At 63.6% G+C, this 113,906-nt stretch carries 103 protein-coding genes (1 of these 103 cut by a window edge); 55 read left to right on the top strand and 48 right to left on the bottom strand.

All coding sequences use genetic code 11. The features are described 5' to 3' along the window. Nucleotides 1-16: 16 nt before the first annotated feature. Both H3H45_RS17230 and H3H45_RS17225 read right to left on the bottom strand, forming a co-directional pair. The gene (locus H3H45_RS17230; RefSeq protein ID WP_182834923.1) at nt 17-499 is read right to left on the bottom strand and encodes a GAF domain-containing protein; all 483 of its coding nucleotides are present in this window, start codon (nt 497-499) and stop codon (nt 17-19) included. Then, on the bottom strand, nt 496-1,386 hold the full coding sequence (locus H3H45_RS17225) for an ATP-binding protein (RefSeq protein WP_182834922.1): 891 nt from the start codon (nt 1,384-1,386) through the stop codon (nt 496-498). Before H3H45_RS17225 ends, H3H45_RS17230 begins: the two co-directional genes overlap by 4 nt. A 90-nt stretch (nt 1,387-1,476) precedes the next feature. Here H3H45_RS17225 and H3H45_RS17220 point away from each other — a divergent pair, with 90 nt between their 5' ends. Continuing rightward, the gene (locus tag H3H45_RS17220) at nt 1,477-3,795 is read left to right on the top strand and encodes a response regulator (protein ID WP_182834921.1); all 2,319 of its coding nucleotides are present in this window, start codon (nt 1,477-1,479) and stop codon (nt 3,793-3,795) included. Here H3H45_RS17220 and H3H45_RS17215 read toward each other — a convergent pair. From H3H45_RS17215 to msrB, 3 genes are all read right to left on the bottom strand, one after another. Further along, nucleotides 3,779-4,246: a MarR family winged helix-turn-helix transcriptional regulator gene (locus H3H45_RS17215; protein ID WP_182834920.1), complete on the bottom strand. Its 468-nt coding sequence runs from the start codon at nt 4,244-4,246 to the stop codon at nt 3,779-3,781. The genes H3H45_RS17220 and H3H45_RS17215 overlap by 17 nt on opposite strands. Next, a complete protein-coding gene (locus H3H45_RS17210; protein ID WP_182834919.1) occupies nt 4,243-4,728 on the bottom strand; it encodes a glutathione peroxidase in 486 nt (161 codons plus the stop codon). Before H3H45_RS17210 ends, H3H45_RS17215 begins: the two co-directional genes overlap by 4 nt. A gap of 121 nt (nt 4,729-4,849) precedes the next feature. Further along, on the bottom strand, nt 4,850-5,245 hold the full coding sequence (msrB, locus tag H3H45_RS17205; RefSeq protein ID WP_182834918.1) for a peptide-methionine (R)-S-oxide reductase MsrB: 396 nt from the start codon (nt 5,243-5,245) through the stop codon (nt 4,850-4,852). Between the two features lie 176 nt (nt 5,246-5,421). Between msrB and H3H45_RS17200 the strand changes: the two genes are divergently transcribed. The 3 genes from H3H45_RS17200 to htpX all read left to right on the top strand — a co-directional run bounded on the left by H3H45_RS17200 (nt 5,422) and on the right by htpX (nt 8,071). Further along, entirely contained in the window at nt 5,422-6,633 is a 1,212-nt protein-coding gene (locus H3H45_RS17200) for a pyridoxal phosphate-dependent aminotransferase (protein WP_182834917.1), read from the top strand. A 19-nt stretch (nt 6,634-6,652) separates the two neighbouring features. Continuing rightward, nucleotides 6,653-7,108 (top strand): hypothetical protein, encoded by a 456-nt coding sequence (locus H3H45_RS17195; protein WP_182834916.1) that lies wholly within the window; start codon nt 6,653-6,655, stop codon nt 7,106-7,108. A gap of 90 nt (nt 7,109-7,198) precedes the next feature. Further along, nucleotides 7,199-8,071 carry a protease HtpX gene (gene htpX / locus H3H45_RS17190; RefSeq protein WP_182834915.1) on the top strand — a complete coding sequence of 291 codons (873 nt, stop codon included), beginning with the start codon at nt 7,199-7,201 and terminating at the stop codon, nt 8,069-8,071. Between the two features lie 63 nt (nt 8,072-8,134). Here htpX and H3H45_RS17185 read toward each other — a convergent pair whose 3' ends face one another. Then, complete coding sequence (locus tag H3H45_RS17185) at nt 8,135-8,794, bottom strand: thiopurine S-methyltransferase (RefSeq protein ID WP_182834914.1); 660 nt, start codon at nt 8,792-8,794, stop codon at nt 8,135-8,137. A gap of 100 nt (nt 8,795-8,894) precedes the next feature. Here H3H45_RS17185 and H3H45_RS17180 point away from each other — a divergent pair, with 100 nt between their 5' ends. After that, entirely contained in the window at nt 8,895-9,662 is a 768-nt protein-coding gene (locus H3H45_RS17180) for a DODA-type extradiol aromatic ring-opening family dioxygenase (RefSeq protein WP_182835016.1), read from the top strand. Between the two features lie 122 nt (nt 9,663-9,784). Here the strand turns inward: H3H45_RS17180 and H3H45_RS17175 are convergent, their stop codons facing one another. The 4 genes from H3H45_RS17175 to H3H45_RS17160 all read right to left on the bottom strand — a co-directional run bounded on the left by H3H45_RS17175 (nt 9,785) and on the right by H3H45_RS17160 (nt 15,793). Then, entirely contained in the window at nt 9,785-10,669 is an 885-nt protein-coding gene (locus tag H3H45_RS17175) for an alpha/beta fold hydrolase (RefSeq protein WP_182834913.1), read from the bottom strand. After that, nucleotides 10,669-11,097: an acyl-CoA thioesterase gene (locus tag H3H45_RS17170; RefSeq protein ID WP_182834912.1), complete on the bottom strand. Its 429-nt coding sequence runs from the start codon at nt 11,095-11,097 to the stop codon at nt 10,669-10,671. Before H3H45_RS17170 ends, H3H45_RS17175 begins: the two co-directional genes overlap by 1 nt. Before the next feature lie 85 nt (nt 11,098-11,182). Next, on the bottom strand, nt 11,183-13,981 hold the full coding sequence (locus H3H45_RS17165) for an AAA family ATPase (protein ID WP_182834911.1): 2,799 nt from the start codon (nt 13,979-13,981) through the stop codon (nt 11,183-11,185). A gap of 126 nt (nt 13,982-14,107) precedes the next feature. Continuing rightward, nucleotides 14,108-15,793 carry a DEAD/DEAH box helicase gene (locus tag H3H45_RS17160; protein ID WP_182834910.1) on the bottom strand — a complete coding sequence of 562 codons (1,686 nt, stop codon included), beginning with the start codon at nt 15,791-15,793 and terminating at the stop codon, nt 14,108-14,110. A gap of 369 nt (nt 15,794-16,162) precedes the next feature. On the opposite strand from H3H45_RS17160, the gene H3H45_RS17155 reads away from it, so the two are divergent. Beyond that, on the top strand, nt 16,163-16,954 hold the full coding sequence (locus H3H45_RS17155; protein WP_182834909.1) for a crotonase/enoyl-CoA hydratase family protein: 792 nt from the start codon (nt 16,163-16,165) through the stop codon (nt 16,952-16,954). A 20-nt stretch (nt 16,955-16,974) separates the two neighbouring features. On the opposite strand, the gene H3H45_RS17150 is transcribed toward H3H45_RS17155, so the two are convergent. Further along, a complete protein-coding gene (locus H3H45_RS17150; protein ID WP_182834908.1) occupies nt 16,975-17,730 on the bottom strand; it encodes a spermidine synthase in 756 nt (251 codons plus the stop codon). Further along, entirely contained in the window at nt 17,723-18,694 is a 972-nt protein-coding gene (locus H3H45_RS17145; RefSeq protein WP_182834907.1) for an AraC family transcriptional regulator, read from the bottom strand. The genes H3H45_RS17150 and H3H45_RS17145 overlap by 8 nt, the downstream gene beginning before the upstream one ends. A gap of 103 nt (nt 18,695-18,797) precedes the next feature. Here H3H45_RS17145 and H3H45_RS17140 point away from each other — a divergent pair, with 103 nt between their 5' ends. The 6 genes from H3H45_RS17140 (at nt 18,798) to H3H45_RS17115 (ending at nt 26,051) form a co-directional block, all read left to right on the top strand. Further along, a complete protein-coding gene (locus tag H3H45_RS17140; RefSeq protein WP_182834906.1) occupies nt 18,798-20,147 on the top strand; it encodes a flavin-containing monooxygenase in 1,350 nt (449 codons plus the stop codon). Next, nucleotides 20,128-21,054: a bile acid:sodium symporter family protein gene (locus H3H45_RS17135; protein WP_182834905.1), complete on the top strand. Its 927-nt coding sequence runs from the start codon at nt 20,128-20,130 to the stop codon at nt 21,052-21,054. Before H3H45_RS17140 ends, H3H45_RS17135 begins: the two co-directional genes overlap by 20 nt. Continuing rightward, entirely contained in the window at nt 21,054-21,935 is an 882-nt protein-coding gene (locus H3H45_RS17130; protein ID WP_182834904.1) for an SDR family NAD(P)-dependent oxidoreductase, read from the top strand. The genes H3H45_RS17135 and H3H45_RS17130 overlap by 1 nt, the downstream gene beginning before the upstream one ends. Continuing rightward, nucleotides 21,932-22,669, top strand: coding sequence for a sulfite exporter TauE/SafE family protein (locus tag H3H45_RS17125; RefSeq protein ID WP_182834903.1), 738 nt, complete (start codon nt 21,932-21,934; stop codon nt 22,667-22,669). The genes H3H45_RS17130 and H3H45_RS17125 overlap by 4 nt, the downstream gene beginning before the upstream one ends. Beyond that, nucleotides 22,666-24,456: an N-acyl-D-amino-acid deacylase family protein gene (locus H3H45_RS17120; RefSeq protein WP_182834902.1), complete on the top strand. Its 1,791-nt coding sequence runs from the start codon at nt 22,666-22,668 to the stop codon at nt 24,454-24,456. Before H3H45_RS17125 ends, H3H45_RS17120 begins: the two co-directional genes overlap by 4 nt. 248 nt (nt 24,457-24,704) lie before the next feature. After that, on the top strand, nt 24,705-26,051 hold the full coding sequence (locus H3H45_RS17115) for a class II 3-deoxy-7-phosphoheptulonate synthase (RefSeq protein WP_182834901.1): 1,347 nt from the start codon (nt 24,705-24,707) through the stop codon (nt 26,049-26,051). A 138-nt stretch (nt 26,052-26,189) separates the two neighbouring features. Here the strand turns inward: H3H45_RS17115 and H3H45_RS17110 are convergent, their stop codons facing one another. Then, entirely contained in the window at nt 26,190-28,253 is a 2,064-nt protein-coding gene (locus H3H45_RS17110) for an LTA synthase family protein (RefSeq protein ID WP_182834900.1), read from the bottom strand. 176 nt (nt 28,254-28,429) lie between these two features. Between H3H45_RS17110 and H3H45_RS17105 the strand changes: the two genes are divergently transcribed. Both H3H45_RS17105 and H3H45_RS17100 read left to right on the top strand, forming a co-directional pair. Further along, entirely contained in the window at nt 28,430-28,873 is a 444-nt protein-coding gene (locus tag H3H45_RS17105; protein WP_182834899.1) for a hypothetical protein, read from the top strand. A gap of 351 nt (nt 28,874-29,224) precedes the next feature. Beyond that, nucleotides 29,225-30,670, top strand: coding sequence for a methyl-accepting chemotaxis protein (locus H3H45_RS17100; protein WP_182834898.1), 1,446 nt, complete (start codon nt 29,225-29,227; stop codon nt 30,668-30,670). A 46-nt stretch (nt 30,671-30,716) separates the two neighbouring features. On the opposite strand, the gene H3H45_RS17095 is transcribed toward H3H45_RS17100, so the two are convergent. The 3 genes from H3H45_RS17095 to H3H45_RS17085 form a co-directional block, all read right to left on the bottom strand. Further along, a complete protein-coding gene (locus H3H45_RS17095; RefSeq protein WP_182834897.1) occupies nt 30,717-31,529 on the bottom strand; it encodes a substrate-binding periplasmic protein in 813 nt (270 codons plus the stop codon). A gap of 96 nt (nt 31,530-31,625) precedes the next feature. Next, a complete protein-coding gene (gene speE / locus H3H45_RS17090) occupies nt 31,626-32,486 on the bottom strand; it encodes a polyamine aminopropyltransferase (RefSeq protein WP_182834896.1) in 861 nt (286 codons plus the stop codon). A 330-nt stretch (nt 32,487-32,816) separates the two neighbouring features. Then, nucleotides 32,817-33,008, bottom strand: coding sequence for a PLDc N-terminal domain-containing protein (locus tag H3H45_RS17085; protein WP_173205745.1), 192 nt, complete (start codon nt 33,006-33,008; stop codon nt 32,817-32,819). A 241-nt stretch (nt 33,009-33,249) separates the two neighbouring features. Here H3H45_RS17085 and H3H45_RS17080 point away from each other — a divergent pair, with 241 nt between their 5' ends. From H3H45_RS17080 to H3H45_RS17060, 5 genes are all read left to right on the top strand, one after another. Continuing rightward, complete coding sequence (locus tag H3H45_RS17080; RefSeq protein WP_182834895.1) at nt 33,250-33,516, top strand: hypothetical protein; 267 nt, start codon at nt 33,250-33,252, stop codon at nt 33,514-33,516. Nucleotides 33,517-33,646: 130 nt separating this feature from the next. Continuing rightward, entirely contained in the window at nt 33,647-34,150 is a 504-nt protein-coding gene (locus H3H45_RS17075; RefSeq protein WP_182834894.1) for a hypothetical protein, read from the top strand. A gap of 86 nt (nt 34,151-34,236) precedes the next feature. After that, nucleotides 34,237-35,229, top strand: a complete 993-nt coding sequence (locus H3H45_RS17070; protein WP_182834893.1) for a GlxA family transcriptional regulator — start codon at nt 34,237-34,239, stop codon at nt 35,227-35,229. 15 nt (nt 35,230-35,244) lie between these two features. Next, complete coding sequence (locus tag H3H45_RS17065) at nt 35,245-35,484, top strand: DUF1272 domain-containing protein (protein ID WP_182834892.1); 240 nt, start codon at nt 35,245-35,247, stop codon at nt 35,482-35,484. A 13-nt stretch (nt 35,485-35,497) separates the two neighbouring features. Next, nucleotides 35,498-36,673 (top strand): MFS transporter, encoded by a 1,176-nt coding sequence (locus tag H3H45_RS17060; protein ID WP_235983787.1) that lies wholly within the window; start codon nt 35,498-35,500, stop codon nt 36,671-36,673. Between the two features lie 20 nt (nt 36,674-36,693). Here H3H45_RS17060 and H3H45_RS17055 read toward each other — a convergent pair whose 3' ends face one another. The 4 genes from H3H45_RS17055 to H3H45_RS17040 form a co-directional block, all read right to left on the bottom strand. Then, nucleotides 36,694-37,647: a sensor domain-containing diguanylate cyclase gene (locus H3H45_RS17055; protein ID WP_182834890.1), complete on the bottom strand. Its 954-nt coding sequence runs from the start codon at nt 37,645-37,647 to the stop codon at nt 36,694-36,696. An 8-nt stretch (nt 37,648-37,655) separates the two neighbouring features. After that, the gene (locus H3H45_RS17050; RefSeq protein ID WP_182834889.1) at nt 37,656-38,651 is read right to left on the bottom strand and encodes a response regulator; all 996 of its coding nucleotides are present in this window, start codon (nt 38,649-38,651) and stop codon (nt 37,656-37,658) included. Between the two features lie 253 nt (nt 38,652-38,904). Further along, nucleotides 38,905-39,489 carry a Fe-S biogenesis protein NfuA gene (nfuA, locus tag H3H45_RS17045; protein WP_182834888.1) on the bottom strand — a complete coding sequence of 195 codons (585 nt, stop codon included), beginning with the start codon at nt 39,487-39,489 and terminating at the stop codon, nt 38,905-38,907. Between the two features lie 118 nt (nt 39,490-39,607). Then, nucleotides 39,608-41,893, bottom strand: coding sequence for a fatty acid cis/trans isomerase (locus H3H45_RS17040; RefSeq protein ID WP_182834887.1), 2,286 nt, complete (start codon nt 41,891-41,893; stop codon nt 39,608-39,610). 305 nt (nt 41,894-42,198) lie between these two features. On the opposite strand from H3H45_RS17040, the gene metH reads away from it, so the two are divergent. Genes metH through H3H45_RS17020 form a run of 4 tightly spaced genes read left to right on the top strand, consistent with a single transcriptional unit; the run spans nt 42,199 to nt 47,505 of the window. Beyond that, entirely contained in the window at nt 42,199-45,909 is a 3,711-nt protein-coding gene (gene metH / locus H3H45_RS17035) for a methionine synthase (protein WP_182834886.1), read from the top strand. Nucleotides 45,910-45,941: 32 nt separating this feature from the next. After that, nucleotides 45,942-46,391 (top strand): hypothetical protein, encoded by a 450-nt coding sequence (locus tag H3H45_RS17030; RefSeq protein WP_182834885.1) that lies wholly within the window; start codon nt 45,942-45,944, stop codon nt 46,389-46,391. A gap of 32 nt (nt 46,392-46,423) precedes the next feature. Beyond that, complete coding sequence (gene pnuC, locus H3H45_RS17025; RefSeq protein ID WP_182834884.1) at nt 46,424-46,987, top strand: nicotinamide riboside transporter PnuC; 564 nt, start codon at nt 46,424-46,426, stop codon at nt 46,985-46,987. After that, nucleotides 46,984-47,505 (top strand): AAA family ATPase, encoded by a 522-nt coding sequence (locus H3H45_RS17020; RefSeq protein ID WP_182834883.1) that lies wholly within the window; start codon nt 46,984-46,986, stop codon nt 47,503-47,505. The genes pnuC and H3H45_RS17020 overlap by 4 nt, the downstream gene beginning before the upstream one ends. 64 nt (nt 47,506-47,569) lie before the next feature. On the opposite strand, the gene H3H45_RS17015 is transcribed toward H3H45_RS17020, so the two are convergent. Continuing rightward, a complete protein-coding gene (locus H3H45_RS17015; RefSeq protein WP_182834882.1) occupies nt 47,570-48,175 on the bottom strand; it encodes a Crp/Fnr family transcriptional regulator in 606 nt (201 codons plus the stop codon). 71 nt (nt 48,176-48,246) lie between these two features. On the opposite strand from H3H45_RS17015, the gene H3H45_RS17010 reads away from it, so the two are divergent. From H3H45_RS17010 to H3H45_RS17000, 3 genes are all read left to right on the top strand, one after another. Beyond that, complete coding sequence (locus tag H3H45_RS17010) at nt 48,247-49,116, top strand: sterol desaturase family protein (protein ID WP_182834881.1); 870 nt, start codon at nt 48,247-48,249, stop codon at nt 49,114-49,116. Between the two features lie 71 nt (nt 49,117-49,187). Beyond that, complete coding sequence (locus tag H3H45_RS17005) at nt 49,188-49,664, top strand: hypothetical protein (RefSeq protein ID WP_182834880.1); 477 nt, start codon at nt 49,188-49,190, stop codon at nt 49,662-49,664. A gap of 26 nt (nt 49,665-49,690) precedes the next feature. Beyond that, nucleotides 49,691-50,344 carry a potassium channel family protein gene (locus H3H45_RS17000; RefSeq protein ID WP_182834879.1) on the top strand — a complete coding sequence of 218 codons (654 nt, stop codon included), beginning with the start codon at nt 49,691-49,693 and terminating at the stop codon, nt 50,342-50,344. A gap of 62 nt (nt 50,345-50,406) precedes the next feature. Here the strand turns inward: H3H45_RS17000 and H3H45_RS16995 are convergent, their stop codons facing one another. Further along, a complete protein-coding gene (locus H3H45_RS16995; protein WP_182834878.1) occupies nt 50,407-50,952 on the bottom strand; it encodes a hypothetical protein in 546 nt (181 codons plus the stop codon). 242 nt (nt 50,953-51,194) lie between these two features. On the opposite strand from H3H45_RS16995, the gene H3H45_RS16990 reads away from it, so the two are divergent. Beyond that, the gene (locus H3H45_RS16990) at nt 51,195-51,995 is read left to right on the top strand and encodes an alpha/beta fold hydrolase (RefSeq protein WP_182834877.1); all 801 of its coding nucleotides are present in this window, start codon (nt 51,195-51,197) and stop codon (nt 51,993-51,995) included. 55 nt (nt 51,996-52,050) lie between these two features. Here the strand turns inward: H3H45_RS16990 and H3H45_RS16985 are convergent, their stop codons facing one another. The 3 genes from H3H45_RS16985 to H3H45_RS16975 form a co-directional block, all read right to left on the bottom strand. Then, nucleotides 52,051-54,333 carry a tetratricopeptide repeat protein gene (locus tag H3H45_RS16985; protein WP_182834876.1) on the bottom strand — a complete coding sequence of 761 codons (2,283 nt, stop codon included), beginning with the start codon at nt 54,331-54,333 and terminating at the stop codon, nt 52,051-52,053. 189 nt (nt 54,334-54,522) lie between these two features. Next, nucleotides 54,523-55,788, bottom strand: a complete 1,266-nt coding sequence (locus tag H3H45_RS16980; protein ID WP_182834875.1) for an OmpP1/FadL family transporter — start codon at nt 55,786-55,788, stop codon at nt 54,523-54,525. A 65-nt stretch (nt 55,789-55,853) separates the two neighbouring features. Further along, entirely contained in the window at nt 55,854-58,202 is a 2,349-nt protein-coding gene (locus tag H3H45_RS16975; protein ID WP_182834874.1) for an arylsulfatase, read from the bottom strand. 428 nt (nt 58,203-58,630) lie between these two features. On the opposite strand from H3H45_RS16975, the gene H3H45_RS16970 reads away from it, so the two are divergent. From H3H45_RS16970 to H3H45_RS16960, 3 genes are all read left to right on the top strand, one after another. Then, nucleotides 58,631-59,620 carry an Lnb N-terminal periplasmic domain-containing protein gene (locus H3H45_RS16970; RefSeq protein WP_182834873.1) on the top strand — a complete coding sequence of 330 codons (990 nt, stop codon included), beginning with the start codon at nt 58,631-58,633 and terminating at the stop codon, nt 59,618-59,620. A gap of 37 nt (nt 59,621-59,657) precedes the next feature. Beyond that, nucleotides 59,658-61,871 carry a patatin-like phospholipase family protein gene (locus tag H3H45_RS16965; protein ID WP_220494328.1) on the top strand — a complete coding sequence of 738 codons (2,214 nt, stop codon included), beginning with the start codon at nt 59,658-59,660 and terminating at the stop codon, nt 61,869-61,871. 258 nt (nt 61,872-62,129) lie between these two features. After that, entirely contained in the window at nt 62,130-63,449 is a 1,320-nt protein-coding gene (locus H3H45_RS16960) for a sensor domain-containing diguanylate cyclase (protein WP_182834872.1), read from the top strand. 11 nt (nt 63,450-63,460) lie between these two features. On the opposite strand, the gene H3H45_RS16955 is transcribed toward H3H45_RS16960, so the two are convergent. After that, nucleotides 63,461-63,763 carry a DUF1883 domain-containing protein gene (locus H3H45_RS16955; RefSeq protein ID WP_160081281.1) on the bottom strand — a complete coding sequence of 101 codons (303 nt, stop codon included), beginning with the start codon at nt 63,761-63,763 and terminating at the stop codon, nt 63,461-63,463. A gap of 140 nt (nt 63,764-63,903) precedes the next feature. On the opposite strand from H3H45_RS16955, the gene H3H45_RS16950 reads away from it, so the two are divergent. The 6 genes from H3H45_RS16950 to H3H45_RS16925 all read left to right on the top strand — a co-directional run bounded on the left by H3H45_RS16950 (nt 63,904) and on the right by H3H45_RS16925 (nt 69,169). Further along, the gene (locus H3H45_RS16950) at nt 63,904-64,374 is read left to right on the top strand and encodes a DUF2846 domain-containing protein (protein WP_182834871.1); all 471 of its coding nucleotides are present in this window, start codon (nt 63,904-63,906) and stop codon (nt 64,372-64,374) included. Between the two features lie 20 nt (nt 64,375-64,394). Continuing rightward, nucleotides 64,395-65,003, top strand: a complete 609-nt coding sequence (locus H3H45_RS16945; protein WP_182834870.1) for a hypothetical protein — start codon at nt 64,395-64,397, stop codon at nt 65,001-65,003. 81 nt (nt 65,004-65,084) lie between these two features. Continuing rightward, nucleotides 65,085-66,128 carry an RNA methyltransferase gene (locus H3H45_RS16940; protein WP_182834869.1) on the top strand — a complete coding sequence of 348 codons (1,044 nt, stop codon included), beginning with the start codon at nt 65,085-65,087 and terminating at the stop codon, nt 66,126-66,128. Nucleotides 66,129-66,201: 73 nt separating this feature from the next. After that, nucleotides 66,202-66,663, top strand: coding sequence for a methyltransferase family protein (locus tag H3H45_RS16935; RefSeq protein ID WP_182834868.1), 462 nt, complete (start codon nt 66,202-66,204; stop codon nt 66,661-66,663). A 177-nt stretch (nt 66,664-66,840) separates the two neighbouring features. Continuing rightward, entirely contained in the window at nt 66,841-68,142 is a 1,302-nt protein-coding gene (locus tag H3H45_RS16930; protein ID WP_182834867.1) for a leucine-rich repeat-containing protein kinase family protein, read from the top strand. A 58-nt stretch (nt 68,143-68,200) separates the two neighbouring features. Beyond that, complete coding sequence (locus H3H45_RS16925; RefSeq protein WP_182834866.1) at nt 68,201-69,169, top strand: endonuclease/exonuclease/phosphatase family protein; 969 nt, start codon at nt 68,201-68,203, stop codon at nt 69,167-69,169. A 3-nt stretch (nt 69,170-69,172) separates the two neighbouring features. Here the strand turns inward: H3H45_RS16925 and H3H45_RS16920 are convergent, their stop codons facing one another. From H3H45_RS16920 to H3H45_RS16900, 5 genes are all read right to left on the bottom strand, one after another. Next, on the bottom strand, nt 69,173-70,249 hold the full coding sequence (locus H3H45_RS16920) for a polyamine ABC transporter substrate-binding protein (protein ID WP_182834865.1): 1,077 nt from the start codon (nt 70,247-70,249) through the stop codon (nt 69,173-69,175). Nucleotides 70,250-70,300: 51 nt separating this feature from the next. Next, nucleotides 70,301-70,642: a cupin domain-containing protein gene (locus tag H3H45_RS16915; protein ID WP_182834864.1), complete on the bottom strand. Its 342-nt coding sequence runs from the start codon at nt 70,640-70,642 to the stop codon at nt 70,301-70,303. Between the two features lie 22 nt (nt 70,643-70,664). After that, nucleotides 70,665-72,071, bottom strand: a complete 1,407-nt coding sequence (locus H3H45_RS16910; RefSeq protein WP_182834863.1) for an NAD(P)/FAD-dependent oxidoreductase — start codon at nt 72,069-72,071, stop codon at nt 70,665-70,667. Between the two features lie 45 nt (nt 72,072-72,116). Further along, the gene (locus H3H45_RS16905; RefSeq protein WP_182834862.1) at nt 72,117-72,938 is read right to left on the bottom strand and encodes an AraC family transcriptional regulator; all 822 of its coding nucleotides are present in this window, start codon (nt 72,936-72,938) and stop codon (nt 72,117-72,119) included. A 64-nt stretch (nt 72,939-73,002) separates the two neighbouring features. Further along, nucleotides 73,003-73,782, bottom strand: a complete 780-nt coding sequence (locus tag H3H45_RS16900) for an AraC family transcriptional regulator (RefSeq protein WP_182834861.1) — start codon at nt 73,780-73,782, stop codon at nt 73,003-73,005. 259 nt (nt 73,783-74,041) lie between these two features. On the opposite strand from H3H45_RS16900, the gene H3H45_RS16895 reads away from it, so the two are divergent. The 3 genes from H3H45_RS16895 to H3H45_RS16885 are packed head-to-tail and all read left to right on the top strand — an operon-like array spanning nt 74,042 to nt 76,331. After that, nucleotides 74,042-74,980 (top strand): lipase family alpha/beta hydrolase, encoded by a 939-nt coding sequence (locus tag H3H45_RS16895; protein WP_182834860.1) that lies wholly within the window; start codon nt 74,042-74,044, stop codon nt 74,978-74,980. A 56-nt stretch (nt 74,981-75,036) separates the two neighbouring features. Next, nucleotides 75,037-76,065 (top strand): lipase secretion chaperone, encoded by a 1,029-nt coding sequence (locus H3H45_RS16890; RefSeq protein ID WP_182834859.1) that lies wholly within the window; start codon nt 75,037-75,039, stop codon nt 76,063-76,065. Nucleotides 76,066-76,112: 47 nt separating this feature from the next. Then, entirely contained in the window at nt 76,113-76,331 is a 219-nt protein-coding gene (locus H3H45_RS16885; RefSeq protein WP_173205644.1) for a DUF2970 domain-containing protein, read from the top strand. A gap of 2 nt (nt 76,332-76,333) precedes the next feature. Here H3H45_RS16885 and H3H45_RS16880 read toward each other — a convergent pair whose 3' ends face one another. Beyond that, entirely contained in the window at nt 76,334-77,389 is a 1,056-nt protein-coding gene (locus tag H3H45_RS16880; protein ID WP_182834858.1) for an ABC transporter substrate-binding protein, read from the bottom strand. 487 nt (nt 77,390-77,876) lie between these two features. On the opposite strand from H3H45_RS16880, the gene H3H45_RS16875 reads away from it, so the two are divergent. Both H3H45_RS16875 and H3H45_RS16870 read left to right on the top strand, forming a co-directional pair. Beyond that, the gene (locus H3H45_RS16875; RefSeq protein WP_182834857.1) at nt 77,877-79,535 is read left to right on the top strand and encodes a nitrite/sulfite reductase; all 1,659 of its coding nucleotides are present in this window, start codon (nt 77,877-77,879) and stop codon (nt 79,533-79,535) included. Then, nucleotides 79,519-80,016: a DUF934 domain-containing protein gene (locus H3H45_RS16870; protein WP_182834856.1), complete on the top strand. Its 498-nt coding sequence runs from the start codon at nt 79,519-79,521 to the stop codon at nt 80,014-80,016. Before H3H45_RS16875 ends, H3H45_RS16870 begins: the two co-directional genes overlap by 17 nt. A gap of 142 nt (nt 80,017-80,158) precedes the next feature. Here H3H45_RS16870 and H3H45_RS16865 read toward each other — a convergent pair whose 3' ends face one another. Continuing rightward, nucleotides 80,159-80,743 (bottom strand): TetR/AcrR family transcriptional regulator, encoded by a 585-nt coding sequence (locus tag H3H45_RS16865; RefSeq protein WP_182834855.1) that lies wholly within the window; start codon nt 80,741-80,743, stop codon nt 80,159-80,161. 112 nt (nt 80,744-80,855) lie between these two features. On the opposite strand from H3H45_RS16865, the gene H3H45_RS16860 reads away from it, so the two are divergent. Further along, on the top strand, nt 80,856-81,293 hold the full coding sequence (locus tag H3H45_RS16860; protein ID WP_182834854.1) for a hotdog fold domain-containing protein: 438 nt from the start codon (nt 80,856-80,858) through the stop codon (nt 81,291-81,293). A 55-nt stretch (nt 81,294-81,348) separates the two neighbouring features. Here the strand turns inward: H3H45_RS16860 and H3H45_RS16855 are convergent, their stop codons facing one another. Together H3H45_RS16855 and sohB are read right to left on the bottom strand one after the other, a co-directional pair. Then, nucleotides 81,349-82,338 (bottom strand): YhdH/YhfP family quinone oxidoreductase, encoded by a 990-nt coding sequence (locus H3H45_RS16855; RefSeq protein ID WP_182834853.1) that lies wholly within the window; start codon nt 82,336-82,338, stop codon nt 81,349-81,351. 11 nt (nt 82,339-82,349) lie between these two features. Next, complete coding sequence (gene sohB, locus H3H45_RS16850) at nt 82,350-83,372, bottom strand: protease SohB (protein WP_182834852.1); 1,023 nt, start codon at nt 83,370-83,372, stop codon at nt 82,350-82,352. A gap of 329 nt (nt 83,373-83,701) precedes the next feature. On the opposite strand from sohB, the gene H3H45_RS16845 reads away from it, so the two are divergent. The 4 genes from H3H45_RS16845 to H3H45_RS16830 all read left to right on the top strand — a co-directional run bounded on the left by H3H45_RS16845 (nt 83,702) and on the right by H3H45_RS16830 (nt 86,855). Then, entirely contained in the window at nt 83,702-84,412 is a 711-nt protein-coding gene (locus H3H45_RS16845) for a histidine phosphatase family protein (RefSeq protein WP_182834851.1), read from the top strand. 61 nt (nt 84,413-84,473) lie between these two features. Beyond that, entirely contained in the window at nt 84,474-84,788 is a 315-nt protein-coding gene (locus tag H3H45_RS16840) for an SCP2 sterol-binding domain-containing protein (RefSeq protein ID WP_182834850.1), read from the top strand. Nucleotides 84,789-84,999: 211 nt separating this feature from the next. Beyond that, nucleotides 85,000-86,067, top strand: coding sequence for a phosphotransferase family protein (locus H3H45_RS16835; RefSeq protein WP_182834849.1), 1,068 nt, complete (start codon nt 85,000-85,002; stop codon nt 86,065-86,067). Nucleotides 86,068-86,087: 20 nt separating this feature from the next. Next, nucleotides 86,088-86,855, top strand: a complete 768-nt coding sequence (locus H3H45_RS16830) for an SDR family oxidoreductase (RefSeq protein WP_182834848.1) — start codon at nt 86,088-86,090, stop codon at nt 86,853-86,855. Between the two features lie 56 nt (nt 86,856-86,911). Here the strand turns inward: H3H45_RS16830 and H3H45_RS16825 are convergent, their stop codons facing one another. Further along, nucleotides 86,912-87,562 carry a hypothetical protein gene (locus tag H3H45_RS16825; protein ID WP_182834847.1) on the bottom strand — a complete coding sequence of 217 codons (651 nt, stop codon included), beginning with the start codon at nt 87,560-87,562 and terminating at the stop codon, nt 86,912-86,914. A gap of 101 nt (nt 87,563-87,663) precedes the next feature. Between H3H45_RS16825 and H3H45_RS16820 the strand changes: the two genes are divergently transcribed. Continuing rightward, nucleotides 87,664-88,449 carry a TSUP family transporter gene (locus tag H3H45_RS16820; protein ID WP_182834846.1) on the top strand — a complete coding sequence of 262 codons (786 nt, stop codon included), beginning with the start codon at nt 87,664-87,666 and terminating at the stop codon, nt 88,447-88,449. A 6-nt stretch (nt 88,450-88,455) separates the two neighbouring features. Here H3H45_RS16820 and nudC read toward each other — a convergent pair whose 3' ends face one another. The 7 genes from nudC to H3H45_RS16785 form a co-directional block, all read right to left on the bottom strand. Beyond that, complete coding sequence (nudC, locus tag H3H45_RS16815; protein ID WP_182834845.1) at nt 88,456-89,289, bottom strand: NAD(+) diphosphatase; 834 nt, start codon at nt 89,287-89,289, stop codon at nt 88,456-88,458. Continuing rightward, a complete protein-coding gene (locus H3H45_RS16810) occupies nt 89,289-90,959 on the bottom strand; it encodes a ferrous iron transporter B (RefSeq protein ID WP_182834844.1) in 1,671 nt (556 codons plus the stop codon). Before H3H45_RS16810 ends, nudC begins: the two co-directional genes overlap by 1 nt. A gap of 33 nt (nt 90,960-90,992) precedes the next feature. After that, nucleotides 90,993-91,805, bottom strand: a complete 813-nt coding sequence (locus H3H45_RS16805) for a crotonase/enoyl-CoA hydratase family protein (protein ID WP_182834843.1) — start codon at nt 91,803-91,805, stop codon at nt 90,993-90,995. A 285-nt stretch (nt 91,806-92,090) separates the two neighbouring features. Next, nucleotides 92,091-94,334 carry an Orn/Lys/Arg family decarboxylase gene (locus tag H3H45_RS16800; RefSeq protein ID WP_182834842.1) on the bottom strand — a complete coding sequence of 748 codons (2,244 nt, stop codon included), beginning with the start codon at nt 94,332-94,334 and terminating at the stop codon, nt 92,091-92,093. 122 nt (nt 94,335-94,456) lie between these two features. Then, a complete protein-coding gene (gene dnaQ, locus H3H45_RS16795) occupies nt 94,457-95,191 on the bottom strand; it encodes a DNA polymerase III subunit epsilon (RefSeq protein WP_182834841.1) in 735 nt (244 codons plus the stop codon). After that, nucleotides 95,184-95,639 carry a ribonuclease HI gene (gene rnhA / locus H3H45_RS16790; protein ID WP_182834840.1) on the bottom strand — a complete coding sequence of 152 codons (456 nt, stop codon included), beginning with the start codon at nt 95,637-95,639 and terminating at the stop codon, nt 95,184-95,186. Before rnhA ends, dnaQ begins: the two co-directional genes overlap by 8 nt. An 11-nt stretch (nt 95,640-95,650) precedes the next feature. Next, nucleotides 95,651-96,409 (bottom strand): class I SAM-dependent methyltransferase, encoded by a 759-nt coding sequence (locus tag H3H45_RS16785; RefSeq protein WP_182834839.1) that lies wholly within the window; start codon nt 96,407-96,409, stop codon nt 95,651-95,653. 76 nt (nt 96,410-96,485) lie between these two features. On the opposite strand from H3H45_RS16785, the gene gloB reads away from it, so the two are divergent. Then, complete coding sequence (gene gloB / locus H3H45_RS16780; RefSeq protein WP_182834838.1) at nt 96,486-97,274, top strand: hydroxyacylglutathione hydrolase; 789 nt, start codon at nt 96,486-96,488, stop codon at nt 97,272-97,274. Between the two features lie 92 nt (nt 97,275-97,366). Continuing rightward, nucleotides 97,367-98,959 carry a lytic transglycosylase gene (locus tag H3H45_RS16775; protein ID WP_182834837.1) on the top strand — a complete coding sequence of 531 codons (1,593 nt, stop codon included), beginning with the start codon at nt 97,367-97,369 and terminating at the stop codon, nt 98,957-98,959. 41 nt (nt 98,960-99,000) lie between these two features. Here H3H45_RS16775 and H3H45_RS16770 read toward each other — a convergent pair whose 3' ends face one another. Continuing rightward, nucleotides 99,001-100,443 carry an HDOD domain-containing protein gene (locus H3H45_RS16770; protein WP_182834836.1) on the bottom strand — a complete coding sequence of 481 codons (1,443 nt, stop codon included), beginning with the start codon at nt 100,441-100,443 and terminating at the stop codon, nt 99,001-99,003. Nucleotides 100,444-100,589: 146 nt separating this feature from the next. Here H3H45_RS16770 and H3H45_RS16765 point away from each other — a divergent pair, with 146 nt between their 5' ends. Genes H3H45_RS16765 through fabI form a run of 6 tightly spaced genes read left to right on the top strand, consistent with a single transcriptional unit; the run spans nt 100,590 to nt 108,782 of the window. Then, complete coding sequence (locus H3H45_RS16765; RefSeq protein ID WP_182834835.1) at nt 100,590-102,419, top strand: extracellular solute-binding protein; 1,830 nt, start codon at nt 100,590-100,592, stop codon at nt 102,417-102,419. Continuing rightward, entirely contained in the window at nt 102,416-104,245 is a 1,830-nt protein-coding gene (locus H3H45_RS16760) for an extracellular solute-binding protein (RefSeq protein ID WP_182834834.1), read from the top strand. Before H3H45_RS16765 ends, H3H45_RS16760 begins: the two co-directional genes overlap by 4 nt. Further along, nucleotides 104,245-105,330 (top strand): microcin C ABC transporter permease YejB, encoded by a 1,086-nt coding sequence (locus tag H3H45_RS16755; RefSeq protein WP_182834833.1) that lies wholly within the window; start codon nt 104,245-104,247, stop codon nt 105,328-105,330. Before H3H45_RS16760 ends, H3H45_RS16755 begins: the two co-directional genes overlap by 1 nt. A 2-nt stretch (nt 105,331-105,332) precedes the next feature. Then, on the top strand, nt 105,333-106,352 hold the full coding sequence (locus H3H45_RS16750) for an ABC transporter permease (RefSeq protein WP_182834832.1): 1,020 nt from the start codon (nt 105,333-105,335) through the stop codon (nt 106,350-106,352). A 1-nt stretch (nt 106,353) separates the two neighbouring features. Next, nucleotides 106,354-107,967 (top strand): ABC transporter ATP-binding protein, encoded by a 1,614-nt coding sequence (locus H3H45_RS16745; RefSeq protein WP_182834831.1) that lies wholly within the window; start codon nt 106,354-106,356, stop codon nt 107,965-107,967. Nucleotides 107,968-107,987: 20 nt separating this feature from the next. Next, on the top strand, nt 107,988-108,782 hold the full coding sequence (gene fabI / locus H3H45_RS16740) for an enoyl-ACP reductase FabI (protein WP_182834830.1): 795 nt from the start codon (nt 107,988-107,990) through the stop codon (nt 108,780-108,782). A gap of 88 nt (nt 108,783-108,870) precedes the next feature. Here the strand turns inward: fabI and H3H45_RS16735 are convergent, their stop codons facing one another. The 4 genes from H3H45_RS16735 to clpX all read right to left on the bottom strand — a co-directional run. After that, a complete protein-coding gene (locus H3H45_RS16735) occupies nt 108,871-110,748 on the bottom strand; it encodes a SurA N-terminal domain-containing protein (RefSeq protein ID WP_182834829.1) in 1,878 nt (625 codons plus the stop codon). Between the two features lie 184 nt (nt 110,749-110,932). Continuing rightward, nucleotides 110,933-111,205 carry a nucleoid-associated protein HU-beta gene (gene hupB / locus H3H45_RS16730; protein ID WP_003239952.1) on the bottom strand — a complete coding sequence of 91 codons (273 nt, stop codon included), beginning with the start codon at nt 111,203-111,205 and terminating at the stop codon, nt 110,933-110,935. A 135-nt stretch (nt 111,206-111,340) separates the two neighbouring features. After that, nucleotides 111,341-113,737, bottom strand: coding sequence for an endopeptidase La (gene lon / locus H3H45_RS16725; protein WP_182834828.1), 2,397 nt, complete (start codon nt 113,735-113,737; stop codon nt 111,341-111,343). Between the two features lie 146 nt (nt 113,738-113,883). Further along, on the bottom strand, nt 113,884-113,906 hold the 3' end of the coding sequence (clpX, locus tag H3H45_RS16720) for an ATP-dependent Clp protease ATP-binding subunit ClpX (protein WP_182834827.1). Its footprint extends 1,258 nt past the window's final position; only the last 23 of its 1,281 coding nucleotides appear in the window; its start codon lies beyond the right edge, outside the window; the stop codon is at nt 113,884-113,886.

Here is a 113,906-nt window from a genome sequence, read left to right as displayed (position 1 = left end):
TTTATGTGCGCAAGGTTCAGCAGTCGGTCAGCCTCAGGAAAATCTCCGCCAGACGCTCGACCCCTGCCTGATCCTCAGCACTGAAGCGCCGCAGGTGCGGGCTGTCCAGATCCAGCACACCGATCAGCCGGTCATGCTTGACCAGCGGCACCACCAGTTCGCTATTAGAGGCACTGTCGCAGGCGATATGCCCAGGGAAGGCATGTACATCATTGACGCGCTGGGTCTGCCGGCTGCTGGCCGCCGCTCCGCAAACACCACGGCCAAAGGCGATACGCACACAGGCCACCTTGCCTTGGAACGGCCCCAGCACCAGTTCCTCGTCCCGATTCAGGTAAAAACCCGCCCAATTCAGCCCTTCCAGCTCATGGAACAGAAAAGCGGCGAACTGTGCGCTGTTGGCCACCAAGTCGCGCTCGCCTGCGAGCAAGGCCTCCAACTGCGCAGCCAGCAAGGCATAGCCTGACTGCCCTTGGCCGATTTCGGTCAAATCGATCATTGCGCACTCTCCAGCAACTGCTGGCCGACCCAACTACGGGCAAACTGGTAGGCACAGCGACCATTGCGATTGCCACGCCCCAGAGCCCAGCGAATGGCCAGGATTTCCAGCTCGTGACTCCACTGCCAGTGCAAACCGGCCTGGGCAGCCAGCACCTCGATCCAGTGGCGCACCACGGCAAGAAAATGCTCCTGGGTAAAGGGATAGAAGGACAGCCACAGACCAAAGCGGTCGGACAGCGCGATCTTGTCCTCGACCGCCTCGCTGGGGTGCAGTTCGCCCTCGACGCGCTGCCAGTTATCGTTGTCGCTTTCCTTCTCCGGCACCAGATGGCGGCGGTTGGAGGTGGCGTATAGCAGCACGTTGTCCGGGGCACGTTCCAGCGAGCCATCCAGCACGCTTTTCAATACCCGGTAATCGCCCTCGCCGGCTTCGAACGACAGGTCGTCACAGAACAGTACGAAACGCTGCGGCAGCCCGGCCAGTTGTTCGACCACCCGAGGCAAATCCGCCAGGTAGTCGCGCTCGATCTCGATCAGGCGCAGCCCACCTTTGGCATATTCGGCCAGCAGCGCCCGCACCAGCGACGACTTGCCAGTGCCCCGCGCGCCCCACAGCAGCACATGGTTGGCCGGCAGGCCGCTGACGAACTGGCGGGTATTGCGCGCCAGCTGCTCGCGCTGCACATCGATACCGACCAGATCGGCCAGGCTCAGATCCAGACTGACCTGCAACGGCTGCAGGTAGCCGCCCTGCCCCTCGTGAAACCAGCGCGCGGCAACCGTTACATTCCAGTCCAGTGCCGCACGACGCACCGGCAACAGCGGATCTAGGCGCTCCAGCACCTCCTCGGCACGCTGTAGAAAGCTATTCAAGCGGGAATCCACGACTCACTCCTCAAAAGCACACCTGCCGACAGTCAGGTGTGATGGGCTATGCTTGGCTGGCGCACGAATTCAGGAATCGCCCTGCTATCCATGGATATCTCACTCACCCACCGCCTGTCGTTCAAACAGGCCAGTATCACGGTGCTGGTGGCGTTTATCCTCGGAACCCTGCTCAGCCTGATTCAGGTCGGCCTGGATTATGCCAGCGAAGACGCCGCCATCGACCTGGAAATCAATTCCCTGCTGGAAATCAGCCACAACCCGGCTGCCCGTATCGCCTACAACATCGACGCCGAACTGGCCCAAGAGCTGGTCCTCGGCCTGTTGCGCTCACCGGCGGTGATGCGCGCGGAAATCATCGACAACAGCGGCATGATCCTCGCCTCGGTAGAGCGCGCGCCCAGCCAGAGTGACTACCGGATCTTCAGCGATTTCCTGTTCGATGAACGCCGCCAGTTCGTCGACCACCTGTTCGTCAGCCACGCCCCACAGGAAGCCCTCGGCATGCTGCGCCTGGAAGTCGACACCTTCGCCTTCGGCAGCGACTTCCTGCGCCGCGCCGTGCTCACCCTGCTGACCGGCTTCGTGCGCAGCCTGCTGCTGTCACTGATCCTCCTGGTGCTGTTCTACGCCATGCTGACCAAGCCCCTGGTCGGCGTGATTCGCGCCCTCAGCGAGCGCGACCCGCGCCGCGACTTCACCCCCGTGCCCTGCCCGAGCGGCCATGAAGAAGATGAGATCGGCACCCTGGTGGCAGTGACCAACCAGCAGCTGGCCAACATCCACGAAGAAATCGACCAGCGCCGCGAGGCCGAAGATCGGCTAACCCAGTACCTGGCCGAGCTGGAAAACATCGTGTCGGCGCGTACCGCCGAGCTGAAGGCCACCAACGCCCGCCTGACCCTATCCAACAGCGAACTGGAAGAGGCCCGCCGCACCGCCCTGGACATGGCCCAGGCCCGCGCCGCCTTCCTCGCCAACATGAGCCACGAAATCCGCACGCCACTCAATGGCCTGCTCGGCATGCTCGCCCTGTCCCTCGACGGGCCGCTGAATGTCGAGCAGCGCCAGCAGCTGTCGATCGCCCATGATTCGGGCAAGGTACTGGTGGAACTACTCAACGATATCCTCGATCTGTCCAAGTTCGAGGCCGGCCAACTGGAGCTGGAGCACATCCCGTTCGACCTCGGCAGCCTGGTCGAAGACACCGCCAGCCTGCTGTCGCAAAACGCCGGGCCGAATGTCGAGCTGACCTGCCTGCTCGACCCGCGCCTGCCAGCGCAGGTGCTCGGCGATCCGACCCGGGTACGGCAGATCGTCAGCAACCTGCTGTCCAACGCCCTCAAATTCACCCGCTATGGCCGCGTCGATGTGCGCGTCGCGCCCAGCGCCGGCAGTGTGCGCATCCTGGTCAGCGACACCGGGATCGGCATCGCCCAGGAAGCCCAGTCGCGTATTTTTCAGCCCTTCACCCAGGCCGGCGTCGGCATCACCCGTCAATATGGTGGCACCGGCCTGGGGCTGGCCCTGACCCGGCGCCTATGCGAAGCCATGCAGGGCAAACTGAGCCTGAATTCACAGGAGGGCTTCGGCAGTCAGTTCTGCGCCGAACTGCCGCTGCCCAGCCATACCCCGGCGCAGCAGTGGCCTGCCCTGTCGGCCCGAGTCATCGCCTTCTGCCAGGCCAACAGTGGCCTGGCAGAGCTGCTGGGTAGCTGGCTGAGCAACTGGGGGGTGAGCTATCAGCGCCTGGACAGCGATGCCAACCTGGGAGGCCTGCAGGCCGACCTGCTGATCTGCGACAGTGCCGAGCGCCTGGCCGAGCTGCGCCAGAGCAGCAACGCCCCGCTACTGCTGATCTCGGCCTATGGCGGCTTCCTCTCCAGCGAACAGACCAGTGCGCTGGCTCCGTTCGAACAACTGGCCCGCCCCCTGGCCCGCGCCGTCCTCCAGCAAAGCCTGCAGCGCCTGCTGCAGCCACGCCTGGACAGCAGCGCCAGCCAGCCCGCTGCACAGCCCAACAAGCTGCGCCAGGCCCGCGTACTGCTGGTCGAAGATAATCCGGTCAACCAACTGGTGGCCAAAGGCATGCTGGCCAAGCTGGGTTGCGAAGTGGCGGTGACCGCTCACGGTGGCGAAGCGCTCAGCTACCTGGAGAAGAATTCCGTCGATCTGGTGCTGATGGACTGCAACATGCCGGTGATGGATGGCTACGAGGCAACCCGGCGCATTCGCCAGAACGGCCGCTGGCCGAACCTGCCGATCATCGCCCTGACTGCCAATGCCCTGCCCGATGAGCGCGAACGCTGCCAGGCAGCCGGGATGAACGATTACCTGGCCAAACCCTTCCGCCGCGAAGACCTGGCCACCCTGCTGGATAACTGGTTGCCACTCACGACAACACCGTAAGCCGCTCCAGCAGGCCGCCAAGGCTGTGCCGCAGTCCCTCCAGCTCAGCCAGATCGAAACCACTGTCACACAACAGACGCGCCTTCAGCGGCAACACGCGCTGCCGTAGCGCCACACCCGCCTCGCTCAGGCGCAGATGCACTTCCCGCTCATCCTGCGGCGAACGCTGGCGCCGCACCAGGCCCAGCTGTTCAAGACGCTTGAGCAGCGGCGTCAGGGTGCCGGAATCGAGCAGCAAACGCTCACCCAAAGCCTTCACCGTCGGCTGCGCCGGCGGATTGGCCTGCCACTCCCACAGCACCAGCATGGCCAGGTACTGTGGGTAGGTCAGGCCGAGCTCATCGAGCATCGGCTTGTAGGCACGAGTGACCGCACGCGAGGCAGCGTACAGCTTGAAGCACAGCTGGTTGTCCAGCTGCAGCTGCGCCTCGACGTCATCCAGCGGGGTCATTGCAACAGGGCTTCGATCTCGGCACTGAGATCTTCCGGCTTGGTGGTCGGGGCGAAACGCTTGACCACCTGGCCATCGGCACCGATCAGGAACTTGGTGAAGTTCCACTTGATGCCCTGGCTGCCCAGCAGGCCCGGAGCACGCTTCTTCAACTGCACGAAGAGCGGATGGGCGTCACTGCCATTGACGTCGATCTTCTTGAACAGCGGGAAGCTGACGCCGAAGTTCAGTTCGCAGAACTCGGAAATCGCGCCCTCGTCACCTGGCTCCTGCTTGCCGAACTGGTTGCACGGGAAGCCGAGCACCACCAGGCCCTTGTCCTTGTACTGCTGCCAGACGTTTTCCAGGCCCTTGTATTGCGGGGTGAAACCGCACTTGCTGGCGGTGTTGACCACCAGCACGGCCTTGCCACCGAAGTCGGCGAGGGTCTTCTGCTCGCCTTTGATGGTGGTAACCGGGATATCAAGCAGCTTGTCGCTCATGGTTGGCACTCCGAATGGGTTGGGAACCCGGCCAATATAGTGAGCAATTGAATTGCACACAATTCAATTTCCGGAAAATAAGGCCCACGAATAAGTGAGCCTTATTTTCCAGCCATGCGCGTTACTCGCGCGGCACCAGCTTCAACGACAGTGAGTTGATGCAATAGCGCATGCCGGTAGGCCGCGGTCCATCGGGGAAGACATGGCCCAGGTGGGCATCGCACTTGGCGCACTTGACCTCGACACGGTGCATGCCGTGGCTGAAGTCGGCCTTCTCGGCGATGACCTCGCCATTGACCGGCTGGAAATAGCTAGGCCAGCCGCTGCCGGAGTCATACTTGGCAGCCGAGTCGAACAACGCCTCACCGCAGCAGGCGCAGTGGTAGATGCCGGGCACCTTGCTGTCGTGATATTCCCCAGTGAAAGGGCGCTCGGTGCCGCCCAGCCGGCAGACGTGGAACTGCTCGTCGGAAAGCTCGTCGCGCCAGGCTTCCAGGGGTTTTTCGATCTTTTCCATGGGGTACACCTCAGTGGCAGAAAAAAGCCCGACCTGTACCTTTTCCGGGCATCGGGCCGCACGTATCATGCGTGCCTCTTTGGACGCCAGTCTGGCAGCAGCGTTACAACCTGCCAAGGCGCAGGATCAATGCCACCCGCCGCCATCGCGGTGCTTTCTCCCGGGAAATCTGGATCATGCAGGTCAGCAAATCGAACAAGCTCGCCAACGTCTGCTATGACATTCGCGGCCCCGTGCTCAAGCACGCCAAGCGCCTGGAAGAGGAAGGCCATCGCATCCTCAAGCTGAATATCGGCAACCCGGCGCCGTTCGGTTTCGAAGCCCCGGAGGAAATCCTCCAGGACGTGATCCGCAATCTGCCCACCGCCCAGGGCTACAGCGACTCCAAAGGCCTGTTCAGCGCGCGCAAGGCGGTGATGCAGTACTACCAGCAGAAGCAGGTGGAAGGCGTCGGCATCGAGGACATCTACCTCGGCAACGGCGTCTCCGAGCTGATCGTGATGGCCATGCAGGCCCTGCTCAACAACGGCGACGAAGTGCTGATCCCCGCACCTGATTACCCGCTGTGGACCGCCTCCGTGGCCCTGGCCGGTGGCAAGCCGGTGCACTACCTGTGCGACGAGCAGGCTGGCTGGTTCCCCGACATCGCCGACATGCGCGCCAAGATCACGCCGAACACCAAGGCCCTGGTGCTGATCAACCCGAACAACCCCACCGGCGCCGTGTACTCGCGCGAAGTGCTGCTGGAAATCGTCGAACTGGCCCGTCAGCACAATCTGGTGCTGTTCTCCGACGAGATCTACGACAAGATCCTCTACGACGACGCCGTGCACATCTGCACCGCCTCGCTGGCTCCGGACGTGCTGTGCCTGACCTTCAACGGCCTGTCCAAGTCCTACCGCGTGGCCGGCTTCCGCTCCGGCTGGGTGGCCATTTCCGGGCCCAAGCACAAGGCGCAGAGCTACATCGAAGGCATCGACATCCTGGCCAACATGCGTCTATGCGCCAACGTGCCGAGCCAGCATGCTATCCAGACCGCACTGGGCGGCTACCAGAGCATCAACGACCTGGTGCTGCCACAAGGCCGCCTGCTGGAGCAGCGCAACCGCACCTGGGAACTGCTCAACGACATCCCCGGGGTCAGCTGCGTCAAGCCGATGGGCGCGCTGTACGCCTTCCCCAAGATCGACCCCAAGGTCTGCCCGATCCACAACGACGAGAAGTTCGTCCTCGACCTGCTGCTCTCCGAGAAACTGCTGATCGTCCAGGGCACCGCCTTCAACTGGCCGTGGCCGGATCACTTCCGCGTGGTCACCCTGCCGCGCGTGGATGACCTGGAAATGGCCATCGGGCGCATCGGCAGTTTCCTCAAGTCCTACCGCCAGTAAGCGCGTTACGGGGACGGCCATGGATCTGCAGATCGACGAGTTCTACAAGGATGCCGCCGCCGGCATGCTCCTCCTGTATCAGGCCTTCCCGCGCAAGGTTGCGCTGTATGTGGAAGACCTGATCGGGCGCGAGGAGCCGGATGAATTCGGCCTGCCCAGCAAACGCCACCAGAGCTGCCTGGGTGCCCTGCTGTGGCTGGCTGAGGAAGGCTACCTGCGTTACGACTCGACCATTGGCTACGACGCCCTCGACCAAGCTGTGCTCAGCGAAAAGGGCTTCCTGCGTCTCAGCCGTGGCCTGCCACATGCCCTGCCCGCCGGCGACAATCCGCCGCCACCGGCGGTGCGGCGCGTGCAGGCCACCCTGGCCTGGCAACTGCGTGAAGCACTGTCACTGCACAACAGCGAAAAAGTCGCCCGCCTCACCCGCCTGCTGTTCGAAAGCGCTCTAAATCCGGCTCGGGACACAGTTTGAAATAGTCACCGGGTTGAAGATGCCTGCCTCACGCCCCTATATAGCCGGCATAACCTGATTATCTCTCGCTCCGAGGAGTAGCTTCACACCATGATGCGCATTCTGTTGTTCCTGGCCACCAACTTGGCGGTACTGGTCATCGCCAGCATCACCCTCAAACTGCTGGGGGTCGATCGCTTCACCGGTCAGAACTACGGCAGCTTGTTGGTCTTCTGCGCCGTGTTCGGCTTCGCCGGTTCGTTGATCTCGCTATTCCTCTCCAAGTGGATGGCGAAGATGAGCACCGGCACCCAGATCATCACCCAGCCGCGCACCCGTCACGAGCAGTGGCTGCTGCAAACTGTGGAAGAACTGGCCCGCGATGCCGGGATCAAGATGCCGGAAGTAGGTATCTTCCCCGCCCATGAGTCCAACGCCTTCGCCACCGGCTGGAACAAGAACGACGCGCTGGTCGCCGTCAGCCAGGGCCTGCTGGAACGCTTCTCGCCGGACGAAGTGAAAGCCGTGCTGGCCCACGAGATCGGCCACGTGGCCAACGGTGACATGGTCACCCTGGCGCTGATACAGGGGGTGGTGAACACCTTCGTCATGTTCTTCGCGCGCATCTTCGGCAACTTCGTCGACAAGGTGATCCTGAAGAACGAAGACGGCCCGGGCATCGGCTACTTCGTCGCGACCATCTTCGCCGAACTGGTCTTGGGCATCCTGGCCAGCATCATCGTCATGTGGTTCTCGCGCAAACGCGAGTTCAAGGCCGACGAAGCCGGCGCCCGCCTGGCCGGCACCGGCTCGATGATCGGCGCCCTGGAGCGCCTGCGTGCCGAACAGGGCATCCCGGTAGCAATGCCCAGCAGCCTGACCGCCTTCGGCATCAACGGCGGCCTGAAGAACGGCCTGGCTGGCCTGCTGATGAGCCACCCGCCGCTGGAACAGCGCATCCAGGCCCTGCGTCAGCGCGGCTAAGCACCACGCCAACAAAAAGGGCGACCCGCGGGTCGCCCTTTTTCATTCAGGAATACCTCACCATCACTGCCGCTTGCATAAGCGATAGACAGCCTCGTCCAACCGAGTCAGTCCACGCTTGAGAAAACGCCAGTTCTCGCCCAGCACATCGAGCGATTCCAGCGCCTGCACTTGCCAGTCGGGCTCCAGTAAACGCCGTACCTCGTCCGCAGCTACGGCGAACGGTGGGCCATCCATCTGTTCCTGGGGATAGTCCAGAGTCACCAGCAGCCCTTTGCAGGCAGGCGGCAGAATCTGCGCCAGATGCCGCACGTAACGCTCGCGCAACTCAAGCGGCAAAGCGATCAATGCCGCACGGTCATACAGCGCCTGGCAATCAGCCACATCGACTGCCGTCAGGGCAAAGAAATCACCACACCAAAGCTCCAGATTACCGGCACGGTAGATACGAAACGCGCCGCGCACCTGCACCTCGGCAGCCAGGCCCTGCTCGCTGAAAAAGTCTTCGACTGCCTTCTCTGCCAGCTCCACGCCCAGCACGGCATGCCCCTGCGCCACCAGCCAGAGCAGATCCAGGCTCTTGCCGCACAACGGCACCAGCACCCGGCTTGCCGATTCCAGCTCCAGACTTGACCAGTGACGCTGCAGATAGGGATTGACCTCCTCCAGGTGAAAACCAATCTGCCCCTGTGCCCAACGCTCCTGCCAGAAGTCGTGCTCCACCTTCCCTCCTGAAAATTCGATCAATAAGCCGCAAAATTTCCGTTGGAAGTGCACACACCACAGCCGGAATATGGATACATCCTACTGCAAGGCGTTCTCCATGCTGCCAGCCCTGTTCATCTCTCATGGTTCTCCCATGCTGGCCCTGGAACCTGGCGCCAGCGGCCCGGCCCTCACCCGCCTAGCCAGCGAGCTACCCAGGCCCACAGCAATACTGGTGGTTTCCGCCCACTGGGAAAGTGACGAACTACTCCTCGGCAGCGCTCCTCAGCCACGCACCTGGCACGATTTCGGCGGCTTCCCCGCACCGCTGTATGCCGTGCAGTACCCGGCTCCCGGCTCGCCTGAACTGGCCCGACAGGCCCAGCAACTCCTGGCCGATGCCAGCCTTGCCGCGCGCCTGGACGAGCAGCGCCCGCGTGACCACGGCGCCTGGGTGCCGCTGTCGCTGATGTACCCGCAGGCCGATATCCCGGTCGTGCAGCTGTCACTGCCCAGCCACTTCGGCACAGAACTGCAAACCCGCGTCGGTCGCGCCCTGAGCAGCCTGCGCGAACAGGGCGTGCTGCTGATCGGCTCCGGCAGTATCACCCACAACCTCGGCGAACTGGACTGGCGTGCCGGCCCGCAGAGCATCACGCCCTGGGCCCAGGAGTTCCGTGACTGGATGGTGAAGAAGCTGCAGGCCAACGACGAGATCGCCCTGCACGACTACCGCCGCCTGGCCCCGCATGCGGCACGCAACCACCCCAGCGATGAACATCTGCTGCCGCTGTACTTTGCCCGCGGCGCCGGAGGCACCTTCAAGATCGAGCACAGCGGCTTCACCTATGGCGCACTGGGCATGGATATTTACAGTTTTGCCTGATAGCCGCTGCCACTGGAATTAATTCTTCGCCTGAGGTGCGGAGACTGCCCCAGGAAGAGCTGCGCAAAGGCAAGCGACACGCCCTTCCAGCCGCCATCACAACATTGCTCGGACGGAAAAACCTAGACCTGGGCCGCCAGGAAATCCCCCAGAAACACCTCAGCGCAGTTCCATACAATCGACAAATGCCCCTCGTCCGCAAATAGCCGGTAGCGGCCGGCGCGCAACCTATCGGCTATGTGCTCGGCCATGGCCGGCGGCACATTGCGGTCGTGCGCGCCCTGATACAGGTGCACTGGCATCTCGATCGCGCCCAACTCGAAGCCACGCGCAGCAGCAATCAAGCTCACTTCCTGCTGCACGCCAGCGATACCGGAGCGGTAGGCCTCGGCCAGACTGAGGGCAAACTGCTCGGCCAACCCTGGATGCTCGTGGATGAAGCGCTGGTCGGGCACTGTCATCATCCCCGTCAGCTTGCGCAAGGCGGCCATGGCATCACCAAGGAACAAACGCCGATCCAGGCCCAGCATGGGCATAATCAACGACGGATGCAGCCGCGCCAGTGCAAACAGCAGCTTGAGCGCCGGATGCTGGCCACTGCGAATTTGCGGGATATCCATCGGCCCTATACCAGCCACCAGGCCGGCAAAGCTCAGTTGATCAGACAGACGCAGCGCACAAGCCAGCGCATAGGGGCCACCGCAGGAAATGCCGAGTACGCCGAAACGCGCCAAGCCGAGCTGATCAGCCAGCTGCGCCACGTCCTCGCTCCAGGACAGAATGCTGCGCTGCGGGCAGGGGCTGGAGCGACCCACTCCAGGGCGATCGGCAGCGATCAGGCGCACGCCGAGCCGGCGCGCGGGTGCGTCGAGCAGCGCCGCCTGCAAGCGACAACCCGGCAGGCCGTGAAACACCAGCAATGGCACACCATCGGGACTGCCGTACTGCTGATAGGCCAGATCGCGACCATCCTTGAGCACAACTGCCGCGAACGCCTCGCTACTCATTACTGTTCCTCGCCGCACAGCAGCGGCTCGGCCAGCTTACGCACGCTTTTAGGCAGCGGCAGCGACTGGCGCAGATCGGTATCGATATGCACGCCAACCAGGGTACAAACCGCTGCCAGGCTACCCTCAGGTTCCCGACGCATCTCATGGCGCAAGCGGATCGACTTGTTACCCACTGCCAGCACCCTGGTATGCACGCTCAACAGATCCCCGGCCAATAGCTCGCTGCTGTATTGGGTGTGCTGATCGGCAGCCACCATTCCGCGCCCACCGTCCCGCAGAGCTGCCGGGGTCAACCCCAGATGCGCGAACAAAGCCCAGGTGGCCTCGTCGAACCTGCCCGTGTACCACATGACATTCATGTGCCCCATATGATCGCAGTGCCAGGGGTAAACCACACCGCGACAGCTCAGCAGCGCTTCACTCACTCGAACTCTCCTCACTAAGTATCCCGCCGAAAGCGGGGATGTGCAGAGTGTGGAAGGTGAACCTGGACAAGTCGTCAGCAAAGGGTCAGCTTTCGGTCAAAGCCAAGGCCTCGCGCAGCACCCGCACTTGAGCTGCCGGCGGCAGAGCATGAGATACGCGGCGCAACGCCTCGATATCGTGCGTAGCGGGCTCCGGCAAGCGACTCAGCGCCAGCAGCACGATCAATTCGGTACCCGCTGCGTGCTGCTCGCGGGCCTCCGCCAGAGCCCGGCGCAGCCAATGTTCGGCGGAGCCACGCGCACCGTGCGCCAACTCGGTACGCGCCCGCAGCAGCCACAATTCAGGCACTCGCGCTCGCTCGCCCAAGCGCATCGCCAGAGCCTCGGCCTCATCGATAAGCGCCACGGCCCGCCCCCCTTCGGCGGCCAGCAACTGTGCTTCGGCAGCGAAGGACAACATCTGCACATGCCCGGCAAGCATGCCGAGCCGCTGCAGGATGGCGCCGCCCTCACGAATGCGTGCATAACCTGCAGTCGCCTCGCCAGCCTGAGCCATGGCCCAGCCAGAGAGAATGCGCCAAGCACCATCCGCTTGATGCATGCCGTGACGGGCATGCAGCTGCGCCAGCTCATCGGCCCGCGTGGCGACCTGCAGCTCTCGCCCGAGCAACAGATCAAGCATGCCGGCGCAACGGGTGGCCACGGCCAACGACATCGGATGAGCAAGTTCCCTCGCCCGCGCCAAGGCCGCTTCGGCATGCATGATGGCCTGTTCGAACAAGCCCAGCGGCACCAGATGCAGGGCCAGGTGGCCGAGCATAGCCACCAGTGGATCGACAAAGAAGCGCTGCCGCGGCAGTTGCTCGGCCAGGGCCCGGCCTAGCTCGATACCGCGCTCCAGCAACAGTCGGCCGCGCTCGTGTTCGCCCAGCACAGCACAGACCATACCGCCCATGTTGCAGGCTGCGATCGCCAGACCAGACTCACCCAGCCGACTCGCCAGCGCCGCCACCCGTTCGCTCAACTGACGCGCGGCCTGATACTCGCCACGGCCATAACGCACCTGGGCTATGCCGGCCAAGCCCCAGCCCAACTGCGCTGAGTCGGGCATGCGTTCGGCCAGGGCCTGGGCCCGCGCATAGAACGCGCTGGCCTCGTCCGACGCCATGCCATGCAGTTGCGCGCTGGCGACACCTCCCTTGAGCAGCAGATCCAGCTGCCGCTCGGTGGACGGCTCGGTGCTGGTAAGCTGCGCCAACAGCTCCATAGCATGCCGGACAAACTGCAATGCCTGCTGCGGCGCGAAACGCTCGAGCGCGCCATCGGCGGCATAGCCCAATTGCCGCACAGCGGCCGGCAGGTCCTTGCCCTGCTCGAGGTGCCCCGCCAGCTCGGCGGCCATCGACAGGCCACGGGCCAGCAGAACAGCCGCCACCGCACGGTGCAGCCGTGCGCGGCGCATCCCGTCCAGGCGCTGGTAGAACACCTGGCGGTAAAGCGCGTGACGAAAGGCAAAGCGCCCTTCCAGAGTACCGTCGCCCAAGGCGACGACCTCCTGCGCGACAAGCCAGCCATGCCCGCCTGTCAGCGCCTGGCAGGCGCTCTGCACCTGCGTCTCGGCACAACCGAGGACGCTGGCCAGCACGCCCACCCGGAACTCCGTACCACACACGCTGGCAGCCTCGAGCAGCGCACGTACATACTCGCTCAGGCGCTCGACCTGACGGCGCAGCAGGCCATACAAATCCTCCGGAACTGGCCAATCCGGCTGAGCGCAGGCTTCGTGCAGATCGCCCGCCAGGCTCTCGACGAACAACGGTAAGCCACCGCTGCGCTGCAATAGCAGCGCCGACATGCCGGGGGCCGCCTGCAGGTGAGGATGCCGGCGGGCAAGGTACTCAGCCACTTCGTCCATGGAGAACGGCTGCAGCACAATCTCTTCACTCAGACCGCGCAGGTTGAGATCGTGACGCAGAGCGTCGAGCGGATGCCCGCTAGCCCGCAACTCAGCTAGGCGCTGGCTGCACAGCAGCATCACCCGCGTCAGGTCACGCCGACGAGCCAGGTATTCGAGCAGATGCAGACTCGCCGTATCGCACCAATGCAAATCCTCCAGCACCAGCAGCAGGGGCCGTTTGCTGCTAAATCGAGTCAGCAGTTCAGCCATCTCACGCAGCATGCGCAGCGGATTGGCGCCGCCACAGGCACTGCGCAACGCCTCGTGCTCACCCGCTTCGCATAACCAGGGCAATTGCAGCAGCCACATCGGCGCCGCCACACGCAACAGCGCAACAAACTGCTCATCACGCCGGCTCAGCTCGCCCAGCAGCTCCAGCCACGGCAGATAGGGCTCACCACTGCCGAAATGCTCGATGCACTGGCCACGCACGCAAAGCACATCCGTACAGTCGGCGATAAAAGTTTCGATCAGGTGGGTCTTGCCAATGCCCGCCTCGCCCGTAACCCAAAGCAGTTGCCGCGCCGTCTGGCTGCACTGCCAGGCACGATGCAACTGTTGCAGGGCCGTGGCTCGGCCAATCAGATCACGGCTAGAGGGCGACAGCGCCGGCATACCGATGAAGCGATAGCCCTGACGGGCAGCGGTCTCAATGAAACGTGCCTGTCGAGGGTCGTCGCCCAACGCCTGGCGCAGTGCGCTGACAGTGGTTTTGAGCACGGACTCGCTGACATGCCGATGGCCCCATACCGCATCCAGCAACGCATCCTTGCTCAGCAAGCGACCCGGCTCGCGGGCCAGCTCGCAGAGCAGCGCCAGCGCCTTGGGCTGCAGGGCAACAGGCTGCCCAGCGCAGCTCAGGCGCGCATTGGCCTCGTCCAGCTCGAAGCCGTCGAAGCGCAACTTCAGGGGCTTGTCCGCTGCCATGATCCCGCTCTGCTTAGTCGATCCCGAAAATACTGTTGGCACCCCGGCAGGCTGTCAATCTGGGCATAAAAAAAGCCCCGCACTAGGCGGGGCTTTTTCATTCAGCTTTGGCTCGATCCCAGGGGATCAATCCTCGCGATAACGACGCAGCTTCAGGGCCTTACCGGCAACGCGGGTGTCCTTGAGCTTACCGAGCAGACGGTCGAGGCCTTCTTCCGGCAGCTCGATCAGGCTGAAGGTCTCACGGATCTGGATGCGACCGATGGCTTCGCGAGCCAGACCACCCTCGTTGAGGATCGCGCCGAGCAGGTTCTTCGCGGCGATGCCGTCGCGAGTGCCCAGGGCGGTACGGCAACGGGCACGGCCTTCAGTCAACGGCACCGGGGCACGACGCTCACGCGGAGCGAAATCGCCACCGCTGCTGCGCTCGCCATCACGCTCGCGACGTTCGCGCGGGGCGCTGACGGTCGGCACCAGCGGCTGCTCGCGCTCGACGTCGGCCAAGTTCAGCGACTGGCCATTGGTGGCCTTGCGCAGCAAGGCCGCGGCCAGGGCGCGCGGAGTGCAGCCGATATCGGCCACCAGACGGTCGAGCAGCTCGCCATGGCTGGCTTCGGCATCGGCCACCAACGGCGCCAGGCTGTTGGTCAGCTTCTTGATGCGTGCATCCAGCACCTGCTGGGCATTCGGTAGACGCACTTCGGCAACTTTCTGCCCGGTTACGCGCTCGATTACCTGCAGCATGCGACGCTCACGCGGGGTCACCAGCAGCAGCGCACGGCCAACGCGACCGGCACGGCCGGTACGACCGATACGGTGCACGTAGGACTCCGGGTCGTACGGCATGTCGACGTTGAGTACGTGGGTGATACGCGGTACGTCGATACCACGGGCGGCCACGTCGGTGGCGACCACGATGTCCAGACGGCCGTCTTTCAGCGACTCGATGACGCGCTCGCGCTGGTTCTGCGCGATGTCACCGTTCAGCGCGGCCACCTTGTAGCCCTTGGCTTCCAGCGCGGAGGCCAGGTCCAGGGTGGCTTGCTTGGTGCGCACGAAGGCGATCAGGGCGTCGAATTCCTCGACTTCCAGCAGGCGCGAAACAGCCTGGACCTTCTGGTCGGCATGCACCATCAGGTGGGCCTGCTCGATCAGCGAGACGGTCTGGGTCTTGGCGGCGATCTTGATGTGTTTCGGGTCGCGCAGGTGCTTCTCGGCGATGGTGCGGATCGAGGCCGGCAGGGTCGCGGAGAACAGCACGCTCTGGCGGCTGGCCGGCATGGCCTGGAAGATCACTTCCAGATCGTCCATGAAGCCGAGCTTGAGCATTTCGTCGGCTTCGTCCAGCACCAGGTGGCTGATGGTCGACAGCAGTTGGTCGTTGCGGCTCAGGTGGTCAACCAGACGCCCCGGGGTGGCCACGATAACCTGGGCACCCATGCGGATGGCCTTGAGCTGCGGGCCCATCGGCGCGCCGCCGTACACGGCAACCACGCTCAGGCCGGGCATCTGCTTGGAGTAGGTTTCAAAGGCGGTGGCCACCTGCAGGGCCAGCTCACGGGTCGGCGCGAGGATCAGCGCCTGCAGTTCACGCTTGGCCGGGTCGATCTTCGACAGGATCGGCAGGGCGAACGCTGCGGTCTTGCCGGTACCGGTCTGCGCCTGGCCGATCATGTCGTGGCCGGCGAGGATCACCGGGATCGCCTGGGATTGAATCGGGGACGGCTCTTCGTAACCCACCGCGGTCAGCGCAGCGAGAATAGAAGGATGAAGGCCGAGTTCGGCGAAAGTGCCGGTTACTTCCTGGGTCATGGGTCTGCCTCTAGGTGCATCCGCAAAGACCCAAGTTCCAAAGCTGCACATGCCATGTAGGACCCGAAGGTCACCCTGGCAGCCGTGTAGGCGGGGATTTGCGAAAACTAAATGAATAAAGCGTCAAGGATAGTCCGCTACGCGGACAAGCTGCCGAAGCAAGCGCTTCGTGAGTTTTACTACCTGAACGACGGCCAAGTTTGGCCGGGCGCGAATCATACAGGAAAAGCTGTCCACGTGGCAGATTTTTTACAGAAGCGGCGCGCGTCTTGCAGATCATAACCTGCCATTCAGGCGGGCAATGCGTTTGCACGACCGCCGGCGGGCTGACTATAAAGGAAACTCACCTAGCGAACCTGGAGCCACCCCATGGCCGAGCCGACGACCGACCGTATCAGCCGCGAGAAACGTGGCCAGATCCTGCTGATCGGACTCAACCGCAGCGACAAGCGCAACGCCTTCGACCTCGACATGCTCAATCAGCTCTGCCTGGCCTATGGCGAATTCGAGCGCGATGAGGAAGCGCGTGTGGCCCTGGTGTTTGCCCATGGCGAACACTTCACCGCTGGCCTCGATCTGGCCAAGGTGGCATCCACCTTTGCCGCCGGCTGGCATATTCCCGCTGGCGGCTGCGATCCCTGGGGCGTATTCGGCGGCCCACGGGTCAGCAAGCCGGTGATCGTCGCCGCCCGTGGCTACTGCTACACCATCGGCATCGAGCTGATGCTGGCCTCCGATATCAACCTGTGTTCCAGCGACACCCGCTTCGCACAGATGGAGGTACAGCGCGGCATCCTGCCGTTCGGCGGCGCCACCCTGCGCATGCACCAGGCCGCCGGCTGGGGCAATGCCATGCGCTGGCTGCTGACCGGCGACCCCTTCGATGCCGCGGAAGCCTATCGCCTGGGCCTGGTACAGGAAGTGTTCAGCCCCGAGGACCTGCTGCCCGGCGCCCTGGCGCTCGCCGAACGCATCGCCGCCCAGGCGCCGCTGGGCGTACGCGCCACCCTGGCTTCGGCACGCCAGGCCGTGCAAGAGGGGGAAGCGGCAGCGATTGCCAGCCTGCATCCGGTAGTTACCGCACTGATGGCCAGCGAAGATGCCCAGGAAGGCGTGCGCGCCATGCTCGAACGCCGCCCCGGTGACTTCAAGGGCCGCTGAACGGCGCGGCTGCGCCGGCCTCAACTGGCCGGGCGCAGCACGTCGATCAAGGGCTGCAGCGAATAGCCCAGGCGCGGCGCCAGTTCGGCGGCGCGGGCCGAGAGCTGTTCGGGCTGCAACTCCTGCTCCAGATCAGCCGGCACCAGCAGGATGACGTTGCCCTCCTTCACCGGAATCTCCCAGTAATGCCGATGATAGAGGCCACGCAGCAGAGCCGCGCCTAGCGGCTTGCCGTCATCGGTGCCCCACTGATTGATCACCAGCCAGCCGCCCGGGTTGAGCTTGGCCTGGCAGCTTTCCAGGAACTTCCAGGCCAGGTGGCCAACCGCAGGGCCGGTGTCGGTGTACAGGTCGAGGAAAATCAGGTCGGCCGACTCGGCGCTGTCGAGCAGTTCCAGGGCATCGCCGATGCGGATGGTCAGGCGCGGGTCGTCGGCCAGTCCCAGGTACTGCATGGCCAGGCGCGGCACGTCCGGGCGCAGCTCGATCACCTCGACATCGTCCAGCTCGATGAAGCTCAGGCAGGCCTGGGTCAGGTTGCCCGCACCCAAGCCGAGAAACAGCGCGGTTTCCGGCGCCCCATGGCACAGCGCACCGAGGAACATGGCGCGGGTGTAGTCGTACTCCAGCCACTTCGGGTCACGGGTGAACACGCAGCTTTGCTCGATGGCATCGCCGAATTCGAGGAAACGGTAGTCGCCGACTTCCAGCACGCGGACCAGGCCGAACTGGTCCTGCACTTCGGCCAATACCCGCTCTTCACGCAAATCACTCATTCACCAACCCCTGACGAAACTGTCCCGGCGTCATGCTGCTCCAGCGGCGGAAGGCCTTGGCGAACGCACTCTCATCGGAAAACCCCAGACGCTCGGCCACCTCGCTCAGGCGTGGCGACTCGCGCAATAACTGTTCGGCCATCTGGTACAGCACCTGGTCGCGCAGCAACTTGAACGAGGTGCCCTCCTCGGCCAGCTTGCGGTTGAGGTGACGTCCGCTCAGCTCCAGCTGCTCGGCGATGCGCTCCTTGCCCCAGCGCGGCTGTGCCCGCTGCAACTGCTGTACCCGCGCCGCCAGGCTCTGCGTACCTAGGCGCTCGAGCAGGCTGTCGGCGAGGCCGCGCAGGTGCTCGCGCATCAGCGCATTGGCCTGGATCAGCGGCACCTGCAGATCGGCGGCGGCGAACACCAGGGCGTTTTCGGCGGCGGCGAACTGCAACGGACAGGCCAGCAGCTCGGCATAGCTGGCCTCGCTGCCGCGCGCCGGGTGACTGAAGCTGAGCAGCAAGGGACTGACCTTGCTGCCGGTGATCCAGCGGGTCATGTGCAGCAGGCTAGCCAGCACCGCCTCGACCCGCTCGTCGCGGCGCACCTGGTACTGCGGCTGGTAGACCAGGCACAGGCGCTGGCCCTCGTCGCGCAGGCTGAACTCACCGCCTTCGCCGACTATCGGGTAGTACTCGAGCAAGGCTTCCAGCGCCTCGCCGACCGTTTCGCAGCTCATCAGCAGGGCGCCGACCATGTCCAGATGACCGACCTGCAGGGCGCAGCCCAGGCGCAAGCCGGTCAGCGGATCGTGTGCCGCCGCGCAGAAGGCTTCCCACAGAACGTCCTGGCGCGCCAGCGGAATGCGCGCCTCACCACCCAGCTCGCGCAGCTCGGCCGGCAGCGGCAAGGCCAGGCGCTCGGCGGCCTGGAGGATGGCCTGGGTGTAATGCACGGTGACGGAAGGCGTAGTGCTCATGGTCCTGAATTAACCGACTGGAGTCCTGAATGAGCCATTACGGCAAGCGGAGGGCTGCATATGCTTACGGAATAACTACAGAAAGACAATTGAGACGCCTTGCATGCACGCCATTATCGGAGCCGGCCCTATGGGGCTGGCGGCTGCCCGTCAGCTACAGCGCTATGGTATCCCCTTCGTCGGCTTCGAGCTGCACGCGGATGTCGGTGGCCTGTGGGATATCAGCAACCCGCACAGCACCATGTACGAGTCGGCGCACCTGATCTCGTCCAAGGGCACCACCGCCTTCGCCGAATTCCCCATGCCCGCCGCAGTGCCGCACTACCCGCGACACCAGCAGATCGGCCAGTACTTTCGCGATTACGCTGAGCACTTCGGCCTGCGACAGCACTACCAGTTCAATACCCGCGTGCTCAAGCTGGAGCGCCTCGACCAAGGTTGGCGCCTGCTCAGCGAATGCGCCGGCGTGCAACGTGAATGGCAGTTCGGCGGCGTGCTGATCGCCAACGGCACCCTGCACCAGCCCAATCAGCCAACCCTGCCCGGTCCGTTCACCGGCGAGCTGCTGCATTCCTCGGCCTACAAGTCGGCCGACATCTTCACCGGCAAGCGCGTGCTGGTGGTCGGCTGCGGCAACTCGGCCTGCGACATCGCCGTGGATGCCGTGCACCGCGCCGCCTCGGTCGACCTGTCGGTGCGACGCGGCTACCACTTCCTGCCCAAGTTCATCCTCGGCAAGCCCACCGACACCTTCGGCGGCGCAGTCAAGCTGCCACGCCGGCTCAAGCAGCTGGTCGACGGCCTGCTGGTGCGCGCCCTGCTCGGCAAGCCCTCGCAATATGGCCTGCCCGATCCGGACTACCGCCTGTATGAGTCGCACCCGGTGATGAACTCGCTGGTGCTGCACCATATCGGCCATGGCGATATCCAGCCGCGCGGCGATATCCGTCAGGTCGACGGCCATAGCGTGACCTTCGCCGATGGCAGCCAGGCCGACTACGACCTGATCCTCCAGGCCACCGGCTACAAGCTCGACTACCCCTTTATCGACCGCGCCGAGCTGAACTGGCCCCAGGATGCCGGCGCGCCGCAGCTGTACCTCAACGTGTTCCACCCGCTGCACCGCGACCTGTTCATGCTCGGCATGATCGAAGCCTCCGGCCTCGGCTGGCAGGGCCGCGCCGAGCAGGCCGAACTGGTCGCCCTGGTGATCCGCCAGCAGCTCGATGGCCACCCCTCGGCCGCGCGCTTCCATGAGCAGGTGCAGCAACGCTTCGCCCAGCGTATGGACGGCGGCTACGCCTACCTGCAGCTGGAACGCATGGCCTATTACGTGCACAAGGACAGCTACCGCGCCGCGCTCAAGGCGCATAGCGCCGAGCTGCGCGCCGACCTCGCCCCTATCGTCTCGACTTCAACCAAGGAAAGTCTCGATGCCTGCCGTCAATCTTGAGTTTTCCCCCAGCGCGATGATCGCGCTGAACGCCATCATCGCCCTGATGATGTTCGGCGTGTCCCTGGAGCTGCGCGCCGATGACTTCAAGCGCATCCTGCGCACGCCCAAGGCGCCGCTGATCGGCCTGTTCGTGCAGTTCGTGCTGCTGCCGGCCAGCACCTGCCTGCTGACCACCCTGCTGCCGATCGACCCGAGCCTGGCCCTGGGCATGATCCTGGTCGCCACCTGCCCGAGCGGCACCTTCTCCAACATCATGACCTGGCTGGGCCGTGGCAACGTCGCCGTGTCGGCCAGCGTCACCGCGGTGTCGAGCATCACCGCGGGGATCTTCACCCCGCTCAACTTCGCCCTGTACGCCGGGCTCAACCCCAACACCCGGGCACTGCTCACCGAGATCAGCGTCGACCCGGTCGAACTGCTGGCCATGGTCGTGCTGGTCCTGATCTTGCCGATGATCGCCGGCATGCTGCTCGGCAAGCGCCGCCCGCAGCTGGCGCAGAAGCTGGAGAAACCACTGCGCAACTTCTCCCTGCTGGTGATGCTGGCCTTCGTCGGCGGCGCCTTCGCCAAGAACTTCGAACAGTTCATCGAACACTTCCACCTGTTCTTCTGGCTGGTGGTCACGCTCAACGGCATGGCCCTGCTGCTCGGCTACCTGTGTGCGCGCCTGTGGCGCCTGGCGGAAGCAGACGTACGCGCGGTGACCCTGGAAACCGGCATCCACAACTCGGCCCTGGGCATGGCGCTGATCTTCACCTTCTTCCCGCAGGCTGGCGGCATGTTGCTGATCGCCGCTTTCTGGGGTTGCTGGCAACTGCTGGCGGGGCTGGTTCTGGCACTGTTCTGGGCTCGCCGCCCACCGGCCGGCCAGCCTGCCACCGTGCTCGGCGAAGGAGCCCAGTGATGCACGTAGCCCTGATCACCGGCGCCGCCAGCGGCCTCGGCTGGGAGCTGGCCAAGGCCTGCCATGCCCGTGGCGATCACCTGCTGCTCACCGATATCAATGCCAACGGCCTGGCCGCACGGGTCGCCGAACTGGGTGGCGAGCGGGTCGAAGGCCTGTCCGGCGATATCACCGATCCCGAGCTGCACCGCCAGCTGCTCGACGCCTGCCAGGTCCTGTTCGGCCGCCTCGACGTGCTGTTCAACAATGCCGGCATCACCCACCGCTCGCTGACCACCCGCACCGATCCGGCGGTGTTTCGCCAGGTCATGGCGGTGGACTACCACGCGCCGCTGGAGCTGACCCTGGCCGCCCTGCCGCTGCTGCGCGAGAGCCGCGGCCAGGTCGCCGCCATCGGCTCCATGGCCGGCTGGATGCCAGTGCTCGGCCGCGCCGGCTACTGCGCGGCAAAAAGTGCCCTGGGCCAGGCCTTCGAGGTGCTGCGCGCGGAAATCGCCCGTGATGGCATCCAGCTGCTGATGGTCTACCCGAGCTTTCTCGACACGCCGATCGACCGCAACGCCCTCGGCGCCGACGGCCAGCCGGCCGGCCATGCCCGCTCGACCATAGGCCGGGTGCGCGGCGCCGACTGGATGGCCGGGGAAATCCTCAAGGGCCTGGCTGCCGGCCAGCAACGCCTGTTTCCCGATCGCGGCAGCTGGCTGGCCAGCCTGCTCTGGCGCGTGGCGCCGGCGCTGTACTACCGGCAGATGAGCCGCCGTTTCGCTGGCGAACTGCCCACCAGCTCAACCGTAGGAGCGAGCTCTGCTCGCGAAGAAAGCACCACGCAGCCCGCTTCGCGAGCAGAGCTCGCTCCTACAAAAAAACAGAGCGCACCATGACTGCTTCCTACGCCCTGGGCGCCTTTATCCTGCTGGCCTATACCCTGGAAGCCGTCACCGGCTTCGGCAGCATCGTCATCGCCTTATCTCTGGGTGCACTACTGCTGCCTATCGACCAGTTGCTGCCAGTACTGGTGCCGCTGAATATCGGCATGACCGGCTACCTGGTCTGGCGCCACCGCGCGCAGATCGACCGTCCGCTGCTGCTCGGCACCATCCTGCCGGGCATGCTGCTCGGCACGTTGTTCGGCTATCTGCTGCTGCCGTACCTGGATGAGGCGCTGCTCAAGCGCTGTTTCGGTGTGCTGATCCTCTGGTTCGCCGGACGTGAGCTGTGGCGCCTGCGCCATGCCGCCGCGCTACCGGTAAGGCCACAGTGGCTGACCCGCTTGCTGACTCTAGGTGCTGGCCTCAGCCATGGCCTGTTCGCCTCCGGTGGGCCGCTGCTGGTGTTCGGCCTGGCCGGCACCAGCCTGGACAAGGCGCGCTTTCGCGCCACCCTGGTCAGCGTCTGGTTCACGCTCAACAGCCTGCTGACCCTGGCCTTTCTCGTCGATGGCCGCCTGCTGCCGGCGCTGCCGCAGGTACTGGTCTATGCCCCGCTGCTGCTGGTCGGCCTGTGGGCCGGCGAGCGCCTGCACCGGCGCTTCGACGAGCGTCATTTCCGCATCGCCATCTACATCCTGTTGCTGGTCACCGGCACCCTGCTGCTGTCGCCCTGGAGCCTGCTATGAGCTACGACATCATCATCAAGAACGGCCTGTATTTCGACGGCACTGGCGCACCCGGCGCACTGCGACATATCGGCATCAGGGCCGGGCGCATCGATGCGGTCAGCCTCAGCCCGCTGGTCGAGAATGGCTGCCCCGAGGTGCTCGACGCCGCCGGCCGCTGGGTGACCCCCGGTTTCCTGGAAATCCACTCGCACTACGATGCCGAAGTGATCGCCGCGCCGGCGCTGAAGGAGTCGGTGCGCCACGGCGTGACCAGCGTGACCATCGGCTCCTGCTCGATCAGCATGGTGCTGGCCGATGCCGAGGACTGTTCCGACCTGTTCACCCGCGTCGAGGCGGTGCCGCGCGAATACGTGCTGCCGATCCTCAAGGAGAAGAAGACCTGGCGCGACGCCGCCGGCTACCGCGCCTTCTACGACCAGCACCCGCTGGGGCCGAACGTCAGCTCCTTCCTCGGCCACTCCGAGCTACGTGTGGCGGTGATGGGCCTGGAGCGCGCCACCCGCAAGATCAAACCGAGCGAAGCCGAGCTGCAGCGCATGGAGCAGTTGCTGGAAGAAGCGCTGGACGCCGGCTGCATCGGCCTGTCGGTGATGACTACCAAGCTCGACAAGATGGATGGCGACCGTGCCTGGTCTAGCCCGCTGCCCTCGACCTTCGCCAACTGGACCGAGTTCTCCCGCCTGTTTGCCGTGCTGCGCCGGCGCGGCGCGGTGCTGCAGGGCGCGCCGGACGCGGTGACCAAGGTCAATGTGTTCGCCTTCCTCTATCAGGCCCACGGCTGGTTCCGCAAACCGCTGAAGTGCTCGATGCTCACCGCCCTGGACCTCAAGTCACAGCCGCTGCTACACCGTTTCACCCGCCTCTCCGGCTGGCTGGCCAACAAGGTACTGCTCGGCCACTTCCGCTGGCAGACCCTGCCGGCGCCCTTCACCCTGCGCCTGGAAGGGCTCAACGTGAACGCCTTCGAGGAATTCGGCGCCGGCGAGATCCTGCGCAACATCAAGGACCCGGACGAGCTGTACGCCAAGGTGCTGGAGCCGGAGTTTCGCGCCCTGTTCAAGAAGCAGGTCAAGGCCGTGCTGACCAAGGGGCTGTGGCACCGCGACTTCTCCGACTGCTGGGTGACCGAGTGCCCGGACGCCTCGATGGTCGGCAAGAACTTCAAGCAACTCGGCGCCGCCCGTGGCCTGGACCCGGTGGACGCCTACTTCGAGATCGCCTGCCAGTACCGCGAGGCGCTGAAGTGGACCACCTGCTATGGCAACCAGCGCCTGCCGGTGATGCACAAGCTGCTCTCCAGTCCCTGGACCCAGCCGGGCTTCGCCGACTCTGGCGCGCACCTGCGCTCCATCGCCCAGTACAACTTCCCGCTGCGTTTCCTCAAGTACGTGCGTGATGCCGAACTGGCCAGCACGCCGTTCATGGACATGGGCCACGCCGTGCACCGCCTGAGTGGCGAGCTGGCTGACTTTATCGGCGTGGATGCCGGCACCATCCGCGTCGGCGACCGCGCCGATGTGGTGATCGTCAACCCGGCCGGGCTGACCGACGAGCTGGATGAAATGCATGAAGCGCCCATGGAGGTGATCGGTCTGCAGCGCGTGGTCAAGCGCAACGACGCGGCGGTGGATGCCACCTTGATCAACGGCCGCATCGCCTACCGCCGTGGCAGCGAGTTCCCCGAGGCGCTGGGCAAGCAGCCCGGCTTCGGCTGCTTCCTGCCGGGCCGCGACGTATTGCCGCGTACCGCTACCGCTCGAGGCTTCAAACCGATCACTGCCTGACCGTAGCCCGGATGCAATCCGGGACAGCCGGCAAATCCGCCCGCGAATTGCATCCGGCTACGTCCCTGCCAGAAACGGACACGAACCTGTAGGAGCCAGCTTGCTGGCGATCAATGCCCCCGCGAACGGCTGATCGCCAGCAAGTTGGCTCCTACATACAGAGGCTCTATCACGTCTATCGGCTTGCCGGCCCAGGCTGATCGGTTACCATGCCAGTCCGCACGAACAGCCGCTAACCGAGAAGTCTGATGTCGCACGCCTGGAGCCCCGAAAGCTGGAGAAGCAAGCCGATCCAGCAACAACCCGTCTACCCTGACCTCGCCCACCTGCAACGAGTCGAGCAGACCCTGGCCGGCTATCCGCCGCTGGTCTTCGCCGGCGAGGCGCGCGAGCTGCGCCGCCAGTTTGCCGAGGTCACCCAGGGTCGGGCCTTTCTCCTGCAAGGTGGCGACTGTGCCGAAAGCTTCGCCGAATTCTCCACCCTGAAGATCCGCGACACCTTCAAGGTGCTGCTGCAGATGGCCATCGTCATGACCTTCGCCGCCGGCTGTCCAGTGGTCAAAGTCGGGCGCATGGCCGGGCAGTTCGCCAAGCCGCGCTCGGCCAATGACGAAACCATCGATGGCGTGACCCTGCCGGCCTACCGTGGCGATATCGTCAACGGCATCGACTTCGACGAAAAGAGCCGTGTGCCGGACCCGGAGCGCCTGCTGCAGGCTTACCACCAGGCCACCGCCAGCCTCAACCTGCTGCGCGCCTTCGCCCAGGGCGGCTTCGCCGACCTGCACCAGGTGCACCAGTGGAACCTCGACTTCATCGCCAACTCGGCACTGGGCGAGAAGTACAGCCAGCTGGCCGACCGCATCGACGAGACCCTGGCCTTCATGCGCGCCTGCGGCATGGATGGCGCCGCCCAGGTGCGCGAAACCAACTTCTTCACCGCCCACGAAGCCCTGCTGCTGGGCTACGAGCAGGCCTTCGTGCGCAAAGACAGCCTCACCGGTGGCTGGTACGACTGCTCCGCGCACATGCTGTGGATCGGCGACCGCACCCGCCAGCTCGACGGCGCCCATGTCGAGTTCCTGCGTGGCGTCGGCAACCCGATCGGGGTCAAGGTCGGCCCGAGCATGGACCCGGACGAGCTGATCCGTCTGATCGATATCCTCAACCCGGACAACGATCCCGGCCGCCTCAACCTGATCGTGCGCATGGGCGCCGACAAGGTCGAAGCGCACTTCCCGCGCCTGCTGCGCAAGGTGCAGAGCGAAGGCAAACAGGTGCTGTGGAGTTCCGACCCCATGCACGGCAATACCATCAAGGCCAGCAGCGGCTACAAGACCCGCGACTTCGCGCAAATTCTGTCCGAAGTGAAGCAGTTCTTCGCCGTGCACCAGGCCGAGGGTACTTACGCCGGCGGCATCCATATCGAGATGACCGGGCAGAACGTCACCGAATGCATCGGCGGCGCCCGACCGATCACCGAGGCAGGCCTGTCGGACCGCTACCACACCCACTGCGACCCGCGGATGAACGCCGACCAGTCACTGGAGCTGGCCTTCATGATTGCCGAGACGCTCAAGCAGGTGCGTCGCTAAGCGTCTACCTTCGTGCCGTTCCAACCACTGCCGGTGGGTAGCCCACCCCTCAGCGCCTGGTTGGGACGGTATTTTCGTAGGGCATGCATTACTCGTACGTGACTTAGCTGCACAGGCACACGCTAGTGCGGCGCTCCCTCACTCAGACTTGCTGCCACGCACCCCGGCACTGTTATCCAGCAGGCTCTGGGTCGAGACCTGCAGGAACGCCTCCAGGCGCTGCTGCAACTCGGCTTGGGCCGGGTTGTTGGTCAACAGATCAACCCTGGCTCCAGCACCCAGCTCGTAGTCATATAGCCGCGGCGCCAGGCCCTTGGGCTGCACCAGAATCTTCGAACCACTGACGATGGCCACGGTCTGGTCGCTGCCGGACGGTTTGATCACCCCGACGCCCTCATCGCCCGCTGGCAGGCTGAGCAGATCGCGGCCCCAGCATTGCTGGCGCACCGGGCCACCGAGGCGACCCATGATGGTTGGCACCACATCGACCTGGGTACCCACGGTATCGCGCTGGGCGCCGAACTTTTCGCGGATGCCGGGAGCAATCAGCAGCATGGGCACATGGTGGCGGAACAGGTCCATCTCGGTGAGTTGCTCACTGCTACCGAAACCATGATCGCCGACCACCACGAACAGAGTGTCCTTGAAGTACGGCTCCTGGCGCGCCTTATAGAAGAACTGGCCCAGCGCCCAATCCGAATAGCGCATGGCGGTCAGGTGTTCGTTGGACGAGCCCTGATCGGTGACTGGCTCGACCGGCAGCTCCTTGGGCAAGGCATAGGGTGTGTGGTTGGACAGGCTCTGCAGCAGCGCATAGAACGGTTTGTTCGGGTCCAGCCTGGCCAGCTCGGCGGCGCCGCGGTCAAACATGTCCTGGTCGGAAACGCCCCAGGTCGGGTCCATGAATACCGGGTCGACGAAGTCCTCGCGGCCAATAAAGTTGCGCATGCCCTGGTTGCTAAAGAATCCGGACTGGTTGTCCCACTGGAAGTTGCCGTTATAGACGTAGAGATCGTCGTAGCCACGGGCGCTGAGCAGTTGCGGCAGACCGGAGAACTGGTGACTGCCTTCCGGCGTGCGCATCAGGTACTCGAAACCGGGCAGGTTGGGGAAACAGGCCATGGTGGCGAACATGCCCTGGTGGGTATGGGTGCCGTTGGCGAAGATGCGGCTGAACAGCAGTCCCTCCTCGCTCAGGCGGTCGAAGTTCGGCGTGATGCCGGCATCGCTGCCCAGTGCACCGACCCAGCGCCCGGCGAAGCTTTCCATGAGAATCACCACCACATGGCGGATCGGCAAGGTGCCGGCCTGTGGCGGCTGGAAGTCGCGGCGCACGGCGGCAGTGTCGGCATCGACCAGCGTGTCGTGCTCGCCAAGCAGCATGCCACGCACGGTCTGTAGGGCTTCGGCCGCCGGTTGGGTGGCCTTCCAGGCATTGTCACGGTGACTGGAGAAGCTGTTCTTCGCCGCATCGACCAGGCTCAGGGTGCCATTGAGGCCCAGGTGATTGGCGAACATCGAATCAGTGGTGAAGGCATCGCCCCAGCGCAGCGGCGGGCCCTGCTTGAGCGTGCCGCGCGCGGCGATCACCGCCAGCAGCAGGCAGACCACGAATACGCCGACCCGCCAGTACCAGAGCGGCGCCGGCTGCGTGGTGGCTGCGCGGGTACTGTGCTCGATCAGCATGAACAGCCAGGCCAGCGCCAGCGTAGCCAGGCCCCAGGCCAGCAGGTAGCGCACGACCGGGAAGCCATGCCAGAGCATGCTCAGTACGGTGCCCAGATCCTCTTCCAGATACTGGAACACCAGGCTGTTCAGGCGCTGGTGAAACTCGCGGTAGAAGTCCAGCTCGGTGACACCGAGGAACAGAGTCAGGCTGGCGAACAGAGTCAGCCAGGCCACATGCAACCGCCGAGCGGCCATAGCCCGTGTGCTCAGCAGCGACAACAGCAGCGGCGCGCAGGCATATACCACCAGGCGCAGATCGAAGCGCAGACCGTTGAGGAAGGCCTCGGCAAGCACCCATGCCGAGGTATCGCCGATCTGCTCCTGGTTATAGAGCATTAGCGCCAGGCGTAGCAGGGAATACATCAGCATCAGCAACAAGGCACTGGCGCCGGTAAACGCCAGATGGCTGGTCAGCGTGATTTGATAGTAACGAGCAGGCACAGCCTGCTGATCATGGGTATCCGCATAAGACATGGAAGAGGCAATCCAGATGAAAAATGAGCGAGCAACCGGGCCAGAGCACGCGGCACAACTATTGGCCTAGGTTGCGTGATGGCCCGTGAATTTTTTGTCGAACGGACTGACAGACCCCATACGCGCCTGTTAGGTTCGCCCCCTCAAAAGGATCAGCTCTTCAGCAAGGAAGCCCCATGCGCAACATTTTTCTATTCGCCCTCCTCAGCGCCTGCACCTTGGCCAGTGCCGATGGCCTGCAACTGCAACGTCAGGAGGGCTTCCAGAGTTATTACAGCGGCACCTTGACGGTTTCCGGCCAGTTCCAGTTTTTCGCCGAAGACGAGTTCAACCACGGCCTATGCTTCTACCCGCAAGGCAGCAGCGCCGCACTGATCCCGCGCAGTGCCGACGATGAGCGCATGCCGTGGTTCTGTTTCAGCAATCAACGGCAGGCCTTCGCCTTGCTTCAGGTGCCAACGTCGTTGCCGGCCGGCTTCTGCAGTGCCGAGGGCAGCGCGCAGTTGAGGATCTCCCACTACATGACCGACACCACCCCTTCGGAGGTCTCGGACATGGCCCACCTGGAAAGCGTCCTGCAAAGCAAACCGACACGCCTGCAGCCCTGCGAAACGCCCTGATGACGGGCAAGTCAGCGAATGGCTGAGACGCAGGCCCCTGCAATGCCAGCACTGCTGCGCACTGCGATAGGCACTGCCAGCCAGATGCCGATTGCGCCTTTCCTGCAGGCTTTTCGGCCAGACGCTCTGGAGCATCGCGCAAAGCCTCGTGGTTACTGGCTTGCACGCTCAAGGCCGCACGCGTGCTTCGTCGCCAATCGGTCGTCGCCAAGGCCTTGGCGCTGTACTCTCCACGCAGGCCATGTGCCATCACTCGAATCACCCGAACTGTGCGCCGTGCACCTGCATCACTCTCAAGTGGCAAGTGTCAGCGGCCGATAGTGTCGGCAACCAATAAGAACGGAGTCCCCTATGCAACAGGGCCTTTTAGCGACTTTTCTGCCACAGAGCGAACTCAGCCCCAGTGAAGCGCTGCTCAGCCGTATGCTCGCCTTCTTCGCCTTTTGCGGCCTGGTCATCGGTCTGTACAGCGGGATCAAATGGGGCCGCCTGGGCAACGACGCACTGATGCAAGGTTCCTTCCTGTTGATCATCGGCATGCCATTGGCCCTGCTGGTGCTGCGCAATGCCTGGCTACCGACGCGGGGCGTGGCCAACTTCGCCATGGCGCTGATCAGCAGCTACGCCATGATCCTCATCTACCACTTGGGCGGCCTGCACTCGGCGCATATCTTCTGGCCACTGGTGGTCATCGGCTTCGCCTACCTGTTGCTCGGCGGGCGCAGCGCGGCCTTCTGGGCCCTGTGGCAGATGGTGTTCGTGTTCTGGCTGATTCGCCTGCAGCGCAGTGGCGTCGAACTGCCGAACTTCGAGCTGAGCCCGCGTGACGCCATGCTCAACGAGTACTCAGGCTACATGCTGCCCGTGCTGACCATGTGGCTGGCCCAGTGGTATAGCTCCAAAGTGCGCCAGCAGGCCTTGGACGGTGCCCAGCAGAACCTCGACGAAGCCGAGCGCGTGGGCAAGGCTGCCACCGCTGGCAGCCAGCAGCTGGCCGCCCTGCTCGATGAGGTGCGCCACAGCGCCGCCGACCTGCGCCAGCTCTCCGTGCAGCTGTACCAGACCCTGGACAGCATGCGCCTGCGCTGCCAAAGCATCGATGGCGACGTGCAACAGCAGTCCGACGCCATGCACCAGCTTGACCTGGCCGTGCATCAGGTGCTGGAAAACCTTGCCGACAGTACCGCGCAGATGCAGCAGCTGAGCCAGGACACCCAGCACAGCAGCGGCCAGGTCAACACCTGCGCCCAGCGCATGCAGGACGCCCAGCAGAGCATGCAGGCCATCCAGCAGAGCAACCAGCGCATCGCCGAGTCCATGCAGATGATCAGCGCCATCGCTCAGCAGACCAACCTGCTGGCGCTCAACGCGGCCATCGAGGCAGCCCGCGCCGGTGAGCACGGGCGCGGCTTCGCCGTGGTCGCCGATGAGGTACGCAGTCTATCGCAACGCAGCAACCAGACGGCCGATACGGTGCAGAACGTGCTCGGCCAGTCCGAGCAGATCGTCAACACCGGTGCCGATCAGGTCTGCAGTGTCGGTGAGGCGCTCAGCGAAAACGCCGCCCTGACTGCCAACCTGTCCGGCGCCATCCTCCAGCACAGCCAGGCCCTCGACCAGGCCCACCGCCAGTTGGCCCAAGTGCGCGACAACAGCGCCGCCCAGCGCGAAGCCAGCCTGCGCCAGCGCCAGGCCAGCGCCGAACTGCTCAACGCTCAGGAATCACTGGTGGGTTTGGGTGAACGCCTGGAACAGCTGTCGCAGCAGCTGCACCAGCGGGTGGCCGCACAGCAGTAAGGCGGCCCCTGTCGAAAAGCGCCCGCCCTATGGCGGGCTCTTTGCTTCAGGGCGGCGGTTGGCGCAGATAACGGCGGGTCAGATCAGCACCAAGCTGTTGACGTTGCTCGGCCACGGCCCGCCAGAAACCCTCGGCCAATTCGGGATGAGTGCTGTAGAACTGGTGCGACAGCGGCAGATACCAGTCGGTTTCCAGCAAGGGCTGGGGCAGAAAAATCAGTTGCCCCTGCAGCTGCAGGCGCTCGATCAGCTCAAGGGCTATCTCGCGCTCCAGCACATAACCATCCAGGCGCCCGGCAGCGACCAGCCTGAGCGCCGCAGCCTGCGACAAGGACTCGCTGGCGAGCACGCCGAGCTCGCGCAAACGCTGACTGGTGGCATAGCCCAGCGGCGCGCCAACACCATAGCGTACACCGGAAAAGCGCTGACCATCCCACTGCAGTGCGCCACCCGGACGCACGATGATCGGGTACTCGACCCGCCACAGGCGTTGATTTGCATCCACCTGGCTCTGGCGCTGGAGATCTCGACCTGGGTAACGCCCCCAGGTATCGCGATCTGGCTGCCACACGGCAATGAACAAGCCATCGCTGTGGCCCTGCTGCACCTCATGTACGCAGCGTTTCCATGGATGTTGATGCAGATCCAGACGCAGCTTGGCCTGGTCGGCAGCCTGCTGGATCAGCTCGATAATCAAGCCTGGTTGCCCTGCCGCAGCGTCCGCCGGTGAGTAGGTATAGGGCGGTAGACCACCAAGCTCATAACAGAGCCTGAGGCGCGGCCAATCTTGCTCCGCAGCAGCAACTGCGCAGGACAAGCCGCCAAGCACCAGCAGAAGCAATACGCGCAGGCTAGCCATGACGCCTCTCTCTTAGCACCTGAATCAAGCATGGCGCTACAAGCCGCCAACGTCCAGAAGCGCGCCGGCCATTTCCCCCGCTGGTACTGCAGGCGCTCAGTCGTTGCTCGGCTTGTTCACGGCCTGCAACACGTACTGCGGCAGGGCGAAGGCCCCCTGGTGGATTTCCGGGTTGTAGTAGCGGGTCACGATACTGCTGCCGGCAAAGCGCTGGCGCAGGATTTCCAGCGGCAGCTTGCGGTACTCGGCGTCGGTAGAGCCCCAGGCAAAGGTCATGCTGCCACCGATGTAGGTCGGCACCGCCGCCATGTAGAAATGCCAGTCGGCGAACAGGCCATCCATGCGGCTGGCGGTATTCTGCACTTCGCCGAGCTGCATGAACGGCGTGCCGTTCTGCGTGACCAGGATGCCGCCATCGTTCAGGCAACGGCGGCAGGCCTGGTAGAAGTTCTCGGAGAACAGCACCTCACCCGGGCCGATCGGGTCGGTGGAGTCGGAGATGATCACGTCGAACTTCTCCGTGGTGCTGGCGACGAAGTTCATGCCGTCATCGATCACCAGGTTCAGGCGCGGGTCTTCATAGGCGCCGCAGGAGTGGTTGGGCAGGAACTCCTTGCACATCTCGACCACGGTGCCGTCGATCTCGACCATGGTGATGCTTTCGACGCTGCGGTGCTTGCGCACCTCGCGCAGCATGCCACCGTCGCCCCCGCCAATGATCAGCACGCGCTTGGCGCTGCCGTGAGCCAGGATCGGCACGTGGGTGAGCATCTCGTGGTAGATGAACTCGTCGGCCTCGGTGGTCTGGATCACCCCATCGAGGGCCATCACCCGGCCCATGCGGGCGTTCTCGAAGATCACCAGATGCTGGTGTTCGGTGCGCACTTCATGCAGCAGCTTGTCCATGCGAAAACGCTGGCCATAGCCGTCGTAGAGAGTTTCCTGGTAATCGCTCATGGGTAGTCCCCCGTCGAAGTGGTGGATGCGGACGGACTGAGAACCTGTGCAAAGACATGCGAGCTAGAACCAGACAAGGCGAAATCGAGCGAAGAAGCGCAGTTTACGAGTGCTAAATGAGCATTCTGAGTTCGATTTCAACGCCGTATGGCCGACGCGCAGCAGGCTTTGGACAGGTTCCGTCACCCGCCCATGAAAAGGCGCGCATTGTAAGGGCATAACCGGGGTGGCTCCACCGCCTACCTGCAAGCGGATGTGTGAAGCCCAGTGCAGACCGCCTTCCTGCGGTAGACGCCGACAGGAAGGACGATGTTCAGAGGTGTGAGGGAATTACAGACGAACGTTGCCACGCGGCCCCGCCAGGGCCCAGATGATCAGGCCGAGCACAGGGAGGAAGACAATCAGCAGCACCCAGACCACTTTCATCGTGGTTTCCGCGTTGCTTTTCACCACATTGATGATCGCCCAGATATCCAGGACCAGAATGACGAGACTGAGAAGACCGCTCAAGGTAGAGCCCATGGAAACACTCCTGTGTGATGGGGTTGCCTGCTTAGGATAAACAGAATCCACCGATGTTCCATTTTCCTCGCCAGTCTTGGGCAAAAGCGTCTGAAAACGGGAACATGCGACATATTTCTATGTTTTTACGCCAGCATGTGACTTTCCAGTCAGGTTTCGTCATCAACAATGCACAGGCCGCGGCAATAAGCGCTTTCGTCGGCCAGATCGCATATTGGGCAGCCTCTGGAGAAACAGACCCATGAACACCATGCTCCGCGTCAACGAAGCACTTTTGATTGCCGGCCGCGCCTTCCAGCCGTTCCAGTGTGTCGCCTGGACCCAGCAGGATGGCAGCGGTGAACTTAACCTGACCGTGATTGACCGCACCAACACCCGCGTCGGCCAGGCTCGTCTCACCAGCAGCACCTACCGTGACCCAGCGCAACTGGCCGATGTACTGACGCAGTCGCGCGAACAGCTGAGCCGGCAGGGCTTCGCCCTCGAACCCTGGAGCATGCCGGAGTAACACTCCGCGCTCCCCGACCTGCCGCCACCCCGAAGCCCCCTCTGCCGCAAGGCGATGGGGCTTCTCTTTTCCACGCCCCACCTGCAATCCGCTAAGCTGCCCTCCCGCAACGGCCACTCTGGAGGGACCCATGCCACGCCTGCGCCATCTGCTGCTCTGTCTTCTGTTATCGACGCCTTCCCTGAGCGCACACGCCGATGCGCCCTCCGAGGCCCTAGCGGTACAGATCGAACGCCTGGTTGAACTGCTCGGCGACGGTTACAGCAGTGGCTATCCGGAAGCAAGCCTGTATCGCTTGGCGGATCAACAGCAGCCAGACTCTCCGGCATTCGCCGTTTTTACCGTGGAAGGCTACGGGGGCGGCAATGGCCACTTGCAGTATCTGGCCGCCTTCCAGCGCGGCCAGGGGCGCGACGGCAAGGAGCACTACCAGTTTCTCGACGTGGTGTGGATCGGCGGCAAGAGCTTCCGCTCCATCGATGACATTGACGCCTTGGAGCTGCTCCCTGCGGGCGGCATGCGGGTGCACCTGTCCGGCATGGCCAACAGCGCAGAAGATGCGCCTAACTTCCCCAGCCAGCCGCTGCGGGTACAGCGAGACCTGATCCAGGGGCGCTTCCTCGGCGAAAGCTGAGACCTGGCAAGATCTGTGGGTTTATTGTCATTGTCGCCAAGTAGTGCCGAGCGCAGACTGCGTTCATCCTCTTGCGAGAACCGACCATGGACCCGCTACGCACGATTGCCTGCCTGATCTACCCGGACTTCATGAGCCTGGATGTCACCGGCCCCTTGCAGGTATTCGCCTCGGCCAATGTCGAGTGTCAACGCCAGGGCCTGCCAAGCGCTTACCGGCTGCTGGTACTGGCCGAACAACCCGGACCTGTCGCGACCTCGGCGGGTTTTCAGCTGATTGCCGAGCAGGCCTGGCGCGACAGCAATCCCGCCGAGCTGGATACCCTGCTGATTCCCGGCGGCCTCGGCGAAGGGGCGCAATGCCAGAACCCAGCGCTGCTGGCATGGCTCAGGGCGGCCGAACCCAAAGTGCGCCGCCTCGGCTCGGTGTGCTCCGGGGCCTTGATCCTGGCGGCCGCCGGCCTGCTCGATGGGCGCCGGGCGACCACCCACTGGGCGGATGTCGAGGCCTTGCGCGCCTATCCACATATCGAGATCGACGGTAATCGCCTGCATACCTATGACCCCAGCGGTCGCGATGGCGAGGCCCATATCTTTACCTCGGCCGGGGTCACCGCAGGCATCGATCTGGCCCTGGCCCTGGTCGAAGCCGATCTCGGTCGCCCGCTGGCCCTGGCCGTGGCACGGCGCCTGGTGATGTTCCTGCGCCGCCCCGGCGGCCAGGCGCAGTTCAGCGCCCTGCTCACCCCACAGGCCAACCGCACGCCACGCCTGCTTGGCCTGCTCGAGTGGATGGCACAGAACCTCTGCGCCGACCTGTCGCTGGAGGCCCTGGCCAGCCAGGCCAACCTGTCCAGCCGCAGCCTGTCGCGCCTGTTCGTCCAGGAGCTGGGCATGGGCCCCGGGCGCTACGTGGAGCGCTTGCGCCTGGAGGCCGCGCGCGCGCTGCTGCAGGACAGCGGCGCCTCGATCAGCACGGTGGCGCGCCTGACCGGCTTCAACCACCCGGAAAACCTGCGCCGCACCTTTCACAAGCACCTGGCGGTCAGCCCCCAGGACTACGCCGAACGTTTTGCCTGATCAGGAGAGATACGCATGCTGCAACTACGCCCCGGCTGCGAATGCTGTGACCGCGACCTGCCGCCCGACTCGACGGACGCCATGATCTGCTCGTTCGAGTGCACCTTCTGCCGCGACTGCACAGAACAGCGCCTGCACGGCCAATGCCCCAACTGCGGCGGAGAGCTAGTGCGCCGACCGATTCGGCCCGCCGCCAAGCTGGCTGCCAACCCGCCCTCCAGCACTCGCATCCACAAGCCAGGTGGCTGCGCCTGAGGACTTCACCATGCTGCTTCTGCGTCACCCCACCCTACTGAAACTGTTTATCGCCCAGGCCCTGTACTGGAGCTGCGCGATGATCGGCATCACCCTCACTGCTCTGGTCGGCCTGCAGCTGGCACCCAGCAATGTGCTGGCCACCCTGCCGCTGGCCCTGCTGGTACTGGGTAATCTGCTGGCGACCCAGCCGCTGTCGCTGTTCATGCAGCGTCACGGGCGGCGGCCGGGGTTAATGCTCGGTGCCGGCGCCGGTGCAGCGGGCGGTCTGCTCAGCGCACTGGGCGTGTGGCAGGCGGACTTCTTGCTGTTCTGCCTGGGCGCGCTGTCGATTGGCGTCTACCAGGCCTCGGCGATGTACTACCGCTTCGCCGCGCTGGAGGCAGTGGACACGGCACACCAGGGCCGGGCGACCGCCTGGGTGATCTGCGGTGGCGTATGCGCCGCCCTGCTCGCCCCGAGTTTGACGCTGTGGTCGCGCCATCTCCTGAGTACACCCTTTGTCGGCGCTTACCTGGTACTGGCTATGCTGGCCGTGGCCGCTGTGTTGCTGCTCGCCAGTCTGCGTGAAGGGCGCCTGCCGGCCCCGGCCAATGGCGGCTTGCAGGCAATGCGCCAACTGCTGAAGCGGGGCCCGGTGCGCGCCGCGATGGCGACCACCGCCATCGGCCATGGCCTGATGTATCTGGTGATGAATGCCACGCCGCTGGCTATGAGTTTCTGCGGCCTGTCGCTGGAAGCCAGCGCCCAGGTGATCCAGTGGCACCTGCTCGGCATGTTCCTGCCGGCCTTCATCGCCGGCCCCCTGGTCGATCGCCTTGGCAGCCGCCGCGTGGCGCTGCTCGGCATCGCCCTGGTCAGCCTCAGCGCCGGCATTGCTCTGAGCGGCCAGGCACAGGCGCACTTCCTGATCTCCTCCTGCCTGCTGGGCATGGGCTGGAACCTGATGCTGGTGTCGGGCACCACCTTGCTCGGCACCGGTCACACGCCGGACGAACGCGGCCAGGCCCAGGGGCTTATGGAGTTGGGGAATGGCACGATGGCGGCGCTCGCCTCGTTCGCCTCTGGTGCCCTGATCAGCGGCATCGGCTGGAACCCGGTCAACCTGGCCATCCTGCCATTGCTGGCGCTAGCCCTGCTGGCCTTGCGCAAACCGGCAGAGCCGCAGCCCGTCGAAGCGCAGCACTGACTCAGAGCCTGTTCAGGCTCTCAGGCGCCGTGCACGCTCACCTGATTACGCCCGTTGCGCTTGGACTGGTACAGCGCATGGTCGGCCCACTCGATCAGTTGCTGGTGATCGTTGCCGCTCTGCGCCAGATCGGCGACGCCCAGGCTGATGGTGAAAGGAATCAGCTGGCCGTCGTAATCGACCTGCAACGCCTCGGTCTTCTGCCGTAAACGCTCGGCAAACAGGCGCGCGCCGGCGCTATCGACGTCCGGCAGGAGAATGACGAACTCCTCGCCGCCGTAGCGCCCGGCGATATCAGTATCGCGCGCCTCCTTGCGCACCACGTCGGCGACCGCCTGGATCACCTTGTCACCCGCCTGGTGGCCATAGGTGTCGTTGACCTTCTTGAAGTGGTCGATATCGAACATCACCAGCGCCGCCGTGCTGCCGTAGCGGCGATGACGCGAGTACTCGCGCTTGAGTTCTTCTTCCCAATGCCCGCGGTTGTTCAGCCCGGTCAGGCGATCGGTACGCGACAGGTGCTTGAGCTGGTCGTTGGCCGACTGCAACTGGTGCTTGTTCACCGCGACGTTGGTGACGTCGTAGATGATCAGACAGACATGCTCGACCACGCTGTTGGTCGCCTGCAGCGGCAGGATGGTGGTGTTCTGGTACATGAACTCTTCCTGCCCGGTGATCGGCTGGTAGTTCTTGAAGCGCACCAGGTAGGGGCGCTGCTCCCAGATGGTGAACGCCGGCGTGCCGAGGGTGACCACGCTTTCCACCTTATGACGGAACCACGGTTCCTCGACCTCGGGGAACAGGCTGAAGAAGGATTTCTGCACCGCGTCCTGGGCCGTGCGCCCGGAGCGGTTTTCCATGAAGCTGTTCCACACCTCCACGCGGTACTCACGATCGAGTACCACCACGCCGACGTCGATGCTCTGCACGATGGCCAGCAACCAGTGAAACTCGTTGAGATCCATGCCAGCCATGTCTTACATCATCCCATCAGGTAAGCGAGTTTGTGGGTCAGCAGCGGTACCGAGTCCTCGGTGAACAGCAGCAACAGGTCGAAGTGGATGTCGTGTCCCTCGATGCTGTAGCTGATCTCCACCGCCAGGGTCTTGCGCCAGCGCTGCTGGTTGAGGCGGATCAGTTCGTCGATCGAGGCATGTTCGCCAAGTATCTGCGGGTGGCCCTGGGAAAACTTCACGTTGATCTGCTCGGCGATGCCACTGAGGCAAGCGCCGATCACCACGCTGGACATGTCCAGAAGCATTTCCATCGGCTGGTAGTCATGTTCCTGGCGCTGCATCAGCCTGGCCATGTCCGCCACTTCCGAGTCATGGAACAACAGTAGCGCTTCACCGCAGATGCCACCGCCAATATAGCCCTGGCACACCGCCGTCAGACGATCGCCCTGCTGGGCATCGATCAGCGCCATGTGCAGCTCGCCAACCTCGAGGATGTTGACGTTGGGCACCGGCAACTGCACGAACACCCCCAGCACCCGCGCCAGCAGTGCAGCGGCGCGGCCCATGGCGACGTTGATCACCTCGCGGAAGGCATCGCGGAAAGTCACCTGGGGCTCGCTGAGGCTGGCCGGCGCCAGCGCAGCGCCCTTCGCTGTCAGCAGACCCAGGTGCTGCAGGGTTTCTTGCAGCAGCGCAGGCTCGGCTGGTTTCTTCAGAAAAGCCAGGGCGCCCAGCTCGGTGACCCGGCGCCTAGCCTCGTCCTGCACGTCGCCGGAAATCACGATCACCGGGCATTGCAGGCCTTCGGCACGCATCGCCGTTAGCACGCCGTAGCCGTCCAGTACCGGCATGGTCAGGTCGAGCAGGAGCAAGTCGAAGTGCTGTGCGCGCAGCAGCTCCAGCGCCTCCTGGCCATGGCTGGCCTGGCTGACAGTCACCGGCCAGTCGGCGGGTAATGCACGCAGCAGCTGCTTGCGCGCCATGCTGGAGTCGTCGCAGACCAGTAGGGAGAACGTTGGCATTACCTATCCCTCGTGACTAGCACGCGAAATGACGGGCTGCGCTGATCGCCCAAGGTCATCGCTTCAACCATGCCGGAAGTCCGGCGATGGCCATACAAAACGCGCGGCATAAGGAAACATTTTTTCCTGACGCACGCCATAGCAATGTGCCATTACTTTGTCGACTACACGACATTTTCCATGCAAGCGCCTGCTGCAGAAACGCACAAGGCGACCGAAGTCGCCTTGTTTAGCCTTGCGTAGTGCCTGCCGATCAGTAGTACGCGTTCTCGCGAATACTGTGGTCGGTCACGTCACGCACGCCTTTGAGCTCCGGAATACGCTCGAGCAAGGTCTTCTCGATGCCTTCTTTGAGGGTCAGGTCGGCCTGGCCGCAGCCCTGGCAGCCACCGCCGAACTTGAGCACGGCGATGCCCTCCTCGACCACATCCACCAGGCTGACCTGGCCACCATGGTTGGCCAGGCCCGGATTGATCTCGGTCTGCAGGTAATAGTTGATGCGCTCGTTGAGCGGGCTGTCTTCGTTGACCATCGGCACCTTGGCGTTCGGCGCCTTGATGGTCAGCTGGCCACCCATGCGATCGGTGGCGTAGTCGACCACGGCGTCTTCGAGGAAGGGTTCGCTGACCGCGTCGATCCAGGCGGTAAAGCTGGCCAAGCCGAGGGCGGTGTCTTCCGGCTTTTGCTCGCCCGGCTTGCAATAGGCGATGCAGGTTTCCGCGTACTGGGTACCCGGCTGGGTGATGAACACACGGATGCCGATGCCCGGAGTGGTCTGCTTGCTCAGCAGATCAGCCAGGTAATCGTGGGCCGCGTCGGTAATGGTGATGGCGCTCATGGCAACTCCTCGCAAACATGGGCGCAGTGTACGCCAGTCGGCTGCATGGATAAAGTCCTACCAATTTAGTAGGAATAATTCCCAGCCCGCCGATGAGCCAGCCCATCGGCGGGTCTTGTCACAGGTTCTCGTAGCGATTCATGTCCAGCACGCCCGCCTCAACCGGCTCGGTTTCGCGAATATAGGCCGACAGATCGTGGAAATAGCGCCAGAACTCAGGATGGCTGCGGCGAATGCCCCAGCGCTCGACCAACTTGTCGAAGGCGTTGGGATCGCGCACCTGCTCCAGGGCGCTTACAAATTCGGGCACCTGGCTGGCCGGCACATTGAACAGGAAGTTCGGGTAGCTGGTCAGCACCCCCGGATAGACCGTCAACGTGTCCAGCCCCGGTTGGTAGCGCAGCGATTCACCAGCGATAAAAGCCACGTTGCTGTGCGCACGGTTGCGCAGCAAGCTGTAGACCTCACGCTTACCGTCGGCCAGTTCGACGCGCAGCAGGCTGGCTTCCGGCAACTGGTCGATCACCTTGAGCCCCGCCGCCGGTTTGCCAGGCAAACGGCTGAGCGCCTGTTCGGCATCCGCCAGCTCGGCGGGCAAACCTGGGCGATAGCACTCGGCCGTAACGCAGCGATTGAGCGGATCGGGCCGCGCATTGATATCCGCGTAACGCTCCAGCAAAGCCTGGGCAAACACGCGTTTGGGGTCATTGCCATCGAGTTTTAGGGCAGTCGGGGTATCCAGATCGGCATCCACATAAGCCAGCCACATTTTCAGCTTGGCACTGCCCTGGTACCAGTCATCCAGATAGGCCTGGCGCGACTCGGCCGGTAGCAGGCGGAGGAAATTCAGCTCGGCGCCGTTGCGGATCAGGTCGAAGTACAGCCGGGTCTGCGCCTGGTGCGAGACATTGCCGAACACGTCGAAATTGACCACCAGTTGGTAGTAGGTTCGCTCGAACAGCGGAAAGTCCAGCAGCCACAGGGTCTGCGGGATTTCGCCAATCAGGCCTTTGCGCACCGAAGCGCTGTCGCGCTGGCGGAAGATCGACAGCAGCGCATTGTCGTTGCCGGCCCAGATGCTCGACCAGCTGGGTGCCGGCGCATCGGCATAGGCCTGACGGCGCAGGTCTTCGTACTGGTTACGCTTTTTCAGGTAGCTGCGCCACAGCACCGGCAGCTCGCCGATCTCGTCGAACTGCCCGGGCATGGCCAGCAGCGGCGTGGCTTCGGCACGGTAGGCGGCATCGGTGAGGTAGAGGTCACGCTCCGGGGCCTGGAACAGCGCCCAGAAGTTGTCGCGAATCACGTCGGTGGCGATCTGCCCGCGACACACCGGGCCACGGATAAAGGTGCGCACGAAGTACTCGGCGTTATCCAGCATGAACTGGTAGCGCGCCTGCGGCGGGATGGCGGCGAAGGTCTCGAAGGGATTTTCCCGCCGTTGGGCGCCATAACCAGGCACCGCATCGGTGGTCCAGTCCGTGCCGTAAAACAGTTCGTTGACCCGCGCCAGCTTCTTCGCGCTGAGCGGATAGGTAATGTGGGTCTTGTGCACGATCACGCCCTGGATCGGCCACAGACGGTAATACACCTGGGTGCCTGGGTCTTCATTGGGTCGCCGGGTGGCGATTGCATCGATCGGCTGGCCGCTGGGCGTACGCGAGCGCACCAGCTGGAAGAAATGCCCCGGCTCGCCGCCTTCGAAATACAGATGGGCAAGGAACAGGTGCTCGAACAGCCAGCGCCCGACCAGCGCTTCACGCGCACCCGGCGCATTCAGCAGCCCTTCCCACTCGGCAATCTGCTTCTGCTCGGCCTGCGAAGGTTGCAGCGCCTGCTCATCCACCGGCGCGCCCTGCGCCAGCCATTGCTGCAGCGTGGCGTACTCGGCGTCGCTGAGACCAGCCACGGCGAACGGCATGCCGGCATGGGCGAACTGCTTCTGGTAGGCATCGAATTCGCCCGGCAGTGGGCATTGGTTGTCACGGGCGAGGGAGATATCCAGTTCGGCCGGCAACTTGGCATTCGGCACTGGCGGATTGCTGCGACCCAACTCCAGCATGCGCGCCATCAGCGCGGCCTGACCGTTCTGAGGGTTCAGCACCGACTCGAAGCCCTTGGCGCGCCAGGCCGCTTCCCCCTGGGCATCGAAATACAGGCGCGTGGTGGCTTGCGCCTTGGTCCGCCCGCCGTCATACACCGGCAGCTTGCTGGCGCCACGCAGCACGCCTTCGCCGCTGCCGAGGTTGAGCTGGCACGGCGCGTCATAACAGGCGTGGCAGGCCACGCACTTCTGCGTGAGGATGGGCTGGATGTCGCGGCTGTAGGAAACCGCTTCGCTGGCGCAAGCAGAGCCGGACAAGATGAAACCGAAGAAGAGAACTGCAAATCCCTGGCGCGACATAAACCCTATCCTGTGTGTGCGAATGGCGATTCTATCAGGCCGTTGAAAAACTACCTGCGTTGCCATCGCTGCGTTAAAAACAGGCTCAAAATGCTCATTTACAACTCGTAAACTGCGCTTTTTCGCCTGTTTTTGCCTTGCGCTGGCTGCCTCGCCAACGTTTTTCAACAGCCTGCTAGCGCCACCGGACCGGCAAAGAGAGCCTTTAACATGAGCGAAATTCATGAGAATGCTCAACATGCGGAAAAACCTTGCAGCTTTGCTATCATCGCCGCCTTTGTTTCCGCTCTCTCCAGGTAGCCCCCATGTCCGATCGCAGCGCCCGCCTCCAGGCCCTTCAGCAAGCTCTGAAAGAACGCATCCTGATCCTCGACGGCGGCATGGGCACCATGATCCAGAGCTATAAGCTCGAGGAAGCCGACTACCGTGGCGCACGCTTCGCCGACTGGCCGAGCGATGTGAAGGGCAACAACGACCTGCTGCTGCTCAGCCGCCCGGACGTGATCCAGGCCATCGAGAAAGCCTACCTGGATGCCGGCGCCGACATCCTGGAAACCAACACCTTCAACGCTACCCAGGTGTCCCAGGCCGACTACGGCATGGAGTCGCTGGTGTATGAGCTGAACGTCGAAGGCGCGCGCCTGGCCCGTGAAGTGGCCGATGCCAAGACCCTGGAAACCCCGGACAAGCCGCGTTTCGTCGCCGGCGTACTCGGCCCAACCAGCCGTACCTGCTCGATCTCCCCGGACGTCAACGACCCCGGCTACCGCAACGTCACCTTCGACGAGCTGGTGGAAAACTACGTCGAGGCCACCCGCGGCCTGATCGAGGGCGGCGCCGACCTGATCCTGATCGAAACCATCTTCGACACCCTCAACGCCAAGGCAGCGATCTTCGCCGTGCAGCAGGTGTTCGAGGACGACAACGTCGAACTGCCGATCATGATCTCCGGCACCATCACCGACGCCTCCGGCCGCACCCTGTCCGGGCAGACCACCGAGGCTTTCTGGAACTCGGTGGCGCACGCCAAGCCGATCTCCGTGGGCCTCAACTGCGCCCTCGGCGCCAAGGACCTGCGTCCGTACCTGGAAGAGCTGTCGACCAAGGCCGGCACCCACGTCTCCGCCCACCCCAACGCCGGTCTGCCGAATGCCTTCGGTGAATACGACGAAACCCCGGCAGAAATGGCCGCCGTGGTCGAAGAGTTCGCCGCCTCGGGCTTCCTGAACATCATCGGCGGCTGCTGCGGCACCACCCCGCCGCACATCCAGGCGATTGCCGAAGCCGTGGCCAAGTACAAGCCGCGCGCCATTCCGGACATCCCCAAGGCCTGTCGCCTGTCCGGCCTGGAGCCGTTCACCATCGACCGCAACTCGCTGTTTGTGAACGTCGGCGAGCGCACCAACATCACCGGCTCGGCCAAGTTCGCCCGGCTGATCCGCGAAGAGAACTACACCGAGGCCCTGGAAGTCGCCCTGCAGCAGGTTGAGGCCGGCGCCCAGGTGATCGACATCAACATGGACGAAGGGATGCTCGATTCCCAGGCGGCCATGGTCAAGTTCCTCAACCTGATTGCCGGTGAGCCGGACATCTCGCGCGTGCCGATCATGATCGACTCCTCCAAGTGGGAAGTGATCGAGGCTGGCCTGAAATGCATTCAGGGCAAGGGCATCGTCAACTCGATCTCGATGAAGGAAGGCGTCGAGCAGTTCAAGCACCACGCCAAGCTGTGCAAACGCTACGGCGCCGCCGTGGTGGTGATGGCCTTCGACGAAGTCGGCCAGGCCGACACTGCCGCGCGCAAGCGCGAGATCTGCCAGCGCAGCTACGACATCCTGGTCAATGAAGTCGGCTTCCCGCCGGAAGACATCATCTTCGACCCGAACATCTTCGCCGTCGCCACCGGCATCGAAGAGCACAACAACTACGCCGTCGACTTCATCGAAGCCTGCGCCTATATCCGCGACCACCTGCCCTACGCCCTGAGCTCGGGCGGCGTATCGAACGTGTCGTTCTCCTTCCGCGGCAACAACCCGGTGCGCGAGGCGATCCACTCGGTGTTCCTCTACCACGCAATCCAGAACGGCCTGACCATGGGCATCGTCAACGCCGGCCAGCTGGAGATCTACGACGAGATTCCGGCCGAGCTGCGCGACAAGGTCGAAGACGTGGTGCTCAACCGCACCCCGAACGGCACCGAAGCCTTGCTGGCCATCGCCGACAACTACCGCGGCGACGGCAGCGTCAAGGAAGTCGAAGACGAAGCCTGGCGCGCCCTGCCGGTCGGCAAGCGCCTGGAGCACGCGCTGGTCAAGGGCATCACCGCCTTTATCGTCGAAGACACCGAGGAATGCCGCCAGCAGTGCGCGCGCCCGATCGAAGTCATCGAAGGCCCGCTGATGAGCGGGATGAACGTGGTCGGCGACCTGTTCGGCGCCGGCAAGATGTTCCTGCCCCAGGTGGTCAAGTCCGCCCGGGTGATGAAGCAGGCCGTGGCCCACCTGATCCCCTTTATCGAAGCCGAGAAAGGCGACAAGCCGGAAGCCAAGGGCAAGATCCTCATGGCCACGGTGAAGGGCGATGTGCATGACATCGGCAAGAACATCGTCGGCGTGGTGCTCGGCTGTAACGGCTACGACATCGTCGACCTGGGCGTGATGGTGCCGGCGGAGAAGATCCTGCAGACGGCGATTGCCGAGAAGTGCGACATCATCGGCCTGTCCGGCCTGATCACCCCCTCGCTGGACGAGATGGTGCATGTCGCCCGCGAGATGCAGCGCCAGGGCTTCAGCCTGCCGCTGATGATCGGCGGCGCCACCACCTCGAAAGCCCACACCGCGGTGAAGATCGAGCCCAAGTACCAGAACGACGCCGTGGTCTACGTCACCGACGCCTCGCGCGCCGTGGGCGTGGCCACCCAGCTGCTGTCCAAGGAGCTGAAAGCCGGTTTCGTCGAGAAGACCCGTGCCGAATACGTGGAAGTACGTGAACGCACCGCCGCGCGCAGCTCGCGCACCGAGCGCCTGCCTTACGCCGCCGCCGTGGCCAACAAGCCGAAGTTCGACTGGAGCAGCTACCAGGCCAGCAAACCGAGCTTCACCGGCGTGAAGGTGCTGGAAGACATCGACCTGGCGACCCTGGCCGAGTACATCGACTGGACGCCGTTCTTCATCTCCTGGGACCTGGCCGGCAAGTTCCCGCGCATCCTCACCGATGAAGTAGTTGGCGAAGCGGCCACCGCGCTGTATGCCGATGCCCAGGCGATGCTGAAAAAGCTGATCGACGAGAAGCTGATCAGCGCCCGTGCGGTCTTCGGCTTCTGGCCGGCCAACCAGGTCGACCACGACGACATCGAAGTCTACGGCGACGACGGCAAACCGCTGGCCAAGCTGCACCACCTGCGCCAGCAGACCATCAAGCCGGACGGCAAACCCAACCTGGCCCTGGCCGACTTCGTCGCACCCAAGGACAGCGGCGTGACCGACTATGTCGGCGGCTTTATCACCACCGCTGGCATCGGCGCCGAGGAAGTGGCCAAGGCCTATCAGGATGCTGGCGACGACTACAACTCGATCATGGTCAAGGCCCTGGCCGACCGACTTGCCGAAGCCTGCGCCGAGTGGCTGCACGAACAGGTGCGCAAGCACTACTGGGGCTACGCCCAGGACGAGCAGCTGTCCAACGAGGAGCTGATCAAGGAAGCCTACAAGGGCATCCGCCCGGCCCCCGGCTACCCGGCCTGCCCGGACCACACCGAGAAGGCCACCCTGTTCAAGCTGCTCGACCCCGCTGCCGAGTTCAACCAGGCCGGCCAGAGCGGCGTGTTCCTCACCGAGCACTACGCCATGTTCCCCGCCGCCGCCGTCAGCGGCTGGTACTTCGCCCACCCCGAGGCACAGTACTTCGCCGTGGGTAAGGTGGATAAAGACCAGGTTGATAGCTACACGGCGCGCAAGGGCCAGGAACTGGCGGTCAGCGAGCGCTGGCTGGCGCCGAATCTGGGTTACGACGACTGACCTAGACACCCAGGCAAAAGGACAGGGACGTCATGCAACAAGACACGGATCGCTGGGTAGCCGTCGCGACCCCAGTAGTACTGCTGGCGCTGAGCGTCCTCTTAAAAACCTGGGCAACCTGGTTCCTGCCGGCAGCGCTGTACTTCCTCTACCGCCGCGGCGGCTGGGCACAGGCACGGGAAACTGCGCTACGACTGGCCGACCTGCACCTCTCGCTGCTGGTGCTCGCTATCCCGCTGGGCCTGCTGCTGGGTGCCCTGGGCATCGTCGCCAATGATGCGGGCATCAGTCGACTGCCGATAGTAGCGGTCAGCGGTTTGCTGATCAGCGCTTTGGGCATCTATGTCCTGGTCAGCTACCTCTTCTTCAGCGTGAAGGCATACCGGGGCCAGCTGCATTCAGCCAAACTCAACATGGGCATAATCGAAACCTTACGCGGCAAGCGTGCCTCGTGCCCACAAGACTCGGGCGCCGCAAGCTGACCCCAAACCACAGCCCCTCACCCGGCAACCCAATGACGCCTCTCGAACTGATCGCCTCCGCCCTCGGCATAACCTCCGTCTGGCTGACCGTGCGGCAGAATCCGCTGTGCTGGCCCATCGGCCTGGTCATGGTGCTGCTCTATGCCTGGTTCTTCTTCGATGCCCGCCTGTATTCCCTGGTGCTGCTGCACGGCGTGTTCGCGGCCATGCAGCTGTACGGCTGGTGGCAGTGGCGCCAGGACGTGGACGCCAGTGGCAAACGGCCGGTCAGCGCAGCGGGCCGCAACGAGATCCTGATCGGCCTGGGCTCGGCGCTGCTGATTGGTCTGCTGCTGGGGCTGGCCATGGATCGTCTGACCGAAGCCGTCTATCCCTGGCCGGATGCCGTGCTCACCGCCTTCAGCCTGCTCGCCCAGTTGTGGATGGCGCTCAAGCGCTGGCAGTGCTGGGTGCTGTGGATAGTGGTCGACGTGCTCTATGTCGGCTTCTTCGCCTTCCAGGGTTACTGGCTGACGGCAGCGCTGTACGCAGTGTTCACCGCCCTGGCCGTGCTCGGCCTGCGCGAATGGCGGGCCTCGCGGGCGCAGCCAGCATGAAGGTGGTGGTGCTCACCGGCCCCGAGTCGAGCGGCAAGACCTTCCTCACCGAGCGCCTGCAGCGGCATTTCGGCGGCCTGGTGGTCAGCGAGTACGTGCGCCACTTCATCGAGCAGGAGCAGCGCGACACCTGCCTGGCGGATATCCCGACCATCGCCCGTGGCCAGCTGGCCTGGGAAGACGCGGCGCGTGCCCAGGCGCCCGAGTTGCTGATCCTCGACACCCACCTGCTGAGCAATATCCTCTGGAGCCAGGCCCTGTTCGGCGACTGCCCACCGTGGCTGGAACAGTCGCTGCTGGAGCGGCACTACGACCTGCACCTGCTGCTCTCGCCGCAGGGCGTGGACTGGCACGACGACGGCCAGCGCTGCCAGCCACAACTGGCCGACCGTCAACGCTTTTACCAAGATTGCCGCGCCTGGCTGCAGCGGCATGCGCGGCCCTGGACGGAACTCGACGGCGACTGGCTGCAGCGCGAGGCGCAGGCCATCGAACAGGTACGCCGACTGCTCGGCTAAAACCACGAACACCTGCCCCGACACGATCCCCTATCAGCCGTCCCGCTCGCGGCATCACGAGCTGTCAGCAACGTCCCCGCACCAAGCCCATCCGCGCGCGAATGCGCGACAACGCCACATTGGTGATACCCAGATAGCTCGCCACATGATGCAGCGGGATGCGCTCGACCAGCTCGCCACGCTGGTCGAGGAAGGCCCGGTAGCGGGCCTCAGCGTCCAGCAGCAGGAGCTCGGCCTCGCGCTGGGCGCTACGGGCCAGCACGGCGCGAATGGCATCGCTGAGCAATTCCTGCACCAGCGGCAGTTCGGCCTGCCACAGGCGCAACTCGGCATAGCCCAGCTCCAGCACCTGGGTCGGCTCCAGGGCGAAGATATCCACCGGGCTGTTCGTGGCGAAGGGCGGCGTGCCCCAGCCGACCCAGCTGCCTTCGGCATGGAAGGCGGCATTGCGTTCGGCGCCCTGCGCCGACAGGTGCGCCACCCGCACCAGGCCACTGGCGACGAACCAGACCCGCTCGACCGCCTGGCCGGCCATGAGCAAGGGCTGGCCGGCCGCGTATTCGCGGCGTGGCAGGGTCTGCCAGCGCGCGGCCAGCTGCGGATGACGGTCGAGTTGACCCAGCAGGTGCGGCGCGCAGGCCAGGCAATCGTAAAGAGAGGTGTCGGTCATAAACCCAGGTTAATGCAGCCGCAGGACGGGAGGCGAAAACTAGCATCATCACACAATGGAAGACAGCCTGTATGAAGACTCTCCCTCCGCTCAACTGGGCCCACCTCGGCGCCCTGCTGCTGGCGGCCGGCTGGGCCGCGCTGGCGCTGCAACTGAACTGGGGCAGCATGCCACTGCTGCTCGGCGGCCTGCTACTGGTGCTGACCTGGTTCGCCTTCTGGGAATGGCGCTGGCCCTACCGCGAAGACTGGCGCGCCCAACCCGCAGACCGCCGTCGCGACGCCCTGTTCGCCATCGCCCTGTTGGGTGCTGACGCGCTCACCGACCTGCTGATCCGTGGCCTGGTCATCCACCTCAACGCGCACGGCACCGGCCCCGCCGCCGCACTGCCGCTGTGGCTGGCGGTACCGCTCGCGGCCCTGCTCGGCGAATTCGGTGACTACTGGCTGCACCGCCTCAAGCACCGTGGCGGCTGGTTGTGGCGCGTGCATTTCGTCCATCACAGGCCTGGTGCGCTGAATGTAACCAACAACTTCACCACCCACCCGCTGGACCTGCTACTGCGCAAAACCGTGCATGTGCTGCCGCTCTGGCTGCTGGGCTTCGACCCGCTGGCCATAGCCCTGGCCGGGCTGTTCAGCCAGACCCAGTCCTTCGCCACCCACGCCAACAGCCGCGGCACCCTGGGTTGGCTGAACTACCTGATCGGCAGCGCCGAGCTGCACCGCTGGCATCACAGCGTCAAGGTGGACGAAGCCCTCAACTTCGGCACAGCCCTGCCCCTCTGGGACCAGCTGTTCGGCACCTACCGCCGCCACGGTGCGCCCGAACGGGTCGGCGTAATCGCGCCACAAGCGCCGGCGGAACAGGACACCCTCGGCTTGCTGCTGCACCCGCTGCGCCGCACCGTGCCAGGGCAAAGCGTGCAGCCGCAGGCCTGATCAGGTACTGCTGCGGGGTGCTTCCGATTCGGCTAAGCTGCGCCCCCACCGCCTGCCAGCAGAGGGATCTCATGGCCACGCCCCACTCGCGCGCACGACTGCTGCATAACCCCCTGTTAGGCCTCGCCCTGCTGGCCAGCCCCGCCTTCGCCGACTGCCGCGAAGACGCCGAGCTGGCAGCGGCCTTCATGAACCAGTACCTGGCGCTAATCGTCGAGACGCCGGAGCGGGACGTGACGCAGTGGCTGCGGGAACAACCGCTGGCCAGTGCCGAGCTCGCCGAGGCCTATGCCGCCGAACAGGCGCGCGGCCGCGCCATCGATGCCGAAATGGGCTGGGGCGTCGACCTCCTCCTCGACGCCCAGGACTCGCCGGATCAGGGCTTCACCCTGGCCCAGTGCGGCCCCGCGCCAGAGCATGTGCAGCTGCGCGGCATCGACTGGGCGGAATTCCGCGTCACCCTGCGCCTGGCCGATACCCCCCAGGGCCGCCGGGTGGCCGGGGCCGGTCGGATCAACATCAACGAGGCCGAGCGGGCGCCACGCTGACCGCGCCAAGACCACACAGGAAGCCTATGTCGCCCATCACCTATATCCGTCTTCATCCCTCTGCCGGCCTGCTGTTCGTGCAGTTGCTCGGTGTACTGCTCTACCCCTGGATGGAAGGCACCGCGCTCGGCCGTGCGCTGTTCGGCGCCTTCGGCCTGGTGGTGCTGGGCATGGCCCTGCGTGTGGTCAAGCGCAGCCCGACGCAAACCTGGGTCGCCGTGTTGCTGGCCCTACTGGTGCTGGCGCTGTCGTCGATCAATATCCTGATGCCCAGCCCCGTACTGGAATGGTTGATCGCCATCCTGGAAGCCGCCTTCTACTTCTATGCCGCCGCCAGCCTGATCGCCTATATGACCGCCGACCAGCACGCCACCACCGATGAGCTGTACGCGGTCGGCGCGACCTTTACCCTGCTGGCCTGGGCCTTCGCCCACCTCTTCACCTTCTGCCAGTTGCTGCTGCCCGGCAGCTTTACCGCGATGCTCGAGCCACAGGCGGCGCGCACCTGGATGGAGCTGCTGTTCCTGAGTTTCACCACCCTGTCCGGCGTCGGCCTGGGCGATATCGTGCCAGTTACGCCCATGGCCCGTTCGCTGGTGATGATCGAAGAATTCGCCGGGGTCATGTACCTGGCGCTGGTGGTGTCACGGCTGATCGGCCTGTCAGTGATCAAGCGCTGAAACCTTCTCACCGGAACAAAAAAGCCCGCAGATGCGGGCTTTTTATTGCCTGATGGGCGGCGTTACTTCTTCACCTCGAAATCGCGCCCCCACAAGCGAATCGACTGCACGCCCTCGACCGGCCCCTCGAAGACGAATTTCTGCCGCACGCCGGTCAGCGCTGGGATAGTCACGTCGTCCGGATTGACCAGGCCCGGCAATGGCGCACTGGAATAACCCTCCTGGTCGATGGCCAGCAAGGCGCCGGTCATGCGCAGGTTGATCAGGCGCAGCGGCTTGTCGGTGGTGTTCTTGAACCCCAGCAGAGCGTTCAGGTTGCCACCGTCGGCGGTCTCGACCTTGAGCAGCTGCACGCTGACCTGGCCATCGAGCTGCTCCAGGCTGGAGACGACAATCGAGCCATCGGCGCCCTGGGCTTCTACCCGACCTTCGGTTACGCCGTCCGACACGCCACCCAGCAGGTTCTTGCCGGCGGTAATCGCCGTAGACACGGCCGCCTTGGCGGAGTCCTTGATCGTGCTCGAATCGCTTGCCGCTTCGTCGGCGAAAGCAGCCGGCGCGGCGAGTGCAAAAGCCAAGGTAATCGCCAGCGGTGAAATCCTGTTCATGTTCGTACTCCTGTAATGACGAAGGCTTAAAGGGCCAAAGATTGACTGCAGACTGTCGAAAAAGCGAGCCGGCAAACAAGGAACTGCCGGCTGGCTAACGATTTCTCTGGGCGGGCCGCAGCAACTGCAGCGGGCATGAGCTCGCGGCGGCGAACCCGCGCCCTCAGACATGGCAGTTGTCGGGGCTCAGCGGTGATCACTGCTAGGCTGCCTTGATCAGTCCACCGATACAGGAAGCCACCATGCCCACCACCCATGCGCCCTTCGTGCTTGAAGCCGGGCACGGTCCTGCAGTGGTCTGCCTGCACGCCAATGCCAGCACCTCCAGCCAATGGCGCGACCTGAGCGAGCGCCTGGCACCCACCCACCATGTTCTGGCACCTGACTCCTACGGCTCGGGCAAAAGCCCGGACTGGTCGTCGGACCGGGTCATCAGCCTGCGCGATGAGGTCGAGCTCATCGAGCCTGTCCTGGCCCAGGCCGGCTCTCCCTTCGTCCTGATCGGCCACTCCTACGGTGCCGCCATCGCCCTGTTGGCCGCCCTCAAGCACCCGCGCCGGGTACGTGCCCTGGTGCTGTATGAGCCGACCTTATTTGCCCTTATCGAGGCGCACACGCCGCCGCCCAACCGCGCCGATGGCATCCGCGCGACCGTGACGGCAGCCAGCAGCGCCCTTGACCAGGGCCAGCCGGAACGCGCCGCCGAATGCTTTATCGACTACTGGATGGGCGCCGGCAGCTGGGCGCATATGCCGGAGCAGCGCAAACCGGCGATAGCCGCCTCCATGCGCAATGTGCGGCGCTGGGCCCATGCGCTCTTGACCGAGCCCACGCCACTGGCAGCCTTTGCCCAGCTCGATATGCCGGTGCTCTATCTGCTCGGCAAGCATTCACCAGACTCGGCGCATGCCGTGGCCGAACTGCTGCTACCGGTGTTGCCCCATGTAGAGCGGCGCCAGTTCGAGGAGCTGGGCCACATGGGGCCGGTCACCCACCTACAGATCGTCGACAAGACCATCCTGCGCTTTCTGCAACGGCTCTGAGCAATACCGCCGAACTAGCGGAAACAGACCAGGCTAGGCAGTAACGCCCGGAGCTTCACTGCAACAGGGGATCGTCGGGGTTGATGGCTTTCAGTTCATCACGCAGAGCCTGCACTTCGTCATTGCGCCCCTGCGCACCCAGGTATCCAGCGAGCGCCATACGCATCCTGCGGTTGTCCGGCTGGGCCCGCAACTGTTGCTCCAGCAGCTCGATGGCCTCTGCCGCACGCCCGCTGTCATGCCAGGCAACGGCCAGGACATAGGCATACTCGCTGTTGTCGGGCTCCAGGCGGGCAGCCTGTTCCAGCACCGGCAGTGCTTTGTCTTTCTGACCCTGACGCACCAGAAGCAGGCCGAGGGCGTGCTGCAGGGAGGCGTCCTGGGGATAGTCCTGTACCGCTTCCTGCAACGCCTCCAGCGCAGCCCTGGTCAACCCGGACTGTTCCAAATCCTGCGCCAGCATCACCCGCGCCGGATGGAAATGCGGATCGCGCTGCAGGGTCTGATGCAACAGGCTGCGCACCTGCGTGCCGCGTCCGGTCAGCAGGTAAAGGCTGGCCAGGTTACTCAACGCCTCGGCACGATCGAGCTGGGCGCGCTGACTGGCCTCATAGTCATTCAGGGCCGCCTGCCAGGCTCCGCCCACGGGGCGCAGTGATTCAGGCAACTGCAGCAGCTGCCAGGCCGCCGCCTGGCGCACCGCCCGCCGCGCATCCGTCAACAACGCAGGCAGCAACTGCGCCAGCTGTTGCGGCGCAGCCAGGGCCGCCAGAGCATCGACGGCCGCCAGACGCACAGCCGGATCAGGATCGCGCAGGCCTTGCTGCGCCACGTTAAGCGCTGCCGTCGAGGGATAGCGCGGCAGCTCGACGAGCAGTGCTGCCCGGCGCAGCCCCGGTAGATCCTGGCGCGCGAGCTGCTTGTGCAAGCCCAGCGCCGCACCTGGCTGGGCCGCGCGTGCGGCAGCCATAGCCCGGGCATAGCCACCGTCGCGGGGTTCTGGTTGGCCGTACCAGTCGTTGAAGGCCTGGATGATCACCTGCGGCTTGTCCTGCACATGGCAGCCCAGACAGGCATCGCTGTGCCCCAGAGCCTGCGCCTGCGCCGGATCGGGCACCGAAAAACTGTGATCGTGACGGTAGTCGACCTGCATGTACCACTTGCCCGGCATATGGCAGCTGCTGCACTGCGCACCGGCCGAGCCAACGGCATGGCGGTGATGGGCCGGACTCTCGTAGTCCTTGCTGCGCAGGCCGCTGCTCTGGATGGCGGCCCGACGTGGCTGGGCCTGGGTGTTGTGGCACTGGGTGCAGACCGCATTGCCACTCAGGCGCAACTCGGCGCTGTGCGGCTCATGGCAATCGGAGCAGCGCACCCCGGCAGCCTGCATGCGGCTCTGGGCGAAGGAACCGTACTCGAACACTTCATCCTTGATCTTGCCGTCGACCTCATAAAGCTGCGCGCTCAGGCCGGCGGGCAGATAGGCGTCGTACAGCGGCGCGCCCGGCGCCGGCTCGCCGCCCAGCTGGCTGCGACGGCTGTGGCAGCGGGCACAGGTTTCCACCTCGACCTGGTTGTCGGCACTGCGCAGGTCGAGCGCAAATCCATGATTGACCAGCTCCGGGCGCTCACCCTTGGCCCACTGCAGGTGATTGGACGCCGGGCCATGGCAGCTTTGACAGCCCACACCCAGGGCCTGCCAGCGACTGGCAAAACGCTGCTGGCTGGCATCGAAGCCACGCGCAAAGCCCGTGCTATGGCATTCGATACACATGGCGTTGGCGTTCTGCTGGCCGCTGCTCCAGTGCAGTGGATGGCGATGATCGACAGCCTGGTTCGGGTACAGGGGAAACCAGCGCTGCTTGTCCGTATCCCAGGCCGCATCATGGGCCTGCAGACGGCCGTCGGGCAGCGCCAGCAGGTACTGCTGCAAGGGTTCGAGGCCAAAGGTATACGCCACCTTGAAGTCGGCGCGCTGGCCATCCGCGCCTTGGGTATTGATCCAGAATTCATCGCCAGCCTGGCGGAACTGCGTACGCTCGCCATCGTTCTGCAGCGGCGCAGCACTGAAGTCACCGAGCACCGTACGCGCCGTGGCCGGCTGCATGGCCAACTGGTGGTGCGAGCCCTGCCAGGCCGTCACCGCATCGGCGTGGCAGGCCTGGCATTGCTGCTCATCCACCCACTGTGCCGTGGCAAGCGGCTCGGCCACTGGCGGCCGCAGCCACCACCAGCCACCGGCGGCGCAAGCACCGAGCACAATCACCGCCAGCGCCAGCCACCAGAAGAACCGACGCGGGCGCGACGGCGATGAAAAGGGGCTGGCTGATCGGGACATGCGCACAATCCGTGGGGCGACTATAAGGTCGAGCAGTCTAAAGCAGCGGCCGGAGAAAACCAGGCAGGCACATTCAACGTCGCTCTCAGCCGAGCGACACACAGGCCAAGGACATGGCCGTCACCCTTTGAAGTCCGAGCAAATGGCCAAGGTGCCGCCCCACCCGGCCGGCACCTCACTGCGCACGGACTAGAAGCGCCAGGTAGCGCTGGTGCTCAGGGCCTGGATCCAGGCACCGTCGAAGCTACCGGAAACGCGGGTGCCGTTGGGCTTTTCCTGAGTGACGGGCATATCGCCCATCCAGGCAAACACATAGCTCACGTTGACTTCGGTCTGTTCGTCCAGGGCATGGGTCAAGCCAGTGGCGAAGCGCCAGTTCTCGGCCATCGGCACGGTCACGCTGCGGTCTTCGTCGTCCACCGCCGAACTGTCGTAGCCGACACCGGCAGTCCACATCCAGCGCGGATCGAAGCGGTATTGGGTACCGAGCGATAGGTGCCAGGTATCTTTGAAGTTGGCATTCAGAGCCGCCGACTTGGGCTGATTGCTGTCCAGGTCGATACCGACCTCGCCGAAACGCGACCAGTCCTGCCAGTTGGCACTGGCCAGCAGCGCCCACTGCGCATCCAGCTCGTGGTAGACACTGAAGGTCAGGGTCTGCGGTACGTGCATGTCGAGGGTGGTGGTGGCATCCAGCACGCCACGATTTTGCAAGGCGTTCGTCGCTAGCGGGCCAAGACCCTCAAGCTCCATTTTGTCTTCGAACTCCAGATCGATCTCGCTGGTGTAGCTCAGCCCCAGACGGGTACCCGGACGCGGCGAGTAGATGGCCCCGAGGCTGGCGCCGTAGCTCCAGTCATCGGCTTCGTACTTGGCATGACCGTCGCCCAGATGCGGGTTGCGATTGTCCACCGCCAGCTCATTGGTGAGCATGGCATAGTAGGCATTGAGACCGAGACCGAAGGACCACTGTTCGTCGAGCTGGTAGGCCACCGTGGGCATAAAGGTCATACCCATCAGCCCACCATCCTGCAGGAAGTAGCGACCGCTCCAGTCGTCCTCGTAATCCACGCTGAGACCGAAATCGCCGTAGTTGGCAAAGCCCACCGACCAGCCATCACCCAGCTCGTGGGTGACGAACAGGCTGGCGGCCGGAATCCACTCCACGGAATTGCCGCTGTCGCCGCCGCCGACATTGGTGCTCTCGTCGACCTCGAAGCGCATGTTGCCATGCAGCAGCTGGGCGCCACCGCTGACCTGGGTACCGGACAGCAGCGCCATGCCGGCCACGTTGCTGGCCAGGGTACCCGGCCCCTGGGCGCGGGCAGCGGCACCGGCATTGGCCAGGCCGACGTTGTCGGTACCGACTTCATAGAGCATCAGGCCACCGGCCAGTGCCGGAATTGGCAGCGCCACCAGGCAGGCCAGCAGGGTCAGAGGAAAATTCGGCTTCATATGAAAACCCTCACGAAATAGCGGAAGTCGCCCCGGCGCGCGTGATGCGCGCCGGAGTCGTCGGGTCAATGCACCTGAACGGTGACTTTTTCGATCGTGCCGGTGAAAGCCGAACGCTGACCGCTGCCGATGCCTTCAACCACCGGGGTAGCCAGATCGACGCCAACATCAGCTGTTTCATCGCCAGAGAACACTGTGGGCTGAGTGCGTTCGATGCGCCCTTCCGCCACCTTCTGGTCATTCACGTAGAGGGTGCCCTGGCCGCCCTTGCCCGGGCCACCACCGTCATAGGCAAACTCGTAGCGCAGGATGGCCTTGCCGGCCGGCAGCGGCTTGCTGGCCTGCAGCGCAGTCTGCTGCAAGCCCAGGTAGTTATAGGCGTAACCCGGCACGCCGTCCTTGAGGTACAGCGACCAGCCACCAAAACGTCCGCCCTGGGCAATCAGGGTGCCATTGGCGCCGCCCTCGGGAATCTCCAGCTCGGCGGTGATGGTCTTGGACTTGTTCTTCACGTTGATGAAGACGTTTTCGCCCATGCGGGTCATGCCCTCGCCCAGGGTCAGCGAGGTACGACCAGCCATCAGGTCCGGACGACCAGCAATCTCCGGCACGAAGCGCTCGAAGCCACGGTCATCGATGGGCAGCACATGATTCTTCTCCGCTTCGGCCATGAACAGGGCCTGCATTTGCTTGAGCTTCTCGGGCTGCTTGGCCGCCAGATCGGTGCTCAGGCTGAAATCATTGCGCACGTCGAACAGCTCCCAGACATCCTCGGCCAGAGGACGGGTCGGCCCGGCTGCCCAAGGCTCGCGATGGATGGTGCGAGCGAACCAGCCCTCATGGTAAATGGCGCGATTGCCAACGATCTCGAAGTACTGGGTGGTATGGCGCTCCGCGGCCTTGGCGTCATCGAAGCTGTAGACCATGCTGGTGCCTTGCATGGGAATCTGCGGCGTGCCGTTGACCACTTTCGGCTCCGGCAGGCCTGCAGCCTCGAGAATGGTCGGCGCCACGTCGATCACATGGCTGAACTGGCTGCGCACTTCGCCCTTGGCTTTGATGCCCTTGGGCCAGCTGACCACCAGGCCGTTGCGGGTGCCGCCGAAATCGGATGCCACCTGCTTGGTCCAGCCGAACGGCGAATCGAAGGCCACCGCCCAGCCGGCGGCCATGTGCGGATAGCTATCAGGGCCACCCCAGCTTTCCATCTTCTTGATCAGGTCCGGCAGACTTTCCGCCGCACCGTTGAAGGCGGTGTACTCGTTGCTCATGCCAAACTCGCCACCCTCGGCACTGGTGCCATTGTCGCCCACGATGTAATAGACCAGCGTGTTGTCGGCCTGACCGATATCGGCAGTCGCCTGCAGCATGCGGCCAATCTCATGGTCGGTGTAGTCGACGAAAGCGGCAAAGACTTCGGCCTGGAAGCTGAACAGGCGCTTCTCGTCAGCCGAGAGTTTGTCCCAATCCTTGATCGCGGCGGGTTTGGGCGGCAGCTGGGTGCCGGCCGGAACCACGCCCAGCTTGATCTGACGGGCCAGGCTTTCTTCGCGGATCTTGTCCCAGCCCTGATCGAACTTGCCCTTCCACTTGGCGATCCACTCCTTGGGCACATGGTGCGGTGCATGCACGGCACCCGGGGCGAAATAGACGAAGAAGGGTTTGTTCGGCGTCAGCGCCTTCTGGTACTTCATCCAGGCCACGGCCTGGTCGGTCATGTCGGTGAGGAAGTGATAGTTCGGGTCTTCCGGCGCCTCGATCGGCGTGGTGCCGTCATACAGAGCCGGCGCCCAGTGGTTGGTCTCGCCGCCAAGGAAGCCGTAGAACTTGTCGAAGCCCTGCTGCGTCGGCCAGCGGTTGAACGGGCCGGAGACGCCGGTTTCCGCCGCCGGGGTTTCATGCCACTTGCCGAAGGCTGCGGTGCTGTAGCCATTGAGGCGCAGCATCTCGGCCACCGGCGCAGTGGCGTTGGGAATCTGCCCGGTGTTGCCGGGGAAGGCGGTGGCCATCTCGGTGATCAGGCCCATGTTCACCATGTGGTGATTGCGCCCGGACTTGAGCGCGGCACGGGTCGGTGAGCACACCGCCGTGGTGTGGAAGTTGTTGTAGCGCAGGCCATCCTGGGCCAGGTCATCGAGTGTCGGCGTGGCGATTGGGCCGCCGAAAGTGCTGGTGGCGCCAAAGCCGAGGTCGTCGATCAACACCACCAGCACGTTCGGCGCGCCGGCTGGTGCCTCGATCCTGAACTGTGCTGGTGGCTTGGCGTTACGCACATCCAGCTCGCTGAAGGTCGGCCGCGCCGGCTCGGCAATCGGCAGGATGCTGCGATCCAGCTCGGCAGCCTGGACGCCGGCAAAAGGCGCCGTCAGGACGGGCAAGGTGACGAGCAGGCGAGCAAGCTGGTTCAGCTGCATCAGTATCACTCCGTTGAATCGAGTTAATTGTTAGAGCACTGCTGGGTATAACTCGCCAGGCTGCGGTCAGTTTTGCTTGGTATTTCACGCCAACCTGCAGCTTAGCCACTCAGGCATGTAGCTGCCGATCCAGGCGCCAGCCCAGTGGCGTGCTGGCAGTCCAGCGGCACCACGACGCGCAAATGCCCCTGGGGTATAAGCAAATCGACAGGCATGCAGAACCCTAAGTAAAGGGGCGTTTCATACGCGTATGCCTGAAGGATCAATCATGGAAGGACATCAGAAACTGACGCAGGACAACAAAACGCTCGATCTGGTGCGAAATGCCGACCCGGAATCGATAAGCCAAGAGGCCCCGCATATCATGTGGGTTAAGCTGCTTCACTTATAGCGCCACATCACATCCAGCCCTCTGCCCTGCGGTTGCCATGAAAACACTTGGAAAACTCCTGCTTGCTCTCGTCCTGCTCTGCCTGACAGCCTGGAGCGCGGCTGCGCTGTTGATCGCCGGACCGCAGGACGGCTACCTGAGCAAAGCGCTGGCAACCGGCATTGGCTTGCTGGCGCTGTTCGCTGTATCACGGCTGTGGTTCAGCCGTGGGCGCCGCGTGACCTGCGCGGCGCTGCTGGCAGTAGCCGCTGCCTGGATGTTCTGGTGGCAGTCGCTGGCCCCCTCGAATGATCGGCCGTGGCAAAGCGATGTGGCCGTGCTGCCCTCGGCCACCATCGACGGCAACCTCATCACCCTGCACAACGTGCGTAACTTCAAGTACCGCAGCGAGTTCGACTACACCCCGGCCTACTACGACAAGCAGGTCAGGCTGGACGAACTGGTCGGCGTCGACCTGATCGCCACCTACTGGATGGGCCCCTCGATCGCCCATGTGTTCCTCAGCTTCGCCTTCGCCGATGGCCAGCACGTGGCCGTGTCCATCGAAACGCGCAAGGAAGTCGGCGAAAGCTATTCGACCCTCAATGGGTTCTTCCGCCAGTACGAGCTGTATTACGTGGTGGCCGACGAGCGCGACGTGATCGGCCTGCGCACCAACCACCGGCAAGCCCCGCCCGAGCAGGTCTACCTGTATCGCCTGCAGGGTGACCTGGACAACGCCAGGCGCCTGTTCATGGCCTACATCGAGCGGATCAACCAGTTGCACGAGCGGCCCGAGTTCTACAACACCCTGACCACCAACTGCACCACCAGCATCTGGATGAGCACCCAGGTCAACGAGCAGCACGTGCCGTTCAGCTGGAAGCTGCTGGCCAGCGGCTATGTGCCGCAATTCATGTATGAACAGGGGCGCCTGTTCGGCAGCGAGCGACCCTTTGCCGAACTGCAGCGTGACGCCCTGATCAACCCCAAGGCTCAGTCTGCCGGGGATTCTCCGGACTTTTCACGCCTGATTCGCCAACCCTGACCGACAGCCCATATCGCCAAGGCCAACCATGACGCCCATGTCCCGCTTCCTTGCCCTACTCTTGCTTGCCAGTGCCACCCTGCCCGCCGCCCACGCGGCGAGCAGCCAAGCAGTGAAGACGCCGGCGCACCCGCGCATCTGCCTGGTGTTGTCTGGCGGCGGCGCCCGTGGTGCAGCCCATGTCGGTGTGTTGCGGGTGCTGGAGGAATACCGCGTGCCGGTGCACTGCATCGCCGGCACCAGCATGGGCTCGCTGGTGGGAGCGGCCTATGCCACCGGCACCACCCTGCCGGAAATGGACGTGATCCTCAGCAGCATCTCCACCGAACTGCTGTTCAAGGAAGAACCGCCGCGCCAGGAACTGGCCATGCGCCGCAAGGGTGACGACTACAGCATCCTGTTCACTCCCGAGATCGGCCTGAGCAAGGGCGAGGTCAAGCTAGGCAAGGGCATCGTCACCGGCGTGCAGCTGGAAACCGTGCTGCGCCAGTTGAGCAAGACCAAGGGCTACCAGCACTTCGACCGCCTGCCGATCCCCTACCGCGCAGTCGCCACCGACTTGGTCACCGGCCAGGCCGTGGTGTTCAAGGAAGGCGAGCTGGCCAACGTGATGCGCGCCAGCATGTCGGTGCCCGGCGCCGTGGCACCGGCCGAGTTCAACGGCATGATGCTGGTTGACGGCATGCTCACCAGCAACCTGCCGGTGCAGACTGCCCGCGAGATGGGCGCCGATGTGATCATCGCGGTCAACGTCGGCACCCCGCTGCTCAAGCGTGAACAGCTCAACGGCATCCTCGGTGTGTCCGGGCAGATGCTCAGCATCCTCACCGAACAGAACGTGCAGGCCTCGCTGGCCAGCCTGCAGCCGCAGGACATACTCATCTCGCCGGAACTGGGCGACTATTCCACCGGTGATTTCGACGCCCTGCCGCAGATAGCCCCGCTCGGCGAAGCGGCCACCCGCAAGATGGCCGAACGCCTGCGTCCGCTGGCACTGCCGCCAGCCGAATACGCCGCCCTGCGCCTGCAACAGACCCAGCAGGCCAAGGCCGAGCAACTGGTGATCGATGAAGTGCGTTTCGACAACCTGCAGCGGGTCAATCCCAAAGCCCTGGTCGGCCTGGTCGACACCCAGGCAGGGAAACCGATCGACCAGGCTGTGCTCGACAAGGACATCCGCCGCCTCTATGGCACCGGCGACTTCGAACATGTCAGCTACCGCATCGAGGAAGAAAACGGCAAGCGCGTGCTGGCCATCACCCCCGCCGAGAAGACCTGGGGCCCCGACTACCTGCGCTTCGGCCTCGGCCTGTCCAGCGACTTCGACGGCGACTCCTCCTTCAACCTGCTCGGCAGTCACCGCCAGACCTGGCTCAACGACCGCGGTGCCGAGTGGCGCAACGACGTACAGATCGGCCAAACCACCAGTTGGGAGAGCGAGTGGTATCAGCCGCTGAGCGCTGGTAACCCGCTGTTCGTCGCCCCGCACCTGGCCATCACCCAGCGCAGCGCCGACCTCTACGATGACGAGCGGCGCATCGGCACCTATGACATGTTCTCGACGCTGGCCGGCGTCGATGTCGGCAGCCAGTTCAACCGCTACGGCGAACTGCGCCTGGGCCTGGTCACCGGCCAGGTCAACCCCAGCCTGGACAGCGGTCCCGACTACCTGGAGGTCGAGAACAAGCGCCTGACAGCCGGCGCCCTCACCGCGCGCCTGCGCCTGGACCAGCTCGACAGCGCCAACTTCCCCCGCTCAGGCTGGCGCAGTCAGATCAATCTGTTCGACTCACAGCAGGCCCTCGGCGCGGAAGAAGACTATGCCAAGTGGTCGGGCGAATTTACCTCGGCCATCTCCTTCGACTCGCACACCTTCAACTTCGCCCTGTTCGCCGCCGACAAGCTGGGCGATGACCCGCTGCCCACCTATGAAAACGTCCAGTGGGGCGGTTTCCTCAAGCAGTCCGGCTATGCCCCCGGCCAGTTGCTTGGCGAAGACCTGCAGTTCGGCCGCGTGATGTACTACCACCGCATCATGCAGGGCACCCTGCTCGAAGGCGCCTACGGCGGCATCTCCCTGGAAGTCGGCCGCATGGGAGAGCCGCTGGTGAAGAGCAACAGCAGCGACTGGATCATCTCCAACAGCCTGTTCATCGGCACCGACAGCCCGATCGGCCCGCTCTACCTGGGCTATGGCCGTGCCGACGACGGTAACAGCAGTCTGTATTTCTACCTGGGCCGGCCGTTCTGACCCAGGACAAACTTCGCCGAGGGCCTCTCGCCAGCAAACACCCGCCCACAGCCATCAGTGTGCATAGAGTGCATCTCCATACGGCTCGCCATAATGTTTTCATAGGCATAGCAGTAAGCTGCAGGACTTCAGATTGCGCGGCTACCCTGCCGAGGTGGTCGCTAAACAACTCGCGCAGCCCAACTGCTTGAACGGCGCATGCATAATGCCACCCATCTTCTGCTCTCCAACGGGCTCCAGCAGCCCTGAACCAGCAAAATGCCCTTGATCATCCTTGCCCTCGCCGCCGCTCTGCTCCTTGTATTCCTGCTGACCCGCCTGCTGCGCCGTGAGCGCCAGGCCCGGCAGCGGCTGGAGCTGTACGACCAGTTAATCGACAAACTCAGCGACGGCGTGCTGCTGATCGGCAGCGACGGACATATCCGTCAACACAACCAGGCCGCCGCCCACCTCCTGGGCAAGGCCGGCAGCGAGTTGCTCGGTTCCCCCCTGGCGGACGCTGTGCCGCAGCTGGCGCAAACCGAAGCCCTGACAGCCGGGCAGCGCCTGCAAATCATCAGTGCCACGGGTAAACGGCTCGCGCTGGAAGTCTGCCGCCTCGGCGAAGCTGGCGAGAGCCTTGCCCTTCTGCAGCCGGCCAGCGAGCCGGAGCGCTCCCAGGAAGATATCGAGCGCTTCAAGCGCAGCCAGTATTTCGCCCGTATCGGCACCTGGGACTGGGATGTCGATACCAATCGCCTGTACTGGTCCGAGGCCATCTACGCCATGTTCGGCCATGCGGTCGGCGCCGTGACACCCAGTTACGAGCTGTTCTGCGCCAGCGTGCACCCGGATGATCGCGAGCGGGTGCGTGCCGGCGAGCTGCGCTGTATCGAGACGGGCGAAAACCACGACGAGGAATACCGGGTGGTCTGGCCGGACGGCAGCGTGCACTGGCTGCGCGAGACCGGCAACGTGTTGAAGAACGCCCAGGGCGCGGCGGTGAAGATGATGGGCGTGGTGCGCGACATCACCGAGGAGAAGGCCTGGGCCAGCCAGATGCACCAGTTGGCCCACCACGATGCGCTGACCGGCCTGCCCAACCGCCTGGTCTTCGAGGATCGCCTGAGCAATGCCCTGGAACGTGCGCGGCGTAATGCGACACGGGTGGCTCTGGTGTTCATCGACCTCAATGGTTTCAAGGCGATCAACGATGCCCACGGCCATGCCGCCGGCGATCAGGTGCTGGTGGCCACCGCGCAGAAGCTCAAGGGTGCGCTGCGCGAGTCCGACAGCGTGGCACGGATTGGCGGCGACGAGTTCGTAGTCATCCTCGAAGGCTTGGCGTTGGACTGTGCCCTCGAAGAAGAGGCGCGACAGATTGGCGGGAAGATCCTCGACGCACTGGCCACACCGTTCGGCAGCGACAACCTGCAGCGCATCGGTGCCAGTCTGGGCATCGCGGTGTTTCCGGATCATGCACCGAGCATGGACCGACTCATCCATGTCGCCGACCTGGCGATGTACGAGGCCAAGCGCAGCGGCGAAAACCAGTACCGCCTGGGCAACGACGGCCAGCAGCGGGCAAGCGCCGAGTAACCCTCAGCCAATCAGCTCAGGCTGGAGCTGGAACGGCGGATGATCTTGATCGAATGCTTCAGCGCCGGCTTGCGCGTCACGCTGATCGCGCGACGAGTCACCGTGTCGATGGTGATGTTCCAGAAGCCACTGTTGGGCACAGTGATCTTCGCCGGGAACTTGTCGAATGCGCCGCCGTGGTAGGCATGGCGCCCGCCATTCTTGAAGCTGCGAAAGTTCGCATCGCTCATCAGGCGGATATTGCAGGGCTGCGAGCACTCGATGACGACGATATCGTCTTCGTTGAGGTGTTCGCGCTGGTGTATGAATTTCATGGTGTGTCCCCACACTTTTTCCGGCGCGCACCATAGCACAGGCGCTCCCGGCACGCAGATGGATCGTCAGCTAACCTTAGCTGGTCGGCCGTATGTGGTCGGCAATCGTCACGCCCCGCCACCGGACAAGGATGCCCTGCATGCATCGTCGGCTGCTACTGCTACTGCCCCTGCTGCTAACAGGTTGCAGCAGCCCCGCCTACTTCGAAGCCGTACAGCCCGCCAACCCGCAGAACGCCGTGCTCTACCTGTATCGACCGGAAGCCAGCAACCCGGGCCTGATGCAACCCCTGCGCTTCGACTACCCGGAAGTGTTCATCGACAGCCAGAGCATCGGCACGTTGAAGTTCAACCAGTATCGGCATGTCGAACTGGCGCCGGGAACCCACAGTGTGCGGATTACCGGCCTGAGCCCGGCAGCCAAGTGGGCACCGCGCGATATCGAGCAGCAGCTCACCCTCAACCCGGCACAGATCAAATACCTGAAGCTGAATGTGCAGTACAACCTGAACGAAATGGTCATCGGCCAGCCTTCGCCAAGCTACTCGATTCACCTGACGCCGATGCGCAGTGAAGATGCCCTCTACGAAATTCGCCACACCAAGCCCTAAGAGCCATCAGGAGATTGCCCATGCCCGCTATCAACAACCTTGGTTTTTTGCTGCTCAGCGCTGCGCTACTCAGCGCCTGCAGCAGCCAGGCAGAAAATGAGCCACTGACCCGCGACGTAGACACCAGCCAGGTCACCATCGAGGGCGTACCCGGCGGTGTGAGCACACAGGTCGAGAAAGTCAGTGCTGTGGTCAGTGCCATCGATTACGACAAGCGCAGCTTTACTTTGGAGGACGCCCAGGGCCACCAGCGCAGCTTCACTGCCCCGCCAGAAATGATCAATTTTCCGCAGTTGAAGGTCGGCGACAAGGTCAATGCCACCATCGCCGTGGAACAGGTGGTATTCCTGCGTGAGCCGGGCGCTGCCGGCGAGGATGGCGCCGCCGGACTGGTTGCCGCACCGCCGGCCGGCTCCAAGCCGGGCCTGCTGGTGGCCGATACCGTAGAGGTCACCGCCGTGGTCAAGGTCATCGACACCAAACAGCGCACAGCCACCCTGGAATTCGCCGATGGCACGCGCAAGACCGTGCAGGTGCGCCCGGACGTGCAGCTCAAAGACGAGTATCTGAACCGCCAGGTGGTGATTCGCCTGAGTTCGGCACTGGCCATCAGCGTAGAACCCCAGTAAGCACTTGCGCTCGGCGGGTCTCCGTCCGCCAAGCCGGCCACGCTTCGCCGCTACCGCGCACAGTGGTAGCATGCGCGCCCCATGCGCATCCCCGACATCCAGCAACGCCTCGCCGACCTCGGCGCCCTGCCTGCCCACAGTGGCCGGGTGGTGCGTGCCTGGTTGCAGGGCAAGCCGTTGAACACCGGTACTCGCCGCCAGCACAGCGATAACTTCCTGCCGCTCTCGGTACGTGCCGGCCTGCCGCGACTGAGCGAAGACCTCGACAACCTGGTGCGCCTGCGCTCCGAACACCCCGGCGTCGACGGCTCGGCACGCCTGCTGGTGGAGCTGAGCGACGGGCAGATGATCGAGAGCGTGCTGCTGCCGCGTGGCGGCCTGTGCGTCTCCAGCCAGGTCGGTTGCGCGGTCGGCTGCGTGTTCTGCCAGACCGGCAAGAGCGGCCTGCTGCGCCAGGTGGGCAGCGCCGAGATCGTCGCCCAGGTGGCCCTGGCGAGGCGCTTCCGCCCGGTAAAGAAAGTAGTGTTCATGGGCATGGGCGAGCCGGCGCACAACCTCGACAACGTGCTGGAAGCCATCGACCTGCTCGGCAGCGAAGGCGGTATCGGCCACAAGAACCTGGTGTTCTCCACGGTCGGCGACCCACGGGTATTCGAGCGCCTGCCGCAGCAACGGATCAAACCGGCCCTGGCCTTGTCGCTGCACACCACCGATGCCGAACTGCGCCAGCAACTGCTGCCGCGCGCACCGCGTATCGACCCCGAGGAGCTGATGGAGCTGGGCGAAGCTTACGCCCGCGCCGTCGACTACCCGATCCAGTACCAGTGGACGCTGCTCAAGGGCATCAACGACAGCCAGGAAGAAATGGACGAGATCCTGCGCCTGTTCAAGGGCAAGTACGCGGTGCTCAACCTGATCCCCTATAACAGCCTGGAAGCCGACGAATTCCAGCGCCCCGACGGCGACCGCATCGTGCAGATCGTGCGCTACCTGCACAGCCGCGGCGTGCTGACCAAGGTGCGCAACAGCGCCGGCCAGGACATCGACGGCGGCTGCGGCCAACTGCGCGCACGGGCTGCCGAACTGGTCGAGCGCAAACGCCAACAGCGCCATTCTGCGGACTGAAACGGCGCCGGGCTTGCCAGCGGCGGCAACGCCGTGCACCAATCGGCGCCTATCCCAATCAGGAACTGCGCCCATGTCCGCTCTCGAACTGAAGATCCCGCCGCCGCTGGTGCTGTTTGTCTGCGGCCTGCTGATGTGGCTGTTGGCCTACCTGCTGCCGAGCCTGGGCTTTGCGCTGCCGGGGCAACTGGCGCTGGCCGTGCTGCTGGCCATCACCGGGCTGGGCGTGGCCGGCGCCGGCGTCCTGGCCTTTCGTCAGGCCAGCACCACCATCAACCCGACCCGGCCGAGCGCCACCAGTAGCATCGTCAGCAACGGCGTGTACCGCTTCACCCGCAATCCCATGTACCTGGGCATGCTCCTGTGCCTGGGGGGCTGGGCGCTGTTTCTCGGCAACCCGCTGAGCCTGCTCGGCCTGCCGCTGTTCGTCGCCTACCTCAACCGCATGCAGATCGGCCCGGAGGAACGCGCTCTGAGCACCAAGTTCGGCGAACCCTATTTGCAGTACTGCAACCTCGTGCGACGCTGGCTCTGAGGGGCACCTACTCCCGTAGGAGCAGCTTTAGCCGCGAGGCTGTTGCCGGCGCCTGAGAGTGTTCGCGGCTCAAGCAGCTCCTACCAAAGCACTCGGCACCGCCCTGCTCCGCGGCTGTCGGGCTTGCATCAAAATGCTACTCTCTGCGACTTTTTCCAGCCGCCCCTGCCGACCCGCATGCACACTCTCGAACAACTCCGCCGTGGCGAACTGGCCGGCATTACCCGCCTGGACCTGTCCGCCGAGCTGCACGAATTCCCCCGGGAAATCTTCGACCTGGCCGACAGCCTGGAAGTGCTCAACCTGTCCGCCAATCAGCTCACCCGCCTGCCAGACGATTTGCCACGGTTGCACAAGCTCAAGGTGCTGTTCTGCTCGGACAACCCCTTCAGCGAAGTACCGGAAGTGCTCGGCGACTGCCCGCAGCTGGAGATGGTCGGTTTCAAGGCCAATCGCCTGCGTCATCTGCCCGCTGCAGCCCTACCCAAGGCCTTGCGCTGGCTGATCCTGACCGACAACCAGCTCAGCCAGTTGCCGCAGGAGCTGGGCGACTGCCCGCGCCTGCAGAAGCTGATGCTGGCCGGCAACCAGCTCACCGACCTGCCGGACAGCCTGGCCGCCTGCAGCAACCTGGAACTGCTGCGCATCGCCGCCAACCGCCTCGATGGCCTGCCCGACTGGCTGCTGCAACTGCCGCGCCTCAGCTGGCTGGCCTTTGCCGGCAACCCCTTCAGCGACCGCGAGGAAACGCTGGCCCTGGCCCGCCATCCGCACCCGCCGATAGTGCGCACGCAGTTGACGCTCGGCGAACTGCTCGGCCAAGGCGCCAGCGGCATGATCCACCACGCCCAGTGGACGCGCCCTGGCCAGCCGCCCCAGGCGATGGCGGCCAAGCTGTTCAAGGGCGAGTTGACCAGCGACGGCCTGCCCCACAGTGAAATGGCCGCCTGCCTGGCTGCCAGCGAACACCCCAACCTGATCCGCGTGGCCGGCCCGCTGGCCGAGCAGGCTGACGCACCGGCCGGCCTGCTGCTGGAGCTGATCGAGCCGAGCTACCAGGTGCTGGCCGGGCCGCCCTCGCTGGCCAGCTGCACCCGCGACCAGTACCCGGACGAGCGCCGCTTCAGCCTCGCCGAAGCCCTGCGCATCGCCCGCGGCGCTGCCGCAGCCATGGCCCATCTGCACGCCCGGGGCATCCTGCATGGGGACCTGTATGCGCACAACCTGCTGGTCAACCCGCAAGGTAACTGCCTGCTAGGCGACTTCGGCGCCGCCTCGTTCTTCGCCCCGCACAGCACGACCGGCGCAGCCCTGCAGCGGATCGAGGTGTGCGCCTTCGGCTGTCTGCTCGAAGAATTACTGCAGCGCTGCGCAGCGCCAGAAGCACAGGGGCTATGGCAACTACAGCGCCGCTGCGTGTCGAGCAATCTCGACGAGCGTCCGCACTTCGCCGAAATCCTCGACCTGCTCGGCGCTTGAGCCGCTTGCGGAGCCATCGGACGGCGGCCACTCTCAGCAGCCCAAGGTGAGCACAACCATGTCCCGACTGAACGCTTATCTCTGGCTGCTCACTACCCCCAGCCTGCTCGGCCTGCTGCTGCCGCTGCTGAGCAACGCGCTGGCTGGAACCAGCGGCACCCTGCCCTGGCTGCTGGACCTCGCCAGCCACTGGCAATGGCTGTTTCTCACTGGCCTGGTATCGGCCGCACTGCTCGGCGCCTGGCGTGATCGACGCTGGCTGCTGCCCCTGCTGGCCACCCCACTGCCCTGGCTGAGCGCAGCACCCGAGTTGCCCACCGGCACTGGCGGCCCCGAGTTGCGCGTGGCCAGCGCCAACGTGCACCTGGACAGCAGCGATACTGCGCGGCTGGCCGCCTGGCTGCTGCAGGCGCAGCCGGATCTATTGGTGTTGTTGGAAGTCTCGCCGGCCTACGCCAAGGCGCTGCAGCAGCTACCCGGCTATCCACATCGACTGATCCACGCCGACAGTTCGCCCTTCGGCATCGCCCTGCTCTCGCGCCTGCCGCTGACCCATAGCAGGGTGGAGATGGATGACCAGGGCATTCCCCATCTGCGCGCGCAACTGCGCCTCGCTGGCTGCAACGTCAGCATGAGCGCCTTTCATCCCATGCCACCACTGTCGCCGGACTTTCACGCCCGGCGCGACGCCCGCCTGCGCGAACTGCTGCAGAGCAGTGGCGCGCAGCCGGCCCTGCTCGCCGGCGACCTCAACGCCACGCCCTGGTCCAGCGCATTCGCCGGGCAGGATGCACACGGCTGGCGGCGCGCCAGCGGCCTGGCGCCCACCTGGCCAAGCCTGGGCGCGGGCGTCATGGGCATTCCCATCGATCATGTACTGGCCACGCGGCACTGGCACCTGCTGGGCCAGGAGCGTAGCCCGCGGATCGGCTCCGATCATTTGCCGGTACTGGTCAGACTCGGCCTGGCCAGTTGCCAGAACGACGAAGCCCCGGACGAGGCCGGGGCTTTGTTGAGCAATCAGTAACAGTCAGGTGCCGCTCTTGACCTTGCTCCAGATGCGCGTGCGCACCCGGTCGATCTTCAGCGGCATGGCCTGCAGGGTGTACAGCTTGCTCAGTACGTCTGCCGGCGGATAGACCTTATTGTCGGCCTTGAGCGCCGGATCGACCAGGCCATCGGCCTTGGCATTGCCGTTGGCGTAGTGCACATGGTTGCTGATGCCGGCCATCACCTCGGGCTGCAGCAGGTAGTTCATGAAGGCGTAACCCGCCGCCTCGTTGGGCGCGTCGGCCGGCATGGCCACCATGTCGAACCACATGGGCGCGCCTTCCTTGGGAATCACATACTCGATCTTCACCCCGTTACCGGCCTCGCTGGCGCGACTGCCGGCCTGCATGACATCGCCGGAGAACCCCACCACCAGACAGATATCGCCATTGGCCAGCTCGCTGATGTACTTGGAGGAGTGGAAATAGCGCACGTTCTGGCGCATCTCCAACAACAGCTTCTCGGCCTGCTTGTAGTCGTCGAGGTTCTGGCTGTGGTGTGGCAGCCCCAGGTAATGCAGGGCGATCGGCAGCAGCTCCGGGCCGTTGTCGAGTACCGCCACGCCGCATTGGCTGAGTTTGGCCATGTGCTCCGGCTTGAAGAGCAGGTCCCAGGAGTCCAGCGCCACACCGTCACCGAGCACCGCCTTGACCTTGTCGACGTTGTAGCCGATGCCGGTACTGCCCCACAGGTAGGGGAAACCATGCTGATTGCCCGGGTCGTTGACCTGCAGCGCTTGCAGCAACACCGGGTTGAGGTTCTGCCAGTTGGGCAACTGACTCTTGTCCAGCTTCTTCAGCGCACCACCCTGGATCTGCCGGGCCATGAAATGGTCCGAAGGAAACACCACGTCATACCCGGAGCGACCGGCCATCAGCTTGGCATCCAGGGTTTCGTTGCCGTCGTAGACGTCGTAGTGGGTGGCTATGCCGCTGGCCTTCTCAAAGCTCTTCAGCGTATCCGGGGCGATGTACTCGGCCCAGTTGTAGATACGCACGCTCTCCGCGGCCTGGCTGACCGATGCCAGCAGCATCAGCGGGAGGATTTTCTTCAGCATGGAATTACCTCGGTAGTTGTTTTTGTTGGCAAGGATGGATGGGCAGCGGGTTCAGAAAATCAGCACATAGCTCTTGCGCAGGGTTTCCTGGATATCCCAGATGCCGGTGGTGTTGGCTGGGAAGAGGATGGCGTCGCCGGCCTGGATCACGATCGGCTCGCCCACGTCGGGGATGAAGGTGCAGCGCCCGGCGATGAAGTGGCAGAACTCCTGATGCACGATCTGCCGGCGCCAGCGCCCCGGCGTGCACTCCCACACGCCGGTTTCCACGCCGTCGCTGCACTCGACGCTGGTCACCGAGGTGACTGCGACCGGCTCGCTGAGCGGCACGGCCACCGGGTTGGATTCCTCCAACGCCAGGCTGGCGGTGTTCTTGAAATGACTGATGCTCATGGCTTTCTCCGAAGGTTTTGCGTTAACGCATGAAACTTTCCATGAAGCCCGCCAAGCTTTGCGCCAGGCGGCGGCGCCAGGGCGCGCTGTGCGGGTCGGCCAGCACCCGGTCCTCATGCACGAAGCTCTGGATGATGGCGTTGTAGCCCAGCCAGCGGCACGGCTCCGGCTCCCAGCTGCGCAGCTGGCTCAGGCGGCCATCGCTGATGACCCAGGGCTGGCGGGTCAGCTCGCTGTCCTGGCCAAGAATTAGCGCGGCCAGGGTGCGCCCGCCGAGGTTGCTGGCCCCTACCCCTTCGCCACCGTAACCACCGGACAGGGCGATGCCGTTGCGCCGGTCCGCCAGCATGTGCGGGTGGAAGCGCCGGGCCATGCCCAGGTTGCCGCCCCAGGCGTGGCTCAGGCGCACCTCGCGCAACTGCGGGAACAGTTCACCGAACAGGTAGCGGCGCAGCTGGCGTTCATCAGTGGTCAGGTTGAAATCGGTGCGCAACTGGCCGCCGAAGCGGTAACCGCCACGGGCGCCGAAGACCAGACGATCATCAGTCGTGCGCTGGCCGTAGGTGACCTGGCGACTGGCTTCGCTGAAGGCCTGGCCCCGCTCCAGGCCGATCTGCGCCCAGGTTTCGGCCGGCAAAGGCTCGGTGGCCACCAGCAGGCTTTGCACCGGCAGTTGGTAATGGCCCAGCGGTGGCAGGCTGGCGGCGTAGCCTTCCACGGCCGGCACGATCCAGTCAGCGCGTACGCTGCCATGGGAGGTGCGCAGTAGGCCCGGTTGCCAGTCGAGCACGCGGCTTTGCTCGTAGATTTCCACGCCCATAGACTCGACGCAGCGGGCCAGGCCACGCACCAGTTTGGCCGGCTGAATGGTTGCGCAATGCGGGGTAAACAGCGCGCCATAGGGGTTGGCCATGCGCAGTTGTTTGGCCAGCTCGGCAGGCTCCAGCCAGCGGTAATCCTCCTCGCCCAGGCCCAAGGCGCGCAGGCCTTGCAGCTGCCCACGCAGGCTGGCTTCTTGCTCCGGATAGCGCGCCGCGCAATACAGCACGCCGCCCTTGCGGTAGTCGCAGGCGATGCCTTCGCGCTGCAAGACCGCGCCGACTTCATCGGGAATGCCGTGCAGCAGGTCGAACGCGGCCTTGCGTTGTGCGGCCGGCAAATCGCCAAGCAGGCGGTCTTCGCCGAGCAGGTTACCCATCAGCCAGCCGCCATTGCGCCCGGATGCACCGAAGCCGGCGGTCTCGGCTTCGAGGATGACGATACGCAGTTGCGGCGCCTGGCACTTCAGGTAATAGGCGGTCCACAGCCCGGTGTAGCCGGCGCCGATGATCGCCACATCGGCGTGCAGCTCGGCGCCCAGGGCGGGCCGTGGCGCTAGGGACTCGTCGAGCTGATCCAGCCACAGGCTGAGGGTGCGCCAGTCGCTCATTGCATGCTCCGCAAAGGGGGAATGCGCAGAGCCTAGTGAGTCGCCTCAGGGCTTGTCGTGCGTGCGGGCCCGCAAGGAAATCTGCTTGAGGTAGGCCTTGGGCGACTGGCCGGTATGCCGGCGGAAACAGCTGTAGAAGGCCGACAGCGAATTGAAGCCGGCGGCGAACGCCAGCTCATCCACCGGACGCGGATCACCGCCGGCCGCCAGGCCATCGAGCAGGTGCTGCAGGCGCGCCTGGTTGACGTAGCGGTAGAAGCTCTGCCCGAGCACCTGGTTGAGCAGGTGGGAAATCTGGTTGCGGCTGTAGCCGGTGGCCGCGGCGACCTGTTGCAGATTCAGCTCGGGGTCGAGGAAAGGCTGGTGCTGCTGGAAGTACTCCTGCAGATCCTGGGCGAGCTGACCGAGCTGGCGCGCCGACAGGCCCAGGCGGCTGATGGCCGGGCGTGCTGCGCCGCCTGCGCTGACTACCCGTTCCTCGCGCAGCAGGGTCGCGTACTCGTTGATCCGCCAGATCAGTCCGTCGCGCACGGTGATCGCCTCGCCGGTGCGGAACGACACCAGGCCACCGCTGCCCTGCAGGCACAGGCGGTACTGGATAAACGCAGTGTGGCCGTCGATGCGGATGCGGTCGCTATGCTCCAGCGCCTCGCCGGGCTGGCGCGGCAGGTTGTGCTGCACGTACTCGCGCAGCTCGGCCAGGTGCATACAGCGCTGCTGGAAGAAGTCGTTGTATTCGATCTCCGGGTGGTACAGCGCCAGCACCGCCTCGAGGTCGCGGTGCTTCCAGCTCAGGTGGTAGCGCAGGATGACTTCGCGGGTGCGTTCGCTCTGCTGCGCGTCATCGGGGAAGTCGCTGTCAAACATGCCGAGCTCGGTAGTGATCAATCCTGGCAGCTTGCCCTAGTGCAGTCAGCGGCTCAATCCACAACTAACCGGCAAACAGGCGCACACCATGGGGATGTGCCAGCACAGCAGACGGCGTCATGCCGATGATGCTGCGAAAGGTGTGACTGAAATGCGCCGAGTCGGTGAAGCCAGCGGCCACCGCTGCTTCGGTCAGACTCATGCCACGCGCGACGCCGACCGAGGTGACGAACAGCCGGTGCCACTGGCGATAGCGCCGAATCGGGATGCCGATCTTCTGGCGGAACAACTGGGTCAGACGCGGCACCGACAGGCCGACCTGCTGGGCCAGGTAATCGATGGACTGGTTGCACGCCACATCGGCCTTGATCAGCTCGATGGTGCGCACGATGCGCGAATCAAGGGAGAAGCCATCCGGCACCTGCTGCTGCGGATTGATCAGCTCGTCCATCCAGGCGTAAAGCAACTCTGGCGATGCGCTGCTGCGGTGCAACTGGTCGAAACGCTCGATGCAGGCAGCCTCGCTATCCAGGCCGTGCAGCACACTGGCCTGGCCGGAAGCCATGCGCGGTGCCAATAGCGCAAAATCTTCGCCGAAAACGTCGAGATAGCAGATCGCAACGCGCGAACTGCGGCTATCCACGCTCAAATCCAAGCCAGCCGGCAACAACGCGCTGTGGCACACCACCTGACAGCCCTCGGACTCCAGATAGAGCGGGCCATCCAGGCCGAACAGCAGCATCGCCGCAGCCTGTGAAAGCTGCAGTGGCTGATGGAACTGACCGAGATGAAAAGTGCGTTTGTCCCACAGATAGAGCAGGACCGGCGCGTTGATTGGCAGCATGAAGATTCCCGCCTGGCAGTCGGCTGATCGCCGCTGCTCCTGTTGTTTTTGTCGGCGCAGGGTTATCACAGGGACGATTTTTTCGGCTAGCCGATGCCGCCCCAGCGTGACGCGCATCACATTTATTTTATCGCCATGCACTGGCTTTCATCAGTTCTTACAAGCCGTACCGGCGTTGCGGTGGTCTGATAACCGCCACCTCCGCTGCTGTGTGCGGGGCTACAACAAAAACAAAAACAGATCCACACAGGTACTCTCGATGAAAAAGCTGCTCGTCTCGACGTTGGCTGCCGCCAGCCTTTGCACCGCCCTCACCGCCACCGCCGGTACCACGGCACAAACCAAACACCCCATCGTCCTGGTGCCCGGCATTTTTGCCTTCGACACCATTGCCTTCATCGACTACTGGTACAAGATCCCCAGCGCCCTGCAGGGCGAAGGGGCCAAGGTCCATGTACCCAAGATCAACGCCTTCGACAGCTCGGCCAAGCGCGGCGAAGCACTGATCGCCCAGCTTGAGCAGATCCGCGCTGCCTCCGGCGGCACCGTGAAGAAGTTCAACCTGATCGGCCACAGCCAGGGCGGCATCACCGCACGCTACGTGATGAACACGCGGCCGGACATGGTGGCCTCGGTGACCACCCTGAATACGCCTCACAAGGGCTCGCCACTGGCCGACGTGGCCACCGGCATCGCCCCATCCGGCACCCTCCAGGGCGTGGCCTTCGACGTGTTCGCCAATGCCGTGGGTGACCTGGTCAACCTGATGTCGAACAACAAGAAGAGCCAGTCGGACATCCGCGCCATGCTCGCCGAGTTCAACAAGACCGGTGCCGCTGCCAACAACAGCAAGTTCCCGGTTGGTATCCCCACCACCTCCTGCGGTGAAGGCCCGGAAACCGCCAGCATTGCCGGCAATAGCGTGCGCATGTACTCCATGAGCGGCACCTGGAAGCTGACCAACGTGCTGGACATCTCCGACCCGCTGTTCGGCATCACCTCGCTGGCCATCAGCGAATCCAACGACGGTGTGACTGGACGCTGCTCCAGCCACTTCGGCAAGGTGCTCAAGGACAACTACATGATGAACCACCTGGACGTCACCAATCAGGTTCTGGGACTGGTGTCGCTGTTCGAAACCAATCCGAAAAGCCTCTACGTGAATCAGGCCAATCGCCTGAAAAATCTCGGCCTGTAAGTGGTTGGCGGGCATGCCGGTTCCCCTCCGCGCATGCCCGCTGTCAGGAGCTCTCGATGTCCACCAGATTTCTCCTGAGTGCCTTGGCCGTCGCCGGTTTCAGCGCACTCGGCATTTGCACCACGCTGCTCCTCAGCGATACAACACCGCCAGCTGCTCAAGCCCAGAGCACGCCCAGCAGCGCAATCCCGACTGACTCGCGCAGTCAGCAGGCCAGCACCCTCAACCAGCAGCTGCAGCAGACGCCAGCAGCCCAGCTGAGCGATCCCGGCCCACTGCCCGCCTCCCTGCAGGGCAGCCATCACGGCGTGCAACTGCGCCAGAATGCTCAGGGTCAGTTGGTGATCGAAGCAACACTGATAAAACTGTTCGAGTTCTACCTCACCGGGCTGGAAGAAGAAGGGGTCAACAAGGTTCTGCTACGCATCCATCGCGAGCTGGCCGCCCAGCTGCAAGGTGTTGCAGTGGACCAGGCGCGTGACCTGCTGCGCCGCTATGTGGATTACCGCATCGCCCTGCAGGTGCTACCACGCCACGACAATAACCTCGACCCTGCCACCCTGCGCCAGCGCTACGAAGCGCTCAACGCCATACGCCAGCAGTTCTTCTCCAGCGAGGAATACCAGGCATTCTTCGCCCGCGAAAACGCCGAGGACGAGTACATGTTGCAGCGCCTGGCCCTCGGCCAGCAGCAGGGTTTGAGCGACACTCAGCAACAACAGGCGCTGAGCGAACTGGAGGCACAATTACCCGAAGACGTACGCCGGGCGCGCAGCGAAAGCACACGCTATGGCGAACTCTATGCGACGACCCAGGCCATGCAGGCCGAAGGTGCCAGCGCCGAAGAAATCCGCCTGCTGCGCGAACAGACCCTGGGCAGCGAGGCGGCGCAGCGCCTGGCCGAGCTGGATCAGCAACAGGCCGAGTGGCAGCAGCGCCTCAGCGACTACGCCAGTGAACGTGACCGCCTGCGCGCCGCCGGGCTTAGCCAGACCGATCTGCAGAACGCCCTGAGCGAACTGCAGACCAGCCGTTTTGACGAACTGGAACGCAAACGTGTGCAGGCGCTGGATGCTGATCTATAGCTGAATCGACCCGATTTTGCGGCTACGCTGAAGGAAAGGAGGTGTCCATGAGCGACGAGCAAAACGACAAGCCCCTGACCTTCGGCGAGATGCTGCAAAGCGTGCTGGCCGCAGCCTTCGGCGTGCAGAGCGGCAAGCGCCGCGCTCGCGACTTCAGTCGCGGCAAACCGAGCCACTTCGTGATTCTCGGCGTGCTGTTCACCGCCATCTTCGTGCTGGTGATCTTCAGCGTGGTGCAGCTGGTGCTGCACTTCGCCGGCGTCTGAACTCAACGCAACAAGGCATCGATGGCACAGGCGTAGTGCTTCATCTGCGGATCACGCTGGGCACTGAAACGCCTGAAATCAAGCCCTTCACCAGGCTTGCGCATGTACGCCAGCAGGTTCTGCGCCTCACGCTGATTGAACAGGCGCAAGAGCCTGGCCTGCTGCTCCGTACCGCCGCGCTCGGCGAAATCCAGGCCACGCGCATGATCGTGCAACAGCACCATGGCACAGCCACCGAGAATGGTATGCCCACCGGCCAGCACCTCGATCCGTCCATCAATCCGCGCCTGCAACACCCGCTCAGAGGTGTTCAGGCCTGTGTAATGCAGCTTGCGACCCTGCTCCCGAGCTGCACGCATCACGCCGAAGGTCATCTCGTCATTGGCCGCCCACACCAGGTGAAGATCCGGGTAGCGCGGCAGCAGAGCCTTGGCTTGTTCGTAGGCACGCTGCTCCTTCCATTCGCCGTAAAGCAACTGCCGTAGACGCACCTGTGGGTGCTCGGCCAGCGCGCGCTTCAAACCTTCCTCGCGCAAGCTCGCCGATGGTGTCTGCTTGATGCCGGAGAACGCCACCATATCGCCCTGAGGATCCAGTTCGATCAGTGCCTTGGCCATCAGGTAACCGGCCTCCTCGTCATTGGTGACCAGGCTGCCTATCCAGTTCGGGTATTTTTCCCGTGGGCCACCCAGACGCGACCGCTGCTCAGGCGTCAGGGTGCTGTGCAGGGCCAGCAGTTTGATCCCGCTGTCGGCATACAAGCGCAGGATTTCCGGGCCTACATACTGCTCGTTGACGAAGACCAGGTAGTCGGGCTTCTCCTTGCGTTGCAGTACCGCATGCGCATTGGCCAGGATGGTTCGCGTATCCCGCGCGCCATAGAGCACGTGCAACTGCATGCCCAGATCATCGGCGGCGTCCTGCATGAAAGCCGCGTAATCGGACCAGAAACGTTCGGTTGAATAACCAGGATTGAGGAACACCACCGAAGCTGCCTGGGCCGGCAGCCAGGTCAGCAGAAGGCAAGTAGCTAGAAAGATGCGCAACAGAGCATTCATGAAACGTTATTCAGGAAAATTGGCCGCGCAGTATACCGAGCCGCATCGCGCATCCGCTCACCTTCGATCCCGCGCCATAAAAAAGCCAGGGCTGGCTGCCCAGCACTGGCTCTTGTTGCTTTCACAGGCTATTGCTGACTGACCCAGAACACCGCAGTGGCGACGACCAGCACTATCAGTATGAAAATAGCACGGGCATCGACGAGGCTGTCCTGGCTGTCTGGTTCGGTATGATCGGTCATGGCTCCCCCTTTATTGTGGTTATGGGTGGTTCGCCAAGACAGTTAAGACCAGGCAACCCTGCGCCTCAAGGTAAAAGGCCACATTTGCTCTTCTTAGTACTTTTTGTTCAAGCCTTATACAAAAACATCACTTTTGCGCATAAACCTTAACTGGTATCTTCCCCCAGCTCCGCGTGGAGTGCGCAGCCGTGCGCGCAAAAAGCCTTGCTGTCTGATGAAGCAGTAGCCTGAATCACAGGATATATATGTACGTATACGACGAGTACGATCAACGGATCGTCGAGGACCGCGTCAAGCAGTTCCGCGACCAGACCCGCCGCTACCTGGCCGGCGAACTCTCCGGTGAGGAGTTCCGCCCCCTGCGCCTGCAGAATGGCCTGTATATCCAGCGCTACGCGCCGATGTTGCGCGTTGCCGTGCCCTACGGCCTGATGTCTTCGGCCCAGGTACGCATGATGGCCAAGATCGCTCGCGACTATGACAAGGGTTACGCGCACATCAGTACCCGGCAGAACGTGCAGTTCAACTGGCCGGAACTGGAAGACGTGCCGGATATCCTCGCCGAGCTGGCCACCGTGCAGATGCACGCGATCCAGACCAGCGGCAACTGCATCCGCAACACCACCACCGATCAGTTCGCGGGCGTGGCCAAAGACGAGCTCGTCGATCCGCGCCCCTGGTGCGAGATCATCCGTCAGTGGTCGACCTTCCACCCGGAATTCACCCACCTGCCGCGCAAGTTCAAGATCGCCGTCAACGGCGCCGTCAGCGACCGCGCCGCCATCGAGGTGCATGACATCGGCCTGGAGGCCGTGCAGAACGCCGCCGGCGAGCTGGGTTTCCGCGTTTCCGTAGGTGGCGGCCTGGGCCGTACGCCAATCGTCGGCAGCTTCATCAATGAATTCCTGCCGTGGCAGCACCTGCTTTCCTACCTCGACGCCATCCTGCGTGTGTACAACCGCTATGGCCGTCGCGACAACAAGTACAAGGCGCGCATCAAGATCCTGGTCAAGGCGCTGACCCCTGAGGTGTTCGCCGAGCGCGTGAACGCAGAGTGGGCCCACCTCAAGGATGGCCCGACCACCCTGAATGAAGCCGAAGTCGCCCGCGTTGCGGCGCACTTCATCGACCCGACCTATAAAGCCCTGAGCGATCAGGACGCCGCCCTGGCCGCGCTCGATGCCGAGCACCCTGGCTTCGCCCGCTGGCGCCAGCGCAACACCTTCGCCCACAAGCGCCCCGGCTATGTCGCCGTGACCCTGTCGCTGAAGCCCACTGGCGTGGCGCCGGGCGATGTCACCGACAAGCAGCTGGACGTCATCGCCGACCTGGCCGACCGCTACAGCTTCGGCGAAGTGCGCAACAGCCATAACCAGAACATCATCCTCGCCGACGTCGAGCAGGCGCAGCTGTTCACCCTCTGGGGCGAGTTGCGCGAGAACGGTTTCGCCACGCCGAACGTGGGCCTGCTGACCGACATCATCTGCTGCCCGGGCGGCGACTTCTGCTCATTGGCCAACGCCAAGTCGATCCCGATCGCCGAAGCCATCCAGCGCCGCTTCGATGACCTCGACTACCTGTTCGACATCGGCAATATCGACCTGAACATCTCCGGCTGCATGAACGCCTGCGGCCACCACCACGTCGGCCACATCGGCATCCTCGGCGTGGACAAGAAAGGCCAGGAGTTCTACCAGGTATCCCTCGGCGGCAGTGCCGGCCGTGACGCCAGCCTGGCGCAGATCCTCGGCCCATCCTTCGCCGAAGCGGACATGGCCGACGTGATCGACAAGATCATCAAGGTCTACGTCGAACAGCGCACCGATGAAGAAAGCTTCCTCGACACCTTCCGCCGCGTCGGCGTCGACCCGTTCAAGGAGCGTGTATATGCAGCGAATCATTAAGAACGGCCAGGTGATCGACGAAACCTGGCACCTGCTGCCCAAGGACGCCACGCTCGATGGCATCTCCAACTGCGACGACCTGATCGTGCCGCTTGCCCTGTGGGTCGAGCACGCCCATGCGCTCAAGGCCCGCGATGGTGGCCTCGGCGTATGGCTGGAAGCCGGTGAAGAGATCGAAGAGATTGCCGACCAGCTGGACAACTTCCAGGTGATCGCCCTGAACTTCCCGGCCTTCACCGACGGTCGCCACTGCTCCACCGCCTACCTGCTGCGCACCCGCTACGGCTACAAGGGTGAAGTGCGGGCGATTGGCGATGTGCTGCGTGACCAGCTGTTCTCCTACCAACGCGTCGGCTTCGATGCCTTCGCCCTGCGTGCGGACAAGGACCCACTCGACGCCCTGAAAGCCTTCGAGGAGTTCTCCGAGGTCTACCAGGCGTCTGCCGACCAGCCGCAACCGCTGTTCCGCCGCCGCGCCTGAGCACGGCCAGCAGCCTGAAAAAGCCCCGCACTGCGGGGCTTTTTTATTCCTGCTTGCGCAAATGCCTAGAGCCGTAGCCCGGATACAATCCGGGGGCGGAGCTGCCTGCTTCCCGGATTGCATCCGGGCTACTGAACCGCACCTACAGGTTGGCGCGTACCGACTCCCAGGCAATCTGCGCCAGCAATTGGCGGCAGTCGGCCAGCTGCGTCTGGGTGCGCCCCGCCAACCAGTTGCGGGCAAAGTCATGGGTTGGGCCGATGATTACCGAGGCGAAGCAATCCACCGGCATCGGCTTGAACAGCCCCTGCTCGCGGTAACCGGACAGCGCCTCGAAGATCCGCTGAAAATGCAGGCGGTTAGCCTCGCGCAGTTCATCGCCGCGCTCACTGGCCTCGACCCGGCCGCGGCTGTGCAGGATGAAACGCGCCCAGTCCGGGTTGGCCGCCACCCAGTCGATGTAGCTGGTCACCAGCAGTTTGACGCAGGCCTCGGCGCTATCGGCTGTGCCGAAGCCCTGCTCCAGCAGCTCGGCATACTCGCCAGTGCCGGCCAGATAGAGCGCCGCAATGATGTGCTCCTTGTTGCCGAAATGGTGATACAGGCTGCCGATGCTGGCGCCCGAACGGTCACGAATCATCTCGATGGTCGTGGCATCCACCCCGAACTCGGTGAAGCAGGCCAGGGCAGCCTGGAGAATTTCGTGTTTGCGAGAGGGACGGGCCATGGGATTCCTTAACACTCATTACTAGAATATTTTTCTAGAATTAAATTCCAATATTCGTATACTGCCTCGGCGCGCGCTTCTCTTCAATGTATTTGCCATTCCAGGAGCACCCATGAGTCAGATGATGCAGATGTACCAGCAAGCCGGCCCGGCGCAGTTCAGTGCCCTGATCGGTCAGGTCGCCCCCTATTTCGCCAGCATCGCACCGCAGTTCGTCGAGCTGCGCGCGGGTTACGCCGAAGTGACCTTTGCCAAGCGCCGCGAGGTGCTCAACCACCTCGGTACCGTGCACGCCATTGCCCTGTGCAACGCCGCCGAGCTGGCCGCCGGCACCATGACCGACGCCTCGATCCCCAAGGGCTGCCGCTGGATTCCCCGTGGCATGACGGTGGAATACCTGGCCAAGGCCGATGGCGACATTCGCGCCGTGGCCGACGGCAGCGCCATCGACTGGAGCCAGCTGGGCGATGTGAAGGTTCCCGTGCTGGCCTATGTCGGTGATAAGCCGGTGTTTCGCGCCGAAATCACCATGTATGTCAGTCAGGCCTGATCACCTGAAACGCAAAGGCCCGGCATAAGCCGGGCCTTTTGCCACGTCACGCCGATCAGCCTAGATTGACCAGCACCCGACCGACCTGCTTGCCCGCCAGGATCTGCTCGATTTCCTGCGGCAACGCCTGCAGCCCCACCTCCCGCGCCAGGGACTCGAGGTTGCCGAGCTTCCACTGCACGGACAGCTTGTCCCACATGGACGCCTTGACCACCAGCGGCAGCTCCACCGAGTCCACCCCCAGCAGGTTGGCGCCGCGCAGAATGAAGGGCATGACGTTGGCCTTGAAACCGACCCCGGCAGTCAGCCCGCAACAGGCCACGCTGGCGCCATAACGCAGCGACTTGACCACGTTGAACAGGATGTCGCCGCCCACCGTGTCCACCGCACCAGCCCAACGTTCCTTGAGCATCGGCTTGTCGATGCCTTCCTGCAGCTCACTGCGCGGCACGATCTGCTGCGCCCCGAGCTGCCGCAGGAACTCGCCCTGCTCGGCCTTGCCGGTGGCAGCGGCCACGCTGTAGCCGAGACGCGCCAGCAGAGCCACGGCGACACTGCCGACCCCGCCGGTGGCGCCTGTGACCAGCACCGGGCCAGCTTCAGGCGTCAGACCGGCCTGTTCCAGCTTGTCCACACACAGCGCGGCGGTCAGCCCGGCCGTGCCGAGCAGCATCGCCTCGCGCAGGCTGAGCCCGGCCGGGCGCTTGATCACCCAGGCAGCCGGCACGCGAATGTACTGGCCAAAACCACCGGAGGTATTCATGCCCAGGTCGTAGCCGGTGACGATCACCTCATCGCCCACGGCGAATTCGGCTACCCGCGACTCGGCCACCACCCCGGCGGCATCGATACCGGGCGTATGCGGATAGCTCCGGGTCACCCCACGGTTACCACTGGCGGACAAGGCATCCTTGTAGTTGAGCGAGGAGTACTGCACACGGATCAGCACATCGCCGACTGGCAGATCAGCGGTGTCGCGCTCCGTCACCTGAGCCGAGAACGCGCCTTCGTTTTCGCTGACCAGCAGCGCCTTGAACTGAGTCATGCAGCCTCCCGTTACCAGAAACGTTGTTGATGGAGCCGATTCCACCAGTTCAGCAGCACCCGGTCGAGCGCTACGCTGGCAGCCAGGCCGAAACGCTCCGGCAGGCTCTTCTTCTCAGCGTAATGCAGATGGAACAGATCGGCTTCGCGGGCACGTTCGGCCAGGTACTCGTCGCTGGTCTTGAGTTCATCGACCAGTTGTTTTTCCAGCGCGGCGATGCCCAGCCAGACCTCACCGGTGGCGATCTCATCGATCACCAGCTGCGCGCGATAGCGGGCCACGAAGTTCTTGAACAACACATGGGTGGTTTCCAGGTCTTCCTGGAACTTCTCCCGGCCCTTGTCGGTGTTCTCGCCGAATACGGTCAGGGTGCGCTTGTATTCACCGGCGGTCAGCACTTCAAAATCGATGTCGTGCTTCTTCAGCAGGCGGTGCACGTTGGGCAACTGCGCCACCACGCCGATGGAACCGAGGATGGCGAATGGCGCGGCGAGAATCTTCTGCCCGACGCAGGCCATCATGTAGCCGCCGCTGGCTGCGACCTTGTCCACGCAGATGGTCAGCGGGATGCCGGCGTCGCGAATCCGCGCCAGCTGCGACGAGGCCAGGCCATAGCTGTGCACCATACCGCCGCCACTTTCCAGGCGCACCACCACTTCGTCGGTGGCGCTGGCCATGCTCAGCAAGGCAGTCACTTCGTGGCGCAGGCTGTCGGTGGCCGAAGCCTTGATGTCGCCATCGAAGTCGAGGACGAACACCCGCGGTTTGCTGGTGCCGGCCTTCTTGTCGATCTTCGCCTGCTTGGCTTCGGCCTTGTGCCGGGCCTTCAGCTCAGCCTTGTCGAGCAACGCATGCTCGAGGCGCTCGCGCAGGGCTTTGTAGAAATCGTTCAGCTTGTGTACATCGAGATGACCGCTGCCTTTGCTGCGGCCTTTACTGCGCAGCGCCGCGATGGTCACCAGTACCACGATCACCGCCACCACCAGGGTTACGGTACGGAGCAGAAACTCCGCATAGTCCATCAGAAACTCCACAGCTCCCCCTTAATCGTAGCCATCCAGGAAACCGCCAGCGGCCCCTGCCAACCTCAAGCATACCGAGGCAGACCAGCAGTGTCCGCAGCGGAAATATCTGTTCATGCTTGGACACGTGATTAACCGCCAGCAGCAGCGGCACTATTAACCTCGGCTATGGCGCCTCATACCCGCCACCGGTACGCCGCAGCGCAATGGCCCAGTGAGCGTGCAAAGCCGCGCGTCGGCAGCCCTAAAGCAATTCAAACAAGCGTATGTTTTTTCGTTGACAGCGGCCCGGCTCTGCCCATAACCTCGCGAAACTTCCACTGCCAGGATCGACTGCAGACGTGGGCAGCATCTACCTGATTCGCCATGGCCAAGCCTCATTCGGTGCAGACGACTATGACGTGCTGTCGCCGACCGGTATTCGCCAGGCGGAAGTCCTCGGCGATCACCTGGCCCACCTCGGCCTGAGTTTTGATCGCTGCGTCAGTGGCACCCTGCGCCGCCAACAGCATACCGCCACTGCCGCCTTGCAGCGCTGCGTCGCCGCTGGCCTGCCGGCGCCAGAGCTGGAACTGGACGCCGGTTTCAATGAATTCGATGCCGAGGCGGTGATCCGCGGTTTGCTGCCGGCCATGCTGCCGAGCGAGCCGGATGCCCTCGACATCCTGCGCAACCCGAAAGACAACCGTGCCGCCTTCCAGCGTCTGTTTGCCCGGATCATCCAGCGCTGGGTCAGCGGTGAACACGACCAGCCCGGCCATGAAACCTGGCAAGGCTTCGTCGGTGGTGTACAGTCAGGGCTCGAGCGCCTGCTCGCCCAGGCTGAACACAAACAGAACATCGCCGTGTTCACCTCCGGCGGCACCATTACCGCATTGCTCCACCTGTTGACCGGCGTACCTGCCCACAAGGCGTTCGACCTCAACTGGCAAATCGTCAACACCTCGCTGTCGCGCCTGCAGTTTCGCGGCAACGAGGTGACCCTGGCTTCCTTCAACAGCCGTGTGCATTTGGAGCTGTTGAAGGCGCCGGAACTCATCACCTATCGCTGAGTTCCAGCCCACTGCGGCCCGCAAGGCCGCCAGAAACCCTCGATAACAAAGGATAGAAACCATGAGCTCCGTTGCCGATACCATCAACTCCATGCAGTCCAAGTTCAACGCCAGCGCTGCTGCCGGCCTGGACCTGGTATTCCAGTTCAACATCGAAGACGGTGAGAACTACGCGCTGATCGTCAAAGACGGCACCTGCGACGTGCAGCAAGGCGACAACGCCAATGCCAACGTCACCCTGATCATGGACAGCGCCACCCTGGCCGGTATCGCCAGCGGCGAAACCGACGGCATGCAAGCCTTCATGGGCGGCAAACTGCGCGCCGAAGGCGACATGATGCTGGCCATGAAACTGGCCGAACTGTTCCCGGTATAAGACCTAGCGTCTACGCTGTGGTAACACGAAAAACCGGAGTCCTAGACTCCGGTTTTTTTTCGCCCGCCGGTGCACTGAACAAGCGGATCAGGACGTTTGATTGCACGGCAACACCCACATCTATAACGCTGTGCTTTGCTTGTGGGGGGCCACTGACAATATTAGATTAGCCAATAATTGGCGCCACCCATCATAAGCAGAAGGGATAAGCATGACGCTTACTGACCAGTCCACCGGCATTCGCGACGGCGAAGAACTCGACGCTGCGACCATCGACCAGTACCTCAAGGCGCATATTCCCGGCCTGACCGGCGAGCCACGCATCAGCCAGTTCCCCGGCGGCGCCTCGAACCTGACCTATCTGCTGGAATACCCGCAGCAGGAATTCGTCCTGCGCCGTCCGCCGTTCGGCCACAAGGCCAAGTCGGCGCATGACATGGGCCGCGAGTACCGCATCCTCAACCAGCTCAACGCCGGTTTCCCCTACTGCCCCAAGGCTTATGTGCACTGCACCGACGAATCGGTGATCGGCGCCGAGTTCTATGTGATGCAGCGGGTCAAGGGCATCATCCTGCGCTCCGACATGCCGGCCGAGCTGAACTTCAGCGCCGAGCAGACCCGTGAGCTGTGCAAGAGCTTCATCGACAAGCTGGTCGACCTGCACAACGTCGATTACCAGGCCTGCGGTCTGGGTGACCTGGGCAAGCCGGAAGGCTACGTCAAGCGCCAGATCGAAGGTTGGAGCGATCGCTACGAGAAGGCCCTGACCCCCGATGCGCCGACCTGGGAGCCGGTCAAGGCCTGGCTGCGCGAGAAGATGCCGGCCGACCACACCAAGCCGGGCATCGTGCATAACGACTACCGCTTCGACAACGTGATCCTCGACCCGAGCAACCCGATGCAGATCATCGGCGTGCTGGACTGGGAGCTGACCACCATCGGCGACCCACTGATGGACCTGGGCAACACCCTCGCCTACTGGATCGAGGCGGCTGACCCGGGGCCTGTGCAACTGATGCGCCGCCAGCCGAGTAACGCCCCCGGCATGCTCAGTCGCCAAGAGTTCGTCGACTACTACGCCGAGCGCTCGGGCATCCAGATCGACAACTTCGACTTCTACTACACCTACGGCCTGTTCCGCCTGGCCGGCATCGTGCAGCAGATCTACTACCGCTTTTTCCACGGCCAGACCAAGGACAAGCGCTTCGCCCAGTTCGTTCACATGAACAAGCTGCTGGAGCAGATGAGCCTGCAGGTCATCGGCAAATCCACCCTCTAAACCGGATCAAGGTAACCAGAATGTCCAAGACCAACCTGTTCGACCTAGATGGCAAGATCGCTTTCGTATCCGGCGCCAGCCGTGGCATCGGTGAAGCCATCGCCAAACTGCTGGCCCAGCAAGGCGCCCACGTGATCGTGTCGAGCCGCAAGATCGACGATTGCCAGAAAGTCGCCGACGCGATCAACGCCGACGGCGGCAAGGCCACCGCCATCGCCTGCCACATCGGCGAAATGGAGCAGATCCAGAGCGTCTTCGCCTTTATCCGCGAGCAGTTCGGCCGCCTCGACATCCTGGTCAACAACGCCGCCACCAACCCACAGTTCTGTAACGTGCTGGACACCGACCTGGGCGCTTTCCAGAAGACCGTCGACGTCAACATCCGCGGCTACTACTTCATGTCCATCGAAGGCGGCAAGCTGATGAAGGCCAATGGTGGCGGCAGCATCATCAACGTCGCTTCAATCAACGGCGTCTCGCCGGGCGAATTCCAGGGCATCTACTCGGTAACCAAGGCCGCCGTGATCAGCATGACCAAGGTGTTCGCCAAGGAATGCGCGCAGTTCGGCATCCGCTGCAATGCTCTGCTGCCGGGCCTGACCGACACCAAGTTTGCCTCCGCGCTGACCAAGAACGACGCCATCCTCAACCTCGCCTTGCAGCGCATCCCGCTCAAGCGCGTGGCCGCCCCAAGCGAAATGGCCGGCGCCGTGCTGTACCTGGCCAGCGAAGCGTCCAGCTACACCACCGGCGTGGCGCTGAACGTGGATGGTGGCTTCCTCTCCTGAGCAGCAGCCGTGCACAAAAAAAGGGACCCTCGGGTCCCTTTTTTATTGCGCAGACTTCACTGCCAGTCTTTCAGCGCCTGATTGGCCGCCTGATTCATCGGCTGAGCCAGCAGACCGGTCGGGCTCAGACTGACGCTGAACATCGCCCCATCGGCAATCGGCAGGTAGGTCACGCGCGCCGCTTCGGGATCGAACAGGAACAGGTCATGCTGACCCAGGCGCAACCAACGCCACAGATCGATGCCGTAGGGGCTCTGCGCCAGGGCCACCTGAGCATTACGCGCGCTTTCCTGCTGCTCGATGGCGAGGAAACGCCCGGAGAGTTTTTCCAGGCGATAACCCGGCTGCAGGCCGATCAGCGCGGCCAGGCCCTTCCAGCGCAGCAGGCGGCCATCGAGCTGCCACAGATCGCCTTCCAGGGTGACCTGGCGCTCTTCGCCGCCCTCCAGCAGGCTGACCCGGTAGCGCTGCGGGCCGTCGGCGCTGAAGCTCAGGGTCAGCAGCGGCTTGCCTTCCGGCAGCGGGCTGTAGCTGAGCAGGTCATAGGCGACCACGCCGACCAGCCCGGCCAGGCCGACAAAGGCCAGCCCAATAGTGCCGCGCAGCCAGCCAAGGAACCAGCTACGCGACAACAGAATACGCGCGGCAATGAACAGCGCCAGTATCGCCAGAAGGCCAATGAACCAGGCCAGGCCGTCATACTGCATGGGTGTAATTCCTTCTCCGTGAAATTGCCGGCATTATGCGCAGCAGGCAGACGGACAGACCAGTCGCCACCCCGCACAATTGAATCCACGTCGAGTTTTTTATGCCTTTTCCTTTTGAGCTGGGGGTTGATCCACTCACTCTGGCGATTCTCGCCCTGGTCGCCTTCACTGCCGGCTTCATCGACGCCATTGCCGGTGGTGGTGGCCTGTTGACCATCCCCGCCCTACTCACTGCCGGTCTGCCGCCGCATCTGGTGCTGGGCACCAACAAACTATGCGCCACCTTCGGCTCGGCCACCGCCAGCTACACCTTCTACCGGCGCAAGCTGTTCCACCCTAGGCAATGGCGCAATGCCCTGCTGGCCACAGCGCTGGGAGCCACCCTGGGCGCCATTCTGGCCCACTGGCTACCCGCCGCCTGGCTGAACCAGATGCTGCCGGCGGTAGTGTTCGGTTGCGGCCTGTACCTGCTGTTCGGCAAGACGCCGGAGACCCATGGCCAGCAGGATGCGCCCATTGCCCAGCGCCGTCAGTGGCCACAGGGACTGGGACTGGGCTTCTACGATGGCGTGGCCGGCCCCGGCACCGGTGCCTTCTGGACGGTCAGCACGCTGCTGCTCTACCCACTGGACCTGGTACGGGCCAGCGGCGTGGCCCGCAGCATGAACTTCGTCAGCAATGCCATGGCCCTGACAGTCTTCATCATCACCGGCCAGGTGGCCTGGCTGCTCGGCATCTGCATGGGCCTGGCCCTGATGGCCGGCGCCTTCTTCGGCGCACGCACGGCGATCCGCGGCGGCTCGAAATTCATCCGTCCGGTATTCATTCTGGTGGTGTTGGCGCTGACCGCGCGCCTAGCTTGGCAGCACTGGTTCGGCCAGGCGTAGGCTGAGCTAGCGCTCTAGCTGAGGCTCGGGCTGGCCCAGGCGGCGAGCCAAATAGAGGTCGATCAGGTAACGGGCAATCGAGCGCGTCATCGGCAACGGTGGCAGCTGCTCGATATGAAACCAGCGCGCATCCTCGATCTCGTCGGCCTGCGGGACTATCTCGCCGCCGGCGTATTCGGCATGGAAGCCGAGCATCAGCGAATGCGGGAAGGGCCAGCCCTGGCTGCCGAGATACTGCAGGTTGCACACCTCGATGCCGACTTCCTCGCGCACTTCACGGGCCACACACTCCTCCGCCGACTCACCCGGCTCGACGAAACCGGCCAAGGTGCTGTAAACGCCGGGCACGAAGCGCGGCGAACGGGCCAGGAGAATCTCGTCGCCACGCGTGACCAGCACGATCATGCTCGGTGAAATACGCGCGTAGCCATCCAGGCCACAGGACGGGCAGCGCATGCAGCGCTCACCAGCAACCTGTTGGGTCGGTGTGCCACAGCGCCCGCAGAAGCGATGCTGGCTCTGCCAGGTCGCCACCTGCTCGGCGAACGCCAGCATGCGAAACGTTGGGTAATCGGCCTGCAGCATGAACTGACGCAGGCTCTGCCAGTGACAGCCGGGCAATTCAGCGGGCTGCTCCAGCTGCAGCAGCCAGACGGCCTCACCATTGAAGTGGCCCAGCCCCTGCTCACCGCGCAGCGGCAGGTCCTGGCGCTTGAGCCATTCGCGGGGAAACAGCACGCCATTGCTGTCGGCCAGGAAACCCTGGACGCCATGCACCAGCGCCCAGCCGCCGGCCTGGCTGTTATCCAGCGGTGGAGTGGTCTGCCAACCTGCTGGCATCAGGCGGCTACCGGCAGGCCCAGGGCGCGCACGCTTTCCTCGGCGAGGTCGAGCACACTCGGGCTGGTTTCCGGGCGCAGCACGGCGCCACCTTCCAGGTAGTACTCCAGGCTGCTGAGGGCATCGGCCAGGGTCTCCAGCATCTGCTCGGAAGGCATCTGCTGGGTTTCGATCATGCGTGTCTGGATATAGTCAGCGCACAGGCCAATCAACTTGGCCGCCCGCTCCTGACCGAGGAACCACAGGCCACCGCGCACCGCCTGCAGGCTGATTGGCACGTTGGCCAGATGCATGCGGTCACCGTTGGACTCCAGGTAGGAGGTGATCGCTCGCTTGGCCAGGGCCAGACCGCCCTGGGCCTCGTCGACCACCACGATGCGCGCCTCGGTCAGCTGGTGTGCGGCAAAGGCTTCGCCTTCATCGCCGGGCTGAATCTGGGCAGGCCGCTGATCACGACGCTCGCCACGTTCGAGGCTGGCCACCATGCTTTCCACATAGAGCACGGCTTCGGCCAATTTGTGCAGGTCCTGCATTTGCGCCGGGCTGGCTTCGCCCCAGCCCGCTACCACCGGCAGTTGTACCTGCAGGGCATTGGCCGCCGAGCTCAGGCCAACCATACCGAGGGTCTTGGCCAGCTTGCCCAGCAGCGCATGCAAGTTGCCGAAGCTGTCCGGCTGGGCCGTGCCGCGCTCGATCAGGTCGAGCAGATCCTTGACGCTGGCCAGCTCCTCGCGAATCGCCGAGGACAGCGAACGCATCACGCCCTGCCCCGGCCCGGACAGGCGCTGGTATTCCTCGTCGAGCAGATGGTCGGTGAATGGCAGCGCATTGAGGCCGAACACCTCGCGTACCGAGCTGGCCTGCTCGCCCTTGCTGTCGGCCAGGGCCACCAGATACAGCAGCTCCTTGAGCAGGCTGCGCGGCGCCTCGTAGGCACTGTTGCCCAGGGCCTGCTTGAGTTCGCGATCGAGACGGGAGAACAGCTGCTTGCGTGACTTGCGTGGTAACAGCTGGCCATCCAGCTGCGCTTCAACAGCAGCAGCACCGACCCAGCACAGGCGCCCGCGTGACTCGTCGCCGAACAGGCTGTCGAGACGTGCCAGGGCACGCAGCATCAACTTGAGTCCCGCCTGGGGATTGTCCTCGCGAATAAAACCGAGCAGACCGACCTGATACATGTGGCGCAGGCGCCGGGTATCCTCGGCCGAAACCTCACCGGGAAGCATACGTGCCGCGCGCTGCTGGTCGAGCCGCACGCTAAAGAAGAAACTTTCCGGCAGTGGCGGCTGGGCACCGGCCTGACGCAACTCGTTGATCGCCGGCAGCAGCAGCTCGGGCATTTCCTGGCGATGGGCGTCGACGTTTTCCAGATAGCGGCGCAGCACATACAGGGCATTGCTCAGAGCCGACAGCTGCACATCGCGCTCTTCGCCGGCGCCGGCCGGGATATCGGTGGCCTGTTGCAGAACTTCCTGGGCCAGCAGCTCGGCGCCGGCCAGTTCGATCAGGTTGAGCGTGCCACGCACTTGCTGCAGGTTTTCCACCGCCTGCTGCAGCAGGCTGCCGTTGTGCCGCTCGGCGATGAAGTGTTCGAGACTCTGCTCGGTCTCTTCCATGGTGGTGAACAATTCGTCACGCACCAGACTCAGGGATGTCGCTCCAGTGACCATAGGCCTACTGCACCTCGCTAGGCTGGTACTGCATCAGTCGGCAAATTCGGCTTTCTGCTTGCTCATGTGCGCGGCCATGGCCACGCGCAGATCAGCAGATTGCAGCATGGCGGCATTCCAGTTGGCCACGTACTCCAGGCCGTCATCGACACGGTGATCGCGCATGTAGCGAATCATGTGTTTGGTGCCACGGATGGCGATTGGCGACTTCGCGGCAATCTCGCCGGCCAGTGCCAATACGCCGGCCAGCAGTTCTTCCTGGCTGGCGTAGGTGCGATTGACCAGGCCAATGCGCTGGGCTTCGTCGCCATCGATGGTGCGGCCGGTGTAAGCCAGTTCACGCATCATGCCGTCGCCGATGATGCGCGGCAGACGCTGCAGGGTGCCGACGTCGGCCGCCATGCCCATGTCGATCTCCTTGATCGAGAACTGCGCATCGACAGTGCTGTAACGCATATCGCAGGCGGCGATCAGGTCGATGGCGCCACCCAGGCAATAGCCCTGAATAGCCGCCAGCACCGGCTTGCGGCAGTTGTCGACGGCATTGAAGGAGGCTTGCAGCTGGAGGATCTTGCGGCGCAGGGCTTCGGCATTACGCCCGACATCCTTACCCAGCGCGCTGCCGGCCTGGGCCAGCAGCATCAGGTCGATACCCGAGGAGAAGTGTTTGCCGGCGCCGGAAAGCACCACCACGCGCGCTTCATCGGTGTCGTCGATCCAGCGGAAGATATCGACGATCTCTGCCCAGAAGTCCGCGTTCATCGCGTTGACCTTTTCCGGGCGGTTGATCTGTACGTGGGCAATCTTGTCGTCCAACTCGACACGGAAGGCTTTGTAGTCCGGCACGCAGATCATCCTCGAAGGCGTGGCGCCAGGCGGCGCGCATAGAAACATTGTTATGGGTTTAACCGCCCAACTATAACAAGCATGCAATAAATGTCGATGCTGGCCACTGTGATGGACAACACGCTCGCAAAGCTCAGGTTGTTTCTGACTCTTCTCGTTAAACGCTTGATCTGTCTAAACCTTAGCCCAAAAGCCGGGCGCAGCTAGGCGCTGGCCGCAACGTGTGCTGCGGCCAGACTGAAACATAGGGAAAATCACCGGGCCGCAGCGCTGCGGCCCGGCGTGTCAGGCTTTCAGGCAATCCACGGCGTATTGCCCGTCTTCCTGCTTCTGCAGACCATGCACATCGGCATCGAAGCCAGGGAACTGACGGTCGAAGGTGCGGGCGAACTGCAGGTAATCGATGATCGAGCGGGTCTCGGCGGTAAACCGCTCACCCGGCATGATCAGCGGAATGCCTGGCGGATAAGGTACCAGCATCACCGCGGCGATCCGTCCCTCCAGTTGCTCGATCGGTACCGCCTCGACCTCGCCACGCACCAGCTGGTTGTAAGCGTCGGCCGGCTTGATCGCCACCTGCGGCAGCACCGTGTACATGCGCTTGAGCGCCTTGGCCGTAGCGTTCTCGCGGTAGCAGGCATGCAACTGATCGCACAGATCACGCAGGCCCATGCCGGCGTAGCGCGCGGCATCCTCGCGAGCAATCGAGGGCAAGGCAGCAGTCAACGCCACGTTGGCGTCATAGTGTCGCTTGAACTCCAGCAGCTCGGTGAGCAGGGTGCTCCACTTGCCCTTGGTGATGCCCATGGAGAACAGCACCAGGAAGGAATACAGGCCGGTCTTCTCCACCACCAGGCCGCGCTCCCAGAGGAACTTGCTGACCACCGCGGCGGGAATGCCCGACTCGGCCAGCGCACCTTCGGCGGACAGCCCCGGCATCACCAGGGTGACCTTGATCGGGTCGAGCAGCACATAGTCCTCGGCGATCTCGCCGAAACCGTGCCAGGCGGCATTGGGTTGCAGCAACCAGTCGCCGGTATGCACGCCTTCGCCGCCCGCCTGGTCCGGCTGCCAGATGCTGAACCACCAGTCATCGGCCTTGAGATTCTGCCGCAGGTTGGCCAGGGCGCGGCGGAAGCTCAGGGCCTCATCGAAGGTTTCCTGGATCAGCGAGCGCCCGGCCGGACCTTCCATCATTGCCGAGGCCACGTCCAGCGAGGCGATGATGCCGTACTGCGGCGAGGTGGAGATATGCATCATGAAGGCTTCGTTGAAGCGTTCACGGTCCAGCTGGCGCTGGCCGCCGTCCTGCACATGGATCATCGAGGCCTGGCTGAAGGCCGCCAGCAGCTTGTGGGTGGAGTGGGTGGTAAACACCAGCGGGGTCTTCTCACCGCACTCGGTGCCCATGCCATAGCGCCCGGCATAGAACTCGTGGAACGCCGCATAGGCGTACCAGGCCTCGTCGAAATGCAGCACCTCGACACTGTCGGCCAGGGTGCGCTTGATCAGCTCGGCGTTGTAGCAGAGGCCGTCGTAGGTGGAGTTGGTCACCACCGCCAGCTTGACCTTGGGCGCACGGCCCTTGGCCAGCGGGCTGGCGTCGATCTTGGCCTGGATCGATTCCTTGCTGAACTCGGAGAGCGGAATCGGCCCGATGATGCCCAGTTCGTTGCGCTCCGGGCACAGGTACAGCGGAATGGCGCCGGTCATGATGATCGAATGGAGGATCGACTTGTGGCAGTTGCGATCGACCAGCACCAGGTCGTCGCGACCAACCATCGAGTGCCAGACGATCTTGTTCGCCGTCGAGGTGCCGTTGATCACGAAGAAGGTGTGGTCAGCGCCGAAGTTGCGCGCGGCGCGGGCCTCGGCTTCAGCCAGTGGGCCGGTGTGATCAAGCAGTGAGCCCAGCTCGGGCACCGACACCGAGAGGTCTGAGCGCAGGGTGTTCTCGCCGAAGAACTGGTGGAAAGCCTGCCCCACCGGGCTCTTGCGGTAGGCCACACCACCGCCATGTCCGGGCGTGTGCCAGGAATAGTTGGACTGCTCGGTGTGTTGCACCAGAGCCTTGAAGAACGGCGGCAACAAGCCGTCGAGGTAGTTGTGCGCGGCACGCGCTACCTGGCGAGCGAGGAAGGATACAGTGTCTTCGTACAGATAGAGGATGCCGCGCAGGTGGTTGAGATCGGCCATGGCCTCGGCCGGCGCGTTCTCGATGGTCACCTGCTCGCCCAGGGCGAAGATCGGCAGCTGCGGTGCGCGCACCCGGGCGATGCGGATCAGCTCGACCATGTCCTGCAGCAGGCGCTGATTCTCCCCAGCCCCTTCGGCGGCGACCAGTATGCAGGCCAGGCCGTGGTGGGTGGAGGCAACGATGCGGCCTTCGGCAGAGCTGGCGGTGGAGAGGATGGTGAAGCCATCCTGGCTCAGTTCCTCGGCAATCGCCCGGACGCGTTCGCCGGCCACGGTGTCGGCCTTGATGTCGCGGTGGACGATGAGGACGGGAAATTTCAGGTCTTTGTACATTATGAGTTCCTGAGGGGCCGGCAGCGGCCTATCCCCTCAGGTTAGAAGTTCGCCCGGACGGGCGGAACCCCCTGTGCAGCAAGCTGTAAGAAAAGGTCGCCTGGACAACCTTTGCCCTAGCCTCAGCTTTCTTTCGGCGCTTCCAGCTGCGCCCACAGCGACGGCGCCCCGGCGGACTTTTCGATCACCGCCAGGCGCGCAGCATGGGCCGCCAGCTCGGCCTCGCTGGCGCGGATGATGCGGGTTGGCGCCCGGTTGGCATCCAGGCGAATGATCGGGCTGGGCATCTGCCGGCCGCTGCCATCGCCGCCGTCGCCGGCCAGCGACAGGTGGGTCTGGCCGCCGGTCATGGTCAGGTAGACGTCAGCGAGGATCTCGGCGTCGAGCAGGGCGCCGTGCAGGTCACGGCCGGAGTTGTCGACGCCATAGCGCTTGCACAGGGCATCGAGGTTGTTGCGCTGGCCCGGATGGCGCTCGCGGGCCATCAACAGGGTGTCGAGGATGCCGCAGTAGTCGCTGACTTCGGCGCGCTCGCTCTGCCCGAGCAGGGCGAATTCGTTATTGATAAAGCCGACGTCGAACGCCGCGTTGTGGATGATCAGCTGGGCGCCGTGGATGAACTCGTAGAACTCATCGGCGATTTCCTTGAAGCGCGGCTTGTCGGCAACGAACTCGTTGGTGATGCCGTGCACGGCAATCGCACCCTCGTCGATCTCGCGATCCGGGTTGAGATAGACGTGGTAGTGGCGCCCGGTCAGGCGCCGGCCTTCCAGTTCGACACAGCCGATTTCGATGATGCGATGCCCATCGGTCACCGGCATACCCGTGGTTTCAGTATCGAGTACCACACTACGCATGTTTCATTGCCCTCACTTCATCGACACCGCGGTTGGCCAACTGGTCGGCCTTCTCGTTGCCCGGGTGGCCGGTATGTCCACGCACCCAGCGCCATTCAACCTTATGGCGGTTGACCTGCTCGTCCAGTGCTTGCCACAGGTCGGCGTTCTTCACCGGCTCCTTGGCAGCCGTCTTCCAGCCGCGCTTCTTCCAGTTCGGCATCCATTCCTGGATACCCTTCATCACGTACTGCGAGTCGGTCACCAGACGCACCGAGCAGGGGCGGGTCAGCGCGATCAGGGCGCAGATCGCCGCCATCAGCTCCATGCGGTTGTTGGTGGTGTTGGGCTCGCCGCCCCAGAGTTCCTTTTCAGCACCCTTGAAGACCAACAGCGCGCCCCAGCCGCCCGGGCCGGGATTGCCCTTGCAGGCGCCATCGGTGTAGATCTCGACTATGTCTTCGCTCATTGACTACTTATCTACTGCTCGGAATCGCGGCGGCTGACTTTGGCCACCGGCATTGGCAGCAACTTGCCCATGGCGGCCCGTTGCACAGGTCGCAGCGGCCGCAAGCCGACCACCAGCTTGCGCGCCACCAACAGATAGAAGCCGGCACCCGGCATCTGCCAGGCACCACCCCAGGTCTCCAGCCGGGCCAGGCGCGATTGCCAGGCCGCTGAAGCAAGCGGCGGACGATAGCACCCGAAGCGGCGTTTCTCCAGCGCGAAGCCGAGCAGGCTGAGCCAGTCACTCATGCGCGCCGGCGAGATGCAGCGGGCCTGGCGAAAACCATCACGGGCGAAGTAATGGCGCAGGCCCCAGGCACTCCAGGGGTTGATCCCGACGATCAGCAGGTGGCCACCCGGGCGCACGCTGTGCGCCGCCTCGCGCAGCAGGCCATGGGGCGACAAGCAGAAATCCAGACCATGCTGCAGCACCACCACATCGGCAGCATGCTCACCGAGCGGCCAGGCCTGCTCTTCGCAGGCGATGTCCACGCCAACCAACGGCGCACCAAGGCGAACATTGCAACGGATCTGCGGCGCTCTCGGTGGCTGGGACGCCGCCGGGCCGTAATGCACCAGGTAACCACCAAAATACCGCGCCAGTTCTTCATCCAGGGCGCGGCGCTCTTCTTCCAGCAACAGCTCGCCAAGCGGCGAAGCCAGCCACTCGCGGGCCGCCTGGGTGAGGTCTAGCCAATCGGCATCGGCCTGGGCGAAGGGTTGCTCGTTCATCGGGAACCTCCAGTGACACAAGCAGGGCTTTGCCGCTTAAGATGCGCCAATGCCCCTCACTTGGCGACCCCGAAAAATGTTTCAAATCGACGCCCTGCCCGCCTTCAGCGACAACTACCTGTGGCTCCTGCAAGACCATGCCCAGCGCCGCTGCGCCGTGGTCGATCCGGGTGACGCCGCGCCGGTATTGGCCTGGCTCGCTGCCCATGCGGGCTGGCAGCTCAGCGACATCCTGATCACCCATCACCACCCGGACCATATCGGCGGCATTGTCCAGCTCAAGGCCGCCACTGGCGCCCGCGTGTACGGCCCGGCGCAGGAGCAGATCCCGCAGCGCGACGTGGCCTTGGCTGAAGGTGATCGCATCAGCGTGCTCGACCGCGAGTTCGTCATCCATGAGGTGCCCGGCCACACCCTCGGCCATATCGCCTACTACCATGCCGATCCCGCGCAACCCTGGCTGTTCTGCGGCGACACGCTGTTCTCTGCCGGATGCGGTCGCCTGTTCGAAGGCAGCCCGGCGCAGATGCATGCCTCTCTGAGCCTGCTGGCCAGCCTGCCGGATGCCACGCTGGTTTACTGCACCCACGAATACACCCTGAGCAATCTGCACTTCGCCCGCGCCGTGGAGCCGCACAATGCGGCCATCGCCGCGCACTTTGCCGAAGTCAGCGCCTGGCGTGCCGCAGGACGCATCAGCCTGCCCTCGACCATCGCCCTGGAGAAAGCCATCAACCCCTTCCTGCGCTGCGCTGAAACATCCATTAAAGAAAAAATAGACGAGCGGGAAGGCCCCCAGCAGCGCTCGCCGGACGAGGTATTTGCCAGCCTGCGCAGGTGGAAAGACAGCTTTCGAGCTGGTTAAAAAGTGACCAGAGGACTGGTGAAAACTTGACCACCCCAGGGGGCGTTCCTAGAATCCCCCAACTTTTTAGCGCCGGCAGACACTAGCGACCAATGTTTTTATTACCTTTCAGATCCCTTGATTCAGCTGCATTGGCACAGAGAGCAAGGGCTCTGGCGGTGTTGGCCTGCCTGTTTGTCGCCGGTTGCCAGAACATGGCGCCGTCCAGCCCGGAGAACGACCGCGATACCGATCGCGCCGTCAGCCTGCAGCAGGAACCGGAGTGGCTGAGCCAGGAAGCCGAACCCGAAGAGCCGCGCGACATCTGGGAACGCATGCGCGAAGGCTTCAAGCTGCAGGGCGAAATCGGCGTCAATCCGCGTATCGAGCAGCAACGTCTGTGGTTCGCCAGCAACCCCTCCTTCCTGGAAAACGCCAGCGAACGTGGCAGCCGCTACATCCATTACGTGGTCGAACGCCTGGAAGAGCGCGACATGCCGATGGAGCTGGCCCTGCTGCCGGTCATCGAGAGCGCCTACAACCCGTTCGCCTACTCGCGTAGCCATGCCGTGGGTATCTGGCAGTTCATTCCCTCTACCGGCCGCCACTTCAACCTGCGCCAGACCAACTGGTACGACGGCCGCCGCGACATCGTCGCATCGACCAACGCTGCCATGACCTACCTGAGCCGCCTGCACGACATGTTCAACGGCGACTGGCTGCTCGCCCTGGCGGCCTACAACGCCGGCGAAGGCACCGTCAGCCGGGCCATCGAGCGCAACCAGAAACTCGGCCTGCCAACCGACTACTGGAACCTGCCGCTGCCCAAGGAAACCCAGGCCTACGTGCCCAAGCTGCTGGCCCTGTCGCAGATCGTCATGTCGCCTGAAGCCTACGGCGTGCGCCTGGATCCAATTGCCAACGAGCCCTATTTCGAGCAGGTGGCGAGCAAGTCGGGGCTCGACCTGGCACGAGTGGCAGCCCTGGTCGACATGGAAGAGGACGAGCTGCAAAGCCTCAATCCGGCTTTCAAGAAAGGCATCACCATGGACGGCCCGCAGCACCTGCTGGTGCCTACAGGGAAAGCCGAGCTGCTCAACGCCAACCTGGCCCTGATGAAACCGCAGCAGGTGGTGAGCTGGCAGGAATACCGCGTGCGCAACGGCGACAACCTGCACAGCATTGCCAACCGCTACCACCTGACGGTCAATACCCTGAAGGACGTCAATAAGCTCAAGAGCAACAGCCTGCGAGTTGGCCAGATCCTCAGCATTCCCGCCGCCGGTGATCGCGAGCCGAGCCAGCCACTGCACCAACAGGTTGCCAAGGCTACGCCGAGCGCCGGACCGCGCAGCTACAAGGTGAAGAGCGGCGATACCCTGTGGCAGATCGCCAACAGCAACAATGTCTCGCTGAAAGACCTGCAACGCTGGAACAAGCTCAACGCGCGCAGCAAGCTGAGCCTGGGCCAGACCCTGGTGATCCATGGGGGTAGCGGGGCAAGCGGTGGCACCGGCAACTCGGCGGCCGCCGCCAAGCCCGCCAGCCGCCAGAACGTCACCTATTACCGGGTCAAGTCAGGCGATTCGCTGTACCTCATCGCTCAGCGCTTCAAGGTCGACCTGAAGCACCTGCAGCGCTGGAACCCGCGCAGCAACAGCAACTCGCTGAAACCGGGACAGACCCTGACCCTGTATCTCAACTGAGAGCCGTAGCCCGGATGCAATCCGGGTACGACAGCGACCAATCAGCGCTTGGTCAGCGCCTCCAGGCAACGCCCGGTCAGCTGGGTAAAGCGCTGGAAAGCCACGAACTGCTCATGCTTGAGCGCCCGCCCGGATACTCGGCTATCGGCATACAGCACCCCGATTTCACGGGTTCCAGCCATGATCGGGGCGATAAAGAACATGCCCTGGCCGAGTAGCTGGCGCATCGGCAGGGTCACCAGCTCAGCCAGGTTGTAACTGGCCGGCACTCCCATCCACAAGGCCTCGCGGTTACGCAGGGCGTAGCTGAAGATATGCGGCTGTTCGATTTGCGCCGCCGGCAACTGGAAGTCCGTCAGCCACTGCTCGGTGCCCTCGCCCACTGCCCGCTTGGCGCGGAAACGGGTCTGCCCGTCAGCCAGCACGGCCAGCATCACCCGCTCCAGGCCGGCACCCTGATGCAGGCCCCTGAGCAGAGTATCGAGAATCAGGCCGACATCACCCTTTTGGTTGATCATCATGCCCAGATCCTGCAGCGCCTGCTGCAGCGCCAGCAGGTCCGGCTGCAACAGGCGCGCCTTGCGTTCCTGCTGTTGCAACTTGATCTGTTCGGGGTCGGTATTGGGAATCAGCCGGCACAGCTGACTGGCGCCGAAGGTGGCAGCCACTTCGACGGTCTCTTCGGCGCTCTCCAGCACCTGTTTCAGGGCATCTTCCGGGCTGACCCCAGTGAAGTCCGCCAACTGCTGCACCAGTTTTTCCATCTCCGGCGAGTCCCAGCCGTTCAGAGCCGCCTCACTGATCTTCACGCCCAGGCTGATCGCCCGCACCGCAGGATCATGCTGGTTGCCGCTGCCGTGGGCGAAGGTTGCCAGCTCGCCCAGGTTCCAGCTTTTTACCAGGCCCTGGGTCAGTTGGCGGAAGCTGGTGCCAAGCACCTGGCGCACCGCCTCGTCGACATCCACATTGGGCTGTTCCAGGGCATCGGCCAGCTCGTCAGCCTGATCGCCACCACAGGCCCAGAATGCCAGCTCACCCACTGTGTGCAGCAGCGCGGCGATAAAGACTTCTTCCTGGTTCTTGGTCAGCACGTAGCCGGCGATATTGCGCGCCTGTACGGCAGCATGGAATGAGCGCGCCAGCAGCATCTGCAGCTGCTCGCGCGGCACCTTGGTCAGCAGGCTGTCGATCAGGCTGACCGACATGCCAATCAGGCGCACATTGTCGAAGCCGATCAGCACGATGGCTCGGGAAATGGTGCGGATGCCTTCCTGGGAGGGGTTGTAATAAACGCTGTTACCGACCCGCAGCACCTTGGCGGTCAACGAGGCATCACGCAACAGTACATCGGCCAGTTGCTGCACCGAGGCCTTGTCGACCTGGGAAAGCCGGTGCAAATCCTGCACCACCGCGGCTAAAGCGGGTAATTCGGCCTGATTCAGACGATCTATCCATGCCTGTACACCCACACTGCGTTCCACCAAGATGCCAACCTCTATTTCAATTTGTTTCAGTGTAATCAAATTGATGGCACATGCTCTGAAAAAGGCACTCTTTTTCCTGCGGATACAAGCTGTTACTGTACCGCCCGAGAAGCCCAAACGCCGCCATGGACTGGATCTTGCGCCCAATGCGTCCCCTGCTCCTGCTGATTATTGGTCTGGCCCTGAGCTTTCCCGCCTTCGCGACCCTTAGCGAAAGCCACGGCTACGCCCAGTTCGGCACCCTCAAATACCCCGCCAGCTTCACCCACTTCGACTGGGTGAATCCCGACGCACCCAAAGGCGGCACGCTGCGGGTCATGGCCTATGGCACCTTCGACACGCTCAACCCCTACAGTTTCAAGGGTAGTAGTCCGTCCGCCGCGCCCAACTTCATGCAGTACGGGGTCAGCGAGCTGAACGAACCGCTGATGGCCGGCACCGGCCAGTACGACCCCTCGGGCGACGAATCCGCCACCAGCTACGGGTTGATCGCCAAGAGCGTGGAGTACAGCGAGGATCGCAGCTGGGTGGTGTTCAACCTGCGCGAAGAAGCACGCTTCCACGATGGCAAGCCGATTACCGCCTATGACGTGGCCTTTTCCTATCGCCTGTTGGTCAAGGATGGTCACCCGCAGTACCGCACCAACCTGCAGGAAGTGCAGCGGGTCGACATCCTCAACCGCCACCGCATTCGCTTTGTCTTCAAGCGCGCCGGCAACCCGCTGCTGATCCTGCGGCTTGGCGAATTGCCGGTACTGCCACAGCACTACTGGAAGAAACGCGACTTCAAGGCCACCAGTTTTGACGTGCCGCTGGGCAGTGGGCCGTACAAGGTCAGCGCGATCAGCCCGGGACGCAGCCTGGTGTTCGAGCGGGTCAAGGACTGGTGGGGCGAAAAGCTGCCGGTCAACCGGGGCAAGTACAACTTCGACCGTGTCGAGGTGGAGTTCTACCGCGACAGCAGTGTCGCCTTCGAAGCCTTCAAGGCCGGCGAGTTCGACTTCTACATCGAGCACCAGGCGAAAAACTGGGCCACTGGCTATCGCTTCCCCGCCATCGCCCGAGGCGAGGTGATCCGCGCCGAAATTCCGCACCAGATCCCGACCCAGACCCAGGCGCTGTTCATGAATAGCCGCCGCGCCATCTTCGCCGAGCGCAAGGTGCGCGAAGCCATGGGCCTGATGTTCGACTTCGAATGGACCAACCGCGCGCTGTTCAACAGCGCCTACAAGCGCACCAGCAGCTACTACCCGAACAGCGAGTTCGCCGCCAGCGGCAAGCCGGAAGGCCGCGAATGGCTGCTACTGTCGCCCTACCGCAAGCAACTGCCGGCATCCTTGTTCAAGGAGCCGTTCAGCCTGCCGGAAACCGACGGCCGCGGCATTCCGCGGGACACCCTGCGCAAGGCCATGAGCCTGCTGGGCGAAGCCGGCTGGAAACCTTCCGGACACAAGCTGATCAACAGCAAGGGCGAGCCGCTGCGTTTCGAAATCCTACTGGTCAATCCGAACCTCGAGCGCATTCTCCAACCTTATACCGAGAACCTCGCTAGCATCGGCATCCAGGTCAACCTGCGTACCGTCGACCGTGCCCAGTACAAGCAGCGCCTGGATCACTTCGACTACGACATGATTCTCATGACCCTGCCACAGAGCCTGAGTCCGGGCCTGGAGCAAGTGCAGTACTTCCACTCCAGCCAGGCCGCGGTCAAAGGCAGCAAGAACTACGCGGGCGTCACCCATCCGGTAGTCGATGCACTGCTGGAAAAACTCCTGGAAGCGCAGACCCGCGACGAACAGGTGGCCGCCAGCCGCGCCATCGACCGCGTGCTGCTCTGGCAGCACTACAGCATTCCCAACTGGTACATCAATCATCACCGCCTGGCGTACCGTAACCGGTTCGCCTTCGTCACCACCCCGCCCTACACCCTGGGGCTGCGGGCCTGGTGGCTGAAGCCCACGGAGACCGCTCGATGACTAACCCCCTGCGCGCCCTGGGCGCCGGCCTGCTGCTGATAGCCGGCCTGGCCCAGGCCGCTCCGCAACACGCCCTGACCCTGTATGGCGAGGCGCCCAAATACCCGGCCAACTTCCAGCACTTCGACTATGTGAACCCGGATGCGCCCAAGGGCGGCATCCTGCGCCTGCCGGGTCTGAGCGGCTTCGACAGCTTCAACCCGTTCATCACCAAGGGCAATGCGCCGGCGCAGATCGGCCTGATCTACGACAGCCTGACCTACCACTCACCGGACGAACCCTTTACCGAGTACGGCCTGCTCGCCGAGAAGATCGACAAGGCGCCCGACAACAGCTTCGTGCGCTTTATCCTCAGCCCCAAGGCCCGCTTCCATGACGGCACCCCGGTTACCGCCGAAGACGTGGCCTTTACCTTCAACACACTGATCGAGAAAGGCACACCGCAGTACCGCCACTACTACGCCGATGTGGCGCAGGTGGTGGTCGAAGACAAACTGCGCGTGCGCTTCGACTTCAAGCACCCGGATAACCGTGAGCTGCCACTGATCCTCGGCCAGCTGCAGATCCTGCCCAAGCACTGGTGGGCTGATCGCGACTTCGCCAAGAGCAGCCTAGAGCCACCGCTGGGCAGCGGCCCCTACCAGATCACCAAGGTCGAACCGGGCAGTGCCCTGCGCTTCGAACGGATCAAGGACTGGTGGGCCAAGGACCTGCCCGTGGCGCGCGGTCAGTACAACTTCGACACCATCCAGATCGAGTACTACCGCGACAGCGCAGTCGCCCTCGAGGCCTTCAAGAAAGGCAGCTTCGACGTCAACCTCGAGTACTCGGCCAAGGACTGGGCCACCGGCTACGACTCCCCGGCCCTGAGCGCCGGCAAGTTCGTCCAGCAATCCATCACTAACCACAACCCGGTAGGCATGCAGGGTTATGTGTTCAACCTGCGCCGCCCGCTGTTCCAGGATGCCCGCGTGCGCGAGGCAATCGCCCTTTTGTTCGACTTCGAATGGGCCAACAAGCAACTGTTCTACGGGGCCTACAAACGCACCCACAGCTATTTCGAGAACTCGGAAATGGCGGCCAGCGGTCTGCCGGACGCCGAGGAGCTGAAGCTGCTCGAACCCCTGCGCGCCCAGCTGCCACCGGCAGTCTTTACCCAGGAATTCAAGCCACCGGTCAGCGATGGCAGCGGTATCATTCGCGAGCAGAGCCGGCGCGCCTACCAGCTGCTGACCGAAGCGGGCTACCGCATCGACAACGACAAGATGGTCGATGTCAATGGCAAGCAGCTGAGCTTCGAATTCCTCAACTTCCAGGCCAACCTGGAACGGGTGATCCTGCCGTTCAAACGTAACCTGGCCGAACTGGGTATAGATCTGCAGATCCGCCGGGTCGACGTATCCCAATACATCAACCGCCTCAACTCGCGCGACTTCGACATGACCTCGGCCATCTGGTCGCAGTCCAACTCGCCGGGCAATGAACAGCGCGAGTACTGGCACTCCAGCAGCGCCGACAACCCCGGTAGCCGCAACTACATGGGCCTGCGTGACCCGGCCATCGACAAGCTGGTGGAGGGCCTGATTCGCGCCGACTCGCGCAAGGCACTGATCACCCACGCCCGCGCCCTCGATCGCGCCCTGCTCTGGGGCCACTACGTGGTGCCCAACTACTACGTCGACACCTGGCGCGTGGCCTACTGGAAGCGCTTCGGCCGCCCGGCAGTCACCCCACTGTATGACTACGGCCTGATGACCTGGTGGGAAGAAGCGCAGAGCAGCGCGCCCGTCGCCGCGCCAGCCGAACCTGCGCAGGAAGCCAACTGATGCTCGCCTATATCCTGCGCCGCCTGCTGCTGATCATCCCCACCCTGCTGGGCATCCTGCTGATCAACTTCATCATCATCCAGGCCGCGCCAGGCGGCCCGGTCGAACAGATGATCGCCAAGCTGGAAGGCTTCGATGCCGCCTCCGGTGGCGCCACCGGGCGCATTTCCGGCGGCGGCGGCGAAGTGGCGGTGGCCGGCTCGACCTACCGTGGCGCCCAGGGCCTGGACCCGGACCTGATCGCCGAGATCGAGCGCATGTACGGCTTCGACAAGTCGGCGCCGGAACGCTTCTGGATCATGCTGAAAAACTACGCCCAGCTAGATTTCGGCATGAGCTTCGCGCGCGACACCTCGGTCATCGACCTGATCATCGAAAAGATGCCAGTGTCGATTTCCCTGGGCCTATGGAGCACCCTGATCACCTACCTGATCTCCATCCCCCTAGGCATCGCCAAGGCCACCCGCCACGGCAGTGCCTTCGATGTCTGGACCAGCTCGGCGATCATCATTGGCTACGCCATTCCGGCCTTTCTCTTCGCCATCCTGATGATCGTGCTATTCGCCGGTGGCAGTTACTGGGACTGGTTCCCGCTACGCGGACTGACCTCGAACAACTTCGACGAACTGAGCCTCGGTGGGCAGATCCTCGACTATTTCTGGCACCTGGTACTGCCGGTGACCGCGCTGGTGATCGGCAACTTCGCCACTCTGACCCTGCTGACCAAGAACAGCTTCCTCGACGAGATCAGCAAGCAGTACGTGATTACCGCTCGCGCCAAGGGCCTGACCAACCATCAGGTGCTCTACGGCCATGTGTTCCGTAACGCCATGCTGATCATCATCGCCGGCTTCCCCAGCGCCTTCCTCGGCATCTTCTTCACCGGCTCGATGCTCATCGAGGTGGTGTTCTCCCTCGACGGTCTGGGCCTGCTCGGCTTCGAATCGATCGTCAATCGCGACTATCCGGTGGTGTTCGGCACCTTGTTCATCTTTTCCCTGTTCGGTCTGCTGGCCAAGCTGCTCAGCGACGTGTCCTACACCCTGGTCGACCCGCGCATCGACTTCGATAGCCGGGAGAATTGATGATGAAACTCTCCCCTCTCAATCAGCGGCGCTTTGCCCGCTTCAAGGCCAACAAGCGCGGCTGGTGGTCGCTGTGGCTGTTTCTCGCGCTATTCACCCTCAGCCTTGGCGCCGAACTGATCGCCAACGACAAGCCACTGGCGGTGCGTTACGACGGCGAGTGGTACTTCCCGGTGTTCAAACGCTATGCGGAAACCACCTTTGGCGGCGAATTCCCGCTGCAGGCCAACTACAAGAGCCCCTACATCCGCGAGCTGATCGCCGCCAAGGACGGCTGGATGCTCTGGCCGGTGATCCCCTTCGACTACAGCAGCATCAACTACGACCTGCAGGTGCCCTCGCCCGCCCCGCCCTCGGCGCAGAACTGGCTAGGCACCGATGACCAGGGCCGCGACGTGCTGGCGCGGATCATCTACGGCTTCCGCATCTCGATCCTGTTCGCCCTGGTACTGACCGTACTCAGTTCGATCATCGGGGTGATCGCCGGCGCCCTGCAGGGCTTCTATGGCGGCTGGATCGACCTGGTCGGCCAGCGCTTCCTGGAAATCTGGTCGGGCCTGCCGATGCTGTTCATGCTAATCATCCTCTCCAGTTTCGTGCAGCCGAGCTTCTGGTGGCTGTTGGGGATCATGCTGCTGTTCTCCTGGATGACCCTGGTCGACCTGGTGCGCGCCGAGTTCCTCCGCGGGCGCAACCTGGAATACGTGCGCGCCGCCCGTGCCCTGGGCATGCAGAACGGCGCCATCATGTTCCGCCACATCCTGCCCAACGCCATGGTTTCGACCCTGACCTTCATGCCCTTCATCATCACCACCGCGATCGGCACCCTGACCTCGCTGGACTTCCTCGGCTTCGGCCTGCCCGCCGGGGAGCCCTCGCTGGGCGAACTGGTGGCCCAGGGCAAATCCAACCTGCAGGCGCCCTGGCTGGGCATCAGCGCCTTCGTCGTACTGGGGTTGATGCTGAGCCTGCTGGTGTTCATCGGCGAAGCGGCTCGCGATGCCTTCGATCCGAGGAAATAAGATGAGCGAATCGAACAACCTGATCGAAGTGCGCGACCTTGCTGTCGAGTTCGTCACCGGCGACCTGAGACAGCGTGTGGTCGAAGGCGTCAGCTTCGATATTCGCAAGGGCGAAACCCTGGCCCTGGTCGGCGAAAGCGGTTCGGGAAAATCGGTCACGGCGCACTCGATCCTGCGCCTGCTACCCTATCCGCTGGCCCAACACCCGGCCGGCAGCATCCTGTTCCAGGGGCAGGACCTGCTCAAGCTCTACGAGGCCAAGCTGCGCGGTATCCGTGGCAACCGCATCGCCATGGTGTTCCAAGAACCGATGACCTCGCTCAACCCGCTGCACACCATCGGCAAGCAGATAAACGAAGTGCTAGGCCTGCACAAGGGCCTCACCGGTAAGGCCGCCACCGCACGCACCCTGGAGTTGCTGGAGCTGGTCGGCATCCCCGAGCCGCACAAACGCCTGCGCGCCTATCCCCATGAGTTGTCCGGCGGCCAGCGCCAGCGCGTGGTGATTGCCATGGCGCTGGCCAACGAGCCGGAGTTGCTGATCGCCGACGAACCGACCACCGCGCTGGACGTCACCGTACAGCTGAAAATCCTCGAATTGCTCAAGGAACTGCAAGCACGCCTGGGCATGGCCTTGCTGCTGATCAGCCACGATCTCAACCTGGTACGAAGAATCGCCCATCGCGTATGTGTCATGCAGCGCGGTCGCATCGTCGAACAGGCGTCGTGTGAAGAATTGTTCCATGCACCGCAGCATCCCTATACCCAGGAATTGCTCGGTGCCGAGCCCAGCGGCGAACCGGCGGCGAACCCCGCCGGCCCGCCGCTGTTGGAAGTGGACGACCTACGGGTGTGGTTCCCGATCAAGAAAGGGTTTCTGCGCCGTACGGTCGACCATGTGAAGGCGGTGGACGGCATCAACTTCAGCCTGCCCCAGGGCCAGACTCTGGGCATCGTCGGCGAAAGTGGTTCCGGCAAGTCCACCCTCGGCCTGGCAATCCTGCGCCTGCTCGGCAGCCAGGGTGCCATCCGCTTCCAGGGCCAGGCACTGAACGGGTTGTCGCAGCAGGCCGTGAGGCCATGGCGACGGCAGATGCAGGTGGTCTTTCAGGACCCCTTCGGCAGCCTCAGCCCGCGCATGTCAGTCGGGCAGATCGTTGGCGAAGGCCTGCGCATCCATCGCATGGGTACGCAGGCGGAGCAGGAACAGGCAGTCATCGATGCGCTTGTGGAAGTAGGTCTGGATCCGGAAACCCGGCATCGCTACCCCCATGAGTTTTCCGGCGGGCAACGGCAGCGGATTGCCATTGCCCGGGCACTGGTGCTGAAACCGGCGCTGATTCTGTTGGACGAGCCCACGTCGGCGCTCGACCGCACAGTTCAGCGTCAAGTGGTGGAGCTACTGCGTTCGTTGCAGGCGAAGTACAACCTGACCTACCTGTTCATCAGCCATGATCTGGCGGTGGTCAGGGCCCTGAGCCACCAGCTGATGGTGGTCAAACAGGGCAAGGTGGTTGAACAGGGCCAGGCTGACGCGATCTTCGCCGCACCGCAGCACACTTATACCCGGCAGTTGCTGGAGGCCGCCTTCCTGGCTCCCGCAACTCCTGACTAACCAGAAGAGGAACAACGCACATGGGTTTTCTCACCGGTAAGCGCGTACTGATTGTTGGCGTGGCCAGCAAGCTGTCGATTGCCTCGGGCATCGCCGCGGCCATGCACCGCGAAGGCGCCGAACTCGCCTTCACTTATCAGAACGAAAAGCTGAAAGGCCGCGTCGAGGAATTCGCCGCCGGCTGGGGTTCCAGCGCCGAGCTGTGCTTCCCCTGCGACGTCGCCAGCGATGAAGAGATCGCCAGCGCCTTTGCCGCCCTCAGCCAGAAATGGGACAGCCTGGACTGCATCGTCCACTCGGTCGGTTTCGCCCCGGGCGACCAGCTGGATGGCGACTTCACCGACGTCACCACCCGCGAAGGCTTCCGCATCGCCCACGACATCAGCGCTTACAGCTTCGTCGCCCTGGCCAAGGCCGGTCGCGAGCTGATGAAAGGGCGTAACGGCAGCCTGTTGACCCTGTCCTACCTGGGCGCCGAACGCACCATGCCCAACTACAACGTGATGGGCATGGCCAAGGCCAGCCTGGAAGCCGGCGTACGCTACTTGGCCGGCAGCCTCGGCCCGGAAGGTACTCGCGTCAACGCGATCTCCGCCGGGCCGATCCGTACCCTCGCCGCCTCGGGCATCAAGAGCTTCCGCAAGATGCTCGCCGCCAACGAGAAGCAAACCCCGCTGCGTCGCAACGTCACCATCGAGGAAGTCGGCAACGCCGGCGCCTTCCTCTGCTCCGACCTGGCCTCGGGCATCAGCGGTGAGATCATGTACGTCGACGGCGGCTTCAACACCACCGCCATGGGCAACATCGAAGACTGAGCCCGACTCAATCTTCGCCCACAAAAAAGGCCGCTGATCAGCGGCCTTTTTTGTGGCTGGATGGCCACCCCGCAGGGCGGCACCTCGATCAATAACGCTCGATATCAGCCTGTTCTTTCAGTTCCTCACGGAAGGCATTGAAGTCCTGCTGCCCCAGGCGCGAAGCCAGGAAGCGACGGTACATGCTCTTCTCTTCTTCGCTCAGCTCGGCTTGCGGCTGGCCGACGCCGTTCAGGCGCAGCAGCACATAGTCACCATTGCCCAGGCTGACACCTGCGAAAGTCGGCGTACCATCTTCAGCTGGTTTCGGCATGCGGAACAGCGCCTGCAGCAGCACGGGCTCGATACCCTCCTGACTGCGGGTAGCCGCCTCGACGACCTTCCAGCTCTGCCCGGCCTCAGCCTGCTCGACCGGCGTCTTGCCTTCACGCAGGCTGACCAGCAGTGCCTCGCCCTTGGCCTTGACCGCCTCATTGGCGCGCTGCAAGGTCAGGGTTTCACGAATGCTGTTCTGCACCTGATCGAAGGGCAGCAGTTCGGACTTCTTGTGCTCCTTGACCCGGATGACCACCACGGTGGCCGGATCCAACTCGATGGCACCGCTGTTGGCGCCACCTTCCAGAAGATCCTCGCTGAAAGCAGCCTGGATCACCTGACGGTTGGCCGCCAGACCTTCGCTGCCACCCTCGCGACCAAAGGCCGCCGTGGTTTGCACGGTAAGCCCCTGCTCCTGGGCTGGCTGGGTCAGATCAGACGCCTCATAGGCTGCATCTTCCAGGGCCTTGGCCGCTTCGACGAACAGCTGTTCGACACGCGGTGCCTTGTTGTCAGCAATCAGCTTGTCTTTCAGGCTGTCAAAGCTCGGCACATCAGCGGCCTGCACGCTCAATAGCTTGACCAGGTGCCAACCGAACTGGCTACGTACCGGAGCAGACACCTCTCCCTCTTTAAGGCTGTACAGCGCCTCCTCGAAGGCCGGATCGTAGACGCCCGGGCCGGCATAACCCAGATCACCGCCATTAGCGGCTGAACCCGGATCCTGCGACAGCTCCTTGGCCAGAGCGGCAAAGTCCTCACCCTGCTGCAGGCGCTTCTTCACATCTTCGAGCTTGGCCTTGGCCTGCTCGTCGCTGAGCTGGTCGTTGACCTCCAGCAGGATATGCGCGGCCTGGCGCTGCTCGGCCAAACCGGCGATTTCCTTCTGGTACAGCTCCTGAAGTTCGTCGTCCTTGATCTCGACACGGTCGAAGAAGGCATCTTTCTTCAATTCGACGTAGTCCAGAACCACCTGCTCAGGGCTCATGAACTGATCGGCATGCTCTTCGTAGAACTTCTTGAGCTCTTCATCCTGAAGCTGCACAGCCGCGGTATCCGCCTTCAGGGTCAACGTGGCGAAATCACGCGTCTGCTTGTCCAGACGGACGAAAGCGCTAAGCTCGGCGTCGGTGAGGAAACTGCTGCCGACCAGGCCGGCTTGCAGCTGGCTGACCAGCACATCCTGCTCCAGACGCTCGCGGAACTGCATGGGTGTAAAACCTTCCTGGCGAATGACCTGCAGGAAGCGATCCTGATTGTACTTACCGTCTTGCTGGAACAGCGGCATGCCGACGATCAGTTGATCAAGTGCCTTCTGGGAAAAGGCCATGCCGGAATCTTTGGCGCCCTGCAGCAGCAGGTTGCGCTCGATCAGGGCATTCAGCGCCGATTCGCGCAGCAGCTTATCGTCCAGCATCGAGACGTCAAAGTCCTTACCGAACTGTTGAGCATACTGGCGACGCTGCATATCCACGGCACGATTGAGCGTGTCCTGGGTAATTTTCTCGCCGTTTACATCGGCGGCATTCTTGCTGTTGCTGGTAGAGCTGACGATGGCGTCAAATCCGGTGAAAGCCATCAGTGCGACGATAACGCCGACGATGGTCTTGGCAATCCACCCCTGTGAATTGTCCCTGATGTTCTGCAGCATGCATCCCCCGAAACGGCTGCGCTGAACAAGCAGCCATGCAGCGTGGGTAAAATCCGGATAAAAGAAAGGCGCATCCAAGGATGCGCCTTCTCGGTAACTGGTGGAGTGGCTCTGGCTCGACTGAACCACCACTCCGACCAGGTCGGGACCAGCCCGACCTGGAAGGGCAAGGCCAGAGAGACGCTTAGTTGACGGCGTCTTTCAGGGCTTTACCAGCTTTGAAGCCAGGGATCTTGGCAGCAGCAATGCTGATCGGCTTGCCGGTCTGCGGGTTGCGGCCAGTGCGAGCAGCACGCTCTTTGACAGCGAAAGTACCGAAGCCAACCAGCACCACGGAATCACCAGCCTTCAGGGCGCCAGTGACGGATTCGATCACTGCGTCCAGCGCGCGGCCAGCAACAGCTTTCGGGATATCAGCAGATGCGGCGATGGCATCGATCAGTTCCGACTTGTTCACTCTAAGTCCCCTTATCTCTGTTGAGTTGTTTCTTAATTGTTTGGTGTAAGCAAAGCGGGTGCTGAAGGGCCTGGCTGACACGTAAGAGCCGCTTTATAGCAAGGGCTCGAAAAAAGTGTCAAGGAAGCCCTACGGCTAATGCGTGCTGATTCGCTCCTTGGAATCAGACTCGCGCTTGTCATCCTTTGCAACCATCTCGGGAGCCGCATCAGGCAAGGGCTCCGGGGCGTATTGCAGCGCAATTTGCAGGACCTCGTCAATCCATTTAACCGGCTTAATGGTCAGGTCTTGCTTAATATTTTCGGGAATTTCCTTCAGATCGCGCACATTTTCCTCAGGAATGATCACCGTCTTGATTCCACCACGATGGGCGGCCAGCAATTTCTCCTTCAAGCCGCCAATCGCCAGCACCTGACCACGCAAGGTGATCTCGCCGGTCATGGCCACATCGGCACGTACCGGGATCTGCGTCAGGGCCGACACCAATGCCGTGCACAAACCGATACCGGCACTCGGGCCATCCTTCGGCGTAGCGCCTTCCGGCATGTGGATGTGCACGTCACGCTTCTCGTGGAAGTCCGGCGCAATCCCCAGGCTCTTGGCCCGGCTACGCACCACGGTGAGCGCGGCAGTCATCGACTCGGCCATCACGTCACCCAGCGAGCCAGTCTTGATCAGCTGGCCCTTGCCGGGCACCACAGCGGTCTCGATGGTCAGCAACTCGCCACCCACCTGGGTCCAGGCCAGACCTGTGACCTGACCGATCTGATCCTGCTGCTCGGCCAGACCATAGCGATAACGACGCACGCCGAGGAAATGCTCGAGCAACTCGTCGGTCACCAATACCTTGAAACGTTTTTCCTTGGAATGCTCCTTCACCGCCTTGCGGCACACCTTGGCGATCTGGCGCTCCAGGCTGCGTACGCCCGCCTCGCGGGTGTAGTAACGAATGATGTCGCGAATAGCGGCCTCTTCGAACTCGATCTCGCCTTTCTTCAGGCCATTGGCCTCGATCTGCTTGGGTGCCAGGTACTTGACCGCGATATTGATCTTCTCGTCCTCGGTGTAACCGGGTAGACGAATCACCTCCATGCGATCCAGCAGCGGGCCGGGGATATTCATGGAGTTGGCAGTGCAGATGAACATCACATCCGACAGATCGTAATCGACCTCCAGATAATGGTCATTGAAGTTGTGGTTCTGCTCCGGGTCGAGCACTTCCAGCAGCGCCGAGGCTGGATCGCCACGCATGTCCTGCCCCATCTTGTCGATTTCGTCGAGCAGGAACAGCGGGTTGCGCACGGCAACCTTGGTCATTTTCTGGATCAAGCGACCCGGCATGGAGCCGATGTAGGTGCGCCGGTGACCACGGATCTCGGCTTCGTCGCGCACACCGCCGAGGGCCATGCGTACGAACTTGCGGTTGGTCGCGCGGGCGATGGACTCGGCCAGCGAGGTCTTGCCCACACCAGGCGGGCCGACCAGGCACAGCACCGGCCCCTTGAGCTTCTTCACCCGCTTCTGTACGGCGAGATATTCGAGGATGCGATCCTTGACCTCATCCAGGCCATAGTGATCGGCATCCAGGATGTCTTCGGCCTTGGCCAGATCCAGACGGACCTTGCTCTCGGCCTTCCACGGCACGTTCACCAGCCAGTCGATGTAGGAGCGCACCACCGTGGCCTCGGCCGACATCGGTGACATCTGCTTGAGCTTGTTCAGCTCGGCATTGGCCTTGGTCAGGGCTTCCTTGGTCAGACCGGCGTTGTCGATGCGCTTTTTCAGCTCATCGATTTCATTGTGGCCTTCGTCGATGTCGCCCAGCTCCTTCTGAATGGCCTTCATCTGCTCATTCAGGTAGTACTCGCGCTGACTGCGCTCCATCTGCTTCTTGACCCGCCCACGGATGCGTTTTTCCACCTGCAACAGGTCGATTTCCGCATCCAGCAGCGCCAGCACATGCTCGACACGGGCCGGCAGCTCGGTAATTTCGAGAATTTCCTGCTTCTGCTCGATCTTCAGCACCATGTGCGCGGCCATGGTGTCGACCAGGCGACCCGGCTCATCGATGCTGTTCAGCGAAGACAACACCTCCGCCGGGACCTTCTTGCCCAATTGCACATACTGTTCGAACTGGCTGAGCAGGCTGCGCGAGAAGACTTCCGACTCACGCTCGGCGACTTCCATCTCGTCGATCAACTGCACTTCGGCGCGGCAATGGCCATCCACCTCAATGAAGCGCTCGATGCTGCCGCGCTGCTCGCCTTCGACCAGCACCTTGACCGTACCGTCCGGCAGTTTCAGCAACTGCAGCACTGTGGCCACGGTACCCACGCGATACAGGGCATCTTCGCCCGGATCGTCGTCGGCAGGATTACGTTGCGCCAGCAGGAGAATCTGCTTGTCGCCGGTCATTGCGGCCTCCAGGGCCTCAATGGATTTCTCGCGCCCGACGAACAGCGGGATGACCATGTGTGGGTAGACCACAACATCGCGCAGGGGCAGGAGAGGCAATTCGATGGTTGTCTTCATGATTTCAGCTCTACGGCGGCCATTTGGCCGTAAACGGACGGGAGACCCTTAAACCTAAGATGGGGCCAGCCTCCGGAAAAAACAAGCAAGGACACCGGAAAAACAAAGGGCCCCGCAGGGCCCTTTATTTCATCAAGTATCTGACATCACGCGTCAGGAGCAGCCTTGG

It is taken from the genome of Aquipseudomonas guryensis, assembly GCF_014164785.1.
GTDB lineage: Bacteria > Pseudomonadota > Gammaproteobacteria > Pseudomonadales > Pseudomonadaceae > Aquipseudomonas > Aquipseudomonas guryensis.
The sequence above is the reverse complement of the archived record's forward strand: the minus strand, read 5'-3'. Positions and strand labels throughout refer to the sequence as shown.

Coding starts and splice junctions, on each gene's coding strand:
- H3H45_RS16895 (WP_182834860.1), top strand. CDS start 74,042: ATGAAAAAGCTGCTCGTCTCGACGTTGGCTGCCGCCAGCCTTTGCACC.
- H3H45_RS16810 (WP_182834844.1), bottom strand. CDS start 90,959: ATGGTCACTGGAGCGACATCCCTGAGTCTGGTGCGTGACGAATTGTTC.
- H3H45_RS16965 (WP_220494328.1), top strand. CDS start 59,658: ATGTCCCGCTTCCTTGCCCTACTCTTGCTTGCCAGTGCCACCCTGCCC.
- H3H45_RS16865 (WP_182834855.1), bottom strand. CDS start 80,743: ATGGCCCGTCCCTCTCGCAAACACGAAATTCTCCAGGCTGCCCTGGCC.
- H3H45_RS16750 (WP_182834832.1), top strand. CDS start 105,333: ATGAAACTCTCCCCTCTCAATCAGCGGCGCTTTGCCCGCTTCAAGGCC.
- H3H45_RS17155 (WP_182834909.1), top strand. CDS start 16,163: ATGGCCGAGCCGACGACCGACCGTATCAGCCGCGAGAAACGTGGCCAG.
- H3H45_RS17020 (WP_182834883.1), top strand. CDS start 46,984: ATGAAGGTGGTGGTGCTCACCGGCCCCGAGTCGAGCGGCAAGACCTTC.
- H3H45_RS16955 (WP_160081281.1), bottom strand. CDS start 63,763: ATGAAATTCATACACCAGCGCGAACACCTCAACGAAGACGATATCGTC.
- H3H45_RS17160 (WP_182834910.1), bottom strand. CDS start 15,793: ATGACCCAGGAAGTAACCGGCACTTTCGCCGAACTCGGCCTTCATCCT.
- H3H45_RS16760 (WP_182834834.1), top strand. CDS start 102,416: ATGACTAACCCCCTGCGCGCCCTGGGCGCCGGCCTGCTGCTGATAGCC.
- H3H45_RS17125 (WP_182834903.1), top strand. CDS start 21,932: ATGACTGCTTCCTACGCCCTGGGCGCCTTTATCCTGCTGGCCTATACC.
- H3H45_RS16880 (WP_182834858.1), bottom strand. CDS start 77,389: ATGAATGCTCTGTTGCGCATCTTTCTAGCTACTTGCCTTCTGCTGACC.
- H3H45_RS17080 (WP_182834895.1), top strand. CDS start 33,250: ATGAACACCATGCTCCGCGTCAACGAAGCACTTTTGATTGCCGGCCGC.
- H3H45_RS17050 (WP_182834889.1), bottom strand. CDS start 38,651: ATGCCAACGTTCTCCCTACTGGTCTGCGACGACTCCAGCATGGCGCGC.
- H3H45_RS17030 (WP_182834885.1), top strand. CDS start 45,942: ATGCAACAAGACACGGATCGCTGGGTAGCCGTCGCGACCCCAGTAGTA.
- H3H45_RS16835 (WP_182834849.1), top strand. CDS start 85,000: ATGACGCTTACTGACCAGTCCACCGGCATTCGCGACGGCGAAGAACTC.
- H3H45_RS16915 (WP_182834864.1), bottom strand. CDS start 70,642: ATGAGCATCAGTCATTTCAAGAACACCGCCAGCCTGGCGTTGGAGGAA.
- H3H45_RS16930 (WP_182834867.1), top strand. CDS start 66,841: ATGCACACTCTCGAACAACTCCGCCGTGGCGAACTGGCCGGCATTACC.
- H3H45_RS16855 (WP_182834853.1), bottom strand. CDS start 82,338: ATGACTCAGTTCAAGGCGCTGCTGGTCAGCGAAAACGAAGGCGCGTTC.
- H3H45_RS16935 (WP_182834868.1), top strand. CDS start 66,202: ATGTCCGCTCTCGAACTGAAGATCCCGCCGCCGCTGGTGCTGTTTGTC.
- H3H45_RS17135 (WP_182834905.1), top strand. CDS start 20,128: ATGCCTGCCGTCAATCTTGAGTTTTCCCCCAGCGCGATGATCGCGCTG.
- H3H45_RS17085 (WP_173205745.1), bottom strand. CDS start 33,008: ATGGGCTCTACCTTGAGCGGTCTTCTCAGTCTCGTCATTCTGGTCCTG.
- H3H45_RS16875 (WP_182834857.1), top strand. CDS start 77,877: ATGTACGTATACGACGAGTACGATCAACGGATCGTCGAGGACCGCGTC.
- H3H45_RS17180 (WP_182835016.1), top strand. CDS start 8,895: ATGCTGCCAGCCCTGTTCATCTCTCATGGTTCTCCCATGCTGGCCCTG.
- pnuC (WP_182834884.1), top strand. CDS start 46,424: ATGACGCCTCTCGAACTGATCGCCTCCGCCCTCGGCATAACCTCCGTC.
- H3H45_RS17150 (WP_182834908.1), bottom strand. CDS start 17,730: ATGAGTGATTTGCGTGAAGAGCGGGTATTGGCCGAAGTGCAGGACCAG.
- H3H45_RS16945 (WP_182834870.1), top strand. CDS start 64,395: ATGCCCGCTATCAACAACCTTGGTTTTTTGCTGCTCAGCGCTGCGCTA.
- rnhA (WP_182834840.1), bottom strand. CDS start 95,639: ATGAGCGAAGACATAGTCGAGATCTACACCGATGGCGCCTGCAAGGGC.
- dnaQ (WP_182834841.1), bottom strand. CDS start 95,191: ATGCGTAGTGTGGTACTCGATACTGAAACCACGGGTATGCCGGTGACC.
- H3H45_RS16975 (WP_182834874.1), bottom strand. CDS start 58,202: ATGCAGCTGAACCAGCTTGCTCGCCTGCTCGTCACCTTGCCCGTCCTG.
- H3H45_RS16925 (WP_182834866.1), top strand. CDS start 68,201: ATGTCCCGACTGAACGCTTATCTCTGGCTGCTCACTACCCCCAGCCTG.
- H3H45_RS16775 (WP_182834837.1), top strand. CDS start 97,367: ATGTTTTTATTACCTTTCAGATCCCTTGATTCAGCTGCATTGGCACAG.
- H3H45_RS16755 (WP_182834833.1), top strand. CDS start 104,245: ATGCTCGCCTATATCCTGCGCCGCCTGCTGCTGATCATCCCCACCCTG.
- H3H45_RS17065 (WP_182834892.1), top strand. CDS start 35,245: ATGCTGCAACTACGCCCCGGCTGCGAATGCTGTGACCGCGACCTGCCG.
- H3H45_RS17130 (WP_182834904.1), top strand. CDS start 21,054: ATGCACGTAGCCCTGATCACCGGCGCCGCCAGCGGCCTCGGCTGGGAG.
- H3H45_RS17075 (WP_182834894.1), top strand. CDS start 33,647: ATGCCACGCCTGCGCCATCTGCTGCTCTGTCTTCTGTTATCGACGCCT.
- H3H45_RS17110 (WP_182834900.1), bottom strand. CDS start 28,253: ATGTCTTATGCGGATACCCATGATCAGCAGGCTGTGCCTGCTCGTTAC.
- H3H45_RS16735 (WP_182834829.1), bottom strand. CDS start 110,748: ATGCTGCAGAACATCAGGGACAATTCACAGGGGTGGATTGCCAAGACC.
- H3H45_RS16960 (WP_182834872.1), top strand. CDS start 62,130: ATGCCCTTGATCATCCTTGCCCTCGCCGCCGCTCTGCTCCTTGTATTC.
- lon (WP_182834828.1), bottom strand. CDS start 113,737: ATGAAGACAACCATCGAATTGCCTCTCCTGCCCCTGCGCGATGTTGTG.
- fabI (WP_182834830.1), top strand. CDS start 107,988: ATGGGTTTTCTCACCGGTAAGCGCGTACTGATTGTTGGCGTGGCCAGC.
- H3H45_RS16885 (WP_173205644.1), top strand. CDS start 76,113: ATGAGCGACGAGCAAAACGACAAGCCCCTGACCTTCGGCGAGATGCTG.
- H3H45_RS16860 (WP_182834854.1), top strand. CDS start 80,856: ATGAGTCAGATGATGCAGATGTACCAGCAAGCCGGCCCGGCGCAGTTC.
- H3H45_RS17140 (WP_182834906.1), top strand. CDS start 18,798: ATGCACGCCATTATCGGAGCCGGCCCTATGGGGCTGGCGGCTGCCCGT.
- htpX (WP_182834915.1), top strand. CDS start 7,199: ATGATGCGCATTCTGTTGTTCCTGGCCACCAACTTGGCGGTACTGGTC.
- gloB (WP_182834838.1), top strand. CDS start 96,486: ATGTTTCAAATCGACGCCCTGCCCGCCTTCAGCGACAACTACCTGTGG.
- H3H45_RS17115 (WP_182834901.1), top strand. CDS start 24,705: ATGTCGCACGCCTGGAGCCCCGAAAGCTGGAGAAGCAAGCCGATCCAG.
- H3H45_RS17040 (WP_182834887.1), bottom strand. CDS start 41,893: ATGTCGCGCCAGGGATTTGCAGTTCTCTTCTTCGGTTTCATCTTGTCC.
- H3H45_RS17195 (WP_182834916.1), top strand. CDS start 6,653: ATGGATCTGCAGATCGACGAGTTCTACAAGGATGCCGCCGCCGGCATG.
- H3H45_RS17100 (WP_182834898.1), top strand. CDS start 29,225: ATGCAACAGGGCCTTTTAGCGACTTTTCTGCCACAGAGCGAACTCAGC.
- H3H45_RS16920 (WP_182834865.1), bottom strand. CDS start 70,249: ATGCTGAAGAAAATCCTCCCGCTGATGCTGCTGGCATCGGTCAGCCAG.
- H3H45_RS16765 (WP_182834835.1), top strand. CDS start 100,590: ATGCGTCCCCTGCTCCTGCTGATTATTGGTCTGGCCCTGAGCTTTCCC.
- H3H45_RS17215 (WP_182834920.1), bottom strand. CDS start 4,246: ATGACCCCGCTGGATGACGTCGAGGCGCAGCTGCAGCTGGACAACCAG.
- H3H45_RS17165 (WP_182834911.1), bottom strand. CDS start 13,981: ATGGCAGCGGACAAGCCCCTGAAGTTGCGCTTCGACGGCTTCGAGCTG.
- H3H45_RS17220 (WP_182834921.1), top strand. CDS start 1,477: ATGGATATCTCACTCACCCACCGCCTGTCGTTCAAACAGGCCAGTATC.
- nfuA (WP_182834888.1), bottom strand. CDS start 39,489: ATGAGCGCCATCACCATTACCGACGCGGCCCACGATTACCTGGCTGAT.
- H3H45_RS17210 (WP_182834919.1), bottom strand. CDS start 4,728: ATGAGCGACAAGCTGCTTGATATCCCGGTTACCACCATCAAAGGCGAG.
- H3H45_RS16785 (WP_182834839.1), bottom strand. CDS start 96,409: ATGAACGAGCAACCCTTCGCCCAGGCCGATGCCGATTGGCTAGACCTC.
- H3H45_RS16840 (WP_182834850.1), top strand. CDS start 84,474: ATGAGCTCCGTTGCCGATACCATCAACTCCATGCAGTCCAAGTTCAAC.
- H3H45_RS16995 (WP_182834878.1), bottom strand. CDS start 50,952: ATGAACAGGATTTCACCGCTGGCGATTACCTTGGCTTTTGCACTCGCC.
- H3H45_RS17095 (WP_182834897.1), bottom strand. CDS start 31,529: ATGGCTAGCCTGCGCGTATTGCTTCTGCTGGTGCTTGGCGGCTTGTCC.
- H3H45_RS17145 (WP_182834907.1), bottom strand. CDS start 18,694: ATGAGCACTACGCCTTCCGTCACCGTGCATTACACCCAGGCCATCCTC.
- nudC (WP_182834845.1), bottom strand. CDS start 89,289: ATGCCAGCAGGTTGGCAGACCACTCCACCGCTGGATAACAGCCAGGCC.
- H3H45_RS16825 (WP_182834847.1), bottom strand. CDS start 87,562: ATGCAGTATGACGGCCTGGCCTGGTTCATTGGCCTTCTGGCGATACTG.
- H3H45_RS17055 (WP_182834890.1), bottom strand. CDS start 37,647: ATGGCTGGCATGGATCTCAACGAGTTTCACTGGTTGCTGGCCATCGTG.
- H3H45_RS16910 (WP_182834863.1), bottom strand. CDS start 72,071: ATGAGCGACTGGCGCACCCTCAGCCTGTGGCTGGATCAGCTCGACGAG.
- H3H45_RS16830 (WP_182834848.1), top strand. CDS start 86,088: ATGTCCAAGACCAACCTGTTCGACCTAGATGGCAAGATCGCTTTCGTA.
- H3H45_RS16870 (WP_182834856.1), top strand. CDS start 79,519: ATGCAGCGAATCATTAAGAACGGCCAGGTGATCGACGAAACCTGGCAC.
- H3H45_RS17230 (WP_182834923.1), bottom strand. CDS start 499: ATGATCGATTTGACCGAAATCGGCCAAGGGCAGTCAGGCTATGCCTTG.
- H3H45_RS17175 (WP_182834913.1), bottom strand. CDS start 10,669: ATGAGTAGCGAGGCGTTCGCGGCAGTTGTGCTCAAGGATGGTCGCGAT.
- H3H45_RS17120 (WP_182834902.1), top strand. CDS start 22,666: ATGAGCTACGACATCATCATCAAGAACGGCCTGTATTTCGACGGCACT.
- H3H45_RS17200 (WP_182834917.1), top strand. CDS start 5,422: ATGCAGGTCAGCAAATCGAACAAGCTCGCCAACGTCTGCTATGACATT.
- H3H45_RS16985 (WP_182834876.1), bottom strand. CDS start 54,333: ATGTCCCGATCAGCCAGCCCCTTTTCATCGCCGTCGCGCCCGCGTCGG.
- H3H45_RS17005 (WP_182834880.1), top strand. CDS start 49,188: ATGGCCACGCCCCACTCGCGCGCACGACTGCTGCATAACCCCCTGTTA.
- H3H45_RS17070 (WP_182834893.1), top strand. CDS start 34,237: ATGGACCCGCTACGCACGATTGCCTGCCTGATCTACCCGGACTTCATG.
- msrB (WP_182834918.1), bottom strand. CDS start 5,245: ATGGAAAAGATCGAAAAACCCCTGGAAGCCTGGCGCGACGAGCTTTCC.
- H3H45_RS17000 (WP_182834879.1), top strand. CDS start 49,691: ATGTCGCCCATCACCTATATCCGTCTTCATCCCTCTGCCGGCCTGCTG.
- H3H45_RS16745 (WP_182834831.1), top strand. CDS start 106,354: ATGAGCGAATCGAACAACCTGATCGAAGTGCGCGACCTTGCTGTCGAG.
- H3H45_RS16990 (WP_182834877.1), top strand. CDS start 51,195: ATGCCCACCACCCATGCGCCCTTCGTGCTTGAAGCCGGGCACGGTCCT.
- H3H45_RS16905 (WP_182834862.1), bottom strand. CDS start 72,938: ATGTTTGACAGCGACTTCCCCGATGACGCGCAGCAGAGCGAACGCACC.
- H3H45_RS17010 (WP_182834881.1), top strand. CDS start 48,247: ATGAAGACTCTCCCTCCGCTCAACTGGGCCCACCTCGGCGCCCTGCTG.
- metH (WP_182834886.1), top strand. CDS start 42,199: ATGTCCGATCGCAGCGCCCGCCTCCAGGCCCTTCAGCAAGCTCTGAAA.
- H3H45_RS16900 (WP_182834861.1), bottom strand. CDS start 73,782: ATGCTGCCAATCAACGCGCCGGTCCTGCTCTATCTGTGGGACAAACGC.
- H3H45_RS16820 (WP_182834846.1), top strand. CDS start 87,664: ATGCCTTTTCCTTTTGAGCTGGGGGTTGATCCACTCACTCTGGCGATT.
- H3H45_RS17105 (WP_182834899.1), top strand. CDS start 28,430: ATGCGCAACATTTTTCTATTCGCCCTCCTCAGCGCCTGCACCTTGGCC.
- H3H45_RS16970 (WP_182834873.1), top strand. CDS start 58,631: ATGAAAACACTTGGAAAACTCCTGCTTGCTCTCGTCCTGCTCTGCCTG.
- H3H45_RS16800 (WP_182834842.1), bottom strand. CDS start 94,334: ATGTACAAAGACCTGAAATTTCCCGTCCTCATCGTCCACCGCGACATC.
- H3H45_RS16950 (WP_182834871.1), top strand. CDS start 63,904: ATGCATCGTCGGCTGCTACTGCTACTGCCCCTGCTGCTAACAGGTTGC.
- H3H45_RS16980 (WP_182834875.1), bottom strand. CDS start 55,788: ATGAAGCCGAATTTTCCTCTGACCCTGCTGGCCTGCCTGGTGGCGCTG.
- H3H45_RS17015 (WP_182834882.1), bottom strand. CDS start 48,175: ATGACCGACACCTCTCTTTACGATTGCCTGGCCTGCGCGCCGCACCTG.
- H3H45_RS16890 (WP_182834859.1), top strand. CDS start 75,037: ATGTCCACCAGATTTCTCCTGAGTGCCTTGGCCGTCGCCGGTTTCAGC.
- speE (WP_182834896.1), bottom strand. CDS start 32,486: ATGAGCGATTACCAGGAAACTCTCTACGACGGCTATGGCCAGCGTTTT.
- H3H45_RS16940 (WP_182834869.1), top strand. CDS start 65,085: ATGCGCATCCCCGACATCCAGCAACGCCTCGCCGACCTCGGCGCCCTG.